Consider the following 115,343-nt stretch of genomic DNA (forward strand, 5'->3'; position numbering starts at 1 on the left):
GCTTGTTTTTCAATTGCTCCAGCTGCTCGTCAACTTTCATTTGACGCTCAAGATCAACTGCTGTAACTGGTGTTGCGCCTGATCCATTTGAGGAAAAGCTGTAAGGTGTGCGAAGCACATCTGCTTCTGCCTCAAGCTGCATAATTTTTTCTTCCATGCGCTGGAAGCCGCGTGCTGCAGTTCCGCTTTCAATGGAATGGCTTGATGTCACAGTAGACATTTGCTTTTGCGCTTTTGCAAGCTGAGCGCGTGCTGCAAGCTCATTGCGTTTGTTGCGAAGCTGATAGAACTCATCCTTCATCGTATGCAGCTGCATTTTCAAATCCTCAACTTGTGCTGCTGCGCTTGCATGAAGCTCAGTGTACTCACCAGCTTTTTGTTCGAAGTACAGTTTTTCTTCCAGCAGCTTGCGAGCAAGCTCTTCATGGTTGCTACGAAGTGCTGCTTCTGCTTTAGACTCGCGATCGTAAGCATTGCGCAGGCTGTCATCCAGACGCTGCTTGATGCTGCGCTCACTAGCCATTTGCTTGGCGACTGTAACCTCAGCCGCATGGATTTCTGCCTCCATGTCACGCAAGTATTGATTTAACATTACTACTGGATCTTCCAATTTGTCCAACCAATCATTTACAGATGCCTTTGTCATATCTCTCATTCTTTTGAAAATACTCATAGTATTATTCTCCCTTCTCTTTTTCAGATAATTTAGCTTTAAGCTCTTCAATTTCACGACGTAGTGCTTTTTTCTCAAGATCATCCATCATTTGCTCAGAAGCGCTTGGTGCTTGCGGCGCTTGATGAGGCGGCTGAGGAGCTTGAGGCTGATAAGTCGGTTGACCTTGCGGCTGATGCGGTGTATACGGTGGTGTGCCATGGTTCCAGTGACCGTTGTGGTGCGGACGCTGATTCATTGGATCCTGATACCCATAAGGATTGCCGCCATATGGTCGATGATAATGACCAAATGGGTTGTGAAGCTCTGGCGTTTTTGGTACAACCATACTTACAATCAGATACAGCACGATGAAAACTCCGCTTGATAGAATTGTAAGTACGACGAGCAATATACGGTACAAGGTAGCATCAACGTTGGTTAGCTCTCCCAAACCACCACATAGTCCTGTGAACATTTTATTGTCTCTTGAACGATATAATTTTCTCACAGGGACCATCCTTCCTTGTTTAACTTATCTTTCAGCTGCTGAAGCTCGATATCGACTTCAGCAGAGCGGCGATCGGTTTGCAGCGGATCGCCATACAGTCCATTGCCTTGACGGACTTGACGCAAGCTTTGCGTCTCCAGCTCCATATCTTGAATACGTGATTCCATTCTGCGCATGACCTCGCCAGGCTGTTGTCCGCCATTGAAGCTCATTCGCTCATTCAGACGCTGCTGCAAGCGAATTGATTCCATGCGGGCAACATAGTAAGCGCGCTTGTCATATACGATTTGGTATTCACTGCGCAGCTCTCTAAGCTGTGCCTCCAGTTCAATCAGCGAGTCGTTGCTTTGCTCATACAGCTTGCGATAATTGTTAGCTGTCTCTACAATCATTGTTTTCTCACTAAGCAGCGATCTGGCAATATTTTCTTCTCCTGCCTTCAACGCAATCATCGCTTGTTTTTCTTTTTGTTCAATTTGCTGCTCTGCCTGCAACCATTGCGCTTTTAATTGATTAGTATGTGTAATGTATTGCTGCTGCAAGCGCTCTGCTTGAATAATGTCGTCGCGAGTGGACCAAAGGAACTGGTCAATGAGCTTGACCGGATCTTCTGCCTTCTCAAGACGGTCATTCAATGTTGCTACAGAAATATCTCGAATGCGTCTTAAAATCCCCATCCATTTAACCTCCTTAAACTTTTTTGACTTAGCGACGGTAGAATGACTTATTACTGATCATGTAAATGCCTGCTCCAACCAATGCGATAGAGAAGATCAATGTGAACAATCCTCCAAGTTTGCCTAGCAGCATTACAAAACCGATTACTAAGAAAATACTACCTATCACTTTCTGTCCATTTCTTAATCCGATAAATCCACAAACGATAAGAACAATCGGAAGGAAGAAAGCGAATATTGCGCCTAAGTGGATGTTAAAAAACTTCAAAGCAAGCAGTCCGCCTATCGCGATACAAATTAACCCAATTAATGTTTTTCCGTTCATTTTTCCTAATCACCTCTTCGTGTTCAATTTTGCGTTGTATGTTGTTTGCTTGTTTTGCTTATGTACTTAGTATAGATGGAATAAACAATATTCAAAACGGACTAACGGCGGTTTTTGACCTAGACCATGGTCGAGGACTGCTCTACATACTAAGACGGGGACGGTCTAGGACTGCCAGCGAAAACATAAAGCAAGGAAAGCCCGCGCTGCCAATAGTCGCTTGCTTTCCTTGCATTCACTCTCATTTGACTGGTTATAAATTATTCAACTTGTACTCATTCCATCTTGATTGATACAACGCTGGGCTAATCGACGAATTTCGTGACTCATTCTAGGACTTACAGGATAGATCTCCTCTAAATAGGCAAGCAGACATAGCGCCGCTTGTGGTGTTCGATTGTAGCCCTGCACAATGTCCCCAAGCCTGCTTGCAAATGAAGGAAATCTCCGTTCCAAGCGCCGCTCATTGCCAAAGGCATCAGGGAAATAGCTGACTTCCTTTTCCAAAAGATGCATAATCGTTAGTAATCCGTCAATCGGATAGACTTGAATGAAGCGATAGGCTGACAGCTTTTCGCCGCGCAAATAGCGCCCCAAGCCAACATACAGATTTGTTACCGCTTCTACGATCACATGGTCAATGGAGTTGGCACGAATCGACGGGATGGGAGCTTTACCAGTGACAATCCCCTCATTATTAAAAGAAGCGTGCTGCCAAATAATTTTACCGCCTGTGTACCGTGCGTCGTCCAGCTCTTTTTCTTCAAATACGGCATACTCGCCGTAAATGCCATCATCGAACAATATTTTATAGCCTATCTCACAATTTTTGAAGCTAAAGCCCAGCGGATGAACGTTTTCAAGCCAATCCAGCTGATCGATAAAGCGTTGCTTACAGCCCGTCTGCGCTATTACAAAAAAATCAAGATCAGAAAATTCATCGATTCGCTCCCTTTCAACGCCAACTGATCCTAATCCCAACAATGCCAAGGCTCCACCACATTGTTCAAGAGACTTTGCAATCTCATCCAATCGGTGCAACAGTTTTGCTTTGTACGTCATAATTGTCTCTCCTTTAATCAAAAAATCTGAACCTAGCAGGCATTACTTTTTACGCTAATAAAAAACAAAAAGGGCTCAACCTTCGCATCATAGTACGAGGTTGAACCCGGCGGTTGCATTGCCTTTAGAATTTGTAATTATCGTAGCATTGCGACCAAAAGCTGTCAATATAGGCTGTTTACTCTGCGATCTCATTATCATTATAGTGCAAGCTATCCTCTTTATCCGATTCACTATCCAGCTTGCCGTTTTTCTGCAAAAATGCATTAAACTGCTGCTGCTTGGCTTCTATAATTTTATCTATGCCTGCGATCCTCAGCTTCTTTATATATTCTGGCAAGACGACCGCCGGGTCGACGGAGCCAGATTCCAGTGCTATTAAATACTGCTTATCGACGTTAACGACAGCAGCCACCTCAGACTTCACCTCATCGCCATCAAAAACGAAGCCGAGGCCTGGCGAAATAACGGCATCTTCATTAAACTGCTTGAATTGCTCCCACTTTTGCGGGTCCTCAGTATCCCACAAATAATTTAGAAACTGATTGCCCAGCATCCAGCTGGCGCCCGGGCTGTAGCGCGAGGTTGACTCCGTTTGCGTTATGACCTGCTCTGACACTTTTTTATAATGTATGTCTTCAATGCCGAAATTCAATAAATTGTTCAAGTAGGAATCGGAGTGCAGCAAATTAATGAGCTGCATAGCCAGCTCCGGATGCTGAGAGGTGGAGGATATGGCCAGCATGGAGCCAGTCGTTTCCGATGTAGCCAGCGATTTAGGGTTCATAGCGATTTGTCCCAGCTTGCCTGTCAAGCCTGTCTGTACACCAAGCTCCTCTGCCTTGCCTGGCTTGATCGGTGATACTACAGAAAAATATTCATTCGAAGCAAGCGCATCGTTAACCATCATTTGCGTCGTTGCTGCATCCTTATTAATGTAGCCCTTCAAATAAAAATCGCGCGCCAAATACAAATTATCAATATAACGTTCAAATTCATAGATCGGCTTAACGATCGTGGATGTCTCATCCTTTAAAATATAGCCCGGAATCGAGGTATCCCCCAAAGCATCGAAGTTATTAATGTAGTGCGAATTGAAATTCTCGCCATACTTGACAAACAACGGCGTCATCGACGGCATTTTCTGTTTCACTACCTTATAAATGGCATCCAAATCGGCAAGCGATTTGACCTGCTCCATATCGAGCTGCAGCTGCTCTGCAATATCCTTGCGGTAAACGATGCCGCCTTGAGCAGCAAATTCCTTATTGGAAGGAACTCCGTAATTAATCCCATCGATCTGGGCACTTTGCAAAATAAGCGGGTCGAGGGAAGCAAGAATTTCCTGCCCGTACTGCTCAAGCAAGTTATTTAATGGAAGGAACGCGCCTTTCGATACATTGACTGCATGCTTGCTCCACTGCGAAGTAAAAATAACGTCGATCTCCTCGCGTGAAGCGATCAAAATATTTTGCCGATTATCCCATGACCCCCAGTCCAATACGATCAGATCAAGCTTTGCATTAAGCTTTTCTAACAAATATTTGCTTGCTTCTTCTTCAATAAGCTGCTCATCGAGTTGTGGAGTTCCAATGTATACAAGCTTTAAGGTATAGCTGTCATCTGCTGAAGTGGCGGGTTCCAGCTCTGAAGCGCTTTCAACCTGAGGCAAATTAGCACCTGCTTTTTTTGCATTCAAGCAGCCCGCAAGATTGAGCATCGCCGCGATCATAAGCACAACTAACATCATTATACGAGCTTTATTATGCAGCAGCATTAACACCACCCCGCGCTTCCAATTTATACATTTATTTTATATCATTGTAAGCGAAATTCAAGACCCATTGCTTTATCCTTTTCAACATATGAATTATATTTCACCTTTTAGGACATGGTCGGAACTTCCATTCGCAATGGCAAAGCTTTTCAAATCCCGTTTATCCATCCAATTTAGAAGCATAACATAACAAAGCACCTTATCCATCGCTATCCAATAAAGATGGATGAGGTGCTTCTGTCTAGTGCCGTTTATCCCGATCAGCGAAAGAGCGGCTCTAGCGAATCAACTGCTGATGCTCCAATATGACGCCATTTGTCCTCTTGCTCGATTTTGTCATCGGGATCAAGCGGCTTCTGAAATTGCGCCAGACCGATTGCGTTCAGTATGCTAAAATTATCATCCTCAGGATCAACGCCAGTATGAACCAGATGCTTCATCAACAATGGTTCACCAAACTCAAGAAACGCATCATCGCGATCCAGCTTGCCGTGCAGCGCATAAACAGGCAGGCGAAGATAAATCGTTTCGCCCTCATGCTGGTGCAAAATATGGTCAAAAAATGCTTTTCGATACTCCCAGTTGCCATTTATGACGAAGCCGAGCTTCTCAAAATCTTCCCGTATTTCACCGTAATATGCTTTTTTTCCTTCAATAAATGTTGCCGGAATCGGCAGCATAGGCCTTACCTCCTTTATCATTTTGCAACCATTACATATATTGATTAGGTACGCGACGCGCAACACCTTCAGCAATTGCCGCTTTGATGACAGCACGGCTTACCTGTCTAACAACCTGTTCATTGAATATGCTGGGCACAATATAATGCTCATCGAGCTCATCTTCAGACACGACCTCTGCTATCGCTTGAGCTGCCGCCAGCTTCATGGACTCCGTTATTCTGGAGGCTCGACAATCGAGCGCGCCGCGAAACATGCCCGGAAACACCAGCACATTGTTAATTTGATTCGGATAATCGCTTCGGCCTGTAGCCAGGATGCTAACATGCGGCAGCGCAGCATCAGGCTCGATCTCAGGATTAGGATTAGCCATTGCAAATACGATGTTGCCTTTATTCATTTTTTTCACATCTTCTACCTTTAATACGCCCGCCTTCGAAACGCCGATAAAGACATCGGCCCCTACTATCGCGTCATGCAATGTGCCTTTGTTCGCTTCCACCTGCTCCTGAGAGGCAAGCCAGTTCCATACCGGGTGCTCGTAATGCTCGCCACGCGCAATAATCCCCTCCCTATCGACAGGAATAAGATGCTGCGCGCCAGCAAAGAGCAGCATTTTACAAATGGCTGAGCCGGCTGCGCCAACGCCATTGACGACAATCCGCACCTCCTCCAGCTTCTTGTCTACGAGCTTTAAAGCATTGTACAAGCCCGCCAGTACGACGATTGCCGTACCGTGCTGATCATCGTGGAATACTGGAATATCCAGTTCGTTGATCAATCGCTGCTCTACCTCAAAGCAGCGCGGCGAGCTAATATCTTCTATATTAATGCCGCCGAATATCGGACTGATCGCTTTTACGATATGAATAATTTCCTCGACGTTCTGTGTATCCAGGCAAATCGGGAATGCATCAACATTCGCAAGCTGCTTGAACAGCATCGCCTTCCCTTCCATTACAGGGATTGCAGCATGCGGACCAATATTGCCAAGCCCAAGCACTGCGGTGCCATCACTAATAACGGCAACGGAATTGCGCTTGATCGTAAGCGTATATGTATTGTCCGGATTCGCTTGAATTGCTTCGCATACCTTGGCCACACCCGGCGTGTAGACATGGGACAAATCATCTCTCGTTTTAATTGGTCTGGACGGCATCACTCTAATTTTCCCACCCAAATGAGCAAGAAAGATTCGATCGGAAACATGGATCGTGCGCAGCCCCTCTACCGCTTCAAACGCCGACAGCAGCGCAGCCTGCTTCTGGTCGGAGATCGAAACGGTAATATCGCGAATCGAGCCTTCCTTGCCAGAGCGTATAATATCGACTGATTCAACCTCTCCGCCATAGCTGTCAATTAAAGTGGCTACTTGACCAAACGGGAAATGCTTTTGCGTGCTTTCCAGCCTGACTACTATTGTCGTCTGTGCCATAATCAACCTTCCTTCGCCAGTGATTGCTTTGCGTACCGCTTCGCATTCTTATTAGTATGTACATTTGGCTGGCAATAATAATCTTTGTTCGTGATCATAGATCATAAAATTGTGATGTAGACTTTGAAAGCATACAAAAAAACGTCGAGCGGAACTGTATCCGCCCAACGTTTTTAATTTAAGGATTAATTATTTATTTACTTGCAAGAAATTCATCAAATTGCGCTTGCTTTTCAGCAATAACTTTATCCAGTCCTGCTGCTTTCATCGCTGACATATACTCATCCAGCACATCATCGATATTGACTACACCGCGGTCAATTGCGACTTGGTACTGCTTGATTACGTTGGCAAGCGCGCCTATTTCATTTTTCACCGGCTCACTGTTAAATACGAAGCCAAGAGCTGGAGATTTAGTTGCGCCTGTATTGAACTCTTTGAATTTCTCCCATTTTTGCGGATCTTCTGTATCCCACAAGTAGTTAAGGAACTGATTGCCCAGCATCCAATTGGCGCCAGGGCTATAATCACCTGTGCGATCTGTTTTGCTCATAATTTCGCCGTTTAGTGTAAAGTGAACATCTTTAATGCCGAAGTTGATCAAGTTGTTGATTTCCTTATCAGTATGAAGCAAATTAATAAACATCATCGCACGCTCAGGATCTTGTGAAGTTGAAGAAATCCCTAGCATAGAACCAGCCGTCTCAGAGGTTGCAATCGTTTTGTTAGTCAATTGAATTTGCCCAAGCTTGCCGCTCAAGCCAGCAGTTGTCGCTACTTCTTCATCCTTGCCAGGCTTCAATGATTCAATTGCTGAGAATACAATGCCTGCTTTCCATGCATCTGGCGCAGAAACCTGACTAGTTGCCGCATCGGCATTAATGTATCCTTTTTTGAAAAATTCATGTGTCAAGCGAGTGGTTTCAAGGAAACGCTCTGTCGTTTCAATCGGAACTACTGTTGTATCAGTGCCATCCTTGAAAATTGCCCCAGGAATCGTTGCATCGCCAAGGAAATCATAGTTGCCAAAGAAATGCGAGTTGAACGTATTGTCAGTAGATGAAATATAAAGCGGAGTTAGATCCGGGCGTTCTGCTTTAACCTTGGCGTAAACAGCATCCAGGTCTTTAATCGTTTTTACTTGGCTCATATCGATGCCAAGCTCTTCAGCAACATCCTTGCGGTATATGATACCGCCTGCTGCTGCTAACTCTTTTGTCGTTGGTATCCCGTAGTTTTTACCATTGATTCTAGCGCCTTCCAGGAATGTTGGGTCTTGTGTTTCCAAGATGCCTTGACCATGCTGCTGAATAAGGTTGTCAAGCTCAAGAAAAGCGCCTTTACCAACATTGCTGGCGTGACCGTTCCATTGTGCTGTGAAAATAATATCTACTTCTTCACGAGATGCGATCATCAGATTAACCTTCTCGTCCCAACTGCCCCAGTCTATCGGCATTAAATCAATTGTCGCATTAATTTTTTCAGTAAGCAGCTTATTCAGTGCTTCTTCAACTAATGCTTCATCCTTTTGTGGCGAACCTGGATAAACAAGTGTCAATTGGTACGGCTCCAGCTCGGATTCGCCAGTATTTCCTTCTTCCTCTGTTTGCCCATTGTTTTGGGTGTTTGTGTTTTGCTCTGTATTATTTGTCTGATTGCCCGTGTTGTTCGGTGCATTGTTGCCGCCACAAGCGCTTACAAGCATTGCAATTGCTAAAATAATTGCAGCCAGCAGCGTTGCACGCTGTTTAGTCTTTCTCATGTAACTGACCTCCCAAAAATTTAATATATGCTAACCAGCAAAGCTGGATATAGCCACAGTGAGGATGAGTCTCGCAGGACGCCAAATGACGTCCCGCGCCATTTCATAAACTGCATTTGCCTTGAACAGTCGGTTAGCCTTTTACTGCACCGACAGTTAAGCCTTTAACGAAATATTTTTGGAAGAACGGATAGGCAAAAATAATTGGCCCAATTCCGACAATAACCATCGCCATACGCACACTTTCGCTTGGGAATTTAAATTCTCCGCCCGCTGCCCGTATTGCAGCGGCTGCTGTGCTGTTGTTAGCCAAATATTGAATGTTAAGCATCGTCTTGTACATTAGATATTGAATCGATATATTCGCTTCCTTTGTAATAAACACCAAACTTAAAAACCAGTCATTCCAGTAGGTCAAGGTTTGGAACAAGGCAACCGTAGCAAGCACCGGGAGGGAAAGCGGTAAAACAATTTTAAAGAAAATCGTCATCTCGCCAGCTCCATCAATGTTGGCAGATTCCAGAATCGCCTGCGGAATCGTCGTCTGGAAGAAGGTTCGGGTAATTAGAACGAAAAATGCTGCAACAAGCAACGGAACGATAAGTGCCATCATTGTGTTTTTCAAATCAAGCATTTGCACATAGACGAGATACCACGGTACAAGACCACCGTTGAACAGCATTGTGAAAAACACGAGAAAGGTAAAAAATTTGGCATGCGGAAAATCTTTTCGCGAAATTGGGTAAGCATATAGTGCAATAATAATCATGCTTGTAATTGTTCCGATTAATGTAACGGTTATCGAAACACCGTATGATCTAACGATAGATGTTGCATCCTTGAATAAAAACTTATAAGCCTCAAGGCTAAATGTCTCTGGCCAAAAGCTATAGCCATGTTTCACAATTGCTGTTTCATCAGAAATCGAAACCATGATGACCAAAATGAGCGGAATCACGCATAGCAGCGAGTAAATGATAAACATAGAGTGAATGCCGAAAGTAGCCAGCTTAGGCAAACGATTTTTCGGGTTCGAAACATGAGGAACCTTCTCAATTTCAGCGCTCATATCGTCACCTCCTAAAAAATTTAGTAATCTATTATTTCGCAACGCAATACTTCGTAATCAAGTTCGTGCTTATTGAACTACCTTTCTTACAATGAAGAGTCAATAAGCTCGGACTTCAGTACCGAGAAGACTGAACGTTAGTAGAAAATGAGGAGCGCAGCGTAGGCAAAAGCTACGTGAGCACCGCAGTTTTCGCTAGCGTTCAGTATTCGATGCCGAATACGCTACAACGCAATACTTCGTAATCAAGTTCATGCCTATTGAACTACCGCTACTAGAAGAGGGCGTTGTCACTGTCTATTCGACGCACAATCCAATTCGACAAAAAGACGAGTGAAAACCCGACAACAGACTGAATTAATCCAGCAGCTGAGGATAAGCCGATATCGCCTACCGTAATAAAGGTACGATACACATACGTATCAATAACGTTCGTAACCGGGAACAGCACGCCCGATTCTCGCGGCACCTGGAAGAATAGTCCGAAATCAGCATTGAATATGCGACCGATTTGCAGAAGCGTCATAATTGTAATAATTGGCTTCAGCAACGGGATTGTTATCGTGAAAATTTGCTTGAATTTGCTTGCGCCGTCAATTGTGGCAGCCTCGTAATACTCCTCGTCTATACCAATAATCGCCGCCATATAGATAACCGTATAATAACCCATATTTTTCCACGTGTTCACACTCGATAAAATGTACGGCCACACCTCTTTAGTAAAATACCAGTTCAACGGATCGATGCCGAGCGCTGGAAGCAAACTTTTGTTGAAAAAACCGTTTGTATCACTTAAAAATGCATAAACGAGATAGCTGATCACAATCATGGACAAGAAATAAGGAAGGAACATGATCGTTTGATGCAGCTTCGCTAAAAAGCGGTTTTTAATCTCGTTCAGCATAATGGCAAAGGCTAGCGGGAAAATTAGGTTAAGAATGATGAAACCGCTGTTATAGAGCAGCGTATTTCGTGTAATAATCCATGAATCCGAGGTCATAAACAAATATTTGAAGTTAGAGAAGCCGCTCCATGGACTGCCTAGTATGCCATCGGTGTAGTTAATATTTTTGAAAGCAATAATGATACCGAACATCGGTATATAGTTGTTAATAATGAGGACAAGCAAAGCAGGCAGCATCATAAAATAGAAGACCCAATATTTTCGTACGGTTTTCCACAACGAGCGCTTCTTGGGCTTCTGTACCTTAGCTGTGTCCAGGTCCAGCTTTATCGTCTCTGTACTCATAACCCCCATCCTTTCTTCTCTTTATTGTCTTGCTGCTGTAATAATCAAATTGTATAAAAAAAAGACACCGAACATTGTCGGTGTCGTGACCTGATTAACGCTATCGTGACCATTTATTGCCTTATCCTATATTTTTCCATACGATTTGCGATATTCCTGCGGGGTTAAGCCTGTCGTTTTTTTAAACAGCTTGGAGAAATGAGAAAAATTAGCATATCCTACCTCAAAAGCAATATCACTCACCTTTTCATTGCTGTTCTCCAGCAGCTCCTTTGCTTTATTTATGCGCAGCTTGACCATATAATCGGTAAGCGACAAGCCTGTTTCCCTGCGAAACAAACGCGACAAATACGCAGGATTGAGATATACCTGCTCAGCTAGCCGTTCTCTGCTGAACTCTTCATCGAGATGGGCCAGCATATATTGCTGAACCTTTTCAACCACGTTGGAAACCTGCTTGCCTTCCGCATTCATATAGCCGCTAATTTGGCTGCAAACGGTTGTTGTCCAAGCCTTCAAGCGAACAAGCGACTTGATCGTGCCATCCTTCAGCTCCCAATCCTGCTCAGCCATCACATCCGTGCTGTTTACTCCTTTGGTCTGCAGCCATTGCAATATCGCATTCATAAAGCCAAAATAAAATGCCATCAGCTCATGATAGCCAACCTTGGCCTGCTGCAGCTTGTCAAAATAGCTGTCAATTTGATAGTTTAGCTGGGTCAGCTTGCCTGTTTCCAGCAGTACAATCCAATCAGGGAAATGAACGGCAGCCGCAACAAGCGGCTCCGAGCGGCTGCTAGTCTCTTGCTCCAGTCTGACGGTGCAGGATTGCGTCACATTTTGCTTCTCCAGCTGCTGCAGCGCTCTTATTCCGTCACGAATGGCGGTTAAAGGAATAATTTTGCCAATATAGCAGGATAGATGACAGTGCAGGTACTCGCGGCAATGCTCAATAAAGGAATAGGCAAGCTTCTCTATGCCGGCTTCCCGCAGCTGCTCCGGGTGGTAAATAATGAGATACAAGATGCCTTGACCGTCCTGTATGCAATGACCTTGTGCCTTTGTATTGGTTAGGAAAAATTCTTCGGCTACATTTTTTATCGCATAGGTCATAATTTCCTCATCGCGTGCCGACCATTCCTCCCTCCATTGCTCTACACTAATCTGCATCAGCTGAATTTCGCTTTCAGGCTCCAAAGGAATGCTGTAATTGCGCATGGCAGATTGCAAATAAGCACTGGCCAGCGACTGCCGATAATGAATCAAATCATGCCAGAAGCGTTCAATAAGCAAAGGGCGCTCCAGCTGCCACTGCTGATAAAATTGATCGTAGGTCGCGCGAATCGAGTCTAGTGAAGCCAGCTCCTCCGCCTTCACATAAGCATCATGCAGCGCTTGCTGTAATAAACTATGGTCAATAGGCTTCAGCAAATAGTTAAAGCTGGCAAGCTGGACAGCCTGCTGCGCGTATTTGAAATCAGCATGGCCCGTTAAAAAGATCGTCACGCAATTGGGAACATGCTCGTTAATCCACTCCAGCAGCTCGAGCCCATTCTGGTTCGGCATATCGATATCGGACAGCACAACATGCACCTGCTTGCTTTCCATTATGGCGCGCGCTTCCTCCGCATCCATTGCAGTATAGACCTCGCTGTATTTCAGCTCATCCCATTTTATCCCTTTTACGATGCCGCGAATGGCAATCTCTTCGTCATCGACAATTAATAGATTATAGCTCATTTGGCTCACTCCTCATAAATCGGAAACGTAATTTCAATTACTGCTCCGCTTACCACTTCGTCATGGTCCGCTCGATTGTGAAATTCGATAGCCGCCTTATTGCCGTAAAGCAGCTGCAAACGCTCGATAACATTGCCAATGCCGAGGCTTCGGCGCTGTTCGTCAACAATCGGCTCGCGCCGCTGCAGCTTTTCCAGCACCTCTGGCGAAAAGCCTTCGCCGTTGTCGGCAATCGTAATTTTAAAGCTTGAAGCGGACTGGCGAGAAGCTTTAATTTCAATATGAAACATTTGCTTGCGGTTTTTAAATCCGTGAATGATTGCATTTTCTACAAATGGCTGGATCGTTAATGCTGCAATTGGATAATCCAAAAACGGATCGACCTCATGAATGCTCATTCGCAGACGGTTCGGAAAGCGAAGCTGCTGGATGACGATATAATTTTCGATATGCTTCAGCTCCTCGCGCAAGGTGATCATTTCCTGATTCGAGGTCATAATAAAACGGAAATAGTCTGCTAAATGGAGCGACATTTTTTTGACTGATTCCATCTCCTCCAGCACAGCAAAATTGTAAATAATGTTCAACGAGTTCATGTAAAAGTGCGGATTGATCTGCGATTGAAGCTGCTTCAGCTCTCCTTGCTTGACGCGAAGCTGCTCCTCATACACATCTATTTTCAAATTTTTAACCTGCTCAGCCATATCGTTAAACGTATTGGCAAGGAAGTCGAACTCTACTGTACGATTGCCTTTAAGGCGAACGCCCAGATTGCCGAGCGAGATTTTTTTCATCCCGATCATCAGCTCATGCAGCGGTTTAAACAGCATGCGCTGCATAAACAGAACATATAGTCCGAGCACTACGAGAAAGAAAAGCGGAGCAACCAGTGTCGCATTGCGGAAAAACAGCAGCTCGCGCATCACTGTTTTTTCAGGGATCGCCAGCCGATAAGCTATATTGGCTACCTCACTGTGCTGATCCATAATGACATAATCCTTCTCATTGCTGCTAATCAGCTCAGAAGCGGCGCTGTCTTCACCGTTCTGCTGAGCCGTTAAAGAATCCTGCAGCTCGCCCTGCTCCGTGCGATAAATATTGCTGTAGCCGATATCACCATCATTCCACTGGAACAGCAGCAGCTCTTGAATGTCGGCAATGGTGACAATCGCGCCAAAGTACAGACTGTCGCTAACCTTAATATAATTTATGAGAAAATATTTGCCTTCAATGCGGTCGCTTTCCCCTATGTACCAGTGAGACTTCTCATATTGATACATCCCTTTCTGCTTGCCCACCTGCGAGCTCATATGCTCAGCCAGCAGCTTATGCGTGTCGTCATACAAGCTTTCTGTGCCGAAAATGATATCGTCTGGCTGGTAGAGAAACACGGAATTAAGCAGGTTGTATACCCCAACATCGCGATTCAGCTTGGCATCTATTCTAACCTTCGTAAGCGTATATTCATTGCTGCCGATCGGGTATGAGGTAAGCAAGCCAATGTCCGAATCAAGCACCGCCATCTTATACAAATAATCATCAATTTGAGCGAGATAATGATCAATTTGCCCGGCGAAGATGCTCAGCGTATTGCTGTACGTTTCGGAAACCTTCGTTTTGACCAGCTCACGCGAATTGCTATTATTCAATAGCATATAGACAATTACGGGAACCATGACAAGAATGAAGCCGATTGTAAGCCGATATTTGACCGATTGTCGAAAGCGCATTCAAAACCCTCATTTCTATTCAAGGCTCGATGATAGCTTCTACTAGTGCGAGAGTTCACAGTCGCTTCTAGTATTTTTCATATTTTACTATATGTTTCTATTTGCCGAATTGCAAGAATATAATGCAGCACAGTAAATAAAAAGGCTTCCTCAGATGGTCAGTGTGAGCTGACAATTTGAAGAAGCCCTCTATGAGTTATTGTATCCGCCTAAAATAATTCATGTTAATGGAATCTATTAGTTTCTGCGAAGTGAAGTTGTCTACATTTATTAGTATATCATCCCCAAAATCGCCGCAATAGAGTTGAATGCTGTTGTCTTCATTAAGAAATTCTATGTGAAAGTATTTCAGGGCATGTCCAAAGTATGGTTCCGCAAAATATTGTTTAAAATGATATGTGACTTCTTTATTTGTTATGCAATGGATCGTTGCAACACCATCTTCATCAGCTTGCAATGGAGTCTTGTCAATGCTATGTGCCGCAAAAAAATCAATGCTATACAGACTGCCTACATAATTAGGGTCATGCTCATGCTGCTCATCCATGGCCCAAAATTTTATTCTAATCATTGGACTGTGCTCACTAAATAAAATAAGCAATTCTTTTGCAACATCGCACTTTAAGGATAATTCCTCACTGCTATTTAAGGCTAACATATGCGTGTACATCCAGAACACCTCAATCATGAGACTTAGTATCTTAAGTTAATATTTTCGCCTCATCAGCTACAATTATAGCTTTCTCGCTTTAATGACAAACGTTAATGGAAGCATCCTGGCCTTATTGGCAAAATCACTGCTATCGTCCCTCGCTTGCATCATTTCATCGTCGGTTTGCTCAATCATTTGCTCTATGACAAATCCCGCTTTTGCCAGCGCATTCACATAGGTTGATAGCTTGCGATCCGATAGTTTCAGCTCACCTTCTCCAGCTAAATCAGGAGATACCGAATACCAGGTCTCATCGAAATAACACTTGTTAAAAACAAGCCGATTATTTTCAACGACAACGCATTTATGTATAGGGTGAGACCAGCTGAAAATAAAAACGCCGTCCTTTTTCAGGTAAGAAGCGATGCGGCAAAAGGTGCCTTCCAGGTCAGTAGTCCAGCCAATAGCATAAATTGAATATACAACGTCAAAATAATTTTCTGGTATGCCACATTCTTCTTCCATAGGAGAACAGATCAATGTTGCTGATAGGCCGCACGATGTCAGATGCTGCGCCGCCTTTTCAAGTTGTTTTTGTGAAATATCCACACCCCATAGCTCAGAGGCTTTGCGTTCCCCCTGATACTGCAAGGATCGACCATTTCCACAGCCAATTTCCAGCAGCTTTTTTCCCGAGACATCCCCAAAAAGCTGGTATTTTTCCTCTGAGACAAATGCTCCATAAAAAGGAAGCACAATGGCTTGTAAAAAATCATTTCCTGTCGTGTCCCAATAAAGGCTATTTGTTTTATAAACGGTATTTTTGTTCATGCCCAACACCTTCCCCTAACATTACGGATTTGTAATTTTATTACTATTCAGTATGACAGAAAAAACATATAAAAGAAGTGCCAACAGATACAGATTCCAAATGCTTGGGATACTTGATATCCCGAGATATAGCCCGTAAGGAAATGTACCAAGTACTCCAATTATCAGCATTCGTTTTCTTCTTATCATACTGGCATAAAGCACCACTGTCGCAGGAACTAAAAGCATCGTAATAACAATATAAAAAGTGGACGATGCCGGTTCAGAGCTAGAGTGCGGGTTGTAAAATAAAAATATAATACTAGTAATTATTACGATAAACGCACCTGCTGCCCCCATTATTCTAGATAATAGACTCACTTGCAGCACCTCCAAATATTTACAGATCAATTGTATTATAATAGAAAAATCCTCTTTAAGCACGACGCAAAGGCAAATTCAGCGCTGCTTAAAGAGGATTCTATTACTTTTTCAAGCTTGCCTTAATCTCTCATGATTACTCAGTATACTTCAGCAAACGATAGAACAACTCAAACAGCTGCTCTCTCGTCAACGGTGCAGTGAAGTCTGTTCCCTGCAGCTCGTTTTGTGTCAATAGGCCTGCTCCGGCAACCGCCTCGATAGAAAGCTGTGCCCAGGCATGCGCTTTAATTGTCGATTGTGCATCCGTTTCACCGAGCGGCAAATTCAATATGCGGGCAAGCATGACGTAAAGCTCCTCATGGCTCATCATCGCATTTGGTGCAAAGCTGTGTTCGTTCATACCGAGCAGCCAGCCGCGAGCGGTTAACTGATCGATGTACGGCTTAGCCCAGTGCTGATCCGGTACATCGGCAAATGACTTCGTATTTCCGGTACCTGCTGCCTGATGCGAACTCGCTTCTCCGCCAATCGCTTCTGTAATGCTGGAGAACTCTCCGACCGAATCTGCCAGCAGCGCTGTCAGCTTGCTAACCTCCGCTCGCGTTGCCTGCTGCTGCAGATGAAGCGCGCCACGCTGATCCCCCTGCACCAGCCCTGCTGCCACAAGCTTGCGAATCGCATCACTTTGCTCGTTAACATCAGTGAACTGGCGCGTTACCGCTGCTGCTGCATATAGTTGGCCCGTTGGCAGCTGCAGCTCCATAACGCCTGATTCACTTATTGTAATGCCTGTCACATAAGTCAGCTTCCCATCTGCCGCTACGCGATACAAGCCAAGACTTGATGCTGGAGCTGATCTCGAGGCTTTCGCAGCAAGATGCAGTTGAACGTCCAGCTCTCGCTGCCCGCTCGCTGTTTTCTCTATCACATTCCACTGTACAGGCGCCAGCAACGTGTCCACCCTTGCTCCGTTTAATGCAAGCTCCAGCTGCTCGTTAACCTCTTTACGAATTACAATGCTGCCAGTTTGCACAGCTTCAAGCTGTTCTACTACTGCATCTCGCGCAAGCTTAACAGTCTGCTCGCCCCATGTCAGCACGATTTGAGCACCAGCATGATTAGCAAGCTCTGTAGCTGGTATAACGAGCTCAGATTGATTAGCGGGAACAGATGCCTTCAAAATTGTTGATCCGTTTTCTTGTGAAATTGAAAGCACTTGCTCTGGCGTCACCGTAGTCGGAGCTGTCGGGCCTGGTGTTGGATGAGGCGAAGGGGTTGGCGTCGTGCCAGGCAAATCGCCTACGCGAATCAGCTCCCAATCGTCAAAATCTCCATAATCTCCCTCAGCATCATTAACCTCAACGCCAATCTCAAGCTGACCATTGCGCACTTCTATATCGGATACCGTAAGCTTTTTCCATTTATCCCAGCCCGTCCCCTCTAGTGGTGTTGCATAGGTTGTATCGCTTGTCGTTGCATACAACACGCTGGTGTCAGCAATTGGCTCTCCCTCTACGCCAATTCTTGTTTGCACGGACAGCTCATAGACACCATTAGGCAAGCCAGTTACGGTTTGCTTTGCACTAACATGATCTTGATTCCAGAAATGAATCGCGTAGCTTCCCTCATAGGCGGCATCGGTGCTTCTTGCTGCGTTGACAAGCTGCCAAGCGCTCATGTCCGAGCTTTCCAGCCCTGGGTTTGCGACATAATTTTTCGGACGTACAATGATCGTCGCCTTAACTACTCCTTCGCTAGCAAGCTTGCCAGTTAGTTCGTATTGCCCTGGCGTGTTGTAGTCGTAGCTGCTTGGCGACCAGCTTTCAACGTCGACTTGACGATACGTATCGTCGCTGAATAAAGCCGTTACCTGTGCAGGCAGTGGCGCATTTATTCCTTGGCTCGTTGTAAGCTGAAGCTCTTTTACCTGAGTGATCGTCGGTTCAATGTAACCGTCTCTTGAAGCGCGTACCGCCTGAAACACGTTGAGTGAAGGCAAAGCCTCGCCAAAATAGTTGAATAACGCCTGATTGGCCCAGCCGTTTCCGCCATCAACAGGGATGGCCTCCTTCTGATAAGCTGCGGCTTTGCTTGTCGCCCAGCCAGTATCTGTTCCCATTAGCCAAGCCGGCTCCCAATAGAAAATGCCGACGCCGAGCTTGTCTGGAACTGCTGCGACTGCGGCAATAACATCACGAATTGCATTGGCCTGTCCTTGCACAGTTGCCAGGTAGCCAGCCGCATCCGCTTGAGCCTGGCCAAATATATGTCCCGTTGGCCCATTATGAATCGGGTCCTCCAGTGTATACGCATAAGAGGTTTCAACAATTGCAATCTGCTTGCCAAATGTATCCGCAAGCTTATCCATAACCTGCTGCAAATTTTCCAGCGAGCCATGCCAGAACGGATAATAGGAAAGACCGATTACATCGTAATCAAGATCGGCATAGGTGTTGAAAAAGCTGGTTAGCCGCTCTACGCCGTCGCCAGGGTTGGCGCGGTGAATGACAATATCGATATGTCCACCAGACACAGCCGCTTCGAAATCACGTACCGCCTTGATTCCTTGCGCGATATAACGCTTCGCCTTTTCTGCTGAATTGCCATGCGGCCACAGCATGCCGCCGTTAATTTCATTGCCGATTTGAATCATATCAGGGTAAGCATGCTGTGCATATAACGACTGCAACGTTTCATACGTATAGTCATAAACCTGCTGCTCCAGTTCATCGGCCGTAAGCGCTGCCCATGATTTAGGAATGCTCTGTCTGCCCGGGTCTGTCCAGAAGTCGCTGTAATGCAAATCAACGAGCAGCTTCATATCGGCAGCCTTTGCCTGAGCCGCCATGCGAACAAGCGCCTCAGTATCAACATTGCCTGCGCCATAAGGATTGCCTTGCTCATCGGCAGGATCGACCCATGCGCGCAGCCTGACCCAATTAACACCATTGTCTTTCAGCAGCTCCAGCAACGGCTTTTCAATGCCTTCTGCTGTATAATATTTGCGGTCAACTGCTGACAGCGCGTCAAGCATCGAAATGTCCGCTCCCATCATAAAGTCGGAGCGCGCATCTCCTGCAAGCTCGTCGACCGGCTCTACCTGAATCGGTTGATAGCGGCTTTGCAGCGTGCTGGAAACAACGATTTGGCTCGTACCAGCAGCTACAGCACCACCCTGCTCGGTAACAGTTGCAGTAATAACTGCCTCGCCATCACCAACCGCCGTTACAAGTCCCTGCTCATCCACAATCGCTACTGCAGGATCGCTTGACTGGTAGCTTACTTGCTGACTTGAGCCCGCCGCTACTGACAGCTGTACCGTTTTACCCGGCCGCAAAATAGCTGAGTTGGGCTTAACAGCTGTATTGAGCGCAGGCGTTTTTGTCTCGCTAAGCTGTACATTGCGCATATAGCCGTAATGCTCGCCAGCGCTAGCCATTTTAATGCCGAGCATGATGACACCGTCACTGCCAACCTCTATTCCATTCAGCTTCAGCTCAGCTGGCGCTTCCCAGCTGCTGCCGTTATAGGCGATTGGCGCTTTCCAGTCTCCTTCACTCGTCACTGCATAGACTAGCGCCTGCTCTCCCGGGCTCGCAGCCTCGCTAAACAGCTCTAGCGAAAGCTGATAGCTGCCTGCTACTAGCCCGCTTTTCGTATGCTGCAGCTCAAAGTCTAACGATTCAGCATCCCAATATTCAAAACGGTCAGGCGAGCTGTTGTCGCCAAACGTTGCGGGCCGTGTGCCAAGCACCGTCCATGCTGTCGCTTCTCCGTTAATCGTTAACGCTTGCGAGGTGTACACATCCTCCTCAGCCGCACTGACAGCTGGCGCTACCGTTTGCAGCAGCGTGAAAACTAGCGATATTGACAGCAGCAGGCTGATCCATTTGCGATTCGTCATGTCACGATTCCTCCTAATGATAGCTCTTTTCAAAGCGTTACTCTTTTACTGAACCAAGCACGAGCCCTTTTACAAAATACTTTTGCAAAAACGGGTAAATGATAATGACAGGCAGCGCCCCGAGGAAAATTTGCGAAGCACGTACTGTCGTTTGCGACAGCAGCTCCAGCTCCTTCGGATTAAAGCTCATCGAGCTCATATCACGCTGCACGATTACCGTCTGCAAAAAAGTCGCAAGCGGATAATCGGTTTTGTCGTTCAAATATAGCAAGCCGTCAAACCATGAGTTCCAATGAAAGACGATGCTGAACAATCCAAGCGTCGCCAGCGCAGGCAATGAAACAGGCAAATAAATTTTGAACAGCGTTTTAAAATGCCCCGCGCCATCAATTAGCGCAGCCTCCTCCAGCTCCTTCGGTACACCGCGGAAAAAATTGAGCAGCAAAATCGTCAGCCAGACGTTAACTGCCCCCGGCAGCACCAGCACCCAAAACGAATCTACTAGATGAAGCTTCTGAATAACGACATAGAATGGCACAAGCCCGCCGTTGAAAATCATCGTAAATACGAACAGCCACGCATATATATTGCGACCTCTAAAGGCATAGGTTTCCTTGGACAGCGGATAAGCGGCGAGACAAGCCAGCACCAAGGTCAGCACAGTGCCGATTACCGTACGCTGCAGCGAAACCCAGATCGAGCCGAGAAAAACAGGGTTGTTCAATGTTTTTTCATAGGCAACCGTCGTAAAGCCAACAGGCCACAAGCTGACCAAATTGCCGTCTGCCGCTGCCTTGGCGCTAAACGAAACAGCCAACACATGCCATACCGGCAGCACACAGCATATCGCGATCAGCAGCAATAAAATCGTATTGCAAACGTTGAATATGCGATAAGGGATTGTTTTATGATACATCACTACCCCACCTCTCTTTATAATGCATCCTCTTCCAATCGAGATTTAAAAAGCTGGGCTTTCAGGACCAAGAAGCTTGGACGCTAGTAGAAAACGAGGAGCGCAGCGTAGAGCAGAACTACGTGAGCACCTACAATGTTTCCGCAGGAAACATACTTCGGAAGCATGAACTTTCGCTAGCGTTCAAGATTCGACGTCGAATACGCTACAAAGCAACGCATCGTCATCAAAGTCCAGCTTTTTAAACTACCCCTCTAGAAGATTCGATAATTTGCCAGCTTGTAGGCTAGACGATATGAGATGACAATGAGGACCATTGATACGACTGATTTAAATAGGCCGACTGCTGTAGCAAGGCCAAACTTTCCTTCCAGAATCGCAGTCCGATAAACAAAGGTATCAATTATATCGCCTTTCTCATAAACTAGCGCGTTATACAAATTGAAGATTTGGTCGAAGCCAGCGTTTAATATATTGCCAAGCGAAAGCGTACCAACGACGACAGCCATCGGCAAGAGCGATGGAATCGTAATGTAGAGCGTTTGCTTCCAGCGTGAAGCGCCATCTACTTCGGCCGCTTCGTACAAGGATGGATTTATATTAGCTAGTGCCGCAATAAAGACAATGGTGCCGTAGCCAAACTCCTTCCACACCTCGGAGACAACGACTGTAAAACGGAACCAGTTGCCGCTTGATAGAAACGGAACAGGATCTATGCCGAACGCTGCCACCAGAAACCGATTTACCAATCCGCCGTCCGTTGACAAAATGTCGACGAGTATCCCGCCCAAAATGACCCAGGACAGAAAATGCGGCAAGTAGACGAGCGTTTGAATCGTTCGGCTAATATAAGCTTTGCGGATTTCATTAAGCAATAGCGCAAACACAAAGGGAACGACAAGATTAAATACAATTTTCAAGCCGGCAATTATAAAGGTGTTCCAAATGACTTGGGCGCTGTCCTTGCGTTCAAACAGCATGCTGAAGTTGTCCCATCCAACCCATGGCGACCCGGTAAAGCCGAGCCACGGCTTGAAATCCTGGAAGGAGATGACAATCCCGAGCATCGGCACATAGCTGAACACGATCAAAAACAACAGAGATGGAAAAATCATTACATGAAAGGGCCAATCCTTCATTCGCTTCATCATAACGCCTCCTAACATGATGCTGTTTTATTGAAAAAAGCTCGCTCAGAGCATCCTTTCAGCGCTGAACGAGCTTGTCATAGGGCATTGCTTGCGTACGAAGCCGTTATTTTACTCCGTTATACCATTCATTGACTTCAGCAGTAATTTGATCTCCGCCTTCAGCTTTCCATTGTGCGACAAAATCATCAAAGGCATTGATATCCTTGTTGCCGTAAATGATTTCGTTAAATGCAGTCAGCTCGATTTTGTTCAAATAATCCAGCTTGCTGTTCATAGTTGGTGTCGGCGGTCCTGTAAACATGTTTTTGTATGATATTTCTTCCTGCTCCAGCAAAACAACTGCTGCTGCTGGCGTTTCAAGACCATAGGCCGCTTTTACTTCCTTTTCAAGACGCGTAACAGGCTCTTTGCCATCAGCCAGATTCATTAGCGCCTTCATTTGCGCATCTGGAATACGTGCGCCATCACGAACCAGCAAGTAGCGAACCGCGTTCACATAGCCGCCTGGAATGTCCTCCCAGCGCAGCAGCGTGCCATCATCAGCAATGTCGTAGTCGTAGTTTTTGAACAAGCCGTTCTCAAACTCACTGCCTTCCTTCGGATCTGCATAGTTGTCAAACAAGTAGTTTTGGTACGTAAAGAAAGCTTCTGGATGCTCCATTTTCGTGCTGATCAGCGTTACCCCATTCGTATAATGGGTTCCATGGCGCATAGCCGTTCCGTCCTCGCCAGTCGGTATCGGATAAGGCTTCCACACCGCATCCGGATCATTCGTCGCAGTATCGGACAACGGCCAGCCGCTCATCCAATACGGGCCAGGTATAATGCCTGCTGTGCCAGCCACTGCCGGAGCAGCAGTCTGGTTCTCATCCCAAAGCGCAATTTCTTGTGGAATGTATCCTTTGCTATGCCAATCGCGCAGCAGTGCCAAGCCTTCCTTCATCCCCGGGTGAATCGATCCATATTCAAGCGTGCCGTCATCAGCAACATTCCACTGCTCAGGCAAAGTGCCAAACGCCCCAAAAATCCATGAAGGGTCGCCCATCCACGTGCTTAGCTTGTTTTTCGTGCCAATGCTTAGCGGCGTTACCTCATTGGGCTTCAGGCCGCTTGGGTTGTTGTTCTTGAACTGCTCCATCACATGCTCCAGCTCAGCAATCGTTTTTGGTGCTTCCAAATCAAGCGCATCGAGCCAATCCTGGCGAATCCAAAGCAAGTAGTCATGGTTGTAGGCATAATCCAGAACCGGTATCCCCATACGTTTGCCATCTCTTGCATATGGATTCCACACATTTTCGTCAAGCGCCATCGCATTTTTCCAGGTATCGCTCGCATACTCGTCAAACAGCGAGCCAACCTCGCGGAACAAGCCTGAATCAATCAGCTCATGCGCCAGCTGGGCATTGCCGATTGTAACTACGTCCGGAATATCATTTCCAGAATTGAGCGACAAGCGCATTTTCGTTTCAAAAGCATTATTGGAATCGGTTACAGACCAAAGCGTTTTAATGTCAATGCCTAGCGTATCCAACGCCCATTTCGTAGCGACATTGTTTTCAATCGTTTCATTGTTCTTAAACTTCAGCTCCGGGTCGATGCCCCATACCGTAGAAATTGTTACTGGCGGATCATATTTGTCCTTGTACGAAGATTCAGACCCAGCATTGCCAGCCTGATTTCCTTCCTGCGTCGCCTCTGGCTTCGTATTCGTGGCTGCCCCATTGCTTCCGTTATTGCCGCCGCTACAAGCAGCCAAGGTCGAAACCAGCATAATCATCACCAGCGACCATATCATCCTTTTCATATAAGCTCCCCCTTGCAATTGATAAGTACAACTTGATTATAAAATGGGGACCACCGCCAGCCTATGACACAGTACCAACATTTCTGCACCTTTTCCAATCTATTGCATCAAAGGACAACTTTTTAAAACTCCTATTCAAATAAGAGTTTAAAAATTGGGCTTTCAGGACCAAGAAGCTTGGACGCTAGTAGAAAACGAGGAGCGCAGCGTAGGCAATTGCTACGTGAGCACCGCAGTTTTCGCTAGCGTTCAAGATTCGCCGTCGACTATGCTACAACGCAATCACATCGTCATCAAAGTCCAACTTTTAAACCACCCTTCCAATAGAAGTTTAAAAATTGGGCTTTCAGGACCAAGAAGATGGCACGATACTAGAAAGTGAGGAGCGCAGCGTAGGCACAAGCTACGTGAGCACCGGAACTTTCGGTAGCGTGACATATTCGCCGCCGAATACGCTACAACGCAAAACCGCGTCATCAAAGTCCAGTTTTTAAACATCCTCTACCTTTCGCGGTATTCGTGTGGGGTGCAGCTGTAGTATTTCCTAAACACCTTGCTAAAATATTGCGGATTTTGATAACCAAGCTCGGTAGTAATCTCATAAATCTTCTTATTCGTATGCTTCAGCATATAAACCGCCTTTTCCATGCGCATGCGAATAATGTAATCGCCCAGGCTTTCGCCTGTTTCATTTTTGTACAGCTTCGACAAATATACAGGGTGAAGGTACACGCGGTCGGCAATTGTTTTGACAGATGCATCTAAGCCAAGCTCCTTGCTAATAAGCTCCTGCACCTGCTTAATAATATGCTTCTTATGATGCGTATCGCTTTCGTCATACTGCATCGACAGCAGCTCAATCATGTCGGCGGACCATTTGTGCAAGCTGTCGGCACTTAGCAGCATAGAACGATCCAACAGCAAATTGACGCCATGCGGGTCAATGCTGTGCAAATCTATGCCCATTTTGTTCGCTACGTAAATGAGGCCGTTCGATATCGCGATAAACGCTTCATACAAACGCTCTCTCGTATATTGCTGCTGCGGATTACTATTGAGAAATATATTCAGCTTCTCCTTGGCAGCTTGCCACTGACCCCCTTCCAGCAAATTAATCAGCGTCGGCGGCTTATACAGCTCCTCCAGTGCAGCATTGCTTCCCTGCTGCTTATTGCTTATTTCATCGAGCATGATCACGACCGACTGGTCCATTTGCAGGCGGTAAAGCGTCGTAATTGCTTCTCGATAATATTTGGAAATGTGTTCGGGAAATACGAACCAGTCAGAAGCAACGATCGATATTTCTCCGTTCAGATAGCTGGAAACCTGCTCCTTCAGCAGACTGCATAAATGCTTAATAAAATCTTTATGGTAAAGCGAAGGGTCGCTGTCGTTTGGCAAGGAAATCAGTATCGCCACATGATCATGCGGCGAGTTGCTGTGCCACACACTATATGGTTCAGTAAATATTTCCTCGGCAATATTTCCGATCGCATACTCGATCAGCTCGCTCGAATGACGATCCATGCCAAGAAATCGCCCCGCAAGCTGCACGGTCAGCAGTATGCAGGATTGCTCGGGCTCAATATTAATCTCGTATTGCTGCAGCAGCTTGCCCAAATGCGCCGACGCTCTTTGTCTGCCAAGCAGCAGCTCATGCATAAGCTGCCTGCGAAGCACTGTATATTCTGTTTTGCGCGAGTACGTTGCCTGCGCCTGCTCCTCCTCGCGCAAACGCTCCTGCTTTAGCACCTCTACCTGCGCCGCAATGCAAGCCATGAACGCATCATCATCAACCGGCTTCAACAGATAGTCGCATGCACGAAGCTTAATCGCTTGCTTCGCATATTCAAAATCAGAATAGCCGGTCAGCAGTACCGTTTTTAGCCCTGGCCGCATTTGCTTGGCTTGTTCAATCAGCTCAAGCCCTGTTTGCTCAGGCATTTTAATATCCGTTACAAGGATTTGCACCGCGTTTGTTTCCAGAAGCTGTAGCGCCTCCGCTGCCGATGCTGCCTGATAGACCTGCTGTATGCCAAGCTCGCTCCATGGTATCGTAAGCGCCAAACTTTCTGTTACATAGGTTTCATCATCTACCAATAAAATGTCGACCATTGCTGATCTCCTCCTCAAGCGTTCTCAGTGTTATTTGGCAGCGGCTTCGCGCAAAGAAAGAGCATTGTTTGCGGGTACATCTGCAGCAACCCAGCTTATACTGACGCTTAAGCCGCCAAGCTTGGAGCGCTCCAGCACAATGCCAGCCCCTCCCCCATAGCGCAGCGTCAAGCGCTGATGAACATTCCACAGTCCACAGCCCATATCCTCCTGCATCGGGTAATTTAACCGCTTGCTTAAAGCGACAAGCTCTGCCTCACTCATCCCCTTGCCATCATCCTCAACGGTAACGCTTCGCTTATCCCCGTCCTTTGCCGCAATAATGCTGATATAGCCTGCTGTACTAGAACGTTCAATGCCGTGCAGGACAGCGTTTTCGACCAGCGGCTGAATCGATAGCGGAGGAATCATGTCACGGAGCATGTCGTCAGGCAAATCAATTTGATAGGTTAGCCGCTTCATACGCATTACGCTTATATCAAGATAATGCTGAATAAACTTCATTTCCTCCTGCAAGCTGACCAACTCCTTCTCCTGCCTCGTGGTATAGCGGTAGTAGTGCGATAAATTTTGCGACATAGCGATAATAGCCGAATAGTTTTGCAGCTTGGCCATGCTTGAAATAAATGAAAAGCAGTTATAGAAAAAATGCGGATTAATTTGAGATTGCAGCTGCTTGAGCTTTGCTTCGCGAATATGAATTTGCTCCAAATAGGAACGCTGAAACAGCTCTTGAATTTGGGTGACCATCGAATTAAAGCGATTGAACAGAAACGTAAATTCCGTGTTGCCCTTCGGCTTCAGCCTCACCGTATAATCTTCGTTTTTCAGGCGTTGAAAGCTGGTAACCAGCTGCTTGATCGGCACCTGCACCTGAGCATACAGCAAATAAACGACGACGATGGCCATAAGAAGCAGCGTAATAACCGAAGCATAGAACAGCAGATTGCTCTTTTTAATCGGCAGCATCATTTCTGAAATAGGCAAATAATCGATCAGCACCCAGCCTGTTGTCGTCGAACGCTCCATATTGACAAGATAGGATTCACCGTCCAGCTGCACCGTTTCGTAGCCGGACTTCTCCAGCTCATTTAGCGAAATATGCTCGATCAGTCTGCCGGCAAGCTCAACATCGGCTGTGCTGTGATAGACGATTTCGCCTGGCTTTACATAATAAAACGGGTTGCTCTGCCCTTCGCCGCGAAATGCATCAAGCATTTGCTCGATATTTTTACTGCTGAACTGCACCTCAAGCACAAGATTAGACTGCTCAGGATTGGCGGAGCTGGAAAATGGTGAAACAGTAACTAGCGAAAACAGATGCTCGCGTTTATCTGGCGACACATTGAAGCTGCTCATTTGCCAGCCGGCTGCTGACAGCTTGGCAAGCTGCTCTCGCTCCAAGCGATATACCTTGCTGGAGGTAATTACCCGCTCCAGCATCGGTGAATAAATCGTTAGCTGACTCGCCCAGTTTACAGAATTTTCCTGAATACTCAGCTTTTTTTGAATTCGCTTAATGAGCTCAATCGTTTCAAGATCGAGGTAATCCCCCTCTGGCTGGCGAATATCCTTTAGCGTGGAAATATCCGGATCATAGATTAACAGATTCGGCCATTGGCTAATCGAATGAATCATCGTGTCGATTTGCTGCTGAAAAAAATTCAGTTGATCGCGGCTTGAGTTTTTCAACTCCTCGCGCAGCACCTCGGAGCTCGTTTTATTGGAATATAGATAAAGCACAATAATAGGAATAAGCATTACAAGCAAAATCGTAAGCATTTTGCGAAATAAATTAAATTTGGGCATTCCTCTCACCTCTTGGCTGTAGCTGCATCATTTAGATGCTACAGAATTATAAAGCGTTTTCATAGAACATTTTATCAATATTTATGATACTTTTTTATGCAATTGAAAAAATAACCTGCCAATCCCCTGCTTTTCAGGTAATCGACCAAGTTTGGGCTGACAGCTTTTGATTTCACTGTCTATTTGCTATGATGTTGCTATGAAAACTAATCGCATGTTTATTAAAATTATGACTATTCTTGTTTTTTTGCTGCTCCTTGTTAGTCTGCGGCTATTATGGATAGATTTGTTTAGTGTTGCTAAAACTCCTAAAGCAATTGGCGGAACACTTGATCTTAGAGGCTATAGCTTGAAGGAATCGCTAGCCATGAACCTTGATGGCGAGTGGCTCTTCTATCCCTCTAATCTGGTATCAGCAAAAGATCTGCCCTTTCTGTCAACCGCGCCTGAGCTTGTCAACGTGCCTGGTGATTGGCAAGCTGCTTTCGGTGATCAGGCTGATTCTTCATACGGCTATGGAACCTATCGGCTGCGCATTCAGCTTGATCCGATTCAAGAGCCGATTTCGCTTTGGATTAAGGAAATTCAATCCGCTTCTATCGTGGAGCTTAATGGCAAGACCTTTCCAGCCCAAGGGAAAGTAGCAGCAGAGGCAGAATTATATCGTCCCAGCAACGCTGCTTACAAAACGGCTTATTTTGAAGAAGGCACGAGCAGTATTGACTTGCTAATTCGTGTTGCCAATTATGACAACCCTTTTCAGGGAGGGATAGAAGCGCCTATATTATTGGGCTATCAAAGCCAAATAGATGCATTGGCTTTTTTATCATCAGGAGCACTAATACTAACTATTGTCATTTTGCTGCTGCACTGTCTCTATGGTGTCATTCTTTATACTCTGAATCGCCAAGAACATGCTTTGCTGCTCGTTAGCCTTATGACACTGTCTGTTGCCATAATTTTGATGGCACGTCCAGACAATATCCTGTTCACGTGGTTGCCGATCAACTATACCTGGTCGGTAAAAATTCGCTTGCTCGCTTTTATTTGGCAAAACCTGCTTATTCTGCTTGTGTTCCAAAAGTTTTTATTTAAATCCAAGCTGAATAAATGGCTGCGGATTTACACGCTATCATTAGTTGGCTACTCCGTATTTATTTTATGCTCTACCGCCCCAGTGATCAGCACTGCGCTGCGGACATGGCCTGTTCAAGTTTATCAATTTATCCCTTTTATTTGCTTGCTGGTTACAATTGGGCAATTGTGGAGGGAATACAAGAGGAACAACGATCTGATTTTTCCGCTTTTGTCGGCATTAGCCATACTTAACAATTACGCTTGGTCCCTTGCAGGATATAGCGGGAGCTCTACACTTATGTATTACCCAATTGACATTCTCACGGCAATTGTAGGTTTTTCCGTATATTGGTTCAAACAATATTTTCGGCACGCTCGCGAAAATATAAAATATAACGAACAGCTGCGCATGGCTGACAAACGCAAGGATCTGTTTTTGGCTAATACGTCTCATGAGCTGCGAACGCCACTTCATGGCATTATGAATATTGCAAGAAATATAGAACGGAAGGAAAGAGAGCACCTAACCGAAAGCAGCAGGGAAGAATTGAATTTGCTGGTTACAGTTAGTCAGCGCATGTCGCACATTCTTGACGATTTGCTTGATGTTGTTCGTCTCAAGGAGCATCGCATTACGCTGAAGCAAGAGGCTATTTATATCCAGGCTGTCGTGCCAGGCGTAGTCAGCATGCTCAAGTATTTAACAGAAGGAAAGCCGGTCAAGCTAATTGCAGATATACCAGAGGATCTTCCTCAGGTTATGGCTGATGAAAAACGGCTTGTTCAAATTCTATACAATCTGCTGCACAATGCCTTGAAATATACCGATGAAGGGCATGTTATGGTGTCTGCTAAATATGATAATAATTATGTTCAGCTGCAAATAAGCGATACTGGATCAGGTATGGATGAGGCTACCATACATCGCGTGTTTGATCCGTATGAGCAAGGAAACAACGACGCTCGTGATGGACAGGGGATTGGTTTGGGGCTTAGCATCTGCAAGCAGCTAGTGGAGCTGCATGGCAGCGAGCTCCTGCTTCAATCCGAGCTGGGGAAAGGGTCTGTATTCAGCTTTCAATTATTCTTGGCCAACGCAGCCATTATATCTGAGTTGCCGAAGTCAGCGCCATACGATGAGGAATCAGATTTCAGTCGAGGCGAATCCGGGATTGCTTCTCCAGCTTTCCTGTCATCGTCTCATGAAAAGGCTAGAGCAACAGATCCTGCGATGTTGATTCCGCCGCTTATCAGCAACACTCGTCTAAGCCTGCTTCTGGTTGACGATGATCCAGTAAACCTGAATGTACTGAAAGGCATGCTTGCTGAAGAGCCTTACGAGATTAAAACGGCGCGTTCGGTCCAGGAAGCTTTGGACTTGCTTGATGCCAAACGATATGATTTGCTCATTAGTGACGTAATGATGCCCGGCCTTTCAGGCTATGAATTAACCAAGCTGGCAAGAGCTCGTTTCTCTATCTCTGAGCTTCCTATCCTGCTTCTGACTGCCCGAAGTCAACCGGCCGATATTTATACCGGCTTTCTGGCAGGAGCTAATGATTACGTCACCAAGCCGGTAGATGCTTTGGAACTCCGTTATCGCATACGCGCTCTTGCTGCTACCAAGCATTCCTACAACGAAAGGCTGCGGCTGGAGGCAGCGTATTTGCAATCTCAAATCAGCCCGCACTTTCTGTTTAATACCTTGAATTCGATCGCCGCGCTAAGTGAGCTGGACAATTCAAAAATGAGACAGCTCATTGATGCCTTCAGCACTTTTTTGCGCATCAGCTTCTCTTTCAAAAATACAAGAGAACTGATCCAGCTTTCGCATGAGCTGTCACTTGTAAAAGCTTACTTGTATATTGAAGAAACCCGTTATGCTGAACGCTTGTCAATTATGTGGGATATGGATACAGGCCTGGATGTACTTGTACCGCCGCTATCCATTCAGCCACTGGTAGAAAATGCGATTAAGCATGGCATCCAATACCGAGCAGGCATGCTTAACATTGAAATCCATATTGTTAAAAGAGAACGCAGCGTGCTTGTACAAGTAAAAGATAACGGGCCTGGCATTGAGCCGGCAACCTTAACATGGTTGCTGGACCTTTCCTTGCAAAATAGGAGCGGGATCGGTTTAAACAATACCCACCGCAGACTTATTCAATTATTCGGGCAAGGCTTGACCATTCACAGCCAACCAGGGGAAGGTACCACAGTATCCTTTACAGTACCTGTCAGATAGTGTAAAGTGCGAGGTTGGCTGAGGTTCAGAATGAAACGAGCCAGGGGGCATAAAGTCAAATTTTATCGACTTTATGCCCCCTTCTTTTGTTGTTAACCACACTGCGCCTGATGAACTAGGCTGACTTTGAACATAGTGTGCTATAATAATTAACAAACTCACTACTTTTTATTAAGCAGGTGTTCACTGATGCAGGATCTACCTTCACCTCGACCTGGTAAGGCGAAGCGCCACAGCTCTCACTTTGTGCAGGATGCCCGAGACAAAATAAATAGAACGATCTCCTTTATGGAGAAGGAATACAAACGAGCTATTTCGCGCGAGCAACTAGCTGCAATCGCGGAGTTGAACTCCGAGCATTATTCAAGAATATTTCGCAAATATACAGGAAGCAGCCCGATGAATTATTTGGTTGAATTGCGTATAAACAAAGCGAAGGAGTTGCTGCTGCATTCGACATACAGCATTGCTGAGATCGGACATATGGTAGGCTATAGCGATCCGTATCATTTTAGCCGTCGCTTCAAGCAAATCGTCGGTGTCGCCCCAACTCATTATGCAAAATCCGCATTGCCGAGAATAATTGCTCTAGATGGATTAGGACACTGCCAAGCCTTGAGAATTGCTCCTGTTGCTGCGGATATAGCGCGTGTTGGCGGTTATATTTCCTTAGATGATTCAGCGCATATACAACATATTTCTGATGCACTTCATCCAAGGCTGAACTATGCCGTACTGCAAGCCTTGCGGCCTGCCTGGATCATTACAGCTAATGAAGCGGTGCAGCCCGACATAGAAAAGCTGGCCAATATTATTCATATTGATGTGCTGCAAGATCCGATCTACGCACAATTGCGCCAAGTGGCTGCTGCCTTAAACCGTACCAAGGAAGCCGAAGCATGGACAGCACAATATGAAGCACAATGCAAGGCGCTGCGTGCTGACGTATTCGCCTCTATTGGCACTGAACGTGTTGCGATATTGCGAGTTAGGGAACAGCTGCTGCAAGTATATGGCGTGCTGAATATGGGCTATCCGTTGTACAACTCCTTGCAACTTGCTCCTCCTGAAAAAATAGCTATGCAATGCATGTGCAATAAGTATTTTCATTCCAGTGTAATTACCATTGACGAGCTGCCTTTTTATGAGGCAGAACATCTATTTGTAGTTTTGCAGCCTGACAAAGGTGCATATAGGCAATGGCAAACAATGTTGCAAAGCAGTGCTTGGCAAAGATTCCTTGCAGTGCAAAAAGGAAACGTCCACCATCTTGACGTGGCAAACTGGCTGGCTAATGATCCGATCTCGATTCAAAGACAGATGCAGGAAGCGGCTCAACTGCTCATTAAAGCAAACTAGCGTCATAATTATCCATTAAAGATGCAATAAAGGGCTATGGAGCCGTTTTGCTGCCTAGGCTAAAATGTGTATTGAGATTAATAATCACTATCACATTGTTGCAGGAGGGTATTATGTTGCAAGTATTAAAAAGATCCAATGCAGTGCTGCTCATTGCTTTAGCATGCCTTACACTGCTATTGGCAGGATGCGGTGGCAAGGAAACGGCAAATCAGGGGAGCACGACAGCCCCATCACCATCGCCCAATTCAACAGAGGAAGCCACAGCAGCGGCAACCAGGCTGATTACGGACGACTTGGGTCGCGAGTTGAAGGTTCCAACAGCTCCAAAGCGAATTGTAGCAGCTGAATTTTCCAGCGAGCTGTTGGCACTGGGAATTAAACCAATTGGAGCAGGAGACAACAGCTTTAAGATTGTCTATACATTCGATGAAATGAATGATGTAGCTCGTATTGGAGATCCTCCGAGCAGTGAGGTGATCGTGGAGCTTGCACCTGATTTGGTTGTCGCGCCCACCGTGTTCCTTGATATTTATCCAGAGCAGATGGAGCAAATTGAAAAAATTTCTCCCGTATACTATATTTCCTTTGAGCAGGACCCGATTTATGGTATTTTCACTAAATTAGCCAACTTGGTAGGCAAGGATCAGGAGGCGAATGCCTGGATTAAGGAATATGAGCAGGAAGCTGCTACAGCCAGAGCAGCACTTAAAGACGCGCTTGGCGAGGAGACGGTAACGATTTTTCGTGTTGAAAAAGGACGGCTGCGTATTTATTTGAACCGAAACTTTGCTGGCTATATGCTGCACAGTAGTTTGCAAGCCAGTTCTCCTGAAGCAGTTGCAGCAGAAATCGAGAAAAACCCTTTTGGCTCAGCAATAGAAATTTCACTTGAAATGCTTCCGAATTATGCAGCTGATCATATTCTGTTGATTGTGCGTGATGAAGGAGAAGACCAAGATGCATTTGAAGAAATCGAACAGCTTGAATTATGGAAAAGTTTGCCTGCCGTGCAAAATGGACATGTGTATAAGCTGGAAACAGACAAGTACTATGGTTCAGATATTATTACGATTCGTGAAACGATGAAGGAAACAGCGGCAATGCTGGTTGAAGGGGCGAAGCAGCCATGAAAATCTCGCAAACTATTCGCGAGCGCAGAACAATCAAAGAATTTAATGGCAAACCGCTGGATCCTTCAATCATCATGAAGCTATTAAATGACGCGATCTGGGCTCCGTTTCACTCACGCAAGGAGCCGTGGAGCTTTATTATGTTCACAGGAGATGGGAGAAAAAAGTTTGCCGAAGCGATAGCGCTAACTTATTCTGAGGAAATGCGTCAGCGTTGGGGGAAGTGGGCAATGCACCAATACTGCGAGCTCATGCAGGTGCATTTACTCGTCGTTTTTGATGCCGACCCGCGGCAAAAGTATTGGGAGGATGCCTTTGCTGCGACAGCTGCCCTTATACAAAACCTTCAGCTGCTTGCCTGGGAGCAAGGTATTGGTGTTGTATGGAAAACGAATGAGTGCAACTGGGATCCGGCTTTCCATCGAGCAGTAGGGCTGCATGCTGGACAAAGGATTGCCGGCGTTCTTCACTTCGGCTACTTTGATCGTATTCCTAAGCCACGCAAGCGCCAGACAATAGAACAACTATTGACACATATCGATTCATAGCAAAACAGCAAACGTCTCCTGAGATGCTTAACGTCGCAGGAGACGTTTGCTGTTGATAGATTTTTCCGAGATTATGCTTCCTCTTGCTGTTCAAAGCGTCTGGCAAGCACCAATGCAACTGCAATCAGAATAAACGCAGTTAGCGCCAGCATCGGAATGGTTAGCCAGCCAAACCAGTTCAAATAATCCTCCTGGCAGCTTGTCGGTCCACATGCTGCAATCGCACTGTCCTTGGGCATTTTCTGAATAATAATGTGATAAATCGATATGCCTCCGCCCACGACCACAAGCGGCAGTACATAGGGGAGAATAACGGTTTCCTGCTTATACGCAGCAACCGCCAAAAGCAACACTAGCGGATACATAAAAATGCGCTGAAACCAGCAAAGCACACACGGAACATAATTCAATACCTCGCTCATATAAAGACTTCCTGCCGTTGCGATTACTGCAACTAGCCAAGCAAATAGTAAGAAGCCTCCGCTTTTCGTCATAATAACTATTGCCATCCTTTCAATCGATTGCAGCTGGACGCATCCATCTGCTTGTTGAACATGTAAGATACATTTATTGTAAGCAACACAGCGGAAGCCCGCTATAGCTCGAAAGAGCTATAGCGGGCTTCAATGTTGGACTTATTGTTACAATCTATCCATAAAGCCGCTCCGCCAAGTTTGATAAAGTGGCGTATTTTCATAAATCTCCCTCCGATAACAAATATAAATGAGTAAAGCCCTTTTTATAAAAGGAGTGCAAAGTCTATCGTTTCGCTTTCCGTTGTGCCTGTCTGCTCCGCTTGGCATGCGCATGCTATAATGAATACATGCACATGCCTATTGAACAGGGAGTGAAACATAGATGCTGGGAAAGAAAGTTTTAATTGTAGAGGATGAGCCGGAAATTGCTACAATCGTAAGTCAATATTTGCAGGTACAGGGCTACAGCACTGATATAGCTGACAATATTTCCTCTTGTAATGCCTATCTTGAACGGGAAGATCCTGATTTTATCATTCTTGATTTAACGCTGCCGGATGGTGACGGGATTGAGCTTTGCCGCAGACTGCGTGCGAATATGCTGACCCCAATACTCGTTTTGAGCGCCAGAAGCAGTGATACGGATAAAGTGCTTGCGCTCGGCTTTGGGGCTGATGATTATATGACCAAGCCCTTTTCACTAAGCGAACTGGCGGCTAGAATACAAGCACATTTGCGCAGGCTCAACGGAATCGAGGCGGCAGCATTAGAGCTGTCTGGACGAGAGCTAAAGCTGCCACTGTCAGGACAGGCACTGACTGGGCAACCAATAACAGCCCCGCCAGCGACAGAACAAACCATCGTATGCGCAGGCGAGCTGACCATCGACAAGCGATCCCACAAAGTAAAACGTAATAACCAACTCATCACGCTTTCAGCTAAAGAATTCGACCTGCTTTATTTCCTCGCCTCCAATCCGGAGCAAGTTTTTACAAAAACGCAGCTGCTGGATCAAGTGTGGGGCTTTTCCTCCTACGTCGACGACAATACCGTTACCGTCTACATCGGGCGGCTGCGCAGCAAGCTGGAGCCACAAGCTGCAAAATCATCATACATAAAAACGGTTTGGGGAGTCGGATACCAGTTCAGCCCTGATGATGAAAAGGAGCAGCACTAAAATGGAATGGAAATCATGGTACAGCAAACGAATGCTGCTCGCACTGATATGCCTGCTCGCCGCTGCAGCCAGCAGCTTTTGGCTTGCGTACAGCTTTAAGGACGTCTCCCCTTCCTCCTCGCTCAAAGCAATCAAGGTGCTAACCAATGGCATGGTGAGCGAGCTGGAGCATCAGCATGCTGAGCTTGCAGATGACTCTTCCCCATTTTCAGCCAAATTGTCAGCTTGGGCGGAAGCCCAGCACGCTGAGCTGTTAGTGGTATCAGCAGACGGTACGATCTTGTATGACAGCAGCTCACAGCAAGCTGATGGCGGAGCCGGCCTGGCTGACAGCAGCAATAGGGAGACACGCGTGCTTTCACCTCGCTTTGAGCTGGACTTTGCACTGCGCTTGTCACGAGCCGAGCCAGCGACCTACCATATCGCTTTTCCGATTTTGGATGCGGCAAACGATACCTTTGTCGGCTATGCTCAGTTTGCGCTTCCCCAAGCATCCGTCGATCAGCAGCAGCCTTTCTCCAGCTTGCAAAGGGCAGCCGCTTTGCTTGTGCTTATCCTGTCATTTCTACTGCTCGTTTATCTTCTGCTAGCGATTAACCGTTACGTCAAACAGCAGCAGCTTGAGCCGATTAAGGCGCTTAAGGGCAATGCTGAAGCGATTTTGAAAGGAAACTATGAGCAGGAAGCGCAATGGACTAGCCGAAATGAGCTCGGCGAGCTATATGCTGTATTCGATCAAATGCGAGTTGAAATTCGCAGCCTGCATTTGTCGCAGGCCTCGCACAGTCAAGCGCATAAGGAGCTCATTTCCAACCTGTCGCATGATTTGAAAACGCCGCTTACGACGATAAAAGCTTATGTGGAAGCGATTCGGGAAGGCATTTGTCCCGATCTGCCAAGTGCCATGTCTTATTTGGACGTTGTACATGCCAATGCCAGCAAAATGTCTGCGCTTGTCGATGATCTGCTGCTCCATTCCTTGCGCGATCTGGAGCAAATAGCGGTGCATCCGAAGGAGCAATACAGCGCCGCGGTGCTGAAGCCGATGCTGCAGCATATCGCCCACTATATTGAGACATCAGGCGTCAGCTGTGATGCGCCCGACAGCTATCCGAATCTCTTGCTTGCCATCGATCCAATTCGAATTGAGCAGGTCATAGCCAATCTAGTCGCCAACTCCTTGAAGCATACAACTGTAGGTGACGTAATTGCGTTAAAGGTGGAGGAAAATGAGCAGGAACGCGCCCTTGAAATTACCGTTGCTGATACGGGAAGCGGCATATCGCCGCAGGACATGCCGTTTATTTTTGAACGCTATTATCAAGGTCAAGCCGCCCCTGCCTCAAGCAGCGAGCAGCTCCCTCCCCGCCATGGCGTCGGGCTGGGCTTGTCGATCTGCAAGCATATTGTCGAGGCTCATGGCGGAACGATTACATTTCATAGCAGGCCCGAACAAGGAACGACCTTTTGCATCAAGCTGCCGCTTAGCTGATCGCTGTTATACTTTGTTTATAATTTAGTCATATTTGTGCAAGTATTGCTCTCTATAATGAGCATCATGAGAGGAGAGAATGCTGAATGACAAAAAACGTTATGCTGCGTGCAGTTAATCTATGCAAAACGTATATGACTGGCAAGGAGCAGTACCATGCTATCCGCAATATTGATCTGTCCATCTACCAGCAGGATTTTACTGTCATCATGGGTGATTCAGGCTCGGGCAAATCAACCCTGCTTTATTTGCTAAGCGGGCTCGATTCCGTAACGGCTGGAGAAATTTATGTGGGCGATAAGCGCCTGGATGAGCTTAAAGGGAATGCGCTGGCAGCCTATCGCGCCTCGCAAATCGGCTTTGTCTATCAAAGCAGCAACCTGATTCCCGATCTGTCGCTGCTGGAAAATATCGCGCTGCCTGGCTACATCAATGGCCGCAGTAAAGCCGAAGCGCGCAAGCATGCGCTAAAGCTGATGGAAGAGCTGAAGCTAAGCAAGCAAGCGAGCAGGCTTCCTTCTGAGGTTTCCGGCGGACAACAGCAGCGCGCTGCCATTGCCAGAGCGCTGATCAATGAGCCGAAGCTGCTGTTTGCCGATGAGCCGACAGGCAGTCTCAATTACGAGCAAGGCGTGGCTGTGCTCGATATTTTAACGGCGATGCATGAAAGAGGCCAGTGCATTCTGATGGTGACCCACGACATTAAAGCGGCCTGCCGCGGCAGCCGTCTCATTTATATTCGGGATGGCAAAATTGGCGGAACGCTCGACATGGGCCCTTATACTCCAGAGCAAACCTCGGCGCGCGAAGAGATGATCTTTGCGTACGTTACGGGAAGGGGTTGAGCGGGATGCTCGCAATGCTGACGCTTTGCTGGGGCAATTTGCGGCGAAAAAAAATGCAAAATGCCTTGATTGCCCTGCTCATCGCTTTGTCGACGCTGCTCATTAGCACAGCCGTTGCCGTCATTATGAATTCCCAGGATATTTTCTCCAAGCGGCACATGGCTGCGTTTGGCGCACATGAAATTATTAATTTGACAGAAGGTCTGCATGATCAAGTCAAGGTTGCCGATTGGTGGGCTCAGCAGGGAGGTGTGCACAGCTCCCGATTGCTTCCCTACAAGCCGTGGACAGGACTTGCCTACAACGGCGATGAGCTGACGAACCTGTATTTGTATATGATGAGTACGCCTGACATGCCGCTTGGCGTAGACAATCTGTTGCCCGCGCAAGGACCTGCAACGCTCGATGCGCCGGAAGCCGGCACAGTTTGGGTGCCAACCTCGCTCGCCTACAAATACGACATGGCTGTTGGCGATGAGCTTATGTTCGCTGCCGGATCAGAGCCTGTATCCTATAAAATTAGCGCTGTTGTGATCGACTTGTCGCATGGCGGCCCGTTTTCTACAACGGCACGTATTTGGATGAGCGAAGAAGATTATGCGAGCCTGTCGCCACGCATTGCAGGCAACGAGAAGTATATGCTTGCTTTGCGCTATGACCAGCTTGAGCAAAGCTCCAGCTACTGGCAGCGCTTTGAGAACGATCTCGGCTCGCCATTTCTCGAATCGCGCACCTCCTACAATGAGCTGTTTTCCTTCTATTTTATATTGAATAAGGTGATCGGCTTTGTAATGTGCTTTCTCGGCGCTGTCATGATTGTCATTGCGCTGTTTACGATTGGCTTTACGATTACGGATACGATTCTGGCAAGCTACCGCACGATCGGCATTACCAAATCGCTTGGCATGTTAAGCTCGCAAATTATTGGGGTTTATCTGCTGCAGTATAGTCTGCTGGCGGTCGCCGCTATCGCTCCTGCTCTCGTTGGCGGCAAGCTGTTGTCTGACCTTGTTGTGCAAAGCTCGCTGTCCTTGCTGAAAACCGACTATGCTCCTGTAACCGCGAATACAGCCGCCATATTTTGGGGAGTCGGAGCGGCTTTGCTGCTCATTATTGTGCTCTGCGCCTGGCGATATGCCTGGAAGGCCCGTCAGGTGGAGCCGATTCAAGGAATTCGCTACGGCATGTCAGAGCAGAGCCACAGCCGCACGCACCGCGCTTCTACCAGCAGCAAATGGCTGGAGCATTTATCAGTGCCGGCTCTAATAGGCTGGAAGCAAATAAGCAGCAATAAAAAAGGAAGCCTTCTTATTTTTCTGCTTGCAACCATTACTACTGCCGTGCTCGTTTTCGGCACTAGTCTGGTGACCAGCATTTACAACATCAGTCAAACCGCACCGCAATGGGGCTATGACAATAATGATATCTCGATTATCGTCATTAATAACAGCGAACCGCTTATTCAGGAAATCGAGCGGGCTGTGCAAAGCAACGAGGCTGTGCGCAGCATTAATTGGACTGGCTCGGCAACAGGCGTTATTCCGCACACCGACACTGTGGACGGACAAACGTTCAGCCTGCCGCTAACCGTTGTTGATGGCAGCATGGATGAGCTGGGGTTAGCCTCTTTAGAAGGACGAAACCCGCAGCTTTACAATGAGATTTCAATCGGCGTCAATATTGCACGTCAGCTACAAAAAGAAGTTGGCGATACAATCAACATTTTTATAGAAGGAAAGCAGCATCAACTGCTTGTGACAGGCATTTTTCAGTCGATTTCCAACATGTCCAACACCGCGCGGATTAGCCGCGAACTGGTCCAGCAATTTGTGCTTGATTCGGGCTTTATTGAATTAAGCGAAGGCGCAGATGCCGACAGGCTTGTGCACGATTTAAGCAGTCGCTTTGCTCCTGATGTACAGGTTGTAACGCAGCAAACACTGCTCGACTCCGTATTTAAAGAAGCGGCGGGCGTTCTGCTCATTCCGATGCTGATGATGGCGATATTGTTTAGCGCCATTACCTGCTTGATTGTTTACAGCAATTGCCGCCTCGGCTTGCGCAAGGACATAAAAACGTATGGAATCTACGCATCTTTAGGACTGACAATAACATCGATTCGCCGCGCCTTGACGATTGGCACTGCGAGTATTGCAGTAATAGGCGCATTGACAGGCGTTGTCTGCGGCATCTATTTACTGCCTGCAATGCTGCGCGGCTTGCTCTCCAACTATGGCATCGAAAAACTGCCGCTCATTGTGGAGCCTGCCTATCTGGTTGTCATTGCCTTATGCGTACCGCTTATAACCGCAATTGGCTGCTGGCTTGCGTCAACGATCCTTCAGCGCATGTCGCTGCGCATGCTCATAGCAGAATAATATTTACAAAAAGAGAGGTTGTCAGATTGTCAGTTTCACTGGCCTTCTTGACGTCCTCTCTTTTTGCATTCAAGGGATTTACTTTTTTTTCTAAAAGTGATATCATATTTATATCAAATAGAAATCAAAACAACATCAAAAAAGGACGTGGTGCACTATGAAAACGAAACAGGCTTGGCATCTTAACGGGTTTGTAGCAATTTTGCTTGCGCTTGTACTTGCTGGACTCGGCGCATTTGCATTTTTTCAATCTGCGGACAACAATAACCTCGTATTAATTTTCAGCGGCATTTTATTAGTTGCGATTGCAGGCATAATTTGTACCTCGCTCACAATTGTTCAGCCTAACGAAGCGAAAGTCATCACCTTCTTCGGACGTTACATTGGCAGCTTAAGCAAGGACGGTCTATGGATGGTTGTGCCGCTTACTGTTAAAATGCATGTTACACTGCGTGTCAACAACTTCAACAGCCAAACCTTGAAGGTAAATGATGCGGAAGGCAATCCGATTGAAATTGGAGCTGTTGTCGTATACAAGGTTATCGATTCTGCCAAGGCGAGCTTTGATGTCGATGATTATGAAAGCTTTGTTGAAATCCAAAGTGAAACTGCCGTACGACATATTGCAGCGCAATATCCGTACGACAGCTTTTCTGCAGAGCATACTTTGACCTTGCGCGGCAATGCGGACGAGGTAGCTGAAAAGCTGCAAACAGAGCTGCAGGAGCGACTGAGCGTTGCTGGAGTAGCTGTTCTTGAAACTCGCCTTACTCATCTGGCCTATGCGCCTGAAATTGCCAGCGCTATGCTGCAGCGCCAGCAGGCTTCTGCTATTGTATCTGCCAGAAAGCAAATTGTGGACGGTGCAGTTGGCATGGTCGAAGCAGCGTTAAAGCAGCTTGAAGAAAAAGGAATTGAACTTGACAGTGAACGTCGTGCAGCGATGGTAAATAACTTGATGGTAACGATTGTTTCTGATCGTTCCACAACGCCCGTCATTAATACGGGAACGCTGTACAGCTAATTTGGAAATCGACTAATGGCAAAAGAAAAAAAATCTTTTCTGCTCCGACTCGATTCCGAGCTGCACCGGGCAATTGAGCAATGGGCAGCAGATGAGTTTCGCAGCGTAAATGGACAAATTGAATTTATTTTACGCGAAGCACTTCGCAAGTCTGGCAGAATAAAGTCGCCTCCAAAAGCCCCCGATTCCGATTAGATAACGGGCAAGCAACCTGGAAAGTCACTAACATCACGAGGAGCAGAGCATTCCATCATTCGTCGCGTTTTAAGCCTTAAGACGACTACGAATGTTTTCGGAATTGCCTTGCTCCTTCTTTGAAAAATATATTTTAAAACGCTTACTTTTCCATCTTGTCAAAGACTCTCCTCGCACTTATAATCAGATTGTACAAATTCTTGCAGTGATAGCTTATTGCAATTTGTGCAAACGTTTGCTCAAACCTTTGTGAAATCGCTTGCAAGGATTGTACCCATTACAAATTTGGGAGGTTGCTTTTTCGATGATTAAGAGAAGAGTTATTCATTTGCTGCTCTGCTTCATGTTTTTGTGCTCATTGGCATTCCATGTTGGTCCCGACCCTACTGCAAAAACGGCAGCAGCAGCGGAAAACAGCAGCGCAACTGTGTATTACTACACCCCTTATAAAAACTGGCAAGCCGTAAATATTCATCATAATGGCAGTGGAAGCTGGACTGCAGTACCTGGAACTGCTATGCAAGCAGCGTGCGCTGACTGGACGGTTTATACGGTAGAGCTGGACAGTGCCAGCAGCTTCCAAGCCGTATTTACTAACGGTGCTGGCGCTTGGGATAACAACAACGGCGCCAACTACAGCATGGGAAGCGGTGTCCATCAAGTGAAAAATGGCCAGCTGATCGCAAACGCCGGCAACCCATGCGACGCTCCTGGTGAAAATGAACCTATTCAGCTTACGGTATATTACAAGCCCAGCTCCAGCTGGAGCAGCGTAAACATACATTACAGACCTAACGGCGGTACATGGACAGCTGCGCCGGGTATTGCGATGACAAACGCATGTGAGGGCTGGTATGTTAAAGAATTGGATCTCGGCTCCGCCACCGGTATTACGGCAGCCTTCAATAATGGCTCGACGTGGGACAATAATGGCGGGCAGGATTACGCGATTGGCACTGGCATCGTGCAGCTGCACAATGGCGTACTATCCAGCGGCAGTCCATGTGCTCCAACCGTAGTTGATACAACTCCTCCTACTGCTCCTGCAGCTTTAAGCGCAGCATCGATTACGAGCAGCTCTGTTGAATTGAGCTGGTCCCCTTCTACCGATGAAACTGGTGGCAGCGGCCTTGCCGGATACGAGCTGTACCGCAACAATACGCTAATTCGTTCCGACCTGACTACAGCAAGCTTTGTCGACTCTGGTCTGGCACCAGCGACAACTTATATCTATAAGGTGCTCGCCAAGGACCAGGCAGGCAATAAATCTGCTTTCTCGCCTGAGTTTTCCGTTACGACAGCACAAGGCAATGTTGCTGAGGTTTATTACAGTACAGAGACTCGCGGCTGGAGCACCGTCAACATTCATTTTGCGCCTGCCGGCTCAGCCTGGACGACAGCCCCCGGCATTGCCATGAATGAAAACGCTTGCGCAGGCTGGGTCAAAAAGACCGTTTCTTTAGGAAGCGCTGCCTTCATGAAGGCTGCCTTCAATAACGGTGCTGGCGCATGGGACAATAATAATGGGCAGGACTATACGATCCCTGCTGGTGTGGCAACGGTTAAAAACGGCGTCGTTACGGCCAATGCTGCCAACCCATGCACGCCGCTGCCTGCTGATGAAATCGCCCCTACCGTTCCAGCCAATATTATAGCGGCCGTCAATGGCTTGCGAGTCTCCCTTTCCTGGGAAGCCTCACAGGATAATCCAGGCGGCAGAGGTGTTGCCGGCTATGAAATTACCCGTACAGGCGGCACAGCCGGAAGCAAAACCTATACAACCGCAGGCACCAGCTTTACTGATACAGCCACCGAAGCGCAGACGACCTATACGTATACGATTAAAGCCTATGATAAAGCGGAGCCAGCCAACATCTCTGCAGCAAGCGCACCTGTTACAGCAACAACCGGAGATGCCCCGCTTCCGCCGGTTGGAGGAGAGCCGCTGGGACGGGATATGCGCGAGGATACCATTTATTTCGTGATGACAGCAAGATTTTATGATGGAGACAGCTCCAACAATATGGGTGGTCAAATGCATGTATCAAGCGGCAATGCAGCCTACAACGATCCTATGTTCCGCGGCGACTTCAAGGGCTTGATTGAGAAGCTTGATTATATAAAAGCACTCGGCTTTTCAGCAATCTGGATTACACCTGTCGTACTCAATCGCTCCGACTATGATTTTCATGGCTACCATGGCTGGGACTTTTACCGCGTCGACCCGCGGCTGGAGTCTCCAGGCGCAACCTATCAGGATCTGATCAATGCTGCGCACAATAAAGATATCAAAATTATTCAGGACGTTGTTTACAATCACTCCAGCCGCTGGGGCGAAAAAAATCTGTTTGTGCCTACTGTTTTCGGAATCCGCGACAGCAAATGGAGCTGGTACTATGACGAGCCGATTCCCGGCTTCGAATATGATGGCATTACCGTACCGAACCCGTCAGGCAAAGCCTATAATGGCGATCTGTGGTCAACGGAAGAGCCGGCTGGCAACACCTGTGCGAATTGGGGCTTGCCGATGAACAACGGCAACTATCACTGCCAATGGCCAAATCCTACCTCGGGCATGTTCCCTGCTGAATACTACCATCAATGCTGGATCGGCAATTGGGAAGGTGAAGATTCTCGCAGCTGCTGGATTCATGAGGATCTTGCCGACTTCAACACCGAAAGCGAGCAGGTGCAAAGCTTCCTTAAGGATGTATATCGCAAATATATCGAAATGGGCGTGGACGGCTTCCGCATCGATACGGCAGTGCATATTCCGCGCGTCATATGGAATCGCCACTTCCTGCCGGATGCCATCAATCACTCCATTGAGACATTTGGCGAAAAAGGCGAGCATTTCTTTATGTTTGGCGAGGTTGGCTCGTTCGTAAACGATAAATGGAATCGCGGCTCCGTTAATCACTCGGCACAATTCTTCACCTGGAAGGAGCGGCGCCAATATAGTGCGGATGATGCAGTCGCGGCGCTTGAGCAATATCAATACGAGAACAACATGGGTACAGGCAATCAGCCAACGTCAGACAACGCCTTCCTGTACGGCAACAGCTATCATACGCCTGATCACAGCCAATTCTCAGGCATGAGCGTCATAGATATGCGCATGCATATGAATTTCAGCGATGCGGGCAATGCGTTCTGGAACGGCAAGGATTCCGACGACAGCTATAATGATGCAACCTTTAATGTTGTATACGTGGACAGCCACGACTACGGTCCGAACAAGTCAAACTCCCGCTATGCAGGCGGTACGGAAGCATGGGCGGAAAATATGAGTCTGATGTGGACCTTCCGTGGTATTCCTACGCTTTACTACGGCTCAGAAATTGAATTTCAAGCTGGCAAGCCAGCTGACTGCGGCCCGAGCTGTGCACTGGCTACAACGGGACGCGCCTATTTCGGCGATCATATTGAAGGCACCGTTGTCGCCAGCGACTTTGGCGTCGTACAATCCGCTTCTGGTCCAGTAGCAGAAACGCTGGAGCATCCGCTAGTCAAGCATGTGCAGCGGCTCAATATGATTCGCCGTGAAATTCCTGCTCTGCAAAAAGGACAGTATTCGACCGAAGGCATCCAGGGCTCAATTGCCTACAAGCGCCGCTATACCGATACTGAACAAGGCATCGACAGCTTCGCGCTAGTTGCAGTCAGCAGCTCTGCTACCTTCAGCGGCATTCCAAACGGCACCTACAAGGATGCCATTACCGGTGACGTCAAGCATGTCTCCAACGGCACCTTAAGAGCTGAACTATCCGGCAAAGGCAATTTGCGCATTTATGTGCTGGATCTTCCAGGGAACGCTGCTCCTGGCAAAATTGGCGAGGATGGCCCATTCCTTAAGTAAATGAATGAACCGTGGCCTGAGCGCTATATCCTGTGCAAAGGGATATGATCGCTTCAGGCTACGGTTCAACTTATTTGCTATGGGCTGTTGCAATTAAAGCGGAACGATAAAGGAAACACTCGTTCCTTCACCAGGTGTGCTGGAGATCGACAGTCCCCGTCCGTACAGCTGGATCAGGCGGCGATTCGTATTGTAAAGGCCAATTCCTCTGTTTCTCTGGCTTGGTTCCTGCAACAAGCCCGCAACGGTTTCCGCATCCATCCCTTTCCCATCATCCCTCACCTCTACGAGGAACGCGTTATCCTGTTTCACGGCGCGGATATGGACCGTGCCTCCTTTAATTTGACTCATTAATCCATGCTTGACCGCATTTTCAACGAGAGGCTGGATCGTAAGCGGAGGCAGCAGCTTGTCTTCCAGCTGGACGTCCCATTTGATCGACAATCGTTCGCCAAACCGCTCCTGCTCCACATACAAGTAAGCTTGAACAAGCTCGAGCTCGTGAGAAAGTCCAACCAGCTGCTTCGTATTAAGAAAGTCAAAGCTGATTCTCAAGTAGTTGGCAAAAGCTTCGCCCAGCTTATTCATCTTTGCAATGTCCACCGCGCTTAAGGCCATAATCGAATTCAGCGTGTTGAATATAAAATGAGGCTGGATTTGCGCCTGCAAATATGCGGCCTCCATGCGCAACAGCTCATTAATCGATTGCTTTAACCCCGTTAATGCGCGGATTCTGAATTTTAATTCCGTACCATCAACTGGCTTCGTTACATAATCATTCGCGCCCGACAAAAAACCTGCATAGATGTCGGAAGGCTGCGTACGAGCAGTCAACAGCAGCACTGGCAGCTCGGACAAGGAATACTGCTCACGAACCTTGCGCGTTAAATCATAACCAGACATGCCCGGCATCATAACGTCGGCGATTAGCAAATCCCACTGCTCTCTTCCTAGCAGCTGCAGCGCTTTATCTGCTGAATCAGCGATCGTGATCACATAAGGCTCAGTAGAAAGAATCGACTTCAGCACATCCAGATTAACCGGATCATCATCCACCGCCAAAATATGAATCATAGCTTTGTCAGAAGAGCGGCTTGCTCTCTCCAACGCCGTAACCACTGCGGTTGGCGCTTTCCTTTCTACAGCAAGGATTTCCGTATTGCTCGACTCAACCTTTACCAAATCCTTGTTCTCGTACATGGAAAGCTGTGCCGTTGAAATGTCCTCCGCATTCGCCAGTGGCAGTGAGAAGCTGAATACGGATCCTTTGCCAAGCTCTGAGGATACCGTTAAAGCTCCTCCGTGCAGTTCAACAAGCTGTCTGCAAATCGTTAGGCCAAGGCCGATCCCTCTCCCGTCATTCATGCCATGAATCCCTTGCTCATAGGGCAGAAATATACGCGCTTGTGTTTCTTCGTCCATACCAACTCCGGTGTCGGATACATGAAGCCAGACCGCATCATTTCGCTGCTCCGCGGTTAAGGTTATTTTTCCTTTTTCCGTAAATTTGATCGCGTTATGCAATAAGTTGTAAATAATTTGCACAAGCCGTTTTTCATCCGCCATTACAGCTGGCGTTGTTTTCGCTATATCCATCACAATATGAATCGGTTTGTTTTCATGCAGAAAACCGAGCATATTGATGACTCCCGGAACGACCGACTGAACAAGCAGCGGCTTGCTGTTAAGCTTGATGCGATGCTCCTTCAGCTGTACAGCATCAAGAAGGTCAACAAGCATCGACGACATGCGCCGGCTAATTGTGACCAGCAGCTTCATATCCTTGCGGCTTTTCTCGCTTAAATGCTCGACTTCATGACTAAGCACGGTTTCGGCAATATTCATAATTCCGTGCAGCGGCGTTCTAAGCTCATGGGACGTATTGGTCAAAAATTGATCCTTCAGCTTGTCTGCTTCACGCAGCTTCTCATTTAACTTCACGTTTTCCTGAACATAGTTGAAATATTGCTTAAACCAGAAGGTAGAAAAGCATATTATCGCCGCTATAATATCAATCGGATAATATACGACAAATTTAACAAAGATTCCCCAAACAATACTGGAGACTACAGCGATTGCCGAGAGAAGCAAGAAAATCGTGCCTTCTCCATTTCGATTCTTTACATAGATATGGACCGCCAAATAAATGCTCATAGCAATTGGCCATATATACAATAATGTGAATATTCGCAAATGAATGGAAGCATGCAATAACTCGGGTGAAGCTATAGCTATAAAAAGCGAATAGACTGCAAGAATGCATGTATAAAGCATAGCCAGCCTGCTTTTTCGAGCTACTGTCGAAAATTTCTTTAGCGAATAAAAAATTAAAAAGGTTACCCACAAATAAGCAAGCATTCTGATTTTCATTGCCCATTCATAATTAAATGAGAACCAGGTCATCAGAACAGTATCATGATCAGCCACTACGGTTACGCCAGCTACAAGCGTTAACAAGCTAAAGATAAACAAAGATCGTTCTCGGTTGAACAAATAAAGAATAATAGCGTATAAGCCATGAAGCACCAATATAACAAAAGTAATTAACTGAAAACCGATCGAGTACCACCGCTCATTATCTATCGCAGCCTCAGATCCGAAGCGAATAGGATATAGAATACCTCCCTTGTAAGGATTTTCAAAGTTTGAGACACGAACAAGCACAATAAGCTCTTGCTGATCTCTTTCCGTATAAGTAACCGTAAAGGAAACGCGATTGGGCACATAATCAGCAGCATTATCCGCCGGCTTGCCAACCAAGCCTTCAGTAAACCCATTAATTTCAACCGTAGATGCCGCTTCTATTTTTTTTGCCCACAAAGAAACAGGATGCTTCAAAGGGTCCGTTAAAATGCGCAGCTCATACGTACCGTATCCGATCGACGATTCTTTGTGCCCGGGAAATTCGCTTCTCCAATCGCCTGGAACATTTACCCAAGAAGCTTCTTCAGAGTACCGTTCTTCATCGTAGTAGGTATAGAGCTTATTCGGATAAAATTTCCACTCCCCATTCAACGGTATGGAGACGGATTGCTGCAGATCCCAGTCGCGTAAATCCAGCACGCCATTTACGATTTCAGGCTGCTCAGGAGTCGGAAATATGTTAAACCATCCCCAGCGAAGTACAATAAGAAAGCCGACAAATAAAAGCAGCACGGCGATATTAAGTATAATATACTTATGTTTCTTTCGTTTTCTCGTAATATCCATGCTTGATACTTCGACATTATCGACAACTAATCCTGCAAATTCGCATTTAGTAACGATATGAAATTAGTACTCTCCCTCCAAGCAGCCAACAAGTAAACAAATGCAGCAAGAGCAAAGATTTGCACATTGTTTGCACCGCTTTCATTTTCCATAATTAAAGCGTATTCATTTTTATTGGCCTAATCCTTGTTGCAATCAACAGGCGTATACAGTAAAAGGGGGAACCACTTCATGTATAGCGTACTTCTCGTTGATCCAAATCCGGTTACATTAAATGAAACTGCTGCACTTATTCACAACGCCGCATCCAGCTTCCGCATCCATGCCAGTACAAGCGAGTTTGCAGCAGCGCTCAATTTCCTGAATAGCAGGAGCTTTTCCTTAGTTATCATTAATATGAAAGGCTATAACTCTAGTGGCCTTGTGCTTTGCAGCCGCATTCGCCAGCAAAGCCGAGTACCGATTATTCTGCTTAGTGGAAAGGATGACTTCCGCCTTGCAAGAAAAGCATTAACCTATCAAATTAGCGACTATTTGACAGAACCGCTGCTGGAGGGCGCCTTGACTTCAAGCCTGCGAGCTGTACAAAGCGAGCTGGAGAAAAATCATGCTTATTACTTGGCTCCTGTCATGAAAACGGCTTCAGTAAACAAAAAAGATGCTGCGGCCAAGGCAGTTATTGACACGGTAAAGCGCTATGTACAGGATGAGCTGCATCAAAATATTACGCTAAAGCAAATTTCCAGAAAGCTGCATTTCAACTGTGCTTACCTGGGGCAAAAATTCAAGCACCATGAAAATATGTCCTTTAATGAATATTTACTGCAGCAGCGCATGGAGAAAGCAAAGCTGCTGCTGAAAAAGACCGATATGAAAATATATGAAATCGCCAATGAAATCGGCTATACCGAAATCGACTGGTTCTATAAAAAGTTTAAGGAATATACGGGCTCAAGCGCTAACGAATATAGAAAAAAATACGAGCTGTCTCGCGCCAATTAGGACGTATCTGAGAACTCCGAGGATACGCCCTAAAGCAAATCGCGCCTGTCGTTTGTCCGACAGGCGCGATTCGTGTATTCATTTCAATAATGATGAATGATGGAAATAAGCAAAATCAGCATATCCCCCGCTTTGCTGACTTGTATAGCAGAACAAGCCCGTACGGTACCCCATAAAATGATCCAGTGTATATTTCATATGCAGCGTTTGGCCGATAGTCTGCCATTGTCCTTGCTCACTTGCAAAATAAAAGCATGCCTGATCAATGCTATTTTCAAAGTTATACTCAATCTTCAAGTAAACATGCTCCGCAGTATACGGAACGGATTCAACGACCTGCTCCCGACCTTCCCCATCATTAATCGTCATCACGATGCTGCAAGCTCCATGCTCGTCAATCCTTGCCCCAACAGTGCCAAACCAATGCTGCAGCGCAACCAGACCAGCATGATCACCCGACTGCAAATTAGTCAATTCAAGCAGTGTTTCGTGCTTGCAGGCTGGTCCTTGCGTACGCTGTGTCAGCGTATTTCTTGCCTTCAGCACACTGTCTGCAAGCGCACCTGTTTTCAGCCTTAAGTAGCCTGGCCGCTCGGTCAGTGTCCAGAGCGCATGATCCGGATTATGGTTCCATTGCCATTGCAGCGCTAGCTTGTTAACTGTGTAATCAAACTCATCACTGCAAATAATTGGCGCAGTCGGCGTATATGGTAAAGGCGTCGTAAATTCCTCAGGCGCTTTTCCTTCTAAGCCGAATACGGGCCATCCATCCTTCCAGCTAACCGGCAACGCAATTGGAATTCTGCCAACTGCATCATGATCCTGAAAAAGAACCGAATACCATTGCCCGTTCCCTGCCTCAAAAATCCCTCCCTGAGCTACGCCATGATTGCGATAGCCCATATTGTCATCCAGCACAATTTGACTCTCAAATGGACCAAGCAGCTGCTTAGAGCGATAGCATATTTGCCTGCGCCGCTGATTGCCGTCTTTTGGCCATTCTATAAAGAAATAATAATAGAAGCCGTTAATTCGATAGGCATGGCAGCCTTCCGCGCGCAGCCCTATTCCTTCACGCTGCGCTTCCAGCAGCAGCTGATTGACTCCGCCTTCTTTAACAGCTGTAAGATCGGAAGTCAGCTCCGTAATTCGAATGTCCCCATTGCCATAGATGACAAACACACGATCCTCCTCAAACAGCAAACTTGGATCATGAAACAGCTGCTTAATCACAGAGCGCTGCCAATTTCCTTGATCAATATCATTCGTGTGATAAACATAAAATTGCCGCGTGTCAAGGCTGGAGAAGCATACATAGTAGATCCCGTTATGCTCACGCAGGCATGCCGCCCACGAGCCCTTGCTGTAAATGTGACCGCCGTCAATCATATTGTGCTGATCATTGTCCTCCAATGTATCAAATACATAATTAACAATTTCCCAATTCACTAAATCCTTCGATCTCATAATCGGACAGCCTGGCATCATATGCATGCTCGTACTCACCATATAGAAATACTCACCTGCGGCAATGACACTCGGATCCGGCACATCGGCCCAAATAATAGGGTTATTGATTTTGCTGCTCATCATGTTCCTCCCATGCAGTCAGTCTATAAAATATCTCTTAACAGCCTTTGACTATGCGCATCAAGCCGCTTCCAGTTCTCAATATCACAGCGTCTCCCGTCAAGATCGGATAAAATAATGCGGTCTCCGCCAGGAAAATGAATATGCTCATGCAAGTTGCGCATAATGATGCGCATAGGTCCCAGATGCGTTTGCAGCTCCCAGAACCATAAATCAGATTTTTGCTTGATCCGCTCGATTCTGCTCACTCTCGGCAAAAAATATCGCAGTCCAAGCTCTTCCTCCAAAGCAGCCGCGCTGTCTTTCTCCAGCTCGGCAAGCTCACGCACAATACCGAGCTCATCGCCCTCCTTGGTACGAATAGAAAGGTACGAGCTCGTATATTGCATCGGAAACGCCAAATAAACGAGCAGCTCATCATAGGTTTTGCCTGCAATAACGCCTTGCAGCACGCCCCCTTCACTGCGGTAAACGTAGACATCTACTGGCTGGAGGATGCGAATATCTTCAACGTTCATTAGCTTCCAACTCCTCTGATTTTCGACATTTCCATTTGGGCGTCAACCAGCTTGCGGTAAACGCCATCCGCCTTGGCAAGCAGCTGCTCATGCGTGCCGAGCTCAACCATTTTGCCGCGCTCCAGTACAACGAGACGATCGGCATTACGCAAGGTCGACAAACGATGGGCGATGGCGAAGGTCGTTCTGCCTTTTACCAAATTCGCAAGCGCCTCCTGGATTTGCCGTTCCGTTTCCGTATCAACAGAGGCCGTTGCTTCATCCAGTATTAAAATTCTCGGATCATGAATGACCGCTCTCGCAATCGCTACCCGCTGCTTCTCTCCGCCAGAGAGCTTGTGCCCGCGCTCGCCTACCCGAGTATCGTAGCCGTCAGGCAAACGAACAATAAAATCATGCGCATTGGCGATTTTAGCTGCACGCATAATTTCTTCAGGTGTCGCATCAGGCTTGGAGTACGCTATATTTTCGGCTATTGTTCCATCAAACAGGAAGGTTTCCTGCAGCACGACGCCGATTTGGCGGCGCAGCTCCGTCTGCTCAATATGGCGAATCGGAACGCCATCTATTAAAATCTCACCTTCATCCGCATCATAAAAGCGGCAGAGCAAATTAATGAACGTTGATTTTCCCGCTCCCGAATGCCCGACAAGTCCTATCATTTCCCCTGCCTTAACGTCAAGATTAATATTTTTCAAAACAGGATGATGCTTTTCATAGCCATACGTAACGTTGCGCAGCACAACCCCACCCTTGATCTGGTCAGGCTTGACTGCTTGCGGATGATCCGCTACATCCGCAGGCGTATCCATAATTTCAAAAATACGATGGGCAGAGGTCATCGCTCGACTCGTCCAGCTAATCATTTGACTAAGCCACTGAATCGGACCAAACAGCATGCCCAAATACGCGACAAATGCAAGCAGCACACCTAGCTGCAGCTCACTGTTCAGTACCTGATGTCCGCCCAAATACCAGACAACGACCGTGCCCAGGCTTGTAATCAAGCCAAAGGCCGGAAAGAAAAACTGCCACATTTTCTCCGAGCGCATATCATGCCGAACAACCTCTTCATTGGCAGTCTGATAGCGCTCCAGCTCAAGCTTCTCCTTGCCGAACGCTTTAATGACGCGTATTCCTTGCAGCGTATCGCCCACCTGCATATTCAAGCGAAAAATCGCTCGCCACTGCTGATAAAGTCGGCGTCCTACCTTCGGCCAAATCGTAAAGGATAAAAAAACGAGCAGCGGTATCGGCAGCAGCGTTAGCAGCGTCAGCTTCCAATCCATAGAAAAAATAATGACAAGAATAAAAATAAAGCGCAGCAAATGGCCCGCTATGTAAATAACACCGTCCGTCATAAATTGGCGCATCGACTCTGCGTCATTGTTGACTCGGCTAATAAATTGAGAGGTTTGCCTGCGGTCAAAAAAAGCAAGCGACAGTCTCATTAAAGACTCATATACATCCTTGCGTATATCCCCCATCAGCTTGGAGCTAATTGCGACTCCAATATAGCCCCGCAAAGCTTGCATTGCAGACATCACAACAAGCGTGGCAGCCCAGGCCGCAATAACAAGGAGAAAAATTGCGCCCCCCTGCTGCGGCTGCAGCACATCATCGATAATAATTTTCGTTAAGTAAGGCGGGATTAATTCTACTAATGTGGACAGAATTAGCAGACAAGCAGCCAGCACAGCCTTTAGCTTATATGGCTTCAAATAGCCGAGCATACGCAGCATCGCGTACTTTTTGCTCATGCATACCTCGCAAAACTGTGTGCCTTCTTCCAGCGGGCTATGGCAGTTCGAGCAGTAGCGCGGCATATCACTTTTTGACAAGACAGGCAGCTCTTCTCCTTGTACCAGCGCTGAAATCAGCTTGGCGGCGAAGCCCATTCCAGAAGATAAGGACGAGGTGTAGCGAGCTGCAACAACAGGACCTTCTTTCGTTTCGGCAATTAGCATCCCGCTTCCGACATTGCTCACCGCTCTTGCCTCTTGAATAGTTTCAATCGGCAGCCGTTTAATTGGAGTATGCTTTTCATCCCACACAATCAGCTCTTCATAAGTAATCGCCAGCCAATGCTCAGCTATTCTGCCTTGCAAATTAAGATCCGCCTTCATGCTGAACAGCAGTTCTTCCTTAACCTGCTCCCTGCACTGCTGCGGTAAAGCTGTCATGTCTATCATCTATCACTCATCCTTTTTCAAATGCTACGGAACATAGCATCCTCCAGTCAGCGCTACGGAACATAGCATCCTCCAGTCAGCGCTACGGAACATAGCATTCTCCGCTGGGGCTTTATTTGTTTCGAGTATGCTGCGAAGCGATCGTAGCGCACTCAAAGTTGACGAGGAGCAAGCAGATCCCGTATGCTTATGGATTACATTTACATATTAGACATTGTAAGCGCGTTTCAAATTGAAATCAATATATTTGTTTATGAGTTAATATTTTTACGAAATCTAGCTAGTCATTCTTAGAATCTACCACTGCCCAAAATGCCGGTTTAGCATGCAGATACTTGTCGAACAGAAGTGGAGCTTCTGTCCGTTTTACGGGAAAGCCGCTCAACCACGTATGATCATCTGCTATTCCCCAAAAAACAACTTCATTAATTATGTCTTTATTGGCTTTTAATGCTTCAAACAGCTCCCGATATCGATCAGCTTGCTTGCTCAACACTTCTTCCGGAATGCTTTCGCCGAAATCACTGCGGTCATCCCACGCATATAAGCTCATATCAAGCTCAGTAACACTGTTGACCAAGCCCAATTCGGCGAATCGCTCCATTGATTCAATAATATCTGCTACAGGCGGCCAATGAATGCTAATATGAGTCTGATGCCCCACGCCATCAATTGGCACTCCTTTATCGAGCATTTCCTTCACAAGATCGTAAAGCATTTCTCTTTTCGTAATGTCATCTGTTCCGTAATCGTTAATATACAGCTTGATGTCTGGTCCACCAGCCTCACGTGCGGCACGAAAAGCGGTTTCAATATAATCGGTCCCCGTAATTTGATACCATTCGCTGGCACGCATGCCGTGAGGATCACGAGGTTCAATCACCTCGTTGACAACATCCCAGGAAATAATATCATCCTTGTATCGACTAACAATTGTTCGTACATGATCATCCAGCCGTTCAAGCAGCAGCTTTTTGTTCGCTTCCCGCTTCGCTGGATCAGTTTCATCAACCATCGGCTTGCCTTCCGCATCTTTAAAAAACCAATCGCCGACCTGAGTATGCCACACTAATGTATGAAAGCGGAGCTGCATGTTGTTTTCTTTGGCAAACTGAACGATTTTATCTGCCTCTTCCCAACGATAGGTATCCTCCGCTGGATGAATTGAGGCAGGCTTCATGACATTTTCCGCGACAAGCATATTAACATGCTTCTTCAGCAAATCAGACTTCAAGCCGCTAGTCTGGAATGGCTCAATAGCCGCGCCGATCGGAAAATAATCATTAAAAGCTTCGTAAAGCGACGGAATGTCAGCTTCTACAGAAGGCTCTGGCGTAGGTTGAGTCGTCGTTGGCTGCGGCTCGCTATTTTTTCCTACTGCTTCGTCTGTCTCTGCTTCACCGCTTTGCCCCGCTGCTTCACCAGTCTCCGACTCGCCATTCTGCTCAACCATGCCCGTTTCTTGTACACCATTTGCTGATTGCGTATCGTTCACAGGCTGCTTCGTACACCCTGTAATGGCAAGCAAGGCTGCGGCTGTAATAACCGCAACCATTATCGTCAATCTTCTTTTTAACCTGTTACCATTCACATCTATCATGCCCCCCTATATGGCGATTTCAGCGCTCCGGAGCAATACATCCTACAGTCGCTTTTTAAATCGTAATGCTATCTTATTGGATTTTTTATGGTTGCATTACGATGTTAAAGGCGACCCACTCTCGTTTTTCAGCGCTCCGGAGCAATGCATCCTACAGTCGCTTTTTAAATCGTAATGCTCCTTATTTGAATTTTTATGGTTGCATTACGATGTTAAAGGCGACCCTCTTCGTTTTTCGGATGCTTTGCTCCTTCGCTGTAGCTTTTTTTTGTTGTTGAGTGCGCTACGAAGCCAGCGTAGCGGCATCAGCGCTACGGAGCAATGCATCCTACAGTCGCTTTTTAAATCGTAATGCTATCTTATTGGATTTTTTATGGTTGCATTACGATGTTAAAGGCGACCCACTCTCGTTTTTCGGATGCTTCGCTCCTTCGCTGTAGCTTTTTTTCTGTTGAGTGCGCTACGAAGCCAGCGTAGCGGCATCAGCGCTACGGAGCTAAGCATCCTACAGTCGCTTTTTAAATCGTAATGCTCCTTATTTGAATTTTTATGGTTGCATTACGATGTTAAAGGCGACCCACTTCGTTTTTCGGATGCTTTGCTCCTTCGCTGTAGCTTTTTTTTGTTGTTGAGTGCGCTACGAAGCGAGCGAGCGGCATCAGCGCTCCGGAGCAATGCATCCTACAGTCGCTTTTTAAATCGTAATGCTATCTTATTGGATTTTTTATGGTTGCATTACGATGTTAAAGGCGACCCACTCTCGTTTTTCGGATGCTTTGCTCCTTCGCTGTAGTTTTTTTTGAGTGCAGGCCAAGAAGCTCGGACGCTGGAGCACAGCGTAGAGCATTGCTACGTGAGTACCTAAAGGAGTTATCCGAAACTATAGTGAAGGTTTAAAGAATCCAGGTAACGTTAATTGATCATATTGGAGTCTGTAAAAATCTAATGAATATACACAACGTTAAGTGCGGCAAATCACCTAAATCACAGTAAAAATTGCCTAATAAGGTGCTATAGATTCATTAAAGTTAAGAATGACTTCATTTGCTACAAATAGCGTTATCCAGATTCCTTAGCCACTAGCTTTACACTTTTCGGATAGCGCCCAGCATCGTCATCAAAGTCCAGATTTTGAACGACCTCTTTCAATAAGGGTTCAAAATCTGGGCTTTCAGGACCAAGAAGATGGCACGATACTAGAAGGCGAGGAGCGCAGCGTGGGCACTTGCTACGTGAGCACCGAAGCCTTCGGTAGCGTGACATATTCGACGCCGACTAAGCTACAACGCAATCACATCGTCATCAAAGTCCAGATTTTGAACGACCTCTTCCAATAGAGGTTCAAAATCTGGGCTTTCAGGACCAAGAAGCTCGGACGCTAGCAGAAAACGAGGAGCGCAGCGTAGGCGATTGCTACGTAAGCACCGCAGTTTTCGCTAGCGTTCGAGATTCGACACCGACTAAGCTACAACGCTGCGCATCGTCATCAAAGTCCAGATTTTGAACGACCTCTTCCAATAAGGGTTCAAAATCTGGGCTTTCAGGACCAAGAAGATGGCACGATACTAGAAGGCGAGGAGCGCAGCGTAGGCACTTGCTACGTGAGCACTGCAGTTTTCGCTAGCGTTCGAGATTCGACGCCGACTAAGCTACAACGCTGCGCATCGTCATCAAAGTCCAGATTTTGAACTTCCCCTACCCGACGATTCCTGTGCGCTCTATACTCTCTACAAAATACCTCTGCACAAACAAGTAAATGATGATGAGCGGCAGTATCGCCATCAGAATGCCGGTATCCTGCACCATGCTTAAGTAAAACGGATCTGCCTTGGAGGCATCTCCTCCATCCAGCTGAATCGCCAAATTATATGGCAGCGATGACAGCTGGGTAGCCATAACCTTGCTTGAGGTCAAATACGTTGTCGTGTAGAAGCTGTCATTCCACTGCCAGACGAAGGAAAACAGCGTTACTGTAATAATGGCCGGAACCGCATTAGGCAGCATTATGCGCATGAAGGTTTTACCGATGCTGGCGCCATCAATATAGGCTGCCTCCTCTACTTCCTTCGGAATGCCTCGGAAAAACTGCCTGAAAATGAAAATGTACAAGCCGGCCTTTAATGAGTTGGCTGTCATTGACGTTAAAATAAACGGCCAATATGAATTGAGCAAGTTAACAGGCTTGCCTGTTAGTAAAGGAATTAGACCCATTAAAGTAAAATCCTTCAAGTTCAAATAAATCGGTATTAAAATCGTGGTCGGTGGTACAAGAATGGTCAGCAGCACGCCGGCAAATAGTAGATTGCTCCCCTTGAATTTTAAGCGAGCAAAGCCATAGCCAGCCAGGGCGCAGGAAACCGCAGTTAATATTGTTGTTACCGCAGACAGCGAAAACGTATTAAGCAATGTCTCCCAGTAGTCCATAATGCTAATGACCTGCTTGAAATTGTTAAGCGAGTAGTTTTGCGGAATCCACACCACGATTGGCGAATAAAGATCCGACTTATCCTTGATCGCCGTAGATATTTTTTGCAGAATCGGATACAAAATAACGAACGCCAAACCTAGAATTAGGGTGTACCGTACGAATGACCAAAGCCATTTCTTCCAGTTTTCAAAGGATAATAGTTTTGATTGAATCAAGCTTCACACCCTCCTTCTATTCGTGATAGAATACTTTTCTTGAAATTAGGAACGTACTAATTGCCAAAATAACGGCGATGCACAGGAAGTAAATCCAGGCCATTGCCGAGCTTAGACCAAAGTTGAACTTGGTAAAGCCAGTCTCGCGAATTAAATCAGTCAGCGCATTACGCGAAAACGAGTCGATAATGGTATACACGACGTTGACCAAAATAAGCGGACTCACCATTGGAAATGTAATTTTCCAAAACGCCTCATAGCCGGTTGCGCCTTCCATTTTCGAAGCCTCATACAGCTGCGGCGAAATTGTTTGAATCCCTGCCAGGAAAATGAGGATTTGCACGCCTGACAAGCTTACAATCTCATAAATGCGATCGACCGCCCCTGTTAAATAGAGCACGATGGATTCGCTAAAGCCAGCCTCCAGCATTAGCCTTTGCAGCTCGAAGCTGCTGAAGGCATTAATTGCGCCAGAGCCGCCAGCGTTCTGATCATTTACCGCTTGAATCAGGCTTGTGCTTTCCAGCGATAAAATAACGCCTGAGGCAAGAATAACAGGCAGAAAAAAGATAGCGCGAGCTACTGAACGGCCAAAAAACTTCTGATTAAGCAATACCGCCAAAAACAAGCTGAAAATAACAATTAGCGGAACATTAACGACCATATTCACAATCGACTCCGTCAATGTACGGTTAAAGCTCGTATTAACGGTTAAGGCTTCAATATAGTTTTTCAGACCGATAAATTCAATGGTCATCCCTTGCGCATTCGCCGTAATCGTGCTTAAGCTGTAGCGAAGGGAGGATATTAAAGGAATGAGAAAGAAAAAAATAAATCCGAGCAGCCATGGCAGCACATAAAGAAAGCCCCAAAACGCCTTTTGCTGCGCATACGTCCTGGTTATGCCGAGCTTCAATCCTTTTCTCATGAACGATCACCACCTGTTACATAGCCCTCGGCATCAATGATTTTGCCATCTACCGTCACCTGTGAGGTGCTGTAGTTGACGATAACATACATGCCATTTTCATACGTTGTTTTATACACGCCTTCACTTAATTTCTCATGGTCAACAATTCGTTTGGAGCCAACAAGCTGCAAGAAGTCATTGACCTCATTGTAAATAGCCGTTGCCTGGTCAAGCCAAATTTCGTAATTGACGGCATACAAATCATTTTGATCCGTATCCTTAATCGAATAGTTCGGCTCATAGATCCATTTGAAGTAGACATTGGAGCCATATTCCAGTGCTTTAAGCACATACTGCCGTTCATTCGTATAGGTGGACAAATTATACGGCGTCCCCGCATAGTCGATAAAGCCCCGTATCACCATCTGATAGAACGGGATCGTTTCGTCCTCAATTTTAAATTTACTGCTCGTCATCGGCGCGTTCGTCAAATGTGTCACATAAGGCAGCGCATACGCGTTACCACCGTCCGCAAGCATTTGCAAGCTTTGCTCCTCAATCATTTGCAATGCCCGTACAGAAATTTGCTCAGATTGCACGCGGTCGATTTGCTTGTTCTTCAAAAAGTCGCTGTTCAGCAAATCCGCCAAATCACGCAGAGCAATGCCGTTCGGCTCATATTTGCCAAGCCCCTTCAACAGCGATGCTGTATACGACTCCACATAACGAGGCGAGATAATATAGGATGGCGCTTTTTCACGATCGCGACGGTTTAGCGCCAAATCTACAGGATAAAGCATCGCCGGAATCTCTCTTAACGTGCGTGAAGCCTGCTTTCTTTCATTAAAGCCTTTGCTTGAGTTCGCCATTACCAGTGCCGACTCGAGAAATAAATCGAGCTGTTTCTCCTCTGCAAATGCAATAAACTCCTTCAGCCCGCTGCTGCCGCCTATGCCCTTGTCAACAGTAACCTTGGATGGCACCTTATGATCGAGCCCGCCGTTATACCAGCCTGCATATTTGACAGCCAGCTTCTTAATATTTCGCTCCTCGAGCTGTGCGATAATGCTTTTCGCCTGATCAAATGTCGTTAGCGGCTCTAGCGCCTGATACGGGATACCTGCCATATGCTTAAGCTTGGATATGCTGCCGATCAGCTCAACATAAAATGTGCTCTCCGTATTTTCGCTTTTTTCCAGAGGCTGCGGCAAAGCGTTGCGCTCCTGCAAATAGCTTTGATAATATTGCGCCATCTGCGGATATGAAGCCTGCTCCTTGCCAAGAAATACATAGCGAACCGTATAGTCCGTTTGCATTGGCTGCTCCTGAAACTTAGGCAGAGTGCGGCGCTGTCCGTTGGCGTCAAGCGTCACATCACCCTTGTTCACGACATAAAAGCTCGGGTACACATAGTTGTAGCTGTTCAATCTGCCGCTTACATCGGCATTAATTGTCGCTGCAGCTGCACCCTGCTCAATAATGCCAAGAAAGGCGCTATCCTCTCGGATTATGCCAAATACGGGCAGCCTCACCTTTTGCTCCTGATTGGCATCCTCTGTTGCTTCCATCGTCATATCCAGACCATATACGGCTTGCTGATAGGCAGGATATTTCGTTTTGCCGTTATTAAAATGAATCAACGCTCCTGAGCCGTCCGGAACGAGAATGGAGCCTGCTTCCTGAGCATCGCCGGCGCCAAAAAAGCTCAGCATCGTAACCATATTAACAGGGTACGCATCAGGGTACTGAATGTCTGCAACTGGAATCGTTGCAAGCAGGCTGTCGCCATCCAGCCTATACTCTATCGAAGCATAGAACACTCTTGGCTCGGGCTTTGTTTGCGATAGATTATGCTCTGCAGCATCCTGGATCAAATCCTCCTCGGTATATCCGATCGCATCAAATGCTTGCAGGGCGCGATCTAGCTGCAGCCCCTGAAGCGCGCTGTCATTTCTTTCGTATACATCAGTTTCCTTGTTTTCCTTATAAGCGATTAGCAGTGCCCGCTGCCCCGCTTTATCCATTTGTCCTGTCAATTCCTCAAATCGCGTCTTGCTCAGCTTCATCGGCAAATCCTCAACCGTTCTTTGCGCTGTGCCAAATTGATAGGTTACTTTAATGCCGTTGTCGATTGGCTCCACCTTCAGCTGCTTGTGAGCGGCGCTATCTGTGTAAGAGTTAATCGAGCTAATTTGTCCAAAGGAATTGTAAAAGTCGAGCCGCAGCTGGGCAGACAGCATATCCTTGTTTACTCCTGATGCTAAGGTATCGTCAGCTCTTCCCACTGGATTGCTGTGCCATACCTCTCCACTTTGCTTATGAACAATCGCGATTTCACCCGATTCCTCATTCACATAGAGCTGCAGCTGATCGTTTTCCAGCATTCCCTTCATCCCCGGCACTGCCGAGCTACTAAATGCAGCGGCAACGGGCTTCGCTTCAATGCTGACCTGCTGCTCCTGCGATTCATTCTCTGTACCCGCTTCATCTGCCGGCTGTCCATTCGTACAGCCTGCCAGAAGCACAATTGCCACTAATAGAGCAAGCCATTTTTTTGCTACTCTCATTTCTATCCCCCTCATGCCTTTCATCATATTTGCTCGGATACGCTTCCGTACGGGTTCATAGTGCCCTCCCTCAGCCTCTCATCACAATTTCTTGATAGATGACGGATATGAAAGAAATGATTTGCTGCACCAAGCTGAAAAACAGCAAGCAAAGGAATGCCATAAATCCGATTGCCACCAACGTCAGCAGCATCGTCATAATCGTTTTAAGCGGAGTATATTGATGAACAGTCATATTGCCTACAAATAGTAGAAAGACGAACCAGATCAGCGCAAAGCTGTTGGAAAAATGATAGAATGCCGTTTCTTCCATCGCAATCACATTGCTTAGCCATATCCACGGGAAATTAATAAGCACAAGCGGAATAAGGGCAAAGCAGGTAGAGTTGAAGATTTCGACGAATTTCCCTTCTCCGTCCATTAGCGTAGTGAGCGACCAGTTCGCCACACACCAGAACAATACAGGGACAAGCACATAAACGAACTCCATAAGACTGTTCATCGACTTAGGATTATAGAGATTGACCAGAAATCCGGCGTACTGCGAATGCAAAATATTCGTAAGCGACAACAGCAGCAAAATAACGAATGAAATCACTAAATTAATTTTATTGCTGCGCTCATATTTGAGCTCCCAATAGCCATTAAAGGGATGGACGATCAAATAAAAAGGATATTTGACAAGCTCTTTACTCGATGGTGACAATCTTTTTTCCTCCCTTCCATTTGCGAACCTTTCTCCAGACAATGAGAATAAGCAGCAGAACAACAACAGATGTCATAATCGTAGGGAAATAGGAGCGCAGAATCGCTTTCCGGTGCAGCAGAAAAGCTTTGGAATAGCCCTTGTTATCATAGCTTTCCTTGAAGTACTTTATCGCTTCTCCATAATTGCCCTGACGCAGCAGCGCTTTGCCAATACCGGAATAAGCGAATTCCAAATTCGCGTTCATATTAATCGTTTCCATATAACGCTGAAAGGCTGCTTCCTCATCGCCGCGATAATAGCTGCGCACAGCTTCATTTAATGTTCTGCCGTAGGCTGTTGTCTCGAAAACAGTAATTTCGCCCAATGCTTTATCAAGCACAAGCATGTTGTCCCCCACGCGTTCAATCGCGGTCGGCGCTGTAAATTTGCCTAGCTGATTGCCGAGTCCGCCAAACACATACATTAGATGACTGTCACCGTTGTAGGTGAAAATCCGTCCGCGCTTGGCGTCCAGCACCGAGTAGATTTCGCTGTCGGCAACATCAATATCGATTAAGCGGGAAGGCCCATCCACCGGCCTGTAGCGAATATCGCCCTCAGGCTCAAAGTAGCCCTCTCTTCTTAAAATATCTGTGCCTTGCGCATTAAGCTTTTTAATATTATCGCCCCACTGATCGCCGTTGGTGGCGTAGATGAAGCCTTCATCATTAATATCGAGATTCGTAAATTCTGTTGGTGTAAACTGTACCATTTGGCTGCGCTGCTCCTTAGTAGACAGCGTTTTCCACAAATATTCGATCGGGTCGACATATACACGGTTCGCACCAATAAAGGTAGTAAAGTCTCCATTCGCGCTGAACTCCATAAAGCCGTCGAACACCCCGGTCGACATAACATATATACGGCTTGCTTTATCGACGACGACACGAACCGGCTGAAAATCGAAGTTGGCCTGCAGCAGCTCGGACTGCGGCGAATCAACAATTTTAACAAGCTGAAGCTGCTGATCAAGCTGGACGACGCGCTTATTGCCTGTATCTGCCACGTAAAGCTGCTTATCCTCCGTTACGAAAATGCCCTGCGGATTGGAAAAGCCATCCTGCTGCCCGGCGTTATCAAATTGATCAATAACGTCTAGCAATGCATAATTGGAATCCAGCACGAGAATGCGATTATTGCCTGAATCCAGCACATAAATGTGTTGGTCAGCCGTAACATGCAAATCATTAGGCTCCTTCAAGCTGCCAACGCCAAGATCATCGCCAGTCAGCAGAGCAGTAGCATCATAAGCCGCTGGCGCCACAACTGTATTTCCCCAAAAAGAGTAGTTGTAGGAGCTGCCGCCGCCTTCAGCCTGCACCAGCATGGCGCCAGAGCTGAACAGCAAAGCAAAGCTTAGCGCGCATACAGCAAGTCTCTTTCTAAATCCGCCCTTATTAAAAAGCTTCATTGATGTTCCCCCTTTCTACTCTTTCATCCCCGAAGTCGCCATCGTTTGAATGACAGAGCTTTGCGAGATAATGAAGAGCGTAATAGGAACAGCCATTAAAATTAACGCAACTGCAGCTCCGACCCCCGCACGCGCAATACCGCCCTGTACAATTTGCCCGAGTGCATAATGCAGCGTTTTCAAATTCTCACTGTAAATGAAGCTTCCTCCATCCGTTCCCCATAGCGCCGGAAACTGCAATATTAGCAGGGTCAGCCAAGCTGGCTTCACATTCGGCATTACGATCGACCAATAAATGCGATATTCGTTGGCACCATCAATTTTCGCCGCTTCCAGCAGCGCATCAGGAATTTGCTCCATAAATTGCTTCATTAAAAACAGCCCCAGCGGAAACGCAAGCGCAGGCACAATAATGGAAGCATGCGTATTGATCCAGCCCAGCCAGGACATAACCATATAGTTTGGCGTTGCTGTAACATGTCCTGAAAACATCAAGGACAGCACCACGATCGAAAACAACGATTTCGAGCCAAGAAATCTGTATTTCGCCAGCGGATAGGCCGCTGCGGAAGCCAGAATGATATGGCCTGCGGTTCCGATCAACGTAATGAGCAGTGTATTCGTAAGGTAACGAGATAGCGGTACCCATGAGTTGCCCATGATCGCCACCAGATCGAAGAAATTGTCCAGCGTCGGATTGTTGACGAAAAATCGAGGCGGGAAAATAAACAATTCGTCCAATGGCTTGAAAGCATTGTTAATGGCATATATAAGCGGCAGCGCCATAAACGAGCCGAATAAGGCAAGGAGCACGAACAGCAGGAAGCTGACGGTAAAGGAGCGATTCAGCCTTTTAGGCATTCGCAAGCGAGCGATCAATTTGGATGCCATCGTTACTCACCCACCTTTCTTAACAGCTTCTGTGTTAATAGATTAGTTCCAATCATCAGTCCAAACAGCACGGTTGCAATTGCCGAGGCATAGCCCATTTCAAAGCGGATTGTTCCGTAATCCATCAAGTGGGTTACAACCGTATGAGCCGCATAATTGACGCTTGGAAAGCCGGCGAGTGCAATGGAAATATCCGCTACTGCAAACGAAGCGGTAATTTGCATAACCGCACCAAACATAAGCTGCGGACGCATCGAAGGCAGCGTTATAAACCATAGCTCCTGCCATCTGTTGCGAATGCCATCCACCGCAGCCGCTTCTATCAGCGACTTGTCAATCGTCTGCAAGCCGGCAATAAAGGCAAGAAAGCTTGTGCCAAGGCTTAGCCATAGCTGTACAATCATAACAATCGGCAAAATATACTTTTCATCCTGCAGCCACTGAATCGGCTCCAGAATAAAGCCAACCTTCATTAAAAAGCCGTTCAAATAACCGTAGCTGTCGCCTGAAAAGACGATGAGCCATATAAAAAACACATTGCCGGAAATCGAAGGGGCGTAAAAAATAAGCGTCATAAAGGCGCGCACCTTCGGCGAAAGCTCGTTAATAATCCAGGCGAATATAAAGCAGGCGATGTAGCTGATTGGGCCTGTTATCACTGCAAATAAAAACGTATTTTTCAAAGCAATCATAAAAACATCATCGTTAAGAAACAGCCGTGAGTAATTTTGCCAGCCAACAAAGCGTGGAAACTCCAGCATGTTGAAATAAAAGAAGCTAAGGATTAAAGAGAACACGACTGGTATGACGGTAAAGGTAAAAAAGATGATCATGTACGGACTCATCAAGATATAATAGTGCTTGTTTCTTTTCAGCTCGCTCATGACATGAGCAAATCTTGATGATTTCATCGGTCGGATGGAGCCCTGTACCGTTTGACTCGTCGTTTCCGTTTGCATCGGCTTCCACCTCCAAACTAATAAGGTAAATTGAATTCTTTCCGCTTGATCTCAATCTCATCATTGATATAAATAATATAGTCGGACAGCGCCTCGCGCGGATTTTCCTTGCCGTTGACAACCTTTCTAAAGGCATTATCGAGATGTCTGCCCGTAAAATAGCCGCCCGGCACTTGCGGAATTCCTTCCACCCACTGCCATTGACTTTCCAAATTGTTATAGTCCTTCACCGGCCAAGGCAGCTCTTCAAGCGCTGCAATATTGGCGGTTGGATAGCGTGCAGCTTCTCCCATCAGTCCTTCCATCTCGCGGCCATACTGAATTTGAACGTCCTTGGAGGTCCACCACTTCATAAATTCCCACGCAGCGTCCTTATCCTTGGCATTTTCCAGCATCATGACAGCTGTTGTTGAGCTGGCAACCTGATGGCTGATTGTCCCGTCCGGCTGTTCCGTTCCTGGCACAATCGTAAAATCCCATAATCCTCTAATTTCAGGAGCCATAACGGTCAGCATATTGTAGGTTGTATAATCCGCAATGCCGATCGGCATTTCACCGGTACGGAAGCGGTTAGGGAAATCAGCAATAAGCGGGAATTTATAGTTACTGTAGAACTGCGTCCAACGCTTAAACATTTCCATCGAAACCTCTGAGTCCAGCGCGCTTCTTTTGTCATCATCGCGGTAAAATTCGCCGCCGTTTTGATACAGCAGCATCGCAAAGGTCGCATTTGGCACGAGGTTGACATTGTTTGTCGGCGTTTCCAGTGGCAGCCAAAACTCCATATTATGCTTCTGCAGCACGGAGATCATGTTGTAGACATCCTGCCATGTTTTTGGCACCTCTAGCCCCAGCTCTTGCAAAATATCTTTGCGGTAAAACAGCATCGGGAAGGTTTGCTGCTCCGGCAGCCCGTAAATCCCTCCGTTATACTCATAAGGAACGATCCCGCTTTGACGGAAGCGAGACATGACAGATTCATAATCAGCAAACTGCGTCAAATCTGCGGCTGCATTTCTCATCGCGTAGTTGATCGGCACATCCTCGCCAACCTGCAGCGCAACATCAGGCCCTTCATTAGCCAGCGTTGCAGGCAAAAGAATATTGCCCGGCACCAGCCTTAACTGCACCGATATATTCGTTTCAGGCGTGAATGATTCATCGATCAAGTTTTTCAGCACCTGCGCCTGATCACGTCCTGTCGTAATCCACACTGTAATCGAGCGCTGCTTCTCCGAAATATTGCCAATGCTGTCGTAATCCTCGGTGTAGGAGGCTACTAAAGCACCCAGCTCATGCTTTAATTCCTGAAAGAAGCCGGATTCTGCCTGCGGAAGCTTGGAATCAGGAGAAGCTACAACGAGATAATCGAGCGTCAGCGGCTGCTCCTTTACCTGCAAAATCCATGTTCCCAGGCTGCCGACGTTAATTTTGAACGTTTTCAGCCGCTTGGCAATCGTTTCTGGATACTCAACCATATCGTTCAATTGCACGACAAGGGAATGGAGTGCCGACACCTTGTCGCTGCGCTCTCCTGTTATATCCTCGAGATATTGTGCCACGCTTTGGACCGTTTCCGCTTGCTCTGCAAATACTTCAAGCAGATCAGGAATCCGTTTCTCCAATTGGTAATCGCGATATGGATCAGGCGTGTTGGACGTAATCATTAAAATTTTGCGATACATTTCATTTAATTGCAGTACGCTGGATTCAATCGTACGAAGCAATGGTGCGATATCGCCAAGCGATACCATCATGCGAATACGATGCTTTCCTTTCGTTAAATGAAATAAATACGGCTCCTCACCGCCAAGCACATCCATTTTCCAATCGGTATCGTAATTGAAGCGTATTCGCTTCATTTCCTCAAACGGGTACTCGCCATCAATCATTAAGCTGCGTGTCGCGTAGATGCCTCGCAATTGATCCTGCTTGCGCTTTAAGGCAATTTGATATAATCCGTCCTCTTCCACTTCAAATTCCCACTCAATCCACTGGCCCGGCAGCTTCCAATTCAAGCCGCCAATCGTGTTGATGCGAAGCTTTGAAACATGGTAAGGCTCTACCGAAGGACTGGAGCGATCAGTTAACGCATAAAGCGTAGGCGAGGATTTGGCTGTAGCATCCTCAGCCTGAATAATGATTGACTGGTTTTTCGCCTCTGGAATGCCATCCGTTTCATATTGCGCCTTAAGCTGCTCATAGCTTAATAAAGGCTTCTCCTGATACAGCTCAATGTAGTCAATAGCCATCGGCTCTCTTAAAGCATTTAAGGTAAGCGTCTGCTCGCCTTTAGCAAAATAAAACAAGTAAGGGTCCTCGTAATAGCCGTCGCCATCGGTAAAGGACATCATCTGCCAGGAAGGAGTCTCGATTTGTCTAGGGCGCAAATCATTGCCTCGGTCGTCCTGCTTAATTTCATTGCTGGCATTGCCCCAAATCCGATTAAATAGCAAAATATCGGCGCCTCTAAACGGGATCTCGCCGTTTATCATAAACTCTCGCTCGATAGCTGAGCTTTTCCCTTCAACAGGGAAATAATGAATCCGAATATTGTACAGCCCTGCTGACTCAAGCTGAACCTTCCAGCTTATCGAGCCTGTATCCGGAGTAATAACTGATTTGCCTGGCAAGCCCTCATATTGATCAACAATCTCGAAGCCTTCGCCATTCACCTCAGCAAATTGTTCTCCTTCAATGCGAATGACCTGCTGAGGCCTCTCAGCAGCTTCATGCCGCTTTAAATATTGCGTATAGTCGTTCTCATTGCTTTCATCCGTAACAGCCACAAAGTCACTCATAGCCATCGCCAGCTGTTGATCGGATGAACGGGAAGGAATATACACGATAACAGATGTAATAATAAGAGCAAGAACTAGGAAGATAATCACATAGTTCTTCTTTTTGTTTCTCAAATTTCTTCCCTCCTTGCAAAAGCTGTATAGTCAGCGCTCCGGAGCAAAACATCCTCCAGTCGCTTTTTAAATCGTAATGCTTTCTTATTGGAATTTTTTATGGTTGCATTACGATGTTAAAGGCGACCCACTTTCGTTTTTCGGATTGCTTTGCTCCTCCGCTGTAGTATTTTTTGAGTGCAGTACCAAGAAGCTCGGACGCTAGTAGAAAATGAGGAGCGCAGCGTAGGCAATTGCTACGTGAGCACCTACAATGTTTCCGCAGGAAACATACTTCGGAAGCATACTCTTTCGCTAGCGTTCAAGATTCGCCGTCGACTATGCTACAACGCAACTGCATCGTCATCAAAGTCGAATATTTTGACTTCCCCTTCCAATCAAAGTTCAAAAGCGAGGCTTTCAGGACCAAGAAGATGGCACGATACTAGAAGGCGAGGAGCGCAGCGTAGGCAAAAGCTACGTGAGCACCGGAGCCTTCGGTAGCGTGACATATTCGCCGTCGAATACGCTACAACGCAACTACATCGTCATCAAAGTCGAACATTTTGAACTTCCCCTTCCAATGAAAGTTTAAAAGCTCGGCTTTCAGGACCAAGAAGATGGCACGATACTAGAAGGCGAGGAGCGCAGCGTAGGCACTTGCTACGTGAGCACCGGAGCCTTCGGTAGCGTGACATATTCGCCGTCGAATACGCTACAACGCAACTGCATCGTCATCAAAGTCGTGCTTTTAAACTACATCTACTGGCCGTAGATTTCATCTATTGCTGCTTGGAAGGATGCCTTATACTTCTCCACCACCGTTGAAACGGAGGTGCCTGAGGTAAGCTCAGCTTCGAAGTCCCAATATGGCAGCGATGGGAAGGTGTTATGATCTAGCACGATCAGACCGTCCTGTGCCATTCTTGCATTGTTAATGTCCGCTTCATCAGTAAAATTGCTTTCAAGCGTTGCTTGTGATGGATAGTCGTACATTGATTCAATATCGTTGATTTTTTCCCAGATATACATAAGCTGCTCTGGATTGTCGACTGATTTTGGAATAGTTAGTGCTTGGTATAGGGCTTCACCCGAATGATAAGCCGTTGCGCTTGGTCCTTTCGGGAATGGAACGAAGCCAATATCGTAATCCGCCATATCCGTTTTAATGCCGCTTACCTCGTACATCGCACCTGCATACATCAGCGTGTTGCCTTGACGGAAAAACTGACTCGGTTCTGTCCAGTCTCCACCTTCTGTAGGTCTTGACACTTGCTCAGTAGCGAGACGAGATACAAAGTTTAACGCTTCCAATGTTTTCGGATCATCCAGGTTTTGCTGATCCCCTAACGTTAGTGCCGCCTCATTCGCGTAAAGCGATTGCTCCAGCAATCCTCTATTCGCCAATCCCCAAACATCGAGCTTGCCATCATTGTTTGTATCCTTATTTGCTTCCTTGGCAACCTCGATAAAGGTATCCCAATTCCAATTATCTTCATCTACATATTCCTGCAGCGGCTTTAAGCCAAGCTGGTTCATTAGTGTTTTATTATAGAAAACTCCGCTAATATGGTTGGCCTTGTCATCTGTAAAGCCGTAGCCTTTTCCTTCAAAGGTATACAGCTCTTTGGTTACCTTCGTATTAAAGGCATTGTCATTGTTCACATAATCATCAAGCGGCCATAGCAAATCCTGCTTAACAAGCGTTGGCACCGTATACGTTTTACCTAGTCGGACGATGTCGCCAATTGGCTCGCCAGCCATCAGCGAGGCTACAACCTTCGTTTGATACTCACCGTAGTCAATCGGAACATATTCGATGTTGAAATTATGCTTTTCCATTAATGCTTCCAAATTAGCCTTGCGTTGGATGTTGTCTGGGTTGTCCTCCGGAATCGTCATATCCCACCAGGAAACGACTTTAATTGTTCTTCCTCCAAGATCGAAATCCATTTCTGGTGTAGCATTCGGATTTCCATTCCCTTCATCCGTTGCTTCTTCTTCCTCCGGATTGTTGTTATTAGCTGCTACCGGCTCTTGCGTTGGGCTTGAGTTGCCACTATTGGCTGGAGTCCCGCCCGTACCGTTGCTGCATGCAGCTACAACAAAAACGAAAATTAAACTTAACATTGTTAGTAAAACTTGCTTCATACGCATAATGCTTCCCCCTAAGAAAGTATTGATTACTTGAAAAGTGTAGCGCTTACATCGCGATTGCAACAACCTTACGCTGTTTAGATCAACTACCTGTTAAAGTATAGAAATCTAGATATGGCGCGGCTTGCGAGCATTGTCGAATTTGCAATGAAGTAAAGAGTTGCACGCTATATCAAAATCGGGTTATGCTGCGTGCGCCAAAAAGAAAAGCCATCTCCGCAGTCAGTATTTCGCTGGCAAAGATGGCTTGAGCTATATAAGCTGCTTATTCAAAGCACCGACACAAAACGAGGAGCGCAGCGTAGGCCAATAGCTACGTGAGCAGCTCAAATGTTTTCGCAGAAAACATACTTCGGAAGCACATAAGCCTTTCGCTAGCGTTCGAGACTCAATGTCGAATACGCTACATCGAAGTTACATCGTCATCAAAGTCGAACATTTTAACTTCCTTACTGGCCGTAGATTTCATCTATTGCTGCTTGGAACGCTGACTTATATTTCTCAACAAGGGTGGAAACGGAAACCCCCTCATTCAGCTCGCCGACGAAGTCCCAATACGGAAGGTTTGGAAAGGCTCCATGTTCTAGCACGATCAGGTTTGAAGCAACGAGCCGCGCGTTGCTAAGGTCATCCTCTGTGGTAAACACAGTCTCATAGTCAGCTTGGTCCGGATACTCATAGATGGAATCGATGTCATTGATCTTCTCCCAAATATATAAGAGCTGCTCCGGATTCTCGACTGATTTCGGAATTGCCAACGCCTGATACGCCCCCTCCAGGGAATGGTAGGTTGTCGCGTTCGGGCCTTTCGGGAACGGTACGAAGCCGATATCGAAATCCGGCATGTCCGTCTTGATTCCACCAAGCTCATATAGTGCGCCTGCATACATCAGCGTGTTGCCTTGGCGGAAAAACTGTCCCGGCTCCGTCCAATCGCCCCCTTCAGTCGGTCTGGCGATCTTCTCCGTAGCCAATCGGGAAACAAAGTTCAAGGCATCCAATGTCGCGGGATCTTCAAGTGTCTGCTTGCTCTCTTTCGTAAGCCCGGTGTTATTGGAATACAAGGCATGTTCGATCAGGGATGAATTCGCGAGTCCCCACGTATCCAGTTTACCGTCATTGTTCGTATCCTTGTTCGAATCCTTGGCAACTTGAACAAAGGTGTCCCAATTCCAATTATCTTCATTGACATATTCCTGCAACGGCTTTAACCCCAGCTGGTTCATTAGCGTACGATTGTAGAAGATTCCCTGGACAAGGTTTCCCCGCGTCTCGCTGAATCCATACCCTCTGCCTTCATAGGTGAAAAATTTGTTCGTAGCCAGCTGATCAAACGCCCGCTCGTTTTTCGTATACTCGTCGACCGGCCACAGCAAATCCTGTTTGACGAGCGTCGGAATCGTATAATTTTTGCCTAATCGTACGATATCGCCAACCGGCTCGCCCGCTAACAGGGAAGCGGTAACTTTCTCCTGGTATTCGCCGAAGTCAATAGCAATATATTCGACTTTGAAATTATGCTTCTCCATCAGTGCATCCAGGTTTTTCTTTTTCGCGATCTCGTCCGGGTTTCTTTCCTGATTCGTCATATCGTACCAAGAAACCACCTTAATCGTCTTACCGCCCAAATCAAAATCCATTTCCGGCGTACTGTAGACTTCATCCTCCTCGCCATCGTTCCCCGTCTCATCAGGTTCCTTCGATGTACCGTTGGCGGTGCCGCTATTCGTCTCCGATTCCACGTTTTCTTGGGTGCTGTTGCTCGGGTTGCCCGAGCCACCGCTACAGGCTGCAAGCAGTAGAACCAATCCCAATAATAGAACCATTAATTTGCGAACATGCATCTTTAATCCCCCTCAACGTTTAATATTTGGTCCAAATTTACCCAAAGTGTAGCGCTTACATTGCGATTACAACAACCTTACGCTGTTTAGATCAACTACCTGTTAAAGTATAGAAACCTAGATTTGGCGCGGCCTGCGAGCATTATCGAATCCGCAATGAAGTAAAGAGTTGCACGCTATATCAAAATCGGATTATGCTGCTGCGCACGCCAAAAAGAAAAGCCATCTCTGCAGTCAGCATTTCGCTGGCAGAGATGGCTTGAGCTATATAGCTGCTTATTCAAATTTCCAATAATCAAGCTTAAACAGGTTGGTGCTGCCGCTGCCTCTAAACACCAGAAACAGATGGTGCACACCTTGAACGCTCGTAGTCTCAGTCTTAAGCTCGACATATTGATCCTCAGCAGATGCCGGGACATCCAGCCTGCCGATCAGTTCGCCTTCAGGACTGCCTAGACGCAGCTCTATTGCTGCAGGAGTGCTGCCGCCTGCAACAGAAGCGGTAAAGGAAGCTGCTCCGCTGCTGCCAAAATCAACATTGGACAAGCCAATCCAGTCTCCATCATCAATGTCTGCTACAACTCGATGACTAGAATTAGCCGAGCTTGCTTCAATTTTAATGCCTGCATTCCAGCCGATTGTTTCAGCCTCGACACGCACATACGGATTGAACGGCTTTAGCTGCTCTACTCCTTTATAGTCGGCTGCTATTTCTTGAATCGAGCCATCCTCATTAAAGCTGACACGGTTCAAATGCGTCGAGCGATAGCCTTTCGCCATCCCCATAGCCTTGGACAATGTCTGGGCATGATAGGCAATATACCAATTGCTATGAAACTCAAATATAACATGGTGATTATTACCGCCAACCTGGAAGAAATGACCCGGATTTTTCAAAATAGTGCCTGCGTACGTCCATGGCCCCATTGGCGACTCACTGACCATATAGGCAATTTCACCGGCTGGCGGACTTCCTTCCTTGCGCGTGCCGCTGTAGAAGTTTGAGCAGTAGGTATAGTAGTATTGATCGCCAACCTTATTAATACCCGAGTTTTCAAACATGTAAGGAGCAGGAATGACCTCTGCTTCACCAACGACACTAATCATATCGTCGCCCAGCTTCATCACTCTTGCTGTATTAGGCATGGCATCCTTGCCCTGCGGTACGCCGCCGCCAAAGTAAATATAGCCTTGCCCATCATCATCAACAAATACTGCCGGATCAAACAGCCATGTAATGTCAGCCGCACCTGGTGTTTCTCTTGTAATTAATGGCTTGCCAATCGGATCAATCCAGGGTCCGGTCGGACTATCGCTTGTCAACACACCAATGCTGCTGGCGTTGTTGGCAAAATACAAGAAAAATTTATCCTTGCCGTCTATGGCCTTCTGTACGATTGCGGGCGCCCATGATTGCGTGGCCCATTTGGCAGCTCCATCCTTGCCTGCTACATGAATTTCCCCATGGTCGGTCCAATTGACAAGGTCTTCTGAGGAAATAACGCCCAGCTTGTTGATCGAACTATATGTATTGTCCTTGACCTCACCTTTATCATCATATTCCAGCATATCATTCGTCATATACAAATAAACGCGATCCTCATAAACGAGCGCATACGGATCTGCACCAAATCTATAGGACACAAGCGGATTATGATTGCCAATTTCCTTGCCCACTGCTGCTGCTAACGGTTTAATAGACTCTGTTTTATTTTCCTCTTGCTTCACTTCATCCAACTCCTCTGTAGTTGCTAGGCTTGTCGGGGTGACAAGCTTGCCTTCTTCCTCTGCACTGAATTCGATGATCCTTATCAATAAAGCGGCTATCCCAATAATCGCCAATAGACTCGCAGCGACGAGCAACCTCCTGTTCATCCGCACAAATAAGCAGCCCCCCTATTCTTTTAAATGAACCTTCCTCTTCAATGAGGTTTAAAAAGCTTGGCTTTCAGGACCAAGAAGCTTGGACGCTAGTAGAAAACGAGGAGCGCAGCGTAGGCCAATAGCTACGTGAGCACCGCAGCCTTCGGTAGCGTGACATATTCGCCGTCGACTATGCTACAACGCAATTACATCGTCATCAAAGTCGAGCTTTTTAAACTTCCTCTATAGAGTACAGGTGAAAGCTTAAGCCCACAACCTGTTAAACTTAAGCAAACCACCCCTCAACTTATAGCAGTACATTGGTTAATGCCGAATTGCTGCGCTCATCCTCAACAGGACCTGCCCAAAATGTTCAGATCCTGCTCCTTACTATTAACGTGCTATCTATACGCCTGTCTATCTATTTGCTTTTTGAGCGGCCTGCATTTTCTTACGGGGAGCTGCTTTATAATGTTAGAGGGTAGCGGCTGAGTGTATACATATTGCTTATTTTCATTTCGTTCCGGACGTTTCAATGACTGCTTGCGTGATCCTGCAACTCTGGCGCCAAAAACTTGCATGAACCAATGAATAGGGTAAGAGATTGAGAGCTTTCCATCATCCGATCCGGCGAAATTTACTGCTGCTGCTTTATTTCCGTGTGACGTCAGCCAGACTGAACCAGAATCTCCAGCCAATGATACTGCTGTATCACTGCGTATTATACTTTGATCTTTAAAGGTGATGACTCCCAGCTTGCCGTAATCGTTGTAATAGACTTGAATATCGGTATGGATGGACTCAACAGTTCCTGTTACAACGCCAGTAGTGCGACCCACCTTCTTAAATCTATCTCCGACTTTATAAGCGGCAATATAGCCATGCACTTTACCGAATACTGCATATTGGGGCTTTACCAGCTTACTGCGAAGCGGTTTTGATATCGCCGCATCTATATAATTGACCTTATGCTTTTTAAGCTTAACAAAGCGTTCTGCATAGCCAATCAGATTTTTGTCGACATTCCCGCCATCTGCACCCCCAGGCTGAATTGTTGGTGAAGCACGGGACGAATTGTTGTTAACTAACACGTGGTTATTGCTTAAAATATAACGGCTTCGTTCACATCGCCCCATACTGACGATAAGCCCGGCAGTGCCTGATCCCGCTGGGGTACCGATGCTGTAGCCGGCAATTACCGGACGCTTTCGTTTCATAAATTGATCGTTGCTCTTACTATGCCTGCTGAATCGTTCCACTGATACAATTCGAACCGGAACTCCGGATATTGTTCTGGCCGCAGAATTGATATAGCTTAGAGGTGCATTTTTGCCAGCCCGCTTCATAAAGCTGCTTGCTGTTGCTGAAGTCGTGTAAAGGATCAAGGCTGCACCACGATGAGGCTTTGCCGAATCCTTCAGACCAACGCCTATCCCGTGCACGCCTTGTATTTTAAGAATCTTATCAGCAATACGCTGCTTGACTAAATACGCTTCATGAAAACTTGTCAATCGTGCTCACCTTCTCATCGCAGATTTGTAGCATATTATGCTGACATATGGCAGCATGATTGCCCAATCTGCTTCGACGGCAGACAAAAAGACGACGTACACAGCCTTTAGCTGGTACGCCAATATGTTAAAGATTGATTTTAGTTATGCAATTGGATGCAGATCGTCACCTTCAAGCCATTCATTTCGCTTCTCTCCAGCTTGAGGCCGCTTTGTTCGCCAAAGGTAAGCACAAGCCTGCGATGAATATTGATTATGCCTGTCATTTCACTGAATTCGTCAATATTCTCAAGGCTGAGCTGCAGCTTGCCAAGCTGTTCATCCGTCAGCTTGTCGCCATTGTCTTCAATTACGATAAATACGTTATCGTCCTGCTGCCGGAACTGTATCCGCAGCAAACCGTCCTCGTTTTTATGCTCCAGACTGTGCTCATAAGCATTTTCAATAATAGGTTGAATAATGAGGCGCGGCACCTTCACCGCTGCGATCTCTTCTGGCAAATCGTCAAATTGCACCTGTATTCTCCTTGAGAAGCGCAGCCCTTGAATTTCTGTATATACGCGCGAATGCTTTGTTTCCTCGGAAAGCGGCACCAGATCATTACTATTGCGCGTAATAAAGCGGAAATATTCGCCCAGCATGATCGTAAATTGCTCGATTCGCTCCACATCATCCATTTTGGCGAGCGAATTTAGAATGAAAAAGCTGTTGTATAAAAAATGCGGATTTATTTGCGACTGCAGCTGCTTCAGCTCGGAGCGCTGCATCATCATTTTTTGCTTGTAGTCCTGATCAATCAATGTTTTCAGCTTAATAAGCATTTGATTATAGCGCGTGTACAAATATCCGAACTCATCCTTTTTCTCATGCTCGATCAGCCGATCAAGCTCGCCTTCCTCCATTCGCCTGAAGCTTTGCACAAATAGCAGCAATGGCTTATGAATAAAGCGATAGGTAAAAAATGAAACCGCGACAATCGCGATGAAGGAAGCCAAAGCAAACAGCCATGCCCAGCGATAAAAGAAATTTAACGGACGCTTGACGGTTTCCTCCGGCAAATAAGTAACGACAGTCAGCTTTAAGCTGTCAGAGCTCGCTTTATTGATATGATAGCTTGTCCCGGCATGGCTTAGCAGAGTCGTTGTGTCTCTCGCTTCCTTTGTTTGCATAAGAAAAGCCTGCAAAATCGGGCGAGAGCTATTGCTTCCCATTAGCCGAAAATCTGTTGTATCTGAATACAGGAATGCGCCACTATTTTCATATAAACTGATTTGCTTGAGCGAGTCGATTAATTTGCTGGAATCCAGCTCAATCTGCACCATATAAAGCGGAGGCTGATCCTTTTTCCCACCATACTTGGCTGCCAGCAAATGCAAAGAAGACCATAAAAAGCTTAAGCGCTCATGGTTATGCGCCACCTTGGATTGCATTTCCTTGTAGCTTTCTTTATCCAGCTCGACAACCGAATTTACTGCCGAGATCGTTTTGCCTAATGCTGGCACATGTATATTAATATCTTTAATGTATGAACTGCTATTTTTAAATGAAGTGAGGCGATGCAGCAAATACGCCATGCTTTTTCTTTGCTCCACACTGCTCATCATCTCCCATGTTGTGACGAGCTTCTTCAGCTCATTGTCCTGAAGCATATCGAACTGCTGCAGCTCCATCCATTCAATTTCACGGTTCAAATCCTCCAAGTAATAATTAAGCTGAGTAACCGTCGTCCTCGAAATATCGTCGCTCGCATTATTGTAGCTCCAATAGTACAAATAGAAGCCTAGCAGCACGATCGGAAATATAACGAGCACATACGTAATTAACAGCCTAATGAAAATTGAATTTCGAAATGAGGTAACTGGAAATTTTATCAAGTTGCTTCCTCCGCATGCTCTACTCTAATGACTTATCGATTCTCGGCATACCACTCGTTCACTTCTCTAGTAATGTCATCGCCGCCAAGCTTTCTCCAGCTTTCTACGAAGGCATCGAATTTTTCAATAGGATCGCCAAGTATAATATCGATGTAAGCTTCATGCTGCAAATCATGCAGGATGCTTTGCGCTTCTATCATCGTCTCAGTCGGAGCACCTGTATACTGCTCATAGAGCAGCTGTCCGTTCCTTTCATATTGGTGCAGGATCGCATATGCGCCATCCACGCCATATGTTTTTTCCCAGCCCCAGCCGGCTGAGCTATTGCTTCCTCCTGCAAGGTAGGCGTTAATCAGCTTTTGAATGGATCTTGCTTCCGCATTAAGCTGGCTCCAGTCCTCCGTCTGGCGTGCTTGCTCCAGTTGCAGGTAGGCCTCCAAATTTTTTCTTGCCGGGTACGGCGTTACTGGCGATAGCTGCCATACAGGATAAGGCGAGCTGTAATAGGTTTCAAAGTCTGCCGTTCCTCCCCAATTTTTCTCCAAATGCAAATTGAACATTTTCACAAGCGCTTCAGGATGCTCGAAGCCTTTGCGTACCGCAAAAAACTGGCCAGTGTTGAATTTTAATGGAACTTTGGCAGGCTCACCACTGACAGATACGATTGGATAAGCCTTCCACTCCGCATCCGAGTCAGTGCTGCGGCTGCTTTGAACGAAAAAGGAGGCCCACTGCTCACCGTAAATGAGGCCGATTTTCCCATCTGCAATTTGCTGCTTAACCTTGTTGCCGTTTTTAAATGGGAATTCCGGATCAAGCTGCCCGCTTTGGTACATAGTCTGCAGTGCTATCAACGCCTCTTTTACTTCTGGCTGGATGCCGCCAAACTTCAGCTTGCCATTGTCATCCGCGAGCCATATTTCAGGAAATGCGTTAAAGCCGGCCATAAAGCCTTTTATTCCCATGATCGGGTCCCATAAATAGTTCGTAACCGCTAACCCCAATGTATCGTCTTCGCCATTTTGATCGGGATCAAGCTCAGTAAATGCTCGCGCTATCTGCAAAACATCGCTGATCGTTTCTGGCGGCTGCAAATCCAGCTGCTGCAGCCAGTCCGTCCGCAGCCAGATGAACATCGCATTTTCAATCGATGAACTTGTCTCTGGTATAGCCATCAGCCTGCCGTCAATTGTAGCGGCATCAAACGGCCCTCTGCCCTCCTGATTTAAGATGGATTTCGTAAATGGCGTTGCATATTGCTCGTACACATCCGTAAGATCCTGAATCAAGCCAGCATTGCTGAGCAGCCTCAATTGCTCCGAAGAGACTTTAATCACATCTGGAATTTGTCCGGAAGCAATAGCGAAATTAAGCTTCTGTCGATAAAAATCACCGTCAGCCGTCCATTCATAGTTAATATTAATGCCGAGAATTTGTTTATATAGCCGAGACCAGCGATTATCCTGCAGCGATTCACCCGGTAACGAGCTCAACAGATTTTCAAACTCAGCGCCTACCTCGCGGACAAAGGAAATATCGATTGGAGGATCATACTTGCTCAAGCCAATTTCATCATACAAGGGGGCTGTTTCAGCTTGCTCTGACCTGTTATTGCCAGGCTCATCGTTCACAGAACTCGATAGACATGCAGATAACAGGACAGCGATCAATACCGTGACAGCTAAACAACGAACGTTTGCGATTGTAGATTCAGCCAAGAGATTCCCCCGCCTTCATGTAATGTATAGAGGATGTTCCAACACATTTATAAGCTCTCATGTACATGTTTTCTGGCATCTGACGGAGTCATGCCCATATACTGCTTGTACAGCTTCGTAAAATAAGCAGCATTTTCACAGCCGATTTGAATGGCGATTTCACCAACGGTCGCCTCGCTATACTTCAGCATGCGCTCCGCCTCGGTTACACGGCATATATTGACAAATTCAATAAAGGTTCTGCCTGTCAGCTTCTTGAACTGCTTGCAAAAATAAAACGGATCAAGCCCAACCATTCTCGCGGCCTGCTTGACGGTCGGCTTCTCGGCATAGTGCAGCTTCACCCATTCAATAAGCTGTTTGAAGCGGTCGCGATTGGCAAAGTAAGGCTCCTGCGTGCTTAATGAAGCTTGCTTGCCGTTTAGCCGAGCTAATTGGACAAGCCAGGCATACAGCTTTGCCTTGACGACGAGCTGGTAGCCAGGTTCCTTTTGCTCAAGCTCCTTAATAATCGCATCCAGTTGATGCGACAGCTCGTCCTTATAGCGATCAAGTGAAGAAACTAGCAGTGGAAAATGCTCCTCCCCCTCCAAATAACGAGATACGAGCTGGACATGAAGTGAATCATTCAGCCACTCCTGAAATAAGCCCGCGTTAAATACGATGCAATCGAGCGCGATTTCATCATCATTTTGCGAATAGCCAACATGCAGGCTGCCGCCTGGCACAAAAACAACATCTCCCTGCTTGGCTTCAATTGGTTGACTATCTATATAAAAGAGCGCTTGTCCCTTGCGCACGATGATGACCTCCATATGGGCATGCCAGTGCAAGTAAAGAATACAGTCTCCGGTTTTTTTGTTGGTCGGCCGATTGGGAAACAGCTGGATCGGATAGGCCCGCTGCGCCATATGCGTATCCTCCCAAAGCTCCTTTGGATTACTCATTGCCACTTCACCTCCACAAGATTAGAGAAAGTTCCGCCAATTTCAGATAGCGTATCCTTGATATATCTATCCTATAATAATGTTGCTAGCATTACTATATGACAATATTGGAGTGATAATAAACATGGAGCAAGCTATTAAAATTGGAACACTTGTAAATGGTAATACCGCCGACAGCATCATTCCGCAAATTGTTGGTCATGGCTTTGAATCGTTCAACCTTACCTTTTGGCAAACAACAGGTCAGACAGATTTAAAGGAGCTGGCAGCACGCTTGCGCAGTTTGGCTGATGAGCACGGCTTCGTTATTTCCGCGATTAGTGTGTTTGGCAACCCGCTTACTGGTGAAGGGAACAACTCCGATACTTTAGCCAGCTGGGAAAGACTGATTGATCATGCGCATTTATTCGGCACTGATATCGTCTCAGGCTTTACAGGGCGAATTACCGATCGTCCTATTGACGAATCAATCGCAAAATTTCAGCAAGTATTTGGCGAGCTCGCCAGACGAGCAGCAGACAAAGGCGTGCGCCTGGCCTTTGAAAACTGCGATATGGGCGGAACATGGGAGCGCGGAGATTGGAATATCGCGCATAACCCTACTGCCTGGGAGCTGATGTTCAATGCTGTGCCGATAGATAATATCGGGCTGGAATGGGAGCCCTGCCATCAAATGGTGAGTCTGATCGAGCCAATTCCTCAGCTGCGAAAATGGGTAGACAAAGTGTTTCACGTTCACGGCAAGGACGCGACAATCGCTTGGGACATTGTAAAAGAGTACGGCGTTCACGGGCCAAAGCCATTTGTATGGCATCGCACGCCTGGCTTTGGCGACAGCAATTGGAGCGATATTATTACCATTTTGCGTCAGCACGGATTTAAAGGCTCAATCGATATTGAAGGCTGGCATGATCCAGTATATAAGGATGAGCTTGAAATGACCGGACAAGTACATGCGCTCCACTATCTAAAGCGCTGCCGAGGCGGCCAATTTGTGCCAAATCCAGTTGAGGGGGCTTAGTTATGTCAACCTATAAAGTGATCATCGCAGGCTGTGGGCATATGGCTCATGTATGGGCCGACTACGCGCTAACAAGAGAGGATACCGTCATTGTAGGCCTGGTTGATATTTATGAAGAGGCTGCTGCAAAATTTGCAGAGAAAAAGCAACTAAGCTGCCCGATCTTTACAGATATTGAAACGGCCATTCAAGCAACGGGGGCCAACCTCGTATTTGATGTAACCGTTCCGGCAAGCCATTATACGATTGCTTCAACTGCGATGAGACTCGGCTGCGACGTGTTTAGCGAAAAGCCGCTAGCAGAGTCGCTAACACAATGTCTTGAGCTCGTCCAATTGTCCCGCAGCTTGGGCAGAACGCATGCCATTATGCAAAACCGTCGTTTTGACCCGAGAATTCGCGCGCTTAGACAAATGATTGCGAGCAATACGATCGGCACTGTTGGCTTTGCAAGTGCAGATTTCTTTATCGCGCCTCATTTTGGCGGCTTCCGTGATGCGATGGAAAGCCCGCTGCTGCTCGATATGGCGATTCATACGTTCGACCAGGCAAGATATATTATGGGCGCCAATCCAGTATCGGTTTACTGTCATGAGTTCAACCCGAAGGGCTCATGGTACAAAGGCAATGCAATGGCACTTTGTATTTTTGAAATGTCCGACGGCTCGGTGTTTGACTATCGAGGCTCCTGGTGCGCTGAAGGTGCTCCTACATCATGGGAAGCCGCTTGGCGCGTCATTGGCGATCAAGGCACCATCATATGGGATGGACATAAAGAGCCGTATGCGGAATGTGTAATCAATGAATCGCAAGAGCGAAAATTTTTGTCCGAGCACCAGCGAATCGATAGCGAGCCTGTTGAGATGCCGCTTACTTTTCATCAAGGCTGTCTGGCAAATATGTTTGCTGCGCTTGAGACGGGCACACCGCCAGAAACAAGCAGCAGCGATAATATTTACAGCATGGCGATGGTTCTTGCTGCTTTGGAAAGTGCCAAGCTTGGCGCTAAGGTAGACATTCAAAGCTTTATGAAGCAATAACCTTCGCAAGCTGTCTATGAAGCCATTCGTTTAACGGCGCAAGCCTTTCAGCGAATGGCTTCATTCTCAATCAAGGAGTCGCGATATTCCTGCGGCGTCATGCCAGTAGACTTTTTAAAGAAGCGCGTAAAGGAATGCGCCGCCTCATAGCCAACCTGCAAGGCAACGTCACGCACCTTAAGCTCCGCACTGCATAACAGCTCCTTTGCCTTCTTCATTCTACAGTCGTCAATATACTCAGACAGCTTCACTCCCCGTTCTTGCTTGAAAAAGCGTGAAAGATAGGATGGGTTAAAGTAATGCAGCTCAGCCAGGCGAACGAGCGATAAATCCTCGCTTAGATGCTCCTGGATGTATTTGCATATCTTTTCTATAATGATCGAAGCTCTGTCCCGCTCATTTAGCAGCGAGCTTGCAAAAATTTGCTCAGACAGGGCACGTAAATAATGGAACGCTTCCTTCATCGAGCTATGCTCGTCGAGTCGCATTAATTTGTTATATTCCCGTATTTGTTCATGCAGCTGGTTGCGGTTCATATAGGAGAGCAGCATCAACGCAATTGCATAATAAGCTTCGACAGAGCGGTGGACATGCTCATTTTTGTTCAGTATATAGTCCTCAAGCTCGCTAAAGCAGCTAAAAAAATGCTCCGCACGACCTGCATCAAGATGTGCGCTCATAATTTCAGCTTTTGGCGCAATGCGATAAACTTCCTGATAGGAAGCACTGGCTTGCTCGGGATAGTCAATTTGAATAATTGGAATACCGTCATTCATGTTCATTTTTTGCAATTGGCGCAGCCGCTCATATTGGCGAACAACCTGTGACCAGCTGCATTGCTCTCCACTCATCGTAAAAGACACTGCAATCTCTAACGATTTGTAACAGGTTTGCTGAATAAGCTCAAGCATCCCTTCCACGTAACGAAGCATATGACTGCTTATTTTCTCGTCTGCATCGCCTGAGGATTGCAGAAACCACAGTAAGTCTCCCTGCTTGTCCACTATCGCAACACTATTAATAGGCCCGGATAGAAATGAGCTCCATATTTGTTTAACTGATGCAATTCTCTCACTTATATCGCTAAAGGTGGTTCCAATCGCATAAGACAGATGGGCAAGCACGAGAACGACCGGAGCAGACGCTTCAAGCTTTATATTCAAGCGCTCGAAATCCTGTGCCATAGAACTGCCAGTCGTAATCTCGCTAATTCCAATATCGCTCAATACGCAGTGCCTGAAGTAATCTCCCTGCGCAACCAGCATCAGCGCATCCTTGTGCTGCTCGGATTGCTTGAGCAGGCTGTTAATATGATGATCATAGTTAATTTCATTGATCACCTCTTGGATAGTTTGAATAACTTTAGCATAGCCTTCAGTTTTTAATAAGTATTTAACGTTTGGCTTTTGAATCGCTTGATAGGCGTAGTCGAATTCGCTATAGCCTGTCAAAAATACAATTCTGCATCTTGGCCAGTATGCATGAATTTCCTGCATAAGCTCAATGCCGCTCATGCCCGGCATACGTATATCAGTCAGTACAATATCGATTCTTGTGCGCGACAGCCAATTCAGTGCTTCTTTGGCAGAAAACGCTTTGTAGATCTCCAATTCGTCGCCCATCGACTGGTTCAACACTTCATATAATGCTTCTGTAATAATTTCCTCGTCATCAACAACTAATAATCTGAACAATAGCATCTTCTCCTTACTATTGATAACGTTTACAAAAAATTTAAGCAAAATTTGAAGCGTAATAATGAATAATTATTATAAAAATACTGGAAATCTTCAAGGTTCAAATCTTTGCTTTGTTGTCATTCTTTTACTTGTATTGAGGGATTGTACAATCGTAATGACACAAAAAAATGAGCCGTACTGGATCTCTCCTTTCAGCTCATTTATTTCGCATTATTTTACGATAATTAGTTCATCGCCAGAATAATGATCTGTGCGGATACTCCCGGACTATAAATGCTTACAGCTTCATTCTCCTTTTTAAGCAGATTCAAAGATAGTGCTTGAAATGTGTCCGTTATTTTCAAGAATGCCGTACCAGATAACGGGTAAACCGATATTCCTGTACCTGAAATTTTTGCCGCCAGCGTGGTAGACTGAACAACACTTCCGTCCAAAGCCAGCCCAAGCTCAATGATCCCATCGCTCGCCGATGTTTTCAAATTGGCCGTATAAGAAATCATATAATCATGATTCGGCTCCAGTTGGAACACCGAGCCCGTTGCCCCGATCAAGCTACCGCTGCTTTGTTGGACGGTCCAACCGCTAATCGGTGTGTTATCGTCCACAGCGGTTGTCGCAGTTGTCGTGCTGGCATAAACATAGTCTGTATATACAGAACCTGTTGCTCCTGTTGGACTAGTTGTGCCTGTTGCTCCTGTTGAACTAGTTGTGCCTGTTGCTCCTGTTGGACCGGTTGCGCCTGTTGCTCCTGTTGGACCGGTTGCGCCTGTTGCTCCTGTTGAACTAGTTGTGCCTGTTGCTCCTGTTGAACTAGTTGTGCCTGTTGCTCCTGTTGAACTAGTTGTGCCTGTTGCTCCTGTTGGACCGGTTGCGCCTGTTGCTCCTGTTGCTTCTGTTGGACCGGTTGCGCCATTTTCATTTATCATCTTGTCAAGTCGCCTCCTTTCTAAGCTTCATGCTTCCATCTAATTAAGTGGATAGACGGTCATTTGCGCGCTAACGGTATCGCTGTTATTGAGAGCTATTTTGCAGCCGCTGGTCCAAATAGCCAGGGATAGCAGGCTGCCTGGATTCGTCACTAACACAAGAGCCGATCCGGCTAACTGCTCAGAATCGAAGGTGCTACTAGGATAACCCGCCTGGACAGAACCTGGAACAGGAGTGCCGCTCAACACAAGTCCCATCGCAACCGTATCTCTCCCTCTGCCTCGCAGTGTAGCATTGTAACGAACCAAATAAGTACCAGGTTGCAGCACTGGTCCGTTGCTGGTCATTGCAATCGAGCTTCCGCCGATTAACTGAGCCTTCCAGTCGCCAATCGAGACTGGGGTTATTCCATTGCCAACGGTTGAGTTATCTGTACTTGTGCAAAATGCGTAGCTAGGATCTGCCATTGGTTCCAGACCTCCCTTCATCTACAATTAAGGTAATCGTCATGTTCGCCACTTGTACTGTTGTCCCAGCAGGAGCAGTTGCCTCGGTTCCCGTCAACAGCATTCTCAGTGACAAACTACTTGGCATAACAAACCTGTCCTTAGTCACACTTACCATTGCTGTTGCAGATAACTTAATAACTTCACTCGATGTAAACGCTCCAACCGCTGAACCTTCAACTATATTACCCCCATCCTGTAAAAGCACGACCGAAACAAAGCTGCCTACCGATGCTGGGGTCACAGTGATGTCATAGTTAACAAGATAGATGCCGTAGTTCGCCAACCAAGGTCCTGTTGTGGCGTCAAAATAAACCGGATCTCCCGGGTTTCCTTGTTGACTCCACCCGTTAATTATGGGGTCTTGAACCGATGTACTAGTCGCGGTCGAGCTACCAGCATAATAAGGAAAGACCGACGACTCGAGACCAGTTGAATTCGTTATTTTTGACATCTCATGAATCCCTCCTTTCATGTGTGTGAAATAAATATATGGATTATAAATCATAAAATGCCTGAATTTTCATATTTACCAAAAATTCATTCTAGAAGCTTGACCAACAGCATCATTTAAAAAGGAAAGAGGATTGTCCAGAAATATCAGTAAAACTGAAAATCTGAACAATCCCTCTTCTTGCTTGTTGTCATTCATGATTAGGAAAAGCTGCATGAATTCTACTATATTCATCCATCGTAATCGACAGCACGGTTCCATGCTTGAAACGATATGGAAAACTGAAGCTTTCATCGGAGCGGATAAATTTGCCGCTATTTATATCCTCCGCAATGAACGGTACATAGCCTTGTCCTTCGCCACGCACACCGAAAAAGTCAATCATTAAGCACCATCTGCCATCAGGGAGCTGATAAGCCGTCGGCGCTTCATAAGCGCTTGATCCAAGCTTAGCCATCTCCGTATTGAATGCTTCAATTTGCGTATAGCTGCCAGTTAGTGTATCCGACTTGAGCAATATGACTCCAGTCGGGTTTGCCTCGCTTTTTAAGAAGCAATAGAATCTGCCATCAGCTTTATAGATAGCCGAGTCAATGACTCCGCTATCTTCCTTGCGATATAGAAGCTTAGGCTTGTCAAATGCAGTGAAATCCTTCGTGCGCGTATAGTAAATTGCTTTATTCCCAAATTGATTTGAAGCATGGGACGAGCTCCAATGCAGCACATAATCATCCTGCTCGCTGTCATAAAAAACATCCGGAGCCCACAAGCAGCCAAACTGATCATCGCCCAGCTCCAGCATACGCTGCTCTGACCAATGAACCAAATCATCAGATCCCCACAGCACAAGCTGCTTGCTGCCATATCGCGAAATATTGCCCCAATCGCCTTTATACTTTGATTCAAAGCAGCCTGCTAGTGAAAGATCAGTAGAAATAATATAAAATTTCCCCTGCTTCGTTCTTACAATTGTATGATCGCGGACACCGCAATCTCCTTTTCTGCTCCATAGTACAGGATTCCCGCCATTCACCTGCTCCCATTTCAAACCGTCCTGACTGAGAGCAAAATAGACCTGTTCTCCATCCACAGTGCTTTTCTCTTTAAAATGTACGAATAAGTAAGCTTGCATTGACTTCCCTCCTTTGTCAGCGCTCCGGAGTAAAGCATCCTCCAGTCGCTTTTTAAATCATCGCTACGGAGCTAAGCATCCTACAGTCGCTTTTTAAATCGTAATGCTTTCTTTTTTGAATTTTTATGGTTGCATTACGATGTTAAAGGCGACCCTCTTCGTTTTTCGGATGCTTTGCTCCTCCGCTGTAGCGTTTTTCTGTTGGGTACGCTACGAAGCTACACGTCGTCATCAAAGTCCAATTTTTAAACTACCTCTTCCAATGAGTGTTTAAAAATTGGGCTCTCAGGACCAAGAAGCTTGGACGCTAGTAGAAAACGAGGAGCGCAGCGTAGGCACTTGCTACGTGAGCACCGCAGTTTTCGCTAGCGTTCAAGATTCGCCGTCGAATACGCTACGAAGCTACACGTCGTCATCAAAGTCCAATTTTTAAACTACAGCTTAAAGCGGAATATTGTAATGGATTGCGGCTTAACACCATACTTAAAGCCGCTTGCGTCAGACTCAAGCTCGTAGCCATATTGCTGGGGAGCGATGCGTGTTGGTGCTTCGAAATCGTTTTGCTCCTCCAGTCCGTAGCCAGCCAGCTCATAGATTTCAACTTTTCTCGCAGAAGCCGTTGACCCAAGCTTGGTCAATTCAATTGTCAGGTCGAGCGCTTTCTCCTGCACGTTGACTGCCTTCACAATTGTATCTCCGCTTTCTTTTTCGTAGCTCGCCGTATAGTATAATGGCGCGATTACAAGCGGTTTGTCCTCCGCCTCATTAATAAGCTCGCCGTTAATGTATGCTTTCAGGCTTCGCCCTGATACCTCTAACGCGCACTCATAATCCACTTCACTCTCGACTGTGAACAGACTTTGCGTCAAGCAGGAGCCGCGACCGTTGACTAAGGAAACGAGCGCAGCGTCTTGATTTTGCCAGCCCCCGATTTCCCATAAGTAGCGATTTCCGCTATCCTGCTCGCCAAAGCTTAGCTCGAAGCCTTTATCTCCCTGCAATCTGCGCGCTTTAAACGTTACCGTGTAATGCTCCCAATCCGTCGCAGCTAGCTCGCGCCATTTGCTGTTCGTTTCAGATACGTTCGCTGTGTCATATTGAAGCAGCTGCTTTTCTCCTGTTTCATTGTTAATGAGCTGAATATCCCAGAAGCGAGCGGTATCCGGATTGGCGCCAAGCGCCAGCTTGCCATTGATCGCCTTTACCTTAGCAAACTGTGGCTCACCAAGACCCTCCGCTTGAACGTCCAGTAAATAATCGCCTTGATGATGCATAAACAGCTGTTGAACATAATAGTTGGCAGTACTATAAACCTGATGATTGTTATACCAAATGAGATCTGGCTTCCAGTTTACGTAGTCCACATTGCATAGCAGCGGTGCATAGCAAGCAAGTCCAACTGCATGCGCATTGTTTTGCAGACCAGTCATATAGGCTGCCTCTGCCAAAGCGTTGTAATAGGTGTTGCCCCAAGACGCATACTCACCCAAAAATACCTTCGGATCATCAGCACTAAAGGATTGATAACGATCAATGTTCGCCAGCATCCATTCCGGGGATACATAATAATGTTCATCGACGTAATCGGAACCGTTCTCTCTAGCGGATGCCCAGCCCCGCTCATACTCGCCTCCAGCGGGAAACGGGCCGCTAGAGTTAATAATTTTTATTTCGGGGTAACGCTCTTTAATAGCTTTATGAAAGTATGCATATCTTTCAAAAAACGGCTCGCCTACCTCTTCGTTGCCGATCGCAATATATTCCAAGCCAAACGGTTGCGGATGTCCCAGCTCAGCACGCTTCGCTCCCCATACCGTATCAACGCCGCCATTGGCAAACTCGATCAGATCAAGCGCATCGTCGATCCACGGACCAAGCTCATCCAAAGGCACAATCCGCTTATGATGCGGATCATAGCCTGCCGGAAGCACTGGAATTGGTTTGGCGCCAATATCCTCACAGAACTGGAAGTATTCATAGTAGCCTAGTCCAAGCGTCTGGTTGTAGCCCCAGTTGCTGCGGCGCGCCGGGCGCTCATGCAGCGGACCAATCGTATTTTTCCAGCGATACATTGAATTGCGGTCATCCGCATTTAATGAACCATCATGTACAAGGCAGCCGCCTGGGAAGCGCATAAACTTAGGCTTGAGCTCCTGCAGCAATTGTGCAATATCTGCTCTCATGCCGTTCGGTCGGTTGCGGAACGTTGCCTGCGGAAACAGTGATACCATGTCTAGCGCCAAGCTGCCTGTTCTTTTTGTTAAAATCAATAGGCGTCCACTATGACTGCTAGTTTTGGCGATTAGTTCAGCCTCGTATTTTACCCATTCCTTGCCGGCTACCGCAACTTCTGCCTCTGCCAACACTGCTCCGTCTGGCGTTTCGACGATAATTTGCAGCAGATCCGCTTCATCTGTCTCACGTTTGGCATACATGGAGAAGAGATAACGCTCGCCTTCCTTAAGCGGAATGCCAGAGTTGAAGCCGAGATTCATTAAGCCAACGCCATCTCCACCAGCTGCAACCTCGATTACAGCGTAATGAGGGTTTTTAACGTTTAATGGCGCATCAGTCTGTATCGAAATTTCCGCCATGCCTCCACCGCGTTCAACCTTCTCCCATGCTGTTAAAGCATGATAGCTTCTGTTGTCGATAGGGTCAAACTCAAAGGAACGATTGCGCACAAGCTCCGCATACAGTCCGCCATCAGCGGCATGATTCAAATCCTCAAAGAAAATTCCGAATAAATCTCCCAAGGCTGCTCCCTGACGATCCAAAGATACTGATAAACGACTAGATGGGTTCATTTGTTCACTCCCTAAAATTAATATAGCTTGAATCAATTGGATTAACATTAATATAAATTGATTATTGAATTAGTTAATCTAATATGATTCTAAACGAGCAGCAAGGAAAGTTCAATAATGAATTGCCATTTTTCGAAAATTAACCTTTTACCGAACCCAGCAGCACGCCCTTGACAAAGAACTTTTGCGCAAACGGATACATAATAATCATCGGGATTGAGGCGATCACCATCGCAGCGAGCTCAATCGTTTTAGCAGATACGAGCCCTGACTCCTCAGTATTCGCTAACAGCTGAGATACAGCGAGATTCGAGCCTTGCACCGTGCTGAGCATATTTTCAACTGCGCGGTTCGATTGAATCAGCTTTAAGATCATATACTGCAGCGTTTGCAAATCTAGCGACTGCGTATAGTATAGTGTCGTGCCATAGTCGTTCCAGATGTTAACCGCGGTAAATACCGATAGAGCTGCCAGCACAGGCTTGGACAAAGGGACGACGATTTGGCTGAAAATACGGAATTCGCCTGCTCCATCCAGCTTGGCCGATTCGAACAGTGATACCGGCAGCGCTTTATAATTCGCATTAAAAATAATGACGTTCCAAAAGCCGCCAAATAAAGACGGGATAATATACACCCAATACGTATCATACAAGCCCAGCCAATTGATGAGCATAAAAGAAGGAATGAGCCCGCCGCTAACATACATGCTCGTAAAGCCAACCACAACATAAAACTTTTTAATTTTCAAATACGGTCTGGAAAATGCGTACGCAAACATTGCTGTATAAAAAATCGACACCGCCGTTACAATAGCCGTCCGCGACGCCGTAATCCAGGCAGCCTTCATAATATGGGAATCAGCAAATACCGTTTGCCAGCTTGCAAAGGAAAACTGTTGCGGCCACAAAAACGCAGGTCCGCGTGTCAGAGCGCTTCCTGTACTCAACGAGCTGACAAGCGAAAACCAAAATGGGTAAACGGTTACGATCATAATAAGTATCATCACAACAAAGAGCGATGCATTAAACAGCTTTTCTCCTCTGCTTTTCCCTCCAACCATCACACGACCAACTCCTAACACTTTCATGTTAATCTCATGATTGTGCTTCCTCCGTACATGAAAAGCACTTCGAAAGCTTCTACTTTGCTTACAGCCTAGAACAAGCCTGTTTTCGTCAGCCGCTTCGATAGTGCATTGGCTCCAACTAATAACAGCAGCGCAAAAACAGATTTCATCAAGCCAATTGCTGTTGCCGATGCGAACTGGAATTGCAGCAGCCCGGTCTGATAAACATACGTATCAATAACCTGACTCGCTGGCAAATTCAATGTATTTTGCAAGACGTAAATTTGCGTAAAGTTGTTGTTTAGCATACCGCTAACTGCGAATATAATTAATACCATTAAAGTAGGCAATATACTCGGAATCGTAATGTGCAGCATCCGTTTCCAGCGACCTGCACCATCAATAGCCGCAGCTTCATGCAAGCTTTGATCCACGCCAGCCATCGCTGCCAAATATAAAATGGCTCCCCATCCCAAATCCTTTAGCAGGCCTGTGCCAATCGCGATCCCCCAGAAGTATTGGGGATCTGCCAAAAATTGTATCGGTTTATCAATCAAGTTCAGCTCCATTAGAACAACATTGACAATTCCCGTTGTATTCAACAATGTAATAAACAAACCGCCAAAAATAACCCATGACAGAAAATGCGGCAAATACGTAACCGTTTGAACTAACGACTTGAATTTCGGATGCTTGATTTCATTGAGCAGCAACGCAAACATCAGCGTTACGGGAATGCTGATGAAGGCCCCGATCAAATTTATCCCTAGCGTATTGCGAACCATCGGCCAAAACTGAAAGTTTTGAAAGACGCGAATAAAATGTTGAAAATTGTTCCACTCACTCGTAAAAATTCCTTTAACGCCCATAATCGGTTCAAAATTTTTAAATGCCATAACTAAGCCAAACAAAGGAGTAAAATCAAATATGAGTATGAGAATTACTGCTGGCCATAGCATAATGAGCAGCTCCAGCTGCGTTTTGTAGTCATGACCAAGCTTATATGTTTTTTGTTTCCTTCTCATCATGCCCGCCTCCTACCAGTCGTTGCTATAACATAGCGCGCCCATTCAGGCGCGCTATGCTTGATTGCGACTCTTTAAGAATTAATGCCTACCTCTTTAATGCCGAACTCATTATTTTTTTGCTGAACAAAATTGTTTCTCTCTTGATCAAGCGCTTCAATGCCCAGCTTTTTAATTTGCTCAATCAGCTCGTCGTAAAGCTGATTAAATTCCACATCGCTTTTGGCCAGTACAATTTTGGCTACTTGCGCTTCTTTATAGGTTTTAATTTGCAGCTCATCATTCGCAAGCTTGCTGTCAGCAGGGAACAAATCACCTGGCAGCTGGAAGGAGGAGTTGTCATAGATCTTCGTCTTTTCATGCTTGCCGTAAGCCGATTGCACACGATTTGCCGTTATCGAGAATGGATCTGTTTCCTCAGAAGGCGGCTGTTGAGTGCTGTATGAGAACGATGTATGATGGAATGGCCAGTAAGCAAACACTCCGGTTTTCATATAGTCTGTTGCATCCTGCAAGCCTTGCTCCGTTTTTACGACAAGGCCTTGCTCATCCAATTGATAGTGAATGCCTTCAAAGCCGTAAATATGAAGCATCATCCCTTCCTTGCTGCTCATAAAGCTAAGCCATTTTGCCAGCTTCTCTGGATGCTTCGTTGTTTTGGAAATGTAAGTTTTCATCCAGCCGCCGCCTGCTTGTTTGCTTTTACCGAGTACTGGCGCAGTTCCGGAATCAGCTAAAATCGGGCCTGAGGAAGTCCAATAGTCGTTTTTGTCAAATGAGGTATCCGCAGAGTTTCCAATGAAGGTAAATACGCGTCCTGAAGCCATGTCAGCTTTAACAGCCGCATTATCAACCGTCATCTGCCCAGGATCCAAAAATCCGCTCTGATACGCTTTGTTCAGAAATTTCAATGCCTCCTTCGTTTCAGGGGCAAGCAAACGATCACGATAATTGCCGTCTTTGTCGACAGGCATTGCACCGAAGCTATCCTGCAAAAATCCTAGTGTTGTATTCTGATACGATTTTCCATCAACCAGAAGCGGAATAACCGGAGCGCCATCCACCTGCAAATTCATATCTTGAATCTTTTGGTAGGCTGCCAGCAGTCCAGATTCGGTCTGAATATCTGCCAGTGTCAAGCCAGCCTCCTCCAAAATACGAGAGTTGACTACAAGCGCACCATTGGAAGCGTATTCAACGATATCAACATAAAACTGTCCAGAAGGCGGGTACAGCTTGCTTGCATCCTCTGATTGCATATGGCTCGGATAAGCGTAGAAACCGCCATCGCGCGACACAATCGCCTGTTTTATATCCGCAGGAAAGCTAGTTAGCAAATGCGACTGTGGGTCATATTGCTGCAAAAACTCATCCAGCTCCCATACCTTGCCTGCTTCGATCAGCTTTTTGCCCAGCACTTCATTCGTAATGGTCACCACATCAGGAAAATCCGCACCGCCTGATACAAGCATCAGATTCAGCTTCGTTTCGCCATCCTGTGCTGGAATGTTGAATTCAAAGGTTAAGCCTGTTTTTTCTGTAATAGCCCCAGTCACTGTCTGAGGGTCTGTATCCCAGTTCGTTGGCGGATTCCAAAAATCGATGGTTGAAAACCAGATCGCTTTGTCCAAATCCCCATTCCCTTCATTGCCGGAGCCTTGCGAAGATCCGTTGCTGTTTGCGCTTCCATTTCCTGATTGCTGACTGCAGCCTACGATTAGAAGCAATACGACAAGGCAAACGGCTAACATCCATTTTTTTCTCATGCTCTGTTCGACCTCCCAATTCTATTTGTTGAAGTTGAAGTTGTTGACAATTTCATCATAGCCGCTGCCAGCACGAACTCATATGTCTCGATTTTGATATTTTGGTGTTTTGTTCAGCATTGTTATTTTGAGCATTCACTCATAACTTTCTATATTTGCTTGGTGTAATCCCAAAATGCTTCTTGAACAACTTATTGAAATGAAAATAATCTTTGTAGCCTACTCGCTGAACAATATCCTGAATTGAAATCGATTGGTCGCCAAGCAGCTCCTTCGCCAAGGCAAGCCGCTTTTCCGTTACATACTCGGAATAGGTTTTCCCTGTTTCTTTTTTGACCAGCATGCTCAAGTAACCAATGCTCAAATTAAACTGCTTTGCAAGCGAGCTGAGCAAAATATCCTCGGTATACCTTTGATCAATATATGCGATTATTTTTTTCGCCTGATCGTTCGATACATGTGCTTCCTGCTCATTCATTAGCTCGAACAGCCCTTCGAGACGGGAAAAAAACTCATCAGGCGAACGATAAAAACGAACCAGCTGGTCGTAAGGCAAATGCTCCAGATCATTATAACGAACGGCATTGCCATAATACTTCAGTAACAGCGAAATAAACTGATTGTATACCGTAGTCAAGCGGTCAACCGCAATCCGCTCATCACTGCAGCGATCAGACCATTCTCCAAGCAGCGCTTTAATTGCAAGCAGATCGCCTTCCTTAATCGCCAGCTCGATTTGCAGCACCATTTTCTTATCCTTCGCGTCAAGCTCCTCTTTCTTATATGACATAAGCTGGCCGTAGCGATAAAAACCAGCGCTGCAGCAGGCGACTTCCGATTCATCATACAGCAAGGCTAACTTCGTATGGCCGTATCCGCGCGAGCTGATGCCGGCATACTGCGCATGCTCTGTCAATTCGCTCAAATAATCAAGAAAATGCGTTGAGCTGCTTTGCTCATCATAATTGATCAACACGGCCCATTTGTTCAATCCAGTACGCAATTGGCAGGTGCGGATCATCTGTACGTGTTGCTCTGCAGCCAGCAAGGGAAAGACGCTTGCGTCTGCAAGCTCACAGCTAATAAAGCGAAAATGCGGCTGCTCATGCTGGATGCCTTTGTTTTGCAGAAATTGCTCAACTGTTGTACCATTGCTTGGCTCAAGCAGCTCGAACAAATCATGCAAAAAAAGATCGACGCCTGGCTGCGTCTCACGCTTTGTCCGCAGCCGCTCGCTAATGCGCTGCAAGGACTCCAGCAGCTGTTCCGCCTCTACTTGCTTCAGCAAATAATCAAAGGCTCCCAATCTTAGCGCCTGCTGAGCGTATTGAAATTCAGAGTAGCCGCTAACAAGAATCACCTCAACGTCTAATTGCTGCTGCTTCAGCTTTTCCAATAGCTGGATGCCATCCAGACCCGGCATTCTAATATCTGAAACTACAACATCCGGCACATGCTCGATAATGAGCTGTAGCGCTGTTACACCGTCGTGGGCTTCGCCAATAACCTCGAAGCCATTGGCATTCCAATCTATCAAATGAGCAAGACCATAAGCTACCCATGGCTCATCATCAACAATTAGCACCTTGTACATCGCTAACCCCCTTTCTGCTACTCCAGTTTTTCGCGCACATCAAACGTAATCGTTACTGTTGTTCCTTTATCGCGTTCACTTTCAAGCTCCATGCTTGCCGCTTCCCCATAATACAGCTTAAGTCTGCGATAAATGTTGGTCAGCCCGATTCCTTGGCTGCTCTCCTTCATTTCAGCCTGTCCAACGAGGCGAAATTGCCCCCAGCTTGCTCGCAGCTGCTCCAGCTTGTCCTGCTCAATGCCGCATCCATCATCCTGAATGACATATTGGATGCGATGCTCATCAAGGGCGGTAATCGACACAACGGCAGTTCCAGGCGCAATCTTTTTTTCCAGACCGTGAAAAACTGCATTCTCAACTAATGGCTGCAGCAGCATTTTTAAAGCCGGCTTGCTGTACAACTGCTCGTCAGCTTCAATTTGAATTTGAATTTTTCCACGGAAGCGAAATTGAATAATGGTTGCATACTGCCGCAGATGAACCAGTTCATCCCATACAGTAACGGCATTGTCACCTTTTACCGAGTAGCGATACATGCTGGACAACGACGAAGTAATATCGGCCAAATCATGCACCTTATTGTATAAGGCCAGTCCGCGAATGGCCTCCAGCGTATTGTACAGGAAATGCGGATTAATTTGATGCCGATAAACCGCAAGCTCCATCCGATTTTTTGAAAGCTCCGTCTCATACATTTGCTTTTGCGCCAATTGAATGCTTTCACTTAGCGCGTCAATATCATCGAGCATTTGGTTCAAGCTGCCGCCCAGCACACCAATTTCATTGTAGTAGCGTATGCTGAAGCGGCTTTGTCTGCCTTTTTTCGGGTAGGTTCTGACAAATTCCATCAGCGCTTTGATCGGCCGCAGCAGCCTGCTATAAAAAGTAGCCATAAACAAGCAAAGCAGCAAAAATACGATCGCATACGTCGCAATATTCAAGCGCCAAATAACATTCATGTCCTCGAACAGCTCTTGCTTCGGAATGACGCTAATCAGCTCCCAGCCCGTATCCGGCAAAGCAATCGTCTGGACAATTTCCTCAGAACCGCCTAGTCTCAGCTGCTCTCTATCTTTGGCTTCGACATCCGTATTTGAAGCGCTTACAATTACTTGACCATGCTGATCCAGCAGCAGTAGCTGCGCATTTTCAGTAATTTTAGATTTTCGCAAAATCGTTTCAAAGTTTGAAACGTCCATAATAAACAAGCACATGCCGCGGTAGTCGCGAATAAAGCGGTCGGACTTCAGATTATAAATCGGCACGGCAATCGTATAGTACTTATTTAAGCGGCCTTGCCCCTCGTACACTCCTGAATAGCTAATGATTTCCGTCGTCTTAGCCTCTGTTTCGTGCGTCATCTCACCAATACTGCCTATCATTTCACCGCTGCTGTTATAGATTTGAATCCCTTTGATCGTATCCTTCAAGGAGGTAGTGCTGGAAAACTGCGCTTCAATATCACTGTTCATCAAAATTCGATCCAGCACATCATCCGCGCTTAAATAGGACTGAATAGTAGGGCTATAGAGCAATGAGTAGGATATCCCCTCCATATCGCCATAGAAGCTCTCCACGCTTTCCTCCACCTGCAATAAAATTTTATTGGTTGATTCCGTTACCTTCTGTTCAACGATTTGCTGCGCAATAATATTCGTCACAACAAAAGACAACAACAGCACAACTAGCATAATCGTAATCAAATATAGGAGTTGCCGGCCCAGACTTACATTGCCAAAAAATTTCATAGTCGTATCCATCCCTTGCCAATCTATTACCAGCTTGGCCAGTTAGCTGCTGGATGATTTATAGTTTACACCAGCAAATTTGAGAAGGAAATAATAAACCAACTATTCAGTTGAAGAGCCGTAATCCGTAATTTTCAAGCTAATATCAAAGCTTACAGTTGCGCGGCTAAATATGTCATCCCAATCATCCTTTACCTTTTTCCATACCTTTGGATGCGTAATACGCAGTCTGTCTCCAAAGCCGGCGACCTCCACCTTATATTCGGTTTGCATTTTTTTCATCAGGTTTTGCAGCATCGTCTCCAGTTTTTGCTCAAACTTTTGCTCGGCTTCTTTAAGAAAGAATGCTTTGGATGCAGTCTCTTCAGCATCCCAGGTTTCGATTAAACGTCCTTCCGTTTTAATATCAACATGAAATGAAAGCCTTTCACCATCGACCTTTGGTATAATTTTGCTTTCTCCAGACAAGATCTCGTAGGTAATAATAGAATTTCTGTCATTAACGGTTTTAAGCAAGCCCCCTGAGCTATCGCCTTGAATCCAGGAAATAGCGCTTAGATTTTCTTGATCCAAATCGCCAATCCATTTATTCGTAGAGCCTTTTATGATCCCGGCTCCGGTAAACTCAATCTCACCAGTATCGGCTGCTGCGATATTTTGTAATATAAAGCTTTGCTTGGCGTGGAAATATCCGTCCAGATTCGTGAGGATAACTTCTTTGTAAATTTTATTGTTGCGAAATTTATTGCGCACCATATCGCGAATGCGAAAAGCAGGAATTTCATCCGGCTCATCGGACTCAAGCGTATCCATCGCCTTGCCTCTCGATAGAAATACCATGCTGCTCGGCCTTATATCATTGTCGCGCAGCAGAAAATCAAGCAGCTTGTGCAGCTCTATTTTTTCAGCTAGCTCTGTTGAGATGACAAACACTTTAAGATGATGACCGATTACCGCACGATCTCGTTTCAACGAATAATTGCGCATAATCTCAAATATGGAATTCCCTGTTTCCGAAACATTCAAATACTTTTTAATGCTTCCAGACTCGGCTTGCTGCTGCCCTCGACCTACTGATTTTAACGGAACGATTTGAATGGTGGCAGTAATTAACGGTTGTACTTGAGTTCCTCCTCCTTGAGACTCAAGCTGCTTCTCTGCTGTTGTCTTGTTTGCCAGATCAACAGCCATCCCAACATACACGCTTCTCTCCTCGATTTCCTTGCTGCTCCAGCAGCCTGTCAGCAGCAGCGAGCATAAGAGCATCATGCCAATCAAATATGAAAGTCTACGCATCTTGCCTCAAGCCCTTTCTTCGTATAAGCCAAATAATCGACAGCGGCAGCGGAATTAGACAGAAAAGGATAATTCCTGACCAGCCAATAATATCTCCAAGTGCAAATAAATCATTGATATCCTGTGGTATTACAGATGCCAAGTAAATGATTGGCATCATTGCAAATATGACAGGACGGAACTTGATCCTTAGCAATTGTGAAATGCCTAATGAAGCACCGAAAAAATAACAGGTAAAGTTGCAAAATAATTGCATCATCCAAATGACTAGAAAAGGGAACTCCAGACGTTCGAAAAACAAGCCCGCTACCTCAAAGCTGCGCAGCAAATCAATCGTCGGCCAAGTGCTTCTCAAAATAGCATCAATAGACATGCCGCCAATTACGAAGATAATCGTAAAGAAATAGATCGCAAGCGGAACACTAATTCCTGCTATCATTGCTTTAATCGCCTTTTCAGGATGCTGCATATGGGCAACAAGAAACATAACAACCTCAAAGCCCGCAAAAATAAGTACGGTCGCTTTTAACCCTTTAAATACAGGAAGCAAGCCATCTCCCAGTACAGGAAGCAAATTGTCCACTTCAAAAATTCTGATGCTGAGCAAATAGGACACTATTAGCACGAATAAACTAACTGGGAGAATAAGCTGAAATAAACGGACGGTGGCATTTAGACCGCCAAACAGCAAATATCCGCTCACCCATATGAAAGGAATCATCGTCGCCCACATTGGAGTGCCCTCCAATAGAAAAAACAATGTAACCTCCGCCAGCACTCGCACCTCGAACCCAGCGATTGTTATAAAGAAAATAATGAGCAGCCAGCATAGTATAAAAGCCGGAACTTTGCCAATGACGATTCCAGCATACTGGAACACAGTTTTTTCAGGAAATTGCTGACTCAGCTTTACCATTACGACAATAAGCACCATTACGATCAAGCCGCCAAGCAAAACCGAAAGCCATACATCTGGTGTTTCCCCCGCTACTACAACAGCACGAGGCATTGTTAAAATTCCTGCTCCCAGAACAGAATCGGTTAAAAAGATGGAAGCCTGAGTGCTTGTAATTTTGTCATCAGATCGTGTAAACATAGCGGACCCCCTAACTATTCAGCTAAGACCTGCGTTTTTTATCCTGAGGCTTCAACATGCTTGGTCTACGCTTCATAAGCGTAACTGGCGCACGCAATACTAGATCCTTCCAATCGTTAAAACGGTATGGAGATGCTGGCGTTATATAAGGCACGCCAAAGCTTTTGAGCTTAGTCAAATGACTGCAAATGAACAAAAAGAACAGGATCGTGCCAAACATGCCGAGAGTAGCGGCAAACAGCATTCCCGAGAAACGCAAAATACGCAGCGTAATTCCTGCGCTGTAAATTGGAATCGCAAAGGAAGATATTGCGGTAACAGCAACAGCAATGACTAAAATCGGACTTACAATTCCTGCCTGCACCGCTGCATCTCCAATGATCAAGCCTCCAACAATCCCCATCGCCGGTCCGATCGGCTTAGGCAAGCGGATGCCTGCTTCTCGCAATATTTCAATTGAAACCTCTAATATTAGCACTTCAATTAATGATGGAAATGGTACTCCTTGTCTTGTTTCGATAATCGTGATCGCCAGCTCAGTTGGAATCAGCCCTGGATGAAAGGAAATAAACGAAATATATAAGGCTGGTATCATTAGCGCAAGGAAAGCGACAAAAAATCGAAGCGTTCGCAGCAAGGAACCCGGTAGCCAGCGCTCATAATAGTCCTCGGGCGATTGCAGCAGCATGCTGAACGTAACAGGGACGATTAAAGCGAAGGGTGTTCCATCAAGTAAAATCCCTATCCTGCCTTCGAGCAGCGCACTAATGACCCTGTCAGGCCTTTCAGTATTTTGCACCTGCTGAAACGGGCTCAGCCAATTATCCTCGATTAGCTGCTCCACATACCCCGACTCTGAAATAAAATCCATATTCATGTTGGCAATCCGGTCCTCTACCTCTTGCAGCAGCTCTTTATTTACAATTTCCTTCATATAGGCGATGACCAGATTTCTTTTAATGCGGCTGCCAACCTCTATCATCTTCAGTTCCAGATCAGCTCCACGCCCATGCTGGCGGAGCAGCGCTGTATTTTCGCCAAGCACCTCCGTAAAGCCGATACGCGGGCCGCGCAGCAATGCTTCAGAGGTTGGCTCATTGATTGCTCTAACTTTGGGAGCCGGTTCGCCTACTAGCAGTGCATGAGGCAAGCCATCTATAAGCAATGCCGTAAAACCGAACAAAATCGACTGCTCCAGCTCATATAAATCCGTTACTTCACTTATTTTGCTGATCGGCAGCAGCTTGTCCTTTAAGTAAGCAGCGAACGCTTGGCTTTGATTGTGCATCGCATAGCCTTCAAATTTAACGAAGCTGTTATCCATCAGATTTTGCATCACTTGTCTGTTAATTAGCGCTTCATTCTGCATGCCTTCTACAAAAATAAGGACGGCACGACTGTTTCGTATACTAATTCGGAAGTCTCGAAAATGCACGTCGCTATTATTGCCAAGCTGCTCCTTGATCAAGGCCATATCAGCATCATAATTGCCTGTAAGCTGAGGGGACGGCTGGCTCTGTGGTTGCTGCCAGGGATCACTTGGCTGCTGACCGTCATTTTGCTGCTGGTTCTCCCCTTGCTGCTGACCATCAACCTTTTGCTGAGCAATGTTTTGCGGTTGACCATCGCCTTGCTGATGACTATTGCCCTGCTGCTGACCGTCTTGCTTTGGCTGGTTATAGCCCCACTTATATAGACGTCCATGAATGCGGTAGGAGCCAAGCGCAATTAGCGTCATGACAATTGCTTGCATCCAGGCCTTCCAATCTGGAAAATACTCGATTACTTTACTCCACATTATGACCAGTCCCAATCTAATTTCAGTGAGCTTATTTTGCCCATATTTTTCTTGCTCATGCAGAAACCAGAATTTCAGGAAAACGCGGGTTCCAAACAGTTGTATCCTCTAATAAAAAAAGACATCTTCAACCCAGTCTTTCTACCTTTCGATAAAAAGACTTAGTTGAAGATGCCGTTGAATCAGCTTGTAATTAGATCAAATTTATAGCTTTACCGGCTGCATCAAGCCATCCTTGCCGAAGGTTACAGGATCGATGCAAACCTCACGATGAAAGCCTTTGCCATCTTTAAACCGAGTTAGCGGCGTTACAAAACGATGATAGGCAATCCAGTATTGATCCTTGCCCGGCTCTTGCATAATCGAATGATGACCTGTGCCGAGCATTCCTTTGGCAGCGTTTTTGACAAGCACGGGATAATGATACGTAACAGGTCCGTATAAATGCTCGGCTGTGCCGTAATTTACATGATAATTTTCGCTGCCTGTATCGTCGCAGGACCAAGTAAAATGATACAAGCCGCCCCGCTTCAACACGGTGACTGCTTCTCTAAAATCATGCAAACCGTCAATGTTGGCCATCGTGCTCTCTACCACGCTAACCATATCCTCACCAAGCTGCACGATCGCTCCATCCCCGTTGCCAAACAGCATGTAAGAAATTCCATCCTCATCTGTATAGATGGCAGGATCGATCGTTTGCCCCATTTTGATTGACAAACGCTTCATTTGCTCCATCGTAATAAGCGGCTCAGGCATTGCAGTAAATGGTCCGGCTGGTGAATCGGCAACTGCTGCACCGATCGCGCTTACGCCGTTTTCCATTTTGCCGCAAAAATAAAAATAGTATTTGCCGTGTTTCTCGGCGATTGCGGGCGCCCATGCACTTCCAATGGCCCAAGGAACCTGAGGAGACAGCAGATCGACAATTACGCCTTCATCCTGCCAAATCCGCAGGTCAGGGGAAGAAAACACATGAAATTGAGTGCCGGACCAGCCCGAAAACCCGTCAGTTGTCGGATAAAGGTAGTAACGATCGCCGAACTTGGCTAGATCAGGATCAGCAAATTGCCCTGGCAAAGTTTGATGTCCATCGCCATAAGCGGCGAGCAAGCGATTACATTCTTCTCTAGTAATTTGAATAACGCTGCCATGACGCTTTTTAGTAGCTCCCAAGTCAAAAGAGCCGTCCTCAACTACGCGGAATTCTCCCCTATCCAAATTAGCGCTTAACAGTGGCAGATAGCCTTTGCCTTCGGCAAAGCGGTCAATAATCAAGCACCATTCCTCGCGGTCGTTAAGCTTGAAAATTTGCGGGCCTTCTACGCCGTAGATCGCCTCTAGCGAAGGGGCTGACACAGGGGTGAATGCATCCTTTTCCAAAGAAGCTCCTTTTTCCAGCGTAATATTTTTCGTCGTTTCATCCTTCGACAGACGATAATAGCTTCCAGCATGAGCAATAATCGTTGTATCGATAATATGATTGTCCTGCTCGATATACAGCTCTGGCTCGCTGAAGGTGCGGAAATCCTTAGTGCGCGCACAGTATATTTTTTGCTTGCGCTCCTCGTTGTCAAAGTCCTTTGTAGCTGACGCCCAAAATACGAGGAAGTTTTGCGCCTGCTCATCATAAATCGCTTCCGGCGCCCATACACAGCCTGCTCCTTCTATGCCAAGCGTTACCGCCCAAGGCTCTGACCAGCTAACCAAATCCTGCGATTGCCAGACGATAATATCGCGGCTGCCTTCATTTACCGCTACATCCCAGCCCTTCCCGTTAGCAATCCTAAGATCCGTTGCAATGATATAGAAGCTGTTGTCTCGAGGCGAACGAATAATAAACGGATCACGAACGCCCTGCTCTCCCAAGCCGGAACGAAGCACAGGCTGACCATTGTTTAGATCCTTCCAATACAAGCCATCCTCACTATATGAGAAATAGACCTGTTCCCCATCCGGCTGCTCACCGATAAAATGAGCAAGTAAATACCCGTAGTACGCAGTTGACATAACCATTTCCTCCTGAACGTTGATTTACCTTTGAAGTAAAGATGATGTTAAATCATAATAATAGAATTTATAAATATATGAATCTATTAGCTATTATACTAAACTTGCCGGAAATTTTGAACTACCTCTTCAGCGCTACGGAGCAATGCATCCTCCAGCCGCTTTTTAAATCGTAATGCCCTTATTTTAATTTTTATGGTTGCATTTCGATGTTAAAGGCGGCACACTTCGTTTTTCGGATGCATTGCTCCTTCGCTGTAGATTTTTTGAATGCAGGACCAAGAAGGCTTGGACGCTAGTGAAAACATGGAGTGCTAGGGCGTGTATGCAAACTCAGAAGGGAGCAGATTATGCCGAATGTTCGTTCCATGCAAGGCGCTTTTTCGAAGGCGTACCGGGTGTACGTCAAGGAAAGGCAACGCAGTAGGGGGCGAAAAGGCGGGGTAAGATGCCCCTAAGCGGGTTTGCATTCACGCCCTAGCTGCGGCACTACTTTGTGAGCACTTTAAAGGGCTGTACAGAAGTAGGGTTACAGAGAAGGTTTAAAGAATCCTGGTAACCTTAATGAATCAGATTGGAGTTTATCGAAATCTAATGAATATACACAACGTTATTGACGATAAACTTCCCTGGTTATAGTGAAAATCGTCGAATAAGACGCTACACATTCATTAGAACCGAGAACACCCTCAATTGTCTCAAATAACGTTCTCCAGTTTCCTTAGCCTTTTAACCTCCCTTCCAAATAAAGGTTCAAAACTCGGCTTTCAGGACCAAGAAGATGGCACGATACTAGAAGGCGAGGAGCGCAGCGTAGGCCAGAAGCTACGTGAGCACCGCAGCCTTCGGTAGCGTGCCATATTCGACGTCGAGTAAGCTTCGAAGCGACACATCGTCATCAAAGTCGGATTTTTGAGCCTACCTCTACCAATGAAAGGCTCAAAAATTCGGCTTTCAGGACCAAGAAGATGGCACGATACTAGAAGGCGAGGAGCGCAGCGTAGGCCAAAAGCTACGTGAGCACCGCAGCCTTCGGTAGCGTGCCATATTCGACGTCGAGTAAGCTTCGAAGCGACACATCGTCATCAAAGTCGGATTTTTGAGCCTACCTCTACCAGAATAGATCTTTGTGACCTTGTAGCCAGGCAATCCCCTCTGCAAAATAATAGTCGCCGTAGATGAGCGGCACATCTATATTTCTCGACTCTGGAAAATGGCTCGTTCCGTGCAAAATCAAGCCTTCCTCATCCTCCCGATCCCAAGCACCATAATGGCTGTACAGCGACTGCAATATTTTTTCGCCGGCAGCGCGGTACATGGACTGCTCGCTCTCATTTACGAGGGAAGACAACAGCAACAGGCCCGTAGCGGCACAAGCACCAGCTGAAGAGTCACGATATTTAGTTACCTCTGGCGGCAGTCTGAAATCCCAATGTGGCACATAATCCTCTGGAAGATTGGCAATAAAATAATGCGCAACCTTTTTGGCTGCCTCCAAATAAGCTGTGTTGCCCGTATGCTTGTAGCCAAGCGCCATACCATACAGCGCCCACGAAGTGCCGCGCGACCATGCCGATTCAGGGGCGTAGCCTTGCCCGCCAAGCACCTTCACTTGTTCCCCGGTTTGCGGGTCGAATACAACAATATGATTAACAGATCCGTCTGCGCGAATAAAATGCTCCAGAACCGTATTCGTATGCTCGATTGCAATATGCTTATATCGCGGATCGCCACTTACTTCAGATGCCCAGTAGAGCAGCGGCATGTTCATCATGCAATCAATAATCGCCCAGCCGGCATTCTCATCTCCTGGCCTCCACGGATTCCAAGCGCGAATATAGCGGCCTTTTATATTAAATCTCGCAGCAAGCAAATTCGCGGCAAGCAATGCCCGTCGCTTCGAGCTTTCTTCACCTAGCAGCTTGTATCTCGCCACACTTGTAAGCGTCCACATAAATCCGATATCGTGATCAAGCGGATAATAGTCAAGCATGACCTGGTCAAGCTGCTGCTCACATGATTCTGCGTATGCGCGCAAGCGCTCATCCTTCGTATCGCGATAGATAAGCCATAGCAAGCCTGGCCAAAATCCAGCCGTCCACCATGACGCTCGTTCAAGCTGATAACGTCCGTCTACAGATGCATGCGGAAATCCGTCCGCAATTCTTTCGCTCGTTTTCGAAACCTTCTGCACAATACTGCGCCAAGCCTCTTCATACCATAATGCCTCGCCCATAAACCTGCCTCCTTGAGATGATGTACTTTCAAATTGAGTTCAGTGTCTCACACTTTGCTGCCATGCACAATTACTGGAAACGGACGATAATTATAGTAATGCCAAGTCTTGGACGAAAATCGCAGCGAAAGGTGCAAAATACTTAATCGTTCAGCGGAATGCTTTAGTTTAGTTGTTAATCCTGTAATTGATATATTAATCGAGCTAATAAAGTTGCGCCGCCCCTAAAGCGCATTATCTATAGCCCCTTCAACATCAAATAGCCATTCATCGATCAAAATCGACGAATGGCTATTAACTGGTAAACTATGCTGGATAGTCCTTATATAAAACTGGCATTACACTACCTGCGATTCAGCTTTTTTAGTATCAAGATTAATAGGCTACAATTACCCACGGCAATCCATAGCATAGCATAAAAAGGAGAGCTTTCCGAGGATACGAGTGTCATTCGCTCCTTACTCCATACCTTACTTTCTACTTCGCGCCAAAGTTAAAATATTGCTCAGCGTTGCGATAGCAGATCCCTTCGACAATCGAGCCCAGCAGCTCCATATCATGCGGTACTAATCCCGCTTCAACCCAGTCGCCAAGCAAATTGCACAAAATGCGACGGAAATATTCATGGCGCGGGTAAGAGAGAAAGCTGCGTGAATCCGTCAGCATGCCGACAAAACGAGCTAGCAGCCCCATATTGGCAAGCGATTTCATCTGTGCAAGCATACCATCGATTGTATCGTTGAACCACCAGGCAGAACCGAGCTGAATTTTCCCGGGAATACCGCCGCCCTGGAAGCTGCCAATGATTGAAGCAAGCACATCGTTGTCAGCCGCATTCAGCGAATACAAGATTGTGCGAGGCAGCCCGCCTCCACGCTCCATCCCGTCCAGCAGCTTGACAAGCGGCTCAGCGAGCGGTCCGTCGTTAATAGAATCATAGCCTGTATCAGGACCAAGCTTGTCATACATCGCGCTATTGTTGTTGCGATGCGCTTTAATATGAAGCTGCATCGTCCAGCCAAGCTCAGCATATAGCCGTCCCAGGTAGAGCAGTGTATAAGACTTATATGCCGCTTCCTCTTCAAGCGATACAGCCTCGCCGCGCAACGCCTTCTCATAAATCGCTGCCGCTTGCTCCTTCGTTGCCTCCGCATACATCACCTTGTCGATCGCATGATCAGACAACAGGCAGCCTGTATCATGGAAATATTGCACGCGTGCGCCAAGTGCCTTCAGCAATTGCTCATAGTCGCCAAGCTGATAGCCGCTAACCTCTTCCAGCCGCTGCAGCCAAGGCAAAAATGTCGCGCGGTTAATTTCCAACGCCTTGTCCGGGCGGAAAGATGGCCTTACCTGAAAGCCAAGCTCCTGCTCCTCGCTTAGCTTGCGATGATATTCCAGCGTATCAGCCGGATCATCGGTTGTGCATACTACGCGCACATTGGAGCCTCGAATTAAGCCGCGCGGTGTAAAGCTCTGCTCGCCAAGACGCGCATTCGCTTTCTCCCATATAACTGGAGCATTTTTCTCATTAATAAGCTCATCAATGCCAAACAATCTGCGCAGCTCCAAATGCGACCAATGATAGAGCGGATTGCCCAAGGTCATCGGTACAGTTTTGGCATAGGCTAGAAAACGATCATAGTCGCTTACGCCTTCCCCGCCTGTTACATACTGCTCTTCAATGCCATTGGCACGCATTGCACGCCACTTATAATGATCGCCATACAGCCATACCTCGGTCAAATTGGCGAATGGCTTATCTTCATAGATCGCTTTTGGGTCCAGATGACAATGGTAGTCAATAATCGGCATCGACTTGGCAAATTGCTCATACAGCGTTACAGCCGTTTCTGTATTCAGTAGAAACTGCTCATCCATAAATGCTTTCATCCGCTTTCACCTCACTCGTACTTATTGATAAAACTTGACTAGCTCATCCACCTTGACGGCCTGCCCTGTGCGAATTGATTTGTTCGCTGCAATTCCCGTCAAAATTGAACGCGCGCCATCTACATGGTTGGCAGCTCGATTGAACTCGTCGTACTCCGGAACGCCAAACAAATCGTTCAGCAGCACTGGATCGCCACCACCATGACCGCCTTCTCCTGTTACAAATTCAGCTTTATACGGCTCGCCAAACATCGGGAATACTAAAATGCTTACACCCTTTACCGCTCCCTCCAGCGCCTTGTCTCCGCCGGAATTAACATAGGACTGCTCAACAATTTTCATCTCAATCCGGCCTTTCGTGCCGTTAAAAGCAATATTGTAGCCTTCCCACGGCAAGTATGCATTAAGCGAATAGGTTAGCTGAGCTTTATTTTTATATTTTACCAGCACGCTCATCGTATCTTCAATTGAAATACCATCGCCAAACACGCTCTGGTCGCGTTTGTACCCGTCCTCCGCTTCGGCATCCAAGTACATCGCTTTCAAATGCTCATTGCTGTCCAGCGGCAATGCGAACGGATCGTCCTGTGCATTCGGATGACCAGTTGCACGATCGTAAAATTTCGTTACGCCGCGATTTTCTGCATTTTCACGACCGTAGAACAGCAAATCCCCCATTGCAAACACCGTATCCGGCTGAGAGCCGATCCAGAAATTAACGAGATCAAAGTGATGCGTAGATTTGTGTACAAGCAAGCCGCCGCTATTGCGCTTGTCGCGATGCCATCTGCGGAAATAGTCTGCGCCGTGCTGGGTATTCAGCAGCCATTCGAAATGAATAGACGTAACATCGCCGATGACACCGCTTGCAATCAGCTCGCGTGCTTTCGTATGATGCGGCGCATAACGATAGTTGAACGTAACGCGCACATTGCGGCCTGTCCGTTCTACTGCGTCAAGGATTTCCTGGCATTTCTCCTCATCAACCGTCATCGGCTTCTCGGTAATAACATCACAGCCAAGCTCCATTGCGCGAATAATATACGAATGATGCGTGCGATCAACGCTCGTCACAATAACAAAATCCGGTTTTTCAGTCTCGATCATTTTGTCGAACTCTTCGCTTTTGTAGGTGCGAACAGCATTGTAATCGTATTTTTCCTGCAGCAGCTTATTGGCATAGTTCATACGCGTCTGATTCACATCACAAAAAGCGAGCAATTCCGACGTCTCTCTATATGTTGTCGCGATTGCCGAATAGAAAAACTCTGCGCGTCCACCGGCGCCAACCTGTACATATTTTTTCTTCGTCATCTTATCAGCTCTCCTTGTCATTTAATGGCCTATGCATTAAATGTACAGCAAAATATCATCATTTTCCTCGTATATTATGCTAATATTAAGAAAACCTCTTATATTTTGTCGTCAAGGAGACGTTTCATATGAAAATAAAAAGCAAGCTGCAGTATGGCAACCCGCTAGAGCCTTTATATGTAGAATACAATCGACGCAAAGGTCATTTTTCCATGCAAAGCAGCCATATGCATAGTCATTATGAGCTGTACTATTTATTTGCCGGACAGCGTGTCTATTTTATTAAGGATCGTTCCTACACGATCCAGGCTGGCGACTTTGTCATTATTCCAAGCGATGTCGTGCACCGTACCTTGGATAGCGGCGTGCCTGACCATGAGCGGATGGTGCTTTATTTTAACGACAGCTATTTTGCGCAATTTCCTTCCGCGGATGCGGAGCTGCTGCTTGCTCCATTCCGCAGCTCGCATCATATTTTCAAGGTTATGCCGGGTGAAAGACTGCAGCTGGAGCAGCGTCTATATACGATGCTGCATGAAATTCAAGAGCAACCGCCCGGCTATCGACTGACCGTTCAGCATACCGCTGCCGCTGCCTTGCTGTATGTGGCGCGCCAGATGCAGCATGCCGAGCCTGATCCTGCCGCCGATCAACTGTCGCCAACTGAAGCAAAAATGATGGAAGTTGCCCAGTATATTAATGCACATTTTCGCGAGACCTTGACGCTGGAGCTGCTTAGCAGCAAATTTTTCCTTAGCGAAAGCTATTTAAGCCGCACCTTCAAAAAGCTTACCGGCTTCGCCTTTACGGAGTACGTCGGGATGACGCGAGTGAAGGAAGCGCAAAAGCTGCTGCGCGAGACGGACAAGCGAATTACCGATATTTCCGAGGAAGTCGGCTTTGGCAGCTTCGCTCATTTCGAGAAGGTATTCAAGGAGCTTACCCGCCTCTCGCCGCGCGAGTATCGCTCGCAATTTCGAGATCAAGCTTGATGGCAAGACGTAAAAGGGAATGGCTTGAAAAAAGAACATCCGCCCTTTAACAAGAAGCATGCAGCTTGCAATGCTGATCTTCCTGTCAGAGTAGATGTCCTTCTCTTTGTGCTCTTCAGTCGCTATGAACCCAGGGACGTGTATGTTAAAACTCAGTTAATTCAGTGCAACGAAGCTTATACTCGCTGAGTAGGTATCATAGCAATAGACCGCTGCTCCGTTAGCTGCGACAGCAAGCCGCAGCTGTACTCCGCCTTCTACAACAGTAGAACCAATTAACGTGGCTGCTCCTTCAACTGACATTGTACTATTGACGCCTCCTGATTCATACGTACTAAAATCATCTCCATTAGATGTCATAAGATAAGCAGATAAATTATATGTTTCATCGGAAGGTAATTTGAACAGAATTTGAAAATTGACCAGATACGTATGATTAGGGGCCAACTGGAATGTAGTTCTCGTGCTGTCCAGACTAATCAGCCCCCCTGAAGAGGGACCCAGAACAAAACCATTAACTACCACATCCAAAGTGTTCACGGTAAAACTAAGTGCTGTTGCGTATTGCGCAAATCCTAGCGCCCCCCCTGCTGGGCCTGGAGCCCCTGTTGGACCCGTTGCTCCTGTTCCTGATGGACCAGTTGGGCCTGCTATTCCTGTTGGACCTGTTGGGCCTGTTCCTGTTGGACCTGTCGAACCTGTTGGACCCGCTGGGCCAGTATCCCCTTTTTGTCCTGTCGGGCCTGTATCTCCGGTTGGGCCAGTCGGACCCGTATCTCCAGTTCCCCCCGAACCGGTTGCACCAGTCGGACCCGTTGGCCCTGGCGCACCGTTAAAACCATTTTGCCCATTTAACCCTCTTTGGCCTGTAGGTCCAGTCGGACCCGTTGGGCCTGTCGGGCCGACATCCTGTGCGGCTTGAAAATTCCGATCGTCTGTTGTCATTTCTGCCAAACTCCTTTATATTAGTGTAGCTCTCGGTAATTGCCGAGACGATTAAGGCTAGCATTCTCTATCCATGCAAAAAATGCTATTTCGACAACATGGGGTTCTCGGTATATTATTATCAATGCTACAGCTATTGATATGACTCATTCCAGGAATATATGCTCAAAGTTTATGCTCAACAAAACGGCAAAAAAAGGACACCGACTCTATAACAAGAAGACCGCCTTTACAGCGCTAATCTTCCTGTTTCAAGAGGATGCCCTTTATCTGAACTTTCTATTGAGATTCTTTCGTACTCTATTTAGTTATGAAGCTTCACAATCCATACATCACGTCCAGCTAGCTCAGCTGAGCCGCCTTGCATCGTTCGCCCACTAAGCAGTTCAGTGCCCTGCTTGCCCAAATCAATTGTTGCCGCAGCTTCATTATGGTTCAGAACAAACAAATATTCTACTCCGTCTTTAACACGTAACGTTACCTCCACGCCTTCAGGTACATCGGCAAGAAGTGGAGCAATTCCGCGATCAGCACATAATTTCGGCAGCCAATCGCTTAAAAACGCTGTTTCCGGGCTCGTTGCCAAATACCAGGCTTCACCTTCGCCAAACTTGTTGACGGTAAGCGCAGGCATACCAGCATAGAAGTCATCGCCGTATACAGCCTTCACTTCCGCACCCTCAGAATGAATCAGATCGCACAGCATGCCGCATTCGTACTCTGATTTCAAACCAATATTACGATCGGTAATTACGACGCGGTTGCGCTGGCTCGGCAGCAAAGCATCAATTTCTTCAGCCCAAATGCCAAGCAGCTTTCTCAATTCGCCAGGATAGCCGCCTACTTTAACAAGATCGCTTTCATTCACGATGCCGCTGAAGAAGGTTGTAATAAATGAGCCTCCCGCCGCAACATACTGTTCAAGCTTGCTGGCCACGCCCGGCTTGACCATATACATAACCGGTGCGATTACAAGCTCATAATCGCTTAGGTCCGCTTCCACACTAACCATGTCAACGGCAATCCCTGCGCGATATAGTGCGTCATAGTATTTATGCGCTTCGTCAACGTAGCGAAGAGCAATGGTCGGACCGCTGGACATTTCGATTGCCCACCAATTTTCCCAATCGAACATAATCGCAACTTTAGCCTTTACTCTGGAATCCAGTAATGCATCGCCAAGCTTTCCTAGCTCTGCACCGAGCTGTGCGCTTTCACGGAATACTCGAGTATGCTCATGACCAACATGCTCGATCACCGCGCCATGATATTTTTCACAAGCACCGATTGAGCGACGAAGCTGGAAGAACATAATGGTGTCCGCACCTCTCGCTACCGCCTGATAGCTCCATAAACGCATTATACCAGGACGTTTAAGCGAGTTGTATGGCTGCCAGTTTTGCTGACTTGGCGTCTGCTCCATCAGCATGAACGGTTGACCATCCTTTAAACCGCGCATCAAATCATGCATCATGCCAGTGTAGCTGTGCGGCGTATCGAATCGAGGGTAATTATCCCACGATACAACATCCATATGCTTGGCCCATTTATGATAGTCGAGCTTTTTGAAGGCTCCCATCAAATTCGTTGTGACTGGAATGTTAGGCGTATACTTTTTGACAGCCTCATGCTCCAGCTTATAGCATTCAAGCAAGCTGTCAGAATAGAAGCGCATGTAATCGAGCGAGATGCCCTGGAAGTTCGTCTCTGTCCGTCCGTTCGCGCCGCTCCATTCCTCACTGCGTCCGCTTGGCAGCACAATGTCCTCCCAGTCGTGGAACGTATGTCCCCAGAATCCGGTATTCCAGGCGCGGTTTACTGCTTCCAATGTGCCATAGCGCTCCTTGAGCCATTCGCGGAAAGCCGCTTCGCAGTTGTCGCAGTAGCAATTTCCCGCACCGCCGTATTCATTGTTAATATGCCAAATGAGCAAGGCTGGATGATCCTTGTAACGCTCAGCAAGCTTTTCCGCCATGCGTACTGCATACTTACGGTAGGTCGGACTGTTTGGACAGGAATTGTGGCGGCCGCCAAATTTACGTTTGTTGCCGTTAAAATCGACCTGAAGTACATCTGGATATTTGCGCGCCATCCAGGCAGGATGCGCTGCCGTGCTCGTTGCCAGACAAACACCTATGCCATCAGCATGAAGCTTGTCCATCATCTCATCGAGCCAGCCAAAATCATACGTATCCTCGTCCGGCTGATTTTTAGCCCAGGCAAATACGTTTAATGTCGCCACATCGATGCCTGCCAGCTTGAACATGCGCAGATCCTCGTCCCAAACCTGCTTTTCCCATTGATCGGGATTATAATCTCCACCGTACCAAATTTTCGGCTTGCTTGCGTTGATCATATTCTCACACCTCATCTTATATGATAAAATTGCATTTACACCTTTATAATATGACTTATAATTACAATATCCAATATAAAATTACAGCTTTATCATATAAGAATATGGAGGTTTTTAATATGCGACGTGCCGTTCCCGCCTTGCCAACTGAACTGCTTCCACTGCAGCTGGAGACCATTGGAATTAATCCCGACCAAGAACCGCTAAATCGTCCAGACGGTTACCCTTATTTCCACTGGCTTCAGACGCTCGAAGGCGAAGGCGAGCTTTCGGCAAACGGCAGAACATGGAAGATTCCGGAGCATTCAGGCGTTTTGTTCGCTCCGGGAACACCGCATCGCTATGAAGCAAGGAGCGAACGCTGGCTGACTGGCTACATCACCTTTCATGGAAGCCTGGCAGCAAGCTTTGTGCAATCACTCGGTTGGAGCAATATAGAACGCTTTCAATGGGAAGCAGGCAGCGATCAAATCACTGCGCAGCTAGAAGACTTATTGACATTTGCTGAATCGGGCGGTGATCCTTCAGGATGGCGCTACTCGGTTAATTTGTATCAATTTCTAACGCAGCTGAGAACTGATGCCTTTACAGAGGCTAACCGACCGTCGATGTCAAAGCAATTGGAGCGTGTTCAAGGACTATTGAATTGGCTGGAAAATGAATTCGCCAACCCGGAAATCGGATTGGCGGAAATGGCTGCGCAGCTTGGCATTGGTGAACGGCAGCTAAACGAAAAATTTCGCGAGCTGTTTGGTCAGACTGCATATGCATATTTAATTCAATTACGGCTGCGCAAGGCGAAGGAATGGCTTCCGTCTCGTCCAGATTGGACTGTTCGCCGCATAGGCGAGGCAGTTGGCTTCCGCGACGCAAGCCATTTCGTTGCTACTTTTCATCAAAAGGTAGGTATGACGCCAGAGTCATATCGCAAGCTCTACGGTACGGGGAGCAGCTCGGTGAATTGAATCGTATAGTCACGTCAAAGCCATAATGCTTATAGTTGCTGAAGGTCCAGAATTATAATATAAAGTTACCGGGACAGTAATATCTACATACAAACGTATATATTGTCCTCCAGTAATTAAGGCAGAGCTACTCAATGTTGCAAAATTGATAGTATTATTATTCCAATCGTCTAAAGTATATCCTGGGCCGTAATCGTTCCAATTTTGTTGGTCAGTGGAATATTGCAGGTAAGCCGATATTGTATCTCCACTTTCACAGGATAATACTATTTGAAACTGAACCATATAAATATGATTCTCCGCCAACTGAAATATAGTTCCCGTGCTATCGATATTAATCAAATTTCCGAGCACCGGGTTGGCAGTTGTATTAAATCCGTAAATAGGACCTCCTCCCCCACTACTCAGTGTATAAGTTTGGGTACATACATATTGAGCAAATCCCGGTGAAACCCCCGCCGGACCAGTTGGACCTGACGAACCGGTGTCCCCTTTTGGGCCTGTTTCTCCTTGCGGGCCAGTTGCTCCGACTGGCCCTGTTGAGCCTGTTTCCCCTTGCGGACCTGTTGGTCCTGTCGG

79 protein-coding genes (2 of these 79 cut by a window edge) are annotated in these 115,343 nt (G+C 46.5%); 16 read left to right on the plus strand and 63 right to left on the minus strand.

The features are described 5' to 3' along the window. The 21 genes from KJS52_RS14165 to KJS52_RS14265 all read right to left on the minus strand — a co-directional run. Positions 1-673, minus strand: the 5' portion of a protein-coding gene (locus tag KJS52_RS14165) for a PspA/IM30 family protein (protein WP_213516301.1). It extends 17 nt beyond the left edge of the window; the window shows 673 of its 690 coding nt (coding positions 1-673); its start codon is at positions 671-673; its stop codon lies beyond the left edge, outside the window. A gap of 4 nt (positions 674-677) precedes the next feature. Then, positions 678-1,172, minus strand: a complete 495-nt coding sequence (locus KJS52_RS14170) for a PspC domain-containing protein (protein ID WP_213516303.1) — start codon at positions 1,170-1,172, stop codon at positions 678-680. Beyond that, a complete protein-coding gene (locus tag KJS52_RS14175; protein ID WP_213516311.1) occupies positions 1,160-1,840 on the minus strand; it encodes a PspA/IM30 family protein in 681 nt (226 codons plus the stop codon). Before KJS52_RS14175 ends, KJS52_RS14170 begins: the two co-directional genes overlap by 13 nt. Before the next feature lie 28 nt (positions 1,841-1,868). Further along, positions 1,869-2,165, minus strand: coding sequence for a LiaF transmembrane domain-containing protein (locus KJS52_RS14180; protein WP_213516313.1), 297 nt, complete (start codon positions 2,163-2,165; stop codon positions 1,869-1,871). Between the two features lie 264 nt (positions 2,166-2,429). After that, positions 2,430-3,227 (minus strand): hypothetical protein, encoded by a 798-nt coding sequence (locus KJS52_RS14185; protein WP_213516315.1) that lies wholly within the window; start codon positions 3,225-3,227, stop codon positions 2,430-2,432. A 178-nt stretch (positions 3,228-3,405) separates the two neighbouring features. Further along, on the minus strand, positions 3,406-4,974 hold the full coding sequence (locus tag KJS52_RS14190; RefSeq protein WP_246563562.1) for an ABC transporter substrate-binding protein: 1,569 nt from the start codon (positions 4,972-4,974) through the stop codon (positions 3,406-3,408). Between the two features lie 290 nt (positions 4,975-5,264). Further along, on the minus strand, positions 5,265-5,684 hold the full coding sequence (locus tag KJS52_RS14195) for a YugN family protein (RefSeq protein WP_213516319.1): 420 nt from the start codon (positions 5,682-5,684) through the stop codon (positions 5,265-5,267). 31 nt (positions 5,685-5,715) lie between these two features. After that, positions 5,716-7,119, minus strand: a complete 1,404-nt coding sequence (locus KJS52_RS14200; protein ID WP_213516321.1) for an NAD-dependent malic enzyme — start codon at positions 7,117-7,119, stop codon at positions 5,716-5,718. A gap of 193 nt (positions 7,120-7,312) precedes the next feature. Next, on the minus strand, positions 7,313-8,881 hold the full coding sequence (locus tag KJS52_RS14205; protein ID WP_213516323.1) for an ABC transporter substrate-binding protein: 1,569 nt from the start codon (positions 8,879-8,881) through the stop codon (positions 7,313-7,315). A 133-nt stretch (positions 8,882-9,014) separates the two neighbouring features. Beyond that, the gene (locus KJS52_RS14210) at positions 9,015-9,950 is read right to left on the minus strand and encodes a carbohydrate ABC transporter permease (RefSeq protein ID WP_213516325.1); all 936 of its coding nucleotides are present in this window, start codon (positions 9,948-9,950) and stop codon (positions 9,015-9,017) included. Between the two features lie 274 nt (positions 9,951-10,224). Further along, the gene (locus tag KJS52_RS14215) at positions 10,225-11,199 is read right to left on the minus strand and encodes an ABC transporter permease (protein ID WP_246563564.1); all 975 of its coding nucleotides are present in this window, start codon (positions 11,197-11,199) and stop codon (positions 10,225-10,227) included. 126 nt (positions 11,200-11,325) lie between these two features. Next, complete coding sequence (locus tag KJS52_RS14220) at positions 11,326-12,939, minus strand: helix-turn-helix domain-containing protein (protein WP_213516327.1); 1,614 nt, start codon at positions 12,937-12,939, stop codon at positions 11,326-11,328. Positions 12,940-12,944: 5 nt separating this feature from the next. Next, complete coding sequence (locus KJS52_RS14225; RefSeq protein ID WP_213516329.1) at positions 12,945-14,669, minus strand: sensor histidine kinase; 1,725 nt, start codon at positions 14,667-14,669, stop codon at positions 12,945-12,947. Between the two features lie 196 nt (positions 14,670-14,865). Beyond that, entirely contained in the window at positions 14,866-15,327 is a 462-nt protein-coding gene (locus tag KJS52_RS14230; protein WP_213516331.1) for a hypothetical protein, read from the minus strand. A gap of 75 nt (positions 15,328-15,402) precedes the next feature. After that, a complete protein-coding gene (locus KJS52_RS14235) occupies positions 15,403-16,152 on the minus strand; it encodes a class I SAM-dependent methyltransferase (protein ID WP_213516333.1) in 750 nt (249 codons plus the stop codon). A 496-nt stretch (positions 16,153-16,648) separates the two neighbouring features. Further along, positions 16,649-20,419 (minus strand): glycosyl hydrolase 53 family protein, encoded by a 3,771-nt coding sequence (locus KJS52_RS14240; RefSeq protein ID WP_213516335.1) that lies wholly within the window; start codon positions 20,417-20,419, stop codon positions 16,649-16,651. 37 nt (positions 20,420-20,456) lie between these two features. Then, entirely contained in the window at positions 20,457-21,335 is an 879-nt protein-coding gene (locus KJS52_RS14245) for a carbohydrate ABC transporter permease (protein WP_213516337.1), read from the minus strand. Positions 21,336-21,589: 254 nt separating this feature from the next. Beyond that, a complete protein-coding gene (locus KJS52_RS14250; protein ID WP_213516339.1) occupies positions 21,590-22,483 on the minus strand; it encodes an ABC transporter permease in 894 nt (297 codons plus the stop codon). A 106-nt stretch (positions 22,484-22,589) separates the two neighbouring features. After that, on the minus strand, positions 22,590-24,290 hold the full coding sequence (locus KJS52_RS14255) for a type 2 periplasmic-binding domain-containing protein (protein ID WP_213516340.1): 1,701 nt from the start codon (positions 24,288-24,290) through the stop codon (positions 22,590-22,592). Between the two features lie 501 nt (positions 24,291-24,791). Then, the gene (locus KJS52_RS14260; RefSeq protein ID WP_213516342.1) at positions 24,792-26,405 is read right to left on the minus strand and encodes a response regulator transcription factor; all 1,614 of its coding nucleotides are present in this window, start codon (positions 26,403-26,405) and stop codon (positions 24,792-24,794) included. A gap of 30 nt (positions 26,406-26,435) precedes the next feature. Further along, positions 26,436-28,214, minus strand: coding sequence for a sensor histidine kinase (locus tag KJS52_RS14265; protein WP_213516344.1), 1,779 nt, complete (start codon positions 28,212-28,214; stop codon positions 26,436-26,438). A 199-nt stretch (positions 28,215-28,413) separates the two neighbouring features. Between KJS52_RS14265 and KJS52_RS14270 the strand changes: the two genes are divergently transcribed. The 4 genes from KJS52_RS14270 (at position 28,414) to KJS52_RS14285 (ending at position 34,579) form a co-directional block, all read left to right on the plus strand. Continuing rightward, positions 28,414-31,539 carry a hybrid sensor histidine kinase/response regulator gene (locus tag KJS52_RS14270; RefSeq protein ID WP_213516346.1) on the plus strand — a complete coding sequence of 1,042 codons (3,126 nt, stop codon included), beginning with the start codon at positions 28,414-28,416 and terminating at the stop codon, positions 31,537-31,539. A gap of 189 nt (positions 31,540-31,728) precedes the next feature. Further along, positions 31,729-32,898 (plus strand): helix-turn-helix domain-containing protein, encoded by a 1,170-nt coding sequence (locus KJS52_RS14275; RefSeq protein ID WP_213516348.1) that lies wholly within the window; start codon positions 31,729-31,731, stop codon positions 32,896-32,898. Positions 32,899-33,011: 113 nt separating this feature from the next. Then, complete coding sequence (locus KJS52_RS14280) at positions 33,012-34,031, plus strand: ABC transporter substrate-binding protein (protein ID WP_213516350.1); 1,020 nt, start codon at positions 33,012-33,014, stop codon at positions 34,029-34,031. Further along, a complete protein-coding gene (locus KJS52_RS14285; protein ID WP_213516352.1) occupies positions 34,028-34,579 on the plus strand; it encodes a nitroreductase family protein in 552 nt (183 codons plus the stop codon). The genes KJS52_RS14280 and KJS52_RS14285 overlap by 4 nt, the downstream gene beginning before the upstream one ends. Positions 34,580-34,650: 71 nt before the next feature. On the opposite strand, the gene KJS52_RS14290 is transcribed toward KJS52_RS14285, so the two are convergent. After that, positions 34,651-35,088: a disulfide oxidoreductase gene (locus tag KJS52_RS14290; protein ID WP_246563566.1), complete on the minus strand. Its 438-nt coding sequence runs from the start codon at positions 35,086-35,088 to the stop codon at positions 34,651-34,653. Between the two features lie 349 nt (positions 35,089-35,437). On the opposite strand from KJS52_RS14290, the gene KJS52_RS14295 reads away from it, so the two are divergent. From KJS52_RS14295 to KJS52_RS14325, 7 genes are all read left to right on the plus strand, one after another. Next, positions 35,438-36,232: a response regulator transcription factor gene (locus KJS52_RS14295; RefSeq protein ID WP_213516360.1), complete on the plus strand. Its 795-nt coding sequence runs from the start codon at positions 35,438-35,440 to the stop codon at positions 36,230-36,232. A 1-nt stretch (position 36,233) separates the two neighbouring features. Beyond that, the gene (locus KJS52_RS14300; protein ID WP_213516367.1) at positions 36,234-37,724 is read left to right on the plus strand and encodes a sensor histidine kinase; all 1,491 of its coding nucleotides are present in this window, start codon (positions 36,234-36,236) and stop codon (positions 37,722-37,724) included. An 86-nt stretch (positions 37,725-37,810) separates the two neighbouring features. Next, positions 37,811-38,569, plus strand: coding sequence for an ABC transporter ATP-binding protein (locus tag KJS52_RS14305; protein ID WP_213516369.1), 759 nt, complete (start codon positions 37,811-37,813; stop codon positions 38,567-38,569). A gap of 5 nt (positions 38,570-38,574) precedes the next feature. After that, positions 38,575-40,947 (plus strand): ABC transporter permease, encoded by a 2,373-nt coding sequence (locus tag KJS52_RS14310; protein WP_213516371.1) that lies wholly within the window; start codon positions 38,575-38,577, stop codon positions 40,945-40,947. Between the two features lie 157 nt (positions 40,948-41,104). Continuing rightward, a complete protein-coding gene (locus KJS52_RS14315) occupies positions 41,105-41,971 on the plus strand; it encodes an SPFH domain-containing protein (protein WP_213516373.1) in 867 nt (288 codons plus the stop codon). 15 nt (positions 41,972-41,986) lie between these two features. Further along, the gene (locus tag KJS52_RS14320) at positions 41,987-42,166 is read left to right on the plus strand and encodes a type II toxin-antitoxin system antitoxin (RefSeq protein WP_213516375.1); all 180 of its coding nucleotides are present in this window, start codon (positions 41,987-41,989) and stop codon (positions 42,164-42,166) included. A 304-nt stretch (positions 42,167-42,470) separates the two neighbouring features. Continuing rightward, entirely contained in the window at positions 42,471-46,025 is a 3,555-nt protein-coding gene (locus KJS52_RS14325) for a carbohydrate binding domain-containing protein (RefSeq protein ID WP_246563567.1), read from the plus strand. A 93-nt stretch (positions 46,026-46,118) separates the two neighbouring features. Here KJS52_RS14325 and KJS52_RS14330 read toward each other — a convergent pair whose 3' ends face one another. Then, positions 46,119-49,235 carry a hybrid sensor histidine kinase/response regulator gene (locus tag KJS52_RS14330; RefSeq protein ID WP_213516377.1) on the minus strand — a complete coding sequence of 1,039 codons (3,117 nt, stop codon included), beginning with the start codon at positions 49,233-49,235 and terminating at the stop codon, positions 46,119-46,121. Between the two features lie 231 nt (positions 49,236-49,466). Here KJS52_RS14330 and KJS52_RS14335 point away from each other — a divergent pair, with 231 nt between their 5' ends. After that, positions 49,467-50,237 carry a response regulator gene (locus KJS52_RS14335; protein WP_213516379.1) on the plus strand — a complete coding sequence of 257 codons (771 nt, stop codon included), beginning with the start codon at positions 49,467-49,469 and terminating at the stop codon, positions 50,235-50,237. Between the two features lie 78 nt (positions 50,238-50,315). Here the strand turns inward: KJS52_RS14335 and KJS52_RS14340 are convergent, their stop codons facing one another. The 19 genes from KJS52_RS14340 to KJS52_RS14430 form a co-directional block, all read right to left on the minus strand. Further along, complete coding sequence (locus tag KJS52_RS14340; protein WP_213516381.1) at positions 50,316-51,830, minus strand: glycoside hydrolase family 43 protein; 1,515 nt, start codon at positions 51,828-51,830, stop codon at positions 50,316-50,318. A 20-nt stretch (positions 51,831-51,850) separates the two neighbouring features. Continuing rightward, positions 51,851-52,345: a DUF1854 domain-containing protein gene (locus KJS52_RS14345; protein ID WP_213516383.1), complete on the minus strand. Its 495-nt coding sequence runs from the start codon at positions 52,343-52,345 to the stop codon at positions 51,851-51,853. Then, entirely contained in the window at positions 52,345-54,537 is a 2,193-nt protein-coding gene (locus tag KJS52_RS14350; RefSeq protein ID WP_213516385.1) for an ABC transporter transmembrane domain-containing protein, read from the minus strand. Before KJS52_RS14350 ends, KJS52_RS14345 begins: the two co-directional genes overlap by 1 nt. A 280-nt stretch (positions 54,538-54,817) precedes the next feature. Further along, positions 54,818-56,128, minus strand: a complete 1,311-nt coding sequence (locus KJS52_RS14355; RefSeq protein ID WP_373871363.1) for an endo-1,4-beta-xylanase — start codon at positions 56,126-56,128, stop codon at positions 54,818-54,820. A 1,704-nt stretch (positions 56,129-57,832) separates the two neighbouring features. After that, entirely contained in the window at positions 57,833-58,780 is a 948-nt protein-coding gene (locus KJS52_RS14360; protein WP_213516388.1) for a carbohydrate ABC transporter permease, read from the minus strand. Between the two features lie 16 nt (positions 58,781-58,796). Further along, entirely contained in the window at positions 58,797-59,708 is a 912-nt protein-coding gene (locus KJS52_RS14365) for a carbohydrate ABC transporter permease (RefSeq protein ID WP_213516390.1), read from the minus strand. Next, complete coding sequence (locus KJS52_RS14370; protein WP_213516392.1) at positions 59,705-62,257, minus strand: DUF5696 domain-containing protein; 2,553 nt, start codon at positions 62,255-62,257, stop codon at positions 59,705-59,707. The genes KJS52_RS14365 and KJS52_RS14370 overlap by 4 nt, the downstream gene beginning before the upstream one ends. 70 nt (positions 62,258-62,327) lie before the next feature. Further along, the gene (locus tag KJS52_RS14375; RefSeq protein WP_213516399.1) at positions 62,328-62,963 is read right to left on the minus strand and encodes a YIP1 family protein; all 636 of its coding nucleotides are present in this window, start codon (positions 62,961-62,963) and stop codon (positions 62,328-62,330) included. Further along, positions 62,947-64,416, minus strand: a complete 1,470-nt coding sequence (locus KJS52_RS14380) for a hypothetical protein (protein WP_213516401.1) — start codon at positions 64,414-64,416, stop codon at positions 62,947-62,949. Before KJS52_RS14380 ends, KJS52_RS14375 begins: the two co-directional genes overlap by 17 nt. A 15-nt stretch (positions 64,417-64,431) precedes the next feature. Continuing rightward, positions 64,432-65,307 (minus strand): carbohydrate ABC transporter permease, encoded by an 876-nt coding sequence (locus KJS52_RS14385; RefSeq protein WP_213516403.1) that lies wholly within the window; start codon positions 65,305-65,307, stop codon positions 64,432-64,434. 2 nt (positions 65,308-65,309) lie between these two features. Beyond that, positions 65,310-66,266 carry a carbohydrate ABC transporter permease gene (locus KJS52_RS14390; protein ID WP_213516405.1) on the minus strand — a complete coding sequence of 319 codons (957 nt, stop codon included), beginning with the start codon at positions 66,264-66,266 and terminating at the stop codon, positions 65,310-65,312. 17 nt (positions 66,267-66,283) lie between these two features. Next, on the minus strand, positions 66,284-69,181 hold the full coding sequence (locus tag KJS52_RS14395; protein ID WP_373871364.1) for an extracellular solute-binding protein: 2,898 nt from the start codon (positions 69,179-69,181) through the stop codon (positions 66,284-66,286). 741 nt (positions 69,182-69,922) lie between these two features. Continuing rightward, complete coding sequence (locus tag KJS52_RS14400) at positions 69,923-71,317, minus strand: extracellular solute-binding protein (protein WP_213516407.1); 1,395 nt, start codon at positions 71,315-71,317, stop codon at positions 69,923-69,925. Between the two features lie 449 nt (positions 71,318-71,766). Continuing rightward, entirely contained in the window at positions 71,767-73,161 is a 1,395-nt protein-coding gene (locus tag KJS52_RS14405) for an extracellular solute-binding protein (RefSeq protein ID WP_213516409.1), read from the minus strand. A 276-nt stretch (positions 73,162-73,437) separates the two neighbouring features. Beyond that, a complete protein-coding gene (locus KJS52_RS14410; RefSeq protein WP_213516411.1) occupies positions 73,438-75,036 on the minus strand; it encodes a glycoside hydrolase family 43 protein in 1,599 nt (532 codons plus the stop codon). Between the two features lie 389 nt (positions 75,037-75,425). Continuing rightward, positions 75,426-76,535 (minus strand): chymotrypsin family serine protease, encoded by a 1,110-nt coding sequence (locus tag KJS52_RS14415; RefSeq protein ID WP_213516413.1) that lies wholly within the window; start codon positions 76,533-76,535, stop codon positions 75,426-75,428. Positions 76,536-76,675: 140 nt separating this feature from the next. After that, positions 76,676-78,409, minus strand: a complete 1,734-nt coding sequence (locus tag KJS52_RS14420) for a sensor histidine kinase (RefSeq protein ID WP_213516415.1) — start codon at positions 78,407-78,409, stop codon at positions 76,676-76,678. Between the two features lie 32 nt (positions 78,410-78,441). Next, positions 78,442-80,127, minus strand: a complete 1,686-nt coding sequence (locus KJS52_RS14425) for an extracellular solute-binding protein (RefSeq protein ID WP_246563570.1) — start codon at positions 80,125-80,127, stop codon at positions 78,442-78,444. 47 nt (positions 80,128-80,174) lie between these two features. Continuing rightward, positions 80,175-81,074 carry an AraC family transcriptional regulator gene (locus KJS52_RS14430; protein WP_213516417.1) on the minus strand — a complete coding sequence of 300 codons (900 nt, stop codon included), beginning with the start codon at positions 81,072-81,074 and terminating at the stop codon, positions 80,175-80,177. Positions 81,075-81,198: 124 nt separating this feature from the next. Here KJS52_RS14430 and KJS52_RS14435 point away from each other — a divergent pair, with 124 nt between their 5' ends. Both KJS52_RS14435 and KJS52_RS14440 read left to right on the plus strand, forming a co-directional pair. After that, positions 81,199-82,095, plus strand: coding sequence for a sugar phosphate isomerase/epimerase family protein (locus KJS52_RS14435; RefSeq protein ID WP_213516419.1), 897 nt, complete (start codon positions 81,199-81,201; stop codon positions 82,093-82,095). Positions 82,096-82,097: 2 nt separating this feature from the next. Beyond that, entirely contained in the window at positions 82,098-83,135 is a 1,038-nt protein-coding gene (locus KJS52_RS14440) for a Gfo/Idh/MocA family protein (protein ID WP_213516421.1), read from the plus strand. Positions 83,136-83,182: 47 nt separating this feature from the next. Here KJS52_RS14440 and KJS52_RS14445 read toward each other — a convergent pair whose 3' ends face one another. The 18 genes from KJS52_RS14445 to KJS52_RS14530 form a co-directional block, all read right to left on the minus strand. Next, on the minus strand, positions 83,183-84,829 hold the full coding sequence (locus KJS52_RS14445) for a response regulator (RefSeq protein ID WP_213516423.1): 1,647 nt from the start codon (positions 84,827-84,829) through the stop codon (positions 83,183-83,185). Between the two features lie 230 nt (positions 84,830-85,059). Then, positions 85,060-85,761: a hypothetical protein gene (locus KJS52_RS14450; RefSeq protein WP_213516425.1), complete on the minus strand. Its 702-nt coding sequence runs from the start codon at positions 85,759-85,761 to the stop codon at positions 85,060-85,062. A 39-nt stretch (positions 85,762-85,800) separates the two neighbouring features. Next, the gene (locus KJS52_RS14455; protein WP_213516426.1) at positions 85,801-86,229 is read right to left on the minus strand and encodes a hypothetical protein; all 429 of its coding nucleotides are present in this window, start codon (positions 86,227-86,229) and stop codon (positions 85,801-85,803) included. Next, positions 86,216-86,722, minus strand: a complete 507-nt coding sequence (locus KJS52_RS14460) for a hypothetical protein (RefSeq protein ID WP_213516428.1) — start codon at positions 86,720-86,722, stop codon at positions 86,216-86,218. The genes KJS52_RS14455 and KJS52_RS14460 overlap by 14 nt, the downstream gene beginning before the upstream one ends. 190 nt (positions 86,723-86,912) lie before the next feature. Further along, on the minus strand, positions 86,913-87,854 hold the full coding sequence (locus tag KJS52_RS14465; protein WP_213516430.1) for a glycoside hydrolase family 43 protein: 942 nt from the start codon (positions 87,852-87,854) through the stop codon (positions 86,913-86,915). Positions 87,855-88,288: 434 nt separating this feature from the next. Continuing rightward, positions 88,289-90,661 carry an alpha-L-arabinofuranosidase family protein gene (locus KJS52_RS14470; protein ID WP_213516432.1) on the minus strand — a complete coding sequence of 791 codons (2,373 nt, stop codon included), beginning with the start codon at positions 90,659-90,661 and terminating at the stop codon, positions 88,289-88,291. Positions 90,662-90,800: 139 nt separating this feature from the next. Beyond that, positions 90,801-91,751: a carbohydrate ABC transporter permease gene (locus KJS52_RS14475; RefSeq protein WP_246563572.1), complete on the minus strand. Its 951-nt coding sequence runs from the start codon at positions 91,749-91,751 to the stop codon at positions 90,801-90,803. A 68-nt stretch (positions 91,752-91,819) separates the two neighbouring features. Then, positions 91,820-92,755 (minus strand): ABC transporter permease, encoded by a 936-nt coding sequence (locus tag KJS52_RS14480; protein WP_246563574.1) that lies wholly within the window; start codon positions 92,753-92,755, stop codon positions 91,820-91,822. Between the two features lie 74 nt (positions 92,756-92,829). Next, entirely contained in the window at positions 92,830-94,521 is a 1,692-nt protein-coding gene (locus tag KJS52_RS14485; RefSeq protein WP_213516436.1) for an extracellular solute-binding protein, read from the minus strand. A 139-nt stretch (positions 94,522-94,660) separates the two neighbouring features. Then, positions 94,661-96,115: a response regulator transcription factor gene (locus KJS52_RS14490; protein WP_213516443.1), complete on the minus strand. Its 1,455-nt coding sequence runs from the start codon at positions 96,113-96,115 to the stop codon at positions 94,661-94,663. Between the two features lie 17 nt (positions 96,116-96,132). After that, positions 96,133-97,875 carry a sensor histidine kinase gene (locus KJS52_RS14495; RefSeq protein WP_213516444.1) on the minus strand — a complete coding sequence of 581 codons (1,743 nt, stop codon included), beginning with the start codon at positions 97,873-97,875 and terminating at the stop codon, positions 96,133-96,135. A gap of 90 nt (positions 97,876-97,965) precedes the next feature. Next, complete coding sequence (locus KJS52_RS14500; RefSeq protein ID WP_213516446.1) at positions 97,966-99,159, minus strand: Ger(x)C family spore germination protein; 1,194 nt, start codon at positions 99,157-99,159, stop codon at positions 97,966-97,968. Further along, a complete protein-coding gene (locus KJS52_RS14505) occupies positions 99,152-100,255 on the minus strand; it encodes a GerAB/ArcD/ProY family transporter (RefSeq protein ID WP_213516448.1) in 1,104 nt (367 codons plus the stop codon). Before KJS52_RS14505 ends, KJS52_RS14500 begins: the two co-directional genes overlap by 8 nt. A 22-nt stretch (positions 100,256-100,277) precedes the next feature. After that, positions 100,278-102,053, minus strand: coding sequence for a spore germination protein (locus tag KJS52_RS14510; protein WP_213516451.1), 1,776 nt, complete (start codon positions 102,051-102,053; stop codon positions 100,278-100,280). A gap of 204 nt (positions 102,054-102,257) precedes the next feature. Beyond that, complete coding sequence (locus KJS52_RS14515; RefSeq protein WP_246563576.1) at positions 102,258-104,063, minus strand: glycoside hydrolase family 43 protein; 1,806 nt, start codon at positions 104,061-104,063, stop codon at positions 102,258-102,260. A 1,111-nt stretch (positions 104,064-105,174) separates the two neighbouring features. After that, entirely contained in the window at positions 105,175-106,299 is a 1,125-nt protein-coding gene (locus tag KJS52_RS14520; RefSeq protein ID WP_213516455.1) for a glycoside hydrolase family 88 protein, read from the minus strand. A 477-nt stretch (positions 106,300-106,776) separates the two neighbouring features. Continuing rightward, positions 106,777-108,192 (minus strand): glucuronate isomerase, encoded by a 1,416-nt coding sequence (uxaC, locus tag KJS52_RS14525; RefSeq protein WP_213516457.1) that lies wholly within the window; start codon positions 108,190-108,192, stop codon positions 106,777-106,779. Between the two features lie 21 nt (positions 108,193-108,213). After that, a complete protein-coding gene (locus KJS52_RS14530) occupies positions 108,214-109,506 on the minus strand; it encodes a Gfo/Idh/MocA family oxidoreductase (RefSeq protein WP_213516459.1) in 1,293 nt (430 codons plus the stop codon). 128 nt (positions 109,507-109,634) lie between these two features. Between KJS52_RS14530 and KJS52_RS14535 the strand changes: the two genes are divergently transcribed. After that, on the plus strand, positions 109,635-110,498 hold the full coding sequence (locus tag KJS52_RS14535) for an AraC family transcriptional regulator (protein WP_213516461.1): 864 nt from the start codon (positions 109,635-109,637) through the stop codon (positions 110,496-110,498). 156 nt (positions 110,499-110,654) lie between these two features. Here KJS52_RS14535 and KJS52_RS27730 read toward each other — a convergent pair whose 3' ends face one another. Next, the gene (locus KJS52_RS27730; RefSeq protein WP_281425602.1) at positions 110,655-111,443 is read right to left on the minus strand and encodes a hypothetical protein; all 789 of its coding nucleotides are present in this window, start codon (positions 111,441-111,443) and stop codon (positions 110,655-110,657) included. 304 nt (positions 111,444-111,747) lie between these two features. Continuing rightward, positions 111,748-113,799 (minus strand): beta-galactosidase, encoded by a 2,052-nt coding sequence (locus tag KJS52_RS14545; protein ID WP_213516463.1) that lies wholly within the window; start codon positions 113,797-113,799, stop codon positions 111,748-111,750. A 119-nt stretch (positions 113,800-113,918) separates the two neighbouring features. Here KJS52_RS14545 and KJS52_RS14550 point away from each other — a divergent pair, with 119 nt between their 5' ends. Then, entirely contained in the window at positions 113,919-114,764 is an 846-nt protein-coding gene (locus KJS52_RS14550) for an AraC family transcriptional regulator (RefSeq protein ID WP_213516465.1), read from the plus strand. 9 nt (positions 114,765-114,773) lie between these two features. Here the strand turns inward: KJS52_RS14550 and KJS52_RS27735 are convergent, their stop codons facing one another. Further along, positions 114,774-115,343 carry the 3' portion of a hypothetical protein gene (locus KJS52_RS27735; protein WP_281425603.1) on the minus strand. Its footprint extends 300 nt past the window's final position, so 570 of the gene's 870 nt are visible here — the last part of the coding sequence; its start codon lies beyond the right edge, outside the window; it ends in the stop codon at positions 114,774-114,776.

The organism is Paenibacillus montaniterrae, assembly GCF_018403185.1.
GTDB lineage: Bacteria > Bacillota > Bacilli > Paenibacillales > Paenibacillaceae > Pristimantibacillus > Pristimantibacillus montaniterrae.

What these genes read in the sequence shown, in the direction of transcription:
- KJS52_RS14170 (WP_213516303.1), bottom strand. Translation starts at nt 1,172, where the DNA reads ATGGTCCCTGTGAGAAAATTATATCGTTCAAGAGACAATAAAATGTTC.
- KJS52_RS14175 (WP_213516311.1), bottom strand. Translation starts at nt 1,840, where the DNA reads ATGGGGATTTTAAGACGCATTCGAGATATTTCTGTAGCAACATTGAAT.
- KJS52_RS14180 (WP_213516313.1), bottom strand. Translation starts at nt 2,165, where the DNA reads ATGAACGGAAAAACATTAATTGGGTTAATTTGTATCGCGATAGGCGGA.
- KJS52_RS14185 (WP_213516315.1), bottom strand. Translation starts at nt 3,227, where the DNA reads ATGACGTACAAAGCAAAACTGTTGCACCGATTGGATGAGATTGCAAAG.
- KJS52_RS14190 (WP_246563562.1), bottom strand. Translation starts at nt 4,974, where the DNA reads ATGTTAGTTGTGCTTATGATCGCGGCGATGCTCAATCTTGCGGGCTGC.
- KJS52_RS14195 (WP_213516319.1), bottom strand. Translation starts at nt 5,684, where the DNA reads ATGCTGCCGATTCCGGCAACATTTATTGAAGGAAAAAAAGCATATTAC.
- KJS52_RS14200 (WP_213516321.1), bottom strand. Translation starts at nt 7,119, where the DNA reads ATGGCACAGACGACAATAGTAGTCAGGCTGGAAAGCACGCAAAAGCAT.
- KJS52_RS14205 (WP_213516323.1), bottom strand. Translation starts at nt 8,881, where the DNA reads ATGAGAAAGACTAAACAGCGTGCAACGCTGCTGGCTGCAATTATTTTA.
- KJS52_RS14210 (WP_213516325.1), bottom strand. Translation starts at nt 9,950, where the DNA reads ATGAGCGCTGAAATTGAGAAGGTTCCTCATGTTTCGAACCCGAAAAAT.
- KJS52_RS14215 (WP_246563564.1), bottom strand. Translation starts at nt 11,199, where the DNA reads ATGAGTACAGAGACGATAAAGCTGGACCTGGACACAGCTAAGGTACAG.
- KJS52_RS14220 (WP_213516327.1), bottom strand. Translation starts at nt 12,939, where the DNA reads ATGAGCTATAATCTATTAATTGTCGATGACGAAGAGATTGCCATTCGC.
- KJS52_RS14225 (WP_213516329.1), bottom strand. Translation starts at nt 14,669, where the DNA reads ATGCGCTTTCGACAATCGGTCAAATATCGGCTTACAATCGGCTTCATT.
- KJS52_RS14230 (WP_213516331.1), bottom strand. Translation starts at nt 15,327, where the DNA reads ATGTTAGCCTTAAATAGCAGTGAGGAATTATCCTTAAAGTGCGATGTT.
- KJS52_RS14235 (WP_213516333.1), bottom strand. Translation starts at nt 16,152, where the DNA reads ATGAACAAAAATACCGTTTATAAAACAAATAGCCTTTATTGGGACACG.
- KJS52_RS14240 (WP_213516335.1), bottom strand. Translation starts at nt 20,419, where the DNA reads ATGACGAATCGCAAATGGATCAGCCTGCTGCTGTCAATATCGCTAGTT.
- KJS52_RS14245 (WP_213516337.1), bottom strand. Translation starts at nt 21,335, where the DNA reads ATGTATCATAAAACAATCCCTTATCGCATATTCAACGTTTGCAATACG.
- KJS52_RS14250 (WP_213516339.1), bottom strand. Translation starts at nt 22,483, where the DNA reads ATGAAGCGAATGAAGGATTGGCCCTTTCATGTAATGATTTTTCCATCT.
- KJS52_RS14255 (WP_213516340.1), bottom strand. Translation starts at nt 24,290, where the DNA reads ATGAAAAGGATGATATGGTCGCTGGTGATGATTATGCTGGTTTCGACC.
- KJS52_RS14260 (WP_213516342.1), bottom strand. Translation starts at nt 26,405, where the DNA reads ATGGTCGACATTTTATTGGTAGATGATGAAACCTATGTAACAGAAAGT.
- KJS52_RS14265 (WP_213516344.1), bottom strand. Translation starts at nt 28,214, where the DNA reads ATGCCCAAATTTAATTTATTTCGCAAAATGCTTACGATTTTGCTTGTA.
- KJS52_RS14270 (WP_213516346.1), top strand. Translation starts at nt 28,414, where the DNA reads ATGAAAACTAATCGCATGTTTATTAAAATTATGACTATTCTTGTTTTT.
- KJS52_RS14275 (WP_213516348.1), top strand. Translation starts at nt 31,729, where the DNA reads ATGCAGGATCTACCTTCACCTCGACCTGGTAAGGCGAAGCGCCACAGC.
- KJS52_RS14280 (WP_213516350.1), top strand. Translation starts at nt 33,012, where the DNA reads ATGTTGCAAGTATTAAAAAGATCCAATGCAGTGCTGCTCATTGCTTTA.
- KJS52_RS14285 (WP_213516352.1), top strand. Translation starts at nt 34,028, where the DNA reads ATGAAAATCTCGCAAACTATTCGCGAGCGCAGAACAATCAAAGAATTT.
- KJS52_RS14290 (WP_246563566.1), bottom strand. Translation starts at nt 35,088, where the DNA reads ATGGCAATAGTTATTATGACGAAAAGCGGAGGCTTCTTACTATTTGCT.
- KJS52_RS14295 (WP_213516360.1), top strand. Translation starts at nt 35,438, where the DNA reads ATGCTGGGAAAGAAAGTTTTAATTGTAGAGGATGAGCCGGAAATTGCT.
- KJS52_RS14300 (WP_213516367.1), top strand. Translation starts at nt 36,234, where the DNA reads ATGGAATGGAAATCATGGTACAGCAAACGAATGCTGCTCGCACTGATA.
- KJS52_RS14305 (WP_213516369.1), top strand. Translation starts at nt 37,811, where the DNA reads ATGACAAAAAACGTTATGCTGCGTGCAGTTAATCTATGCAAAACGTAT.
- KJS52_RS14310 (WP_213516371.1), top strand. Translation starts at nt 38,575, where the DNA reads ATGCTCGCAATGCTGACGCTTTGCTGGGGCAATTTGCGGCGAAAAAAA.
- KJS52_RS14315 (WP_213516373.1), top strand. Translation starts at nt 41,105, where the DNA reads ATGAAAACGAAACAGGCTTGGCATCTTAACGGGTTTGTAGCAATTTTG.
- KJS52_RS14320 (WP_213516375.1), top strand. Translation starts at nt 41,987, where the DNA reads ATGGCAAAAGAAAAAAAATCTTTTCTGCTCCGACTCGATTCCGAGCTG.
- KJS52_RS14325 (WP_246563567.1), top strand. Translation starts at nt 42,471, where the DNA reads ATGATTAAGAGAAGAGTTATTCATTTGCTGCTCTGCTTCATGTTTTTG.
- KJS52_RS14330 (WP_213516377.1), bottom strand. Translation starts at nt 49,235, where the DNA reads ATGGATATTACGAGAAAACGAAAGAAACATAAGTATATTATACTTAAT.
- KJS52_RS14335 (WP_213516379.1), top strand. Translation starts at nt 49,467, where the DNA reads ATGTATAGCGTACTTCTCGTTGATCCAAATCCGGTTACATTAAATGAA.
- KJS52_RS14340 (WP_213516381.1), bottom strand. Translation starts at nt 51,830, where the DNA reads ATGATGAGCAGCAAAATCAATAACCCTATTATTTGGGCCGATGTGCCG.
- KJS52_RS14345 (WP_213516383.1), bottom strand. Translation starts at nt 52,345, where the DNA reads ATGAACGTTGAAGATATTCGCATCCTCCAGCCAGTAGATGTCTACGTT.
- KJS52_RS14350 (WP_213516385.1), bottom strand. Translation starts at nt 54,537, where the DNA reads ATGATAGACATGACAGCTTTACCGCAGCAGTGCAGGGAGCAGGTTAAG.
- KJS52_RS14365 (WP_213516390.1), bottom strand. Translation starts at nt 59,708, where the DNA reads ATGAGAAAAGGATTGAAGCTCGGCATAACCAGGACGTATGCGCAGCAA.
- KJS52_RS14370 (WP_213516392.1), bottom strand. Translation starts at nt 62,257, where the DNA reads ATGAGAGTAGCAAAAAAATGGCTTGCTCTATTAGTGGCAATTGTGCTT.
- KJS52_RS14380 (WP_213516401.1), bottom strand. Translation starts at nt 64,416, where the DNA reads ATGAAGCTTTTTAATAAGGGCGGATTTAGAAAGAGACTTGCTGTATGC.
- KJS52_RS14385 (WP_213516403.1), bottom strand. Translation starts at nt 65,307, where the DNA reads ATGGCATCCAAATTGATCGCTCGCTTGCGAATGCCTAAAAGGCTGAAT.
- KJS52_RS14390 (WP_213516405.1), bottom strand. Translation starts at nt 66,266, where the DNA reads ATGCAAACGGAAACGACGAGTCAAACGGTACAGGGCTCCATCCGACCG.
- KJS52_RS14400 (WP_213516407.1), bottom strand. Translation starts at nt 71,317, where the DNA reads ATGCGTATGAAGCAAGTTTTACTAACAATGTTAAGTTTAATTTTCGTT.
- KJS52_RS14405 (WP_213516409.1), bottom strand. Translation starts at nt 73,161, where the DNA reads ATGCATGTTCGCAAATTAATGGTTCTATTATTGGGATTGGTTCTACTG.
- KJS52_RS14410 (WP_213516411.1), bottom strand. Translation starts at nt 75,036, where the DNA reads ATGAACAGGAGGTTGCTCGTCGCTGCGAGTCTATTGGCGATTATTGGG.
- KJS52_RS14430 (WP_213516417.1), bottom strand. Translation starts at nt 81,074, where the DNA reads ATGAGTAATCCAAAGGAGCTTTGGGAGGATACGCATATGGCGCAGCGG.
- KJS52_RS14435 (WP_213516419.1), top strand. Translation starts at nt 81,199, where the DNA reads ATGGAGCAAGCTATTAAAATTGGAACACTTGTAAATGGTAATACCGCC.
- KJS52_RS14440 (WP_213516421.1), top strand. Translation starts at nt 82,098, where the DNA reads ATGTCAACCTATAAAGTGATCATCGCAGGCTGTGGGCATATGGCTCAT.
- KJS52_RS14450 (WP_213516425.1), bottom strand. Translation starts at nt 85,761, where the DNA reads ATGATAAATGAAAATGGCGCAACCGGTCCAACAGAAGCAACAGGAGCA.
- KJS52_RS14455 (WP_213516426.1), bottom strand. Translation starts at nt 86,229, where the DNA reads ATGGCAGATCCTAGCTACGCATTTTGCACAAGTACAGATAACTCAACC.
- KJS52_RS14460 (WP_213516428.1), bottom strand. Translation starts at nt 86,722, where the DNA reads ATGTCAAAAATAACGAATTCAACTGGTCTCGAGTCGTCGGTCTTTCCT.
- KJS52_RS14465 (WP_213516430.1), bottom strand. Translation starts at nt 87,854, where the DNA reads ATGCAAGCTTACTTATTCGTACATTTTAAAGAGAAAAGCACTGTGGAT.
- KJS52_RS14470 (WP_213516432.1), bottom strand. Translation starts at nt 90,661, where the DNA reads ATGAACCCATCTAGTCGTTTATCAGTATCTTTGGATCGTCAGGGAGCA.
- KJS52_RS14475 (WP_246563572.1), bottom strand. Translation starts at nt 91,751, where the DNA reads ATGAAAGTGTTAGGAGTTGGTCGTGTGATGGTTGGAGGGAAAAGCAGA.
- KJS52_RS14480 (WP_246563574.1), bottom strand. Translation starts at nt 92,755, where the DNA reads ATGAGAAGGAAACAAAAAACATATAAGCTTGGTCATGACTACAAAACG.
- KJS52_RS14485 (WP_213516436.1), bottom strand. Translation starts at nt 94,521, where the DNA reads ATGAGAAAAAAATGGATGTTAGCCGTTTGCCTTGTCGTATTGCTTCTA.
- KJS52_RS14490 (WP_213516443.1), bottom strand. Translation starts at nt 96,115, where the DNA reads ATGTACAAGGTGCTAATTGTTGATGATGAGCCATGGGTAGCTTATGGT.
- KJS52_RS14495 (WP_213516444.1), bottom strand. Translation starts at nt 97,875, where the DNA reads ATGGATACGACTATGAAATTTTTTGGCAATGTAAGTCTGGGCCGGCAA.
- KJS52_RS14500 (WP_213516446.1), bottom strand. Translation starts at nt 99,159, where the DNA reads ATGCGTAGACTTTCATATTTGATTGGCATGATGCTCTTATGCTCGCTG.
- KJS52_RS14505 (WP_213516448.1), bottom strand. Translation starts at nt 100,255, where the DNA reads ATGTTTACACGATCTGATGACAAAATTACAAGCACTCAGGCTTCCATC.
- KJS52_RS14510 (WP_213516451.1), bottom strand. Translation starts at nt 102,053, where the DNA reads ATGTGGAGTAAAGTAATCGAGTATTTTCCAGATTGGAAGGCCTGGATG.
- KJS52_RS14515 (WP_246563576.1), bottom strand. Translation starts at nt 104,063, where the DNA reads ATGTCAACTGCGTACTACGGGTATTTACTTGCTCATTTTATCGGTGAG.
- KJS52_RS14520 (WP_213516455.1), bottom strand. Translation starts at nt 106,299, where the DNA reads ATGGGCGAGGCATTATGGTATGAAGAGGCTTGGCGCAGTATTGTGCAG.
- uxaC (WP_213516457.1), bottom strand. Translation starts at nt 108,192, where the DNA reads ATGAAAGCATTTATGGATGAGCAGTTTCTACTGAATACAGAAACGGCT.
- KJS52_RS14530 (WP_213516459.1), bottom strand. Translation starts at nt 109,506, where the DNA reads ATGACGAAGAAAAAATATGTACAGGTTGGCGCCGGTGGACGCGCAGAG.
- KJS52_RS14535 (WP_213516461.1), top strand. Translation starts at nt 109,635, where the DNA reads ATGAAAATAAAAAGCAAGCTGCAGTATGGCAACCCGCTAGAGCCTTTA.
- KJS52_RS27730 (WP_281425602.1), bottom strand. Translation starts at nt 111,443, where the DNA reads ATGACAACAGACGATCGGAATTTTCAAGCCGCACAGGATGTCGGCCCG.
- KJS52_RS14545 (WP_213516463.1), bottom strand. Translation starts at nt 113,799, where the DNA reads ATGATCAACGCAAGCAAGCCGAAAATTTGGTACGGTGGAGATTATAAT.
- KJS52_RS14550 (WP_213516465.1), top strand. Translation starts at nt 113,919, where the DNA reads ATGCGACGTGCCGTTCCCGCCTTGCCAACTGAACTGCTTCCACTGCAG.